At 38.1% G+C, this 94790-nt stretch carries 105 protein-coding genes, 1 rRNA gene, 2 pseudogenes and 2 other annotated features; of the genes and pseudogenes, 97 read left to right on the forward strand and 11 right to left on the reverse strand.

Annotation, left to right across the window (positions count from 1 at the left end; translation table 11 throughout):
• Positions 1–160: 160 nt before the first annotated feature.
• The 7 genes from AC1RNS_RS16850 to AC1RNS_RS16880 all read left to right on the forward strand — a co-directional run bounded on the left by AC1RNS_RS16850 (position 161) and on the right by AC1RNS_RS16880 (position 6576).
• The gene (locus AC1RNS_RS16850) at positions 161–763 is read left to right on the forward strand and encodes a class I SAM-dependent methyltransferase (protein ID WP_492994324.1); all 603 of its coding nucleotides are present in this window, start codon (positions 161–163) and stop codon (positions 761–763) included.
• Between the two features lie 452 nt (positions 764–1215).
• Positions 1216–2448, forward strand: a complete 1233-nt coding sequence (locus AC1RNS_RS16855) for an ABC transporter substrate-binding protein (RefSeq protein ID WP_492994325.1) — start codon at positions 1216–1218, stop codon at positions 2446–2448.
• 200 nt (positions 2449–2648) lie between these two features.
• Positions 2649–3524, forward strand: a complete 876-nt coding sequence (locus AC1RNS_RS16860) for a branched-chain amino acid ABC transporter permease (RefSeq protein ID WP_427548592.1) — start codon at positions 2649–2651, stop codon at positions 3522–3524.
• A 12-nt stretch (positions 3525–3536) separates the two neighbouring features.
• Complete coding sequence (locus tag AC1RNS_RS16865; RefSeq protein ID WP_427548590.1) at positions 3537–4472, forward strand: branched-chain amino acid ABC transporter permease; 936 nt, start codon at positions 3537–3539, stop codon at positions 4470–4472.
• Positions 4472–5251, forward strand: a complete 780-nt coding sequence (locus AC1RNS_RS16870; protein ID WP_492994328.1) for an ABC transporter ATP-binding protein — start codon at positions 4472–4474, stop codon at positions 5249–5251. The genes AC1RNS_RS16865 and AC1RNS_RS16870 overlap by 1 nt, the downstream gene beginning before the upstream one ends.
• Positions 5251–5958, forward strand: a complete 708-nt coding sequence (locus tag AC1RNS_RS16875) for an ABC transporter ATP-binding protein (RefSeq protein ID WP_283870102.1) — start codon at positions 5251–5253, stop codon at positions 5956–5958. The genes AC1RNS_RS16870 and AC1RNS_RS16875 overlap by 1 nt, the downstream gene beginning before the upstream one ends.
• Positions 5959–6078: 120 nt before the next feature.
• Positions 6079–6576 (forward strand): cupin domain-containing protein, encoded by a 498-nt coding sequence (locus tag AC1RNS_RS16880; protein WP_492994330.1) that lies wholly within the window; start codon positions 6079–6081, stop codon positions 6574–6576.
• Positions 6577–6617: 41 nt separating this feature from the next.
• Here the strand turns inward: AC1RNS_RS16880 and AC1RNS_RS16885 are convergent, their stop codons facing one another.
• Together AC1RNS_RS16885 and rluF are read right to left on the reverse strand one after the other, a co-directional pair.
• Complete coding sequence (locus AC1RNS_RS16885; RefSeq protein WP_492994331.1) at positions 6618–7337, reverse strand: DUF6904 family protein; 720 nt, start codon at positions 7335–7337, stop codon at positions 6618–6620.
• Between the two features lie 22 nt (positions 7338–7359).
• Entirely contained in the window at positions 7360–8061 is a 702-nt protein-coding gene (gene rluF, locus AC1RNS_RS16890; RefSeq protein ID WP_492994333.1) for a 23S rRNA pseudouridine(2604) synthase RluF, read from the reverse strand.
• 240 nt (positions 8062–8301) lie between these two features.
• Between rluF and adh the strand changes: the two genes are divergently transcribed.
• From adh to AC1RNS_RS16915, 5 genes are all read left to right on the forward strand, one after another.
• Positions 8302–9822, forward strand: a complete 1521-nt coding sequence (adh, locus tag AC1RNS_RS16895) for an aldehyde dehydrogenase (RefSeq protein WP_492994334.1) — start codon at positions 8302–8304, stop codon at positions 9820–9822.
• Positions 9823–9843: 21 nt separating this feature from the next.
• On the forward strand, positions 9844–10203 hold the full coding sequence (locus AC1RNS_RS16900) for a DUF779 domain-containing protein (protein WP_492994335.1): 360 nt from the start codon (positions 9844–9846) through the stop codon (positions 10201–10203).
• A 544-nt stretch (positions 10204–10747) separates the two neighbouring features.
• Complete coding sequence (locus AC1RNS_RS16905; RefSeq protein ID WP_492994337.1) at positions 10748–11716, forward strand: DUF4003 family protein; 969 nt, start codon at positions 10748–10750, stop codon at positions 11714–11716.
• 43 nt (positions 11717–11759) lie between these two features.
• On the forward strand, positions 11760–13187 hold the full coding sequence (locus AC1RNS_RS16910; protein WP_492994339.1) for an aldehyde dehydrogenase family protein: 1428 nt from the start codon (positions 11760–11762) through the stop codon (positions 13185–13187).
• A 67-nt stretch (positions 13188–13254) separates the two neighbouring features.
• Positions 13255–13734 carry an acyl-CoA thioesterase gene (locus tag AC1RNS_RS16915; RefSeq protein ID WP_492994340.1) on the forward strand — a complete coding sequence of 160 codons (480 nt, stop codon included), beginning with the start codon at positions 13255–13257 and terminating at the stop codon, positions 13732–13734.
• A gap of 47 nt (positions 13735–13781) precedes the next feature.
• On the opposite strand, the gene AC1RNS_RS16920 is transcribed toward AC1RNS_RS16915, so the two are convergent.
• Positions 13782–15092 (reverse strand): protoglobin domain-containing protein, encoded by a 1311-nt coding sequence (locus tag AC1RNS_RS16920; protein WP_492994341.1) that lies wholly within the window; start codon positions 15090–15092, stop codon positions 13782–13784.
• Between the two features lie 334 nt (positions 15093–15426).
• Between AC1RNS_RS16920 and AC1RNS_RS16925 the strand changes: the two genes are divergently transcribed.
• Entirely contained in the window at positions 15427–15636 is a 210-nt protein-coding gene (locus AC1RNS_RS16925) for a hypothetical protein (RefSeq protein WP_492994343.1), read from the forward strand.
• A 50-nt stretch (positions 15637–15686) separates the two neighbouring features.
• Here the strand turns inward: AC1RNS_RS16925 and corA are convergent, their stop codons facing one another.
• Both corA and AC1RNS_RS16935 read right to left on the reverse strand, forming a co-directional pair.
• Positions 15687–16646 carry a magnesium/cobalt transporter CorA gene (corA, locus tag AC1RNS_RS16930; RefSeq protein ID WP_492994344.1) on the reverse strand — a complete coding sequence of 320 codons (960 nt, stop codon included), beginning with the start codon at positions 16644–16646 and terminating at the stop codon, positions 15687–15689.
• Positions 16647–16717: 71 nt separating this feature from the next.
• Complete coding sequence (locus tag AC1RNS_RS16935; RefSeq protein WP_492994345.1) at positions 16718–17398, reverse strand: class I SAM-dependent methyltransferase; 681 nt, start codon at positions 17396–17398, stop codon at positions 16718–16720.
• A 128-nt stretch (positions 17399–17526) separates the two neighbouring features.
• Between AC1RNS_RS16935 and AC1RNS_RS16940 the strand changes: the two genes are divergently transcribed.
• From AC1RNS_RS16940 to ispD, 8 genes are all read left to right on the forward strand, one after another.
• Positions 17527–17832: a magnetosome magnetite crystal formation protein family gene (locus tag AC1RNS_RS16940; RefSeq protein WP_427546218.1), complete on the forward strand. Its 306-nt coding sequence runs from the start codon at positions 17527–17529 to the stop codon at positions 17830–17832.
• Positions 17833–18093: 261 nt separating this feature from the next.
• On the forward strand, positions 18094–18564 hold the full coding sequence (locus tag AC1RNS_RS16945; protein WP_283870093.1) for a CtsR family transcriptional regulator: 471 nt from the start codon (positions 18094–18096) through the stop codon (positions 18562–18564).
• Positions 18565–18577: 13 nt separating this feature from the next.
• A complete protein-coding gene (locus AC1RNS_RS16950; protein ID WP_492994347.1) occupies positions 18578–19126 on the forward strand; it encodes a UvrB/UvrC motif-containing protein in 549 nt (182 codons plus the stop codon).
• The gene (gene mcsB / locus AC1RNS_RS16955; RefSeq protein WP_492994349.1) at positions 19123–20232 is read left to right on the forward strand and encodes a protein-arginine kinase McsB; all 1110 of its coding nucleotides are present in this window, start codon (positions 19123–19125) and stop codon (positions 20230–20232) included. The genes AC1RNS_RS16950 and mcsB overlap by 4 nt, the downstream gene beginning before the upstream one ends.
• Positions 20222–22663 carry an ATP-dependent Clp protease ATP-binding subunit gene (locus AC1RNS_RS16960; RefSeq protein ID WP_492994350.1) on the forward strand — a complete coding sequence of 814 codons (2442 nt, stop codon included), beginning with the start codon at positions 20222–20224 and terminating at the stop codon, positions 22661–22663. Before mcsB ends, AC1RNS_RS16960 begins: the two co-directional genes overlap by 11 nt.
• Before the next feature lie 111 nt (positions 22664–22774).
• Positions 22775–24151, forward strand: coding sequence for a DNA repair protein RadA (gene radA / locus AC1RNS_RS16965; RefSeq protein ID WP_492994351.1), 1377 nt, complete (start codon positions 22775–22777; stop codon positions 24149–24151).
• Between the two features lie 309 nt (positions 24152–24460).
• Positions 24461–25546 carry a PIN/TRAM domain-containing protein gene (locus AC1RNS_RS16970; RefSeq protein WP_492994353.1) on the forward strand — a complete coding sequence of 362 codons (1086 nt, stop codon included), beginning with the start codon at positions 24461–24463 and terminating at the stop codon, positions 25544–25546.
• 11 nt (positions 25547–25557) lie between these two features.
• The gene (gene ispD / locus AC1RNS_RS16975; RefSeq protein ID WP_492994354.1) at positions 25558–26253 is read left to right on the forward strand and encodes a 2-C-methyl-D-erythritol 4-phosphate cytidylyltransferase; all 696 of its coding nucleotides are present in this window, start codon (positions 25558–25560) and stop codon (positions 26251–26253) included.
• A gap of 532 nt (positions 26254–26785) precedes the next feature.
• Here ispD and AC1RNS_RS16980 read toward each other — a convergent pair.
• On the reverse strand, positions 26786–28435 hold the full coding sequence (locus tag AC1RNS_RS16980; protein ID WP_492994355.1) for an SWIM zinc finger family protein: 1650 nt from the start codon (positions 28433–28435) through the stop codon (positions 26786–26788).
• A gap of 529 nt (positions 28436–28964) precedes the next feature.
• On the opposite strand from AC1RNS_RS16980, the gene epsC (AC1RNS_RS16985) reads away from it, so the two are divergent.
• The 64 genes and pseudogenes from epsC (AC1RNS_RS16985) to rpsI all read left to right on the forward strand — a co-directional run bounded on the left by epsC (AC1RNS_RS16985) (position 28965) and on the right by rpsI (position 78730).
• The gene (gene epsC / locus AC1RNS_RS16985) at positions 28965–29906 is read left to right on the forward strand and encodes a serine O-acetyltransferase EpsC (RefSeq protein ID WP_492994357.1); all 942 of its coding nucleotides are present in this window, start codon (positions 28965–28967) and stop codon (positions 29904–29906) included.
• A 141-nt stretch (positions 29907–30047) separates the two neighbouring features.
• Positions 30048–30524, forward strand: coding sequence for a 2-C-methyl-D-erythritol 2,4-cyclodiphosphate synthase (gene ispF / locus AC1RNS_RS16990; RefSeq protein WP_286925548.1), 477 nt, complete (start codon positions 30048–30050; stop codon positions 30522–30524).
• 90 nt (positions 30525–30614) lie between these two features.
• Positions 30615–32075, forward strand: coding sequence for a glutamate--tRNA ligase (gene gltX / locus AC1RNS_RS16995; RefSeq protein WP_492994358.1), 1461 nt, complete (start codon positions 30615–30617; stop codon positions 32073–32075).
• Between the two features lie 50 nt (positions 32076–32125).
• Positions 32126–32347 (forward strand) — a binding site (T-box leader).
• Positions 32348–32591: 244 nt separating this feature from the next.
• The gene (gene epsC / locus AC1RNS_RS17000; RefSeq protein WP_492994359.1) at positions 32592–33200 is read left to right on the forward strand and encodes a serine O-acetyltransferase EpsC; all 609 of its coding nucleotides are present in this window, start codon (positions 32592–32594) and stop codon (positions 33198–33200) included.
• A gap of 38 nt (positions 33201–33238) precedes the next feature.
• Positions 33239–34639, forward strand: a complete 1401-nt coding sequence (cysS, locus tag AC1RNS_RS17005; protein ID WP_492994361.1) for a cysteine--tRNA ligase — start codon at positions 33239–33241, stop codon at positions 34637–34639.
• Positions 34640–34644: 5 nt separating this feature from the next.
• Positions 34645–35064, forward strand: a complete 420-nt coding sequence (locus tag AC1RNS_RS17010; RefSeq protein WP_492994363.1) for a Mini-ribonuclease 3 — start codon at positions 34645–34647, stop codon at positions 35062–35064.
• On the forward strand, positions 35064–35816 hold the full coding sequence (rlmB, locus tag AC1RNS_RS17015; RefSeq protein ID WP_492994365.1) for a 23S rRNA (guanosine(2251)-2'-O)-methyltransferase RlmB: 753 nt from the start codon (positions 35064–35066) through the stop codon (positions 35814–35816). The genes AC1RNS_RS17010 and rlmB overlap by 1 nt, the downstream gene beginning before the upstream one ends.
• 2 nt (positions 35817–35818) lie before the next feature.
• Positions 35819–36331, forward strand: a complete 513-nt coding sequence (locus AC1RNS_RS17020) for an NYN domain-containing protein (RefSeq protein WP_492994367.1) — start codon at positions 35819–35821, stop codon at positions 36329–36331.
• Between the two features lie 68 nt (positions 36332–36399).
• Positions 36400–37047, forward strand: a complete 648-nt coding sequence (sigH, locus tag AC1RNS_RS17025; RefSeq protein ID WP_492994369.1) for an RNA polymerase sporulation sigma factor SigH — start codon at positions 36400–36402, stop codon at positions 37045–37047.
• A gap of 76 nt (positions 37048–37123) precedes the next feature.
• Positions 37124–37270 (forward strand): 50S ribosomal protein L33, encoded by a 147-nt coding sequence (rpmG, locus tag AC1RNS_RS17030; protein ID WP_075807303.1) that lies wholly within the window; start codon positions 37124–37126, stop codon positions 37268–37270.
• A gap of 48 nt (positions 37271–37318) precedes the next feature.
• Positions 37319–37504, forward strand: a complete 186-nt coding sequence (gene secE, locus AC1RNS_RS17035; protein ID WP_323654736.1) for a preprotein translocase subunit SecE — start codon at positions 37319–37321, stop codon at positions 37502–37504.
• A 312-nt stretch (positions 37505–37816) separates the two neighbouring features.
• Positions 37817–38350 (forward strand): transcription termination/antitermination protein NusG, encoded by a 534-nt coding sequence (gene nusG / locus AC1RNS_RS17040; protein ID WP_283870079.1) that lies wholly within the window; start codon positions 37817–37819, stop codon positions 38348–38350.
• A 228-nt stretch (positions 38351–38578) separates the two neighbouring features.
• Positions 38579–39004: a 50S ribosomal protein L11 gene (rplK, locus tag AC1RNS_RS17045; protein WP_004233593.1), complete on the forward strand. Its 426-nt coding sequence runs from the start codon at positions 38579–38581 to the stop codon at positions 39002–39004.
• Between the two features lie 116 nt (positions 39005–39120).
• Complete coding sequence (gene rplA, locus AC1RNS_RS17050) at positions 39121–39819, forward strand: 50S ribosomal protein L1 (RefSeq protein WP_492994373.1); 699 nt, start codon at positions 39121–39123, stop codon at positions 39817–39819.
• 66 nt (positions 39820–39885) lie between these two features.
• Positions 39886–40032, forward strand: a sequence feature (ribosomal protein L10 leader region).
• 32 nt (positions 40033–40064) lie between these two features.
• Positions 40065–40565 carry a 50S ribosomal protein L10 gene (gene rplJ / locus AC1RNS_RS17055; RefSeq protein WP_492994375.1) on the forward strand — a complete coding sequence of 167 codons (501 nt, stop codon included), beginning with the start codon at positions 40065–40067 and terminating at the stop codon, positions 40563–40565.
• Between the two features lie 72 nt (positions 40566–40637).
• Positions 40638–41000, forward strand: a complete 363-nt coding sequence (gene rplL / locus AC1RNS_RS17060) for a 50S ribosomal protein L7/L12 (RefSeq protein WP_427546261.1) — start codon at positions 40638–40640, stop codon at positions 40998–41000.
• Between the two features lie 76 nt (positions 41001–41076).
• Positions 41077–41679 (forward strand): class I SAM-dependent methyltransferase, encoded by a 603-nt coding sequence (locus AC1RNS_RS17065; protein ID WP_492994377.1) that lies wholly within the window; start codon positions 41077–41079, stop codon positions 41677–41679.
• Between the two features lie 242 nt (positions 41680–41921).
• Positions 41922–45497, forward strand: a complete 3576-nt coding sequence (rpoB, locus tag AC1RNS_RS17070; protein WP_492994379.1) for a DNA-directed RNA polymerase subunit beta — start codon at positions 41922–41924, stop codon at positions 45495–45497.
• A 165-nt stretch (positions 45498–45662) separates the two neighbouring features.
• Positions 45663–49349: a DNA-directed RNA polymerase subunit beta' gene (rpoC, locus tag AC1RNS_RS17075; RefSeq protein ID WP_492994381.1), complete on the forward strand. Its 3687-nt coding sequence runs from the start codon at positions 45663–45665 to the stop codon at positions 49347–49349.
• 138 nt (positions 49350–49487) lie between these two features.
• On the forward strand, positions 49488–49736 hold the full coding sequence (locus AC1RNS_RS17080; RefSeq protein WP_427546269.1) for a ribosomal L7Ae/L30e/S12e/Gadd45 family protein: 249 nt from the start codon (positions 49488–49490) through the stop codon (positions 49734–49736).
• 98 nt (positions 49737–49834) lie between these two features.
• Entirely contained in the window at positions 49835–50254 is a 420-nt protein-coding gene (gene rpsL, locus AC1RNS_RS17085; RefSeq protein ID WP_010860613.1) for a 30S ribosomal protein S12, read from the forward strand.
• Between the two features lie 151 nt (positions 50255–50405).
• Complete coding sequence (gene rpsG, locus AC1RNS_RS17090; RefSeq protein ID WP_010860612.1) at positions 50406–50876, forward strand: 30S ribosomal protein S7; 471 nt, start codon at positions 50406–50408, stop codon at positions 50874–50876.
• Between the two features lie 80 nt (positions 50877–50956).
• Positions 50957–53035 carry an elongation factor G gene (gene fusA, locus AC1RNS_RS17095; protein WP_427546271.1) on the forward strand — a complete coding sequence of 693 codons (2079 nt, stop codon included), beginning with the start codon at positions 50957–50959 and terminating at the stop codon, positions 53033–53035.
• A gap of 136 nt (positions 53036–53171) precedes the next feature.
• Positions 53172–54359, forward strand: coding sequence for an elongation factor Tu (tuf, locus tag AC1RNS_RS17100; RefSeq protein ID WP_492994383.1), 1188 nt, complete (start codon positions 53172–53174; stop codon positions 54357–54359).
• Positions 54360–54604: 245 nt separating this feature from the next.
• The gene (locus AC1RNS_RS17105; protein ID WP_492994384.1) at positions 54605–55294 is read left to right on the forward strand and encodes a response regulator; all 690 of its coding nucleotides are present in this window, start codon (positions 54605–54607) and stop codon (positions 55292–55294) included.
• A 5-nt stretch (positions 55295–55299) separates the two neighbouring features.
• A complete protein-coding gene (locus AC1RNS_RS17110) occupies positions 55300–56316 on the forward strand; it encodes a sensor histidine kinase (protein WP_492994386.1) in 1017 nt (338 codons plus the stop codon).
• A gap of 96 nt (positions 56317–56412) precedes the next feature.
• Positions 56413–57174: an ABC transporter ATP-binding protein gene (locus AC1RNS_RS17115; protein WP_492994388.1), complete on the forward strand. Its 762-nt coding sequence runs from the start codon at positions 56413–56415 to the stop codon at positions 57172–57174.
• Positions 57164–59143 carry an FtsX-like permease family protein gene (locus AC1RNS_RS17120; protein WP_492994389.1) on the forward strand — a complete coding sequence of 660 codons (1980 nt, stop codon included), beginning with the start codon at positions 57164–57166 and terminating at the stop codon, positions 59141–59143. The genes AC1RNS_RS17115 and AC1RNS_RS17120 overlap by 11 nt, the downstream gene beginning before the upstream one ends.
• A gap of 503 nt (positions 59144–59646) precedes the next feature.
• Positions 59647–59955: a 30S ribosomal protein S10 gene (gene rpsJ, locus AC1RNS_RS17125; RefSeq protein ID WP_004233624.1), complete on the forward strand. Its 309-nt coding sequence runs from the start codon at positions 59647–59649 to the stop codon at positions 59953–59955.
• 43 nt (positions 59956–59998) lie between these two features.
• A complete protein-coding gene (gene rplC / locus AC1RNS_RS17130) occupies positions 59999–60628 on the forward strand; it encodes a 50S ribosomal protein L3 (RefSeq protein ID WP_492994392.1) in 630 nt (209 codons plus the stop codon).
• A gap of 26 nt (positions 60629–60654) precedes the next feature.
• On the forward strand, positions 60655–61278 hold the full coding sequence (rplD, locus tag AC1RNS_RS17135; RefSeq protein ID WP_004233626.1) for a 50S ribosomal protein L4: 624 nt from the start codon (positions 60655–60657) through the stop codon (positions 61276–61278).
• On the forward strand, positions 61278–61562 hold the full coding sequence (gene rplW, locus AC1RNS_RS17140; RefSeq protein ID WP_004233628.1) for a 50S ribosomal protein L23: 285 nt from the start codon (positions 61278–61280) through the stop codon (positions 61560–61562). The genes rplD and rplW overlap by 1 nt, the downstream gene beginning before the upstream one ends.
• Positions 61563–61610: 48 nt before the next feature.
• Complete coding sequence (gene rplB / locus AC1RNS_RS17145) at positions 61611–62441, forward strand: 50S ribosomal protein L2 (RefSeq protein ID WP_054771424.1); 831 nt, start codon at positions 61611–61613, stop codon at positions 62439–62441.
• 60 nt (positions 62442–62501) lie between these two features.
• Positions 62502–62780, forward strand: a complete 279-nt coding sequence (rpsS, locus tag AC1RNS_RS17150) for a 30S ribosomal protein S19 (protein WP_036151954.1) — start codon at positions 62502–62504, stop codon at positions 62778–62780.
• A gap of 22 nt (positions 62781–62802) precedes the next feature.
• A complete protein-coding gene (gene rplV, locus AC1RNS_RS17155; RefSeq protein ID WP_004233639.1) occupies positions 62803–63147 on the forward strand; it encodes a 50S ribosomal protein L22 in 345 nt (114 codons plus the stop codon).
• Between the two features lie 3 nt (positions 63148–63150).
• A complete protein-coding gene (gene rpsC, locus AC1RNS_RS17160; protein ID WP_010860600.1) occupies positions 63151–63804 on the forward strand; it encodes a 30S ribosomal protein S3 in 654 nt (217 codons plus the stop codon).
• Position 63805: 1 nt separating this feature from the next.
• Positions 63806–64240: a 50S ribosomal protein L16 gene (gene rplP, locus AC1RNS_RS17165; RefSeq protein WP_012296060.1), complete on the forward strand. Its 435-nt coding sequence runs from the start codon at positions 63806–63808 to the stop codon at positions 64238–64240.
• Positions 64230–64430: a 50S ribosomal protein L29 gene (rpmC, locus tag AC1RNS_RS17170; RefSeq protein ID WP_004233646.1), complete on the forward strand. Its 201-nt coding sequence runs from the start codon at positions 64230–64232 to the stop codon at positions 64428–64430. The genes rplP and rpmC overlap by 11 nt, the downstream gene beginning before the upstream one ends.
• A gap of 18 nt (positions 64431–64448) precedes the next feature.
• Positions 64449–64712, forward strand: a complete 264-nt coding sequence (gene rpsQ / locus AC1RNS_RS17175; RefSeq protein ID WP_004233648.1) for a 30S ribosomal protein S17 — start codon at positions 64449–64451, stop codon at positions 64710–64712.
• Between the two features lie 43 nt (positions 64713–64755).
• Positions 64756–65124, forward strand: a complete 369-nt coding sequence (gene rplN / locus AC1RNS_RS17180) for a 50S ribosomal protein L14 (RefSeq protein ID WP_004233650.1) — start codon at positions 64756–64758, stop codon at positions 65122–65124.
• Positions 65125–65159: 35 nt separating this feature from the next.
• On the forward strand, positions 65160–65468 hold the full coding sequence (gene rplX, locus AC1RNS_RS17185; protein ID WP_053482809.1) for a 50S ribosomal protein L24: 309 nt from the start codon (positions 65160–65162) through the stop codon (positions 65466–65468).
• 28 nt (positions 65469–65496) lie between these two features.
• A complete protein-coding gene (gene rplE, locus AC1RNS_RS17190; protein ID WP_427549193.1) occupies positions 65497–66036 on the forward strand; it encodes a 50S ribosomal protein L5 in 540 nt (179 codons plus the stop codon).
• A gap of 21 nt (positions 66037–66057) precedes the next feature.
• Positions 66058–66243 (forward strand): type Z 30S ribosomal protein S14, encoded by a 186-nt coding sequence (locus AC1RNS_RS17195; protein WP_004233656.1) that lies wholly within the window; start codon positions 66058–66060, stop codon positions 66241–66243.
• A gap of 29 nt (positions 66244–66272) precedes the next feature.
• On the forward strand, positions 66273–66671 hold the full coding sequence (rpsH, locus tag AC1RNS_RS17200; protein ID WP_008181717.1) for a 30S ribosomal protein S8: 399 nt from the start codon (positions 66273–66275) through the stop codon (positions 66669–66671).
• Between the two features lie 30 nt (positions 66672–66701).
• On the forward strand, positions 66702–67241 hold the full coding sequence (gene rplF / locus AC1RNS_RS17205) for a 50S ribosomal protein L6 (RefSeq protein WP_492994397.1): 540 nt from the start codon (positions 66702–66704) through the stop codon (positions 67239–67241).
• A gap of 32 nt (positions 67242–67273) precedes the next feature.
• Positions 67274–67633 (forward strand): 50S ribosomal protein L18, encoded by a 360-nt coding sequence (gene rplR, locus AC1RNS_RS17210; RefSeq protein WP_132362699.1) that lies wholly within the window; start codon positions 67274–67276, stop codon positions 67631–67633.
• Between the two features lie 21 nt (positions 67634–67654).
• A complete protein-coding gene (gene rpsE, locus AC1RNS_RS17215; protein WP_427549199.1) occupies positions 67655–68158 on the forward strand; it encodes a 30S ribosomal protein S5 in 504 nt (167 codons plus the stop codon).
• Between the two features lie 13 nt (positions 68159–68171).
• The gene (gene rpmD / locus AC1RNS_RS17220) at positions 68172–68354 is read left to right on the forward strand and encodes a 50S ribosomal protein L30 (protein ID WP_054771429.1); all 183 of its coding nucleotides are present in this window, start codon (positions 68172–68174) and stop codon (positions 68352–68354) included.
• A gap of 34 nt (positions 68355–68388) precedes the next feature.
• Complete coding sequence (gene rplO, locus AC1RNS_RS17225) at positions 68389–68829, forward strand: 50S ribosomal protein L15 (protein WP_249075423.1); 441 nt, start codon at positions 68389–68391, stop codon at positions 68827–68829.
• Positions 68829–70124, forward strand: coding sequence for a preprotein translocase subunit SecY (gene secY / locus AC1RNS_RS17230; protein WP_492994400.1), 1296 nt, complete (start codon positions 68829–68831; stop codon positions 70122–70124). Before rplO ends, secY begins: the two co-directional genes overlap by 1 nt.
• A gap of 70 nt (positions 70125–70194) precedes the next feature.
• Entirely contained in the window at positions 70195–70848 is a 654-nt protein-coding gene (locus AC1RNS_RS17235) for an adenylate kinase (protein WP_492994402.1), read from the forward strand.
• A gap of 258 nt (positions 70849–71106) precedes the next feature.
• Positions 71107–71175 (forward strand): annotated as a pseudogene (locus tag AC1RNS_RS17240) (hypothetical protein); the annotation flags it as partial.
• Positions 71176–71261: 86 nt separating this feature from the next.
• A complete protein-coding gene (gene infA, locus AC1RNS_RS17245; protein WP_004233690.1) occupies positions 71262–71480 on the forward strand; it encodes a translation initiation factor IF-1 in 219 nt (72 codons plus the stop codon).
• Positions 71481–71517: 37 nt separating this feature from the next.
• A complete protein-coding gene (gene rpmJ / locus AC1RNS_RS17250) occupies positions 71518–71631 on the forward strand; it encodes a 50S ribosomal protein L36 (protein WP_000868344.1) in 114 nt (37 codons plus the stop codon).
• 24 nt (positions 71632–71655) lie between these two features.
• The gene (gene rpsM, locus AC1RNS_RS17255; RefSeq protein ID WP_004233729.1) at positions 71656–72021 is read left to right on the forward strand and encodes a 30S ribosomal protein S13; all 366 of its coding nucleotides are present in this window, start codon (positions 71656–71658) and stop codon (positions 72019–72021) included.
• A 25-nt stretch (positions 72022–72046) separates the two neighbouring features.
• Entirely contained in the window at positions 72047–72436 is a 390-nt protein-coding gene (rpsK, locus tag AC1RNS_RS17260; protein ID WP_004233731.1) for a 30S ribosomal protein S11, read from the forward strand.
• A gap of 139 nt (positions 72437–72575) precedes the next feature.
• Positions 72576–73520, forward strand: a complete 945-nt coding sequence (locus AC1RNS_RS17265) for a DNA-directed RNA polymerase subunit alpha (RefSeq protein ID WP_004233733.1) — start codon at positions 72576–72578, stop codon at positions 73518–73520.
• Positions 73521–73577: 57 nt separating this feature from the next.
• Positions 73578–73958: a 50S ribosomal protein L17 gene (gene rplQ, locus AC1RNS_RS17270; protein ID WP_012296051.1), complete on the forward strand. Its 381-nt coding sequence runs from the start codon at positions 73578–73580 to the stop codon at positions 73956–73958.
• A 496-nt stretch (positions 73959–74454) separates the two neighbouring features.
• Positions 74455–75300, forward strand: coding sequence for an energy-coupling factor ABC transporter ATP-binding protein (locus AC1RNS_RS17275; RefSeq protein WP_492994421.1), 846 nt, complete (start codon positions 74455–74457; stop codon positions 75298–75300).
• The gene (locus tag AC1RNS_RS17280; RefSeq protein WP_492994422.1) at positions 75276–76148 is read left to right on the forward strand and encodes an energy-coupling factor ABC transporter ATP-binding protein; all 873 of its coding nucleotides are present in this window, start codon (positions 75276–75278) and stop codon (positions 76146–76148) included. Before AC1RNS_RS17275 ends, AC1RNS_RS17280 begins: the two co-directional genes overlap by 25 nt.
• Positions 76145–76942: an energy-coupling factor transporter transmembrane component T family protein gene (locus AC1RNS_RS17285; protein ID WP_492994424.1), complete on the forward strand. Its 798-nt coding sequence runs from the start codon at positions 76145–76147 to the stop codon at positions 76940–76942. The genes AC1RNS_RS17280 and AC1RNS_RS17285 overlap by 4 nt, the downstream gene beginning before the upstream one ends.
• A gap of 13 nt (positions 76943–76955) precedes the next feature.
• A complete protein-coding gene (gene truA / locus AC1RNS_RS17290) occupies positions 76956–77696 on the forward strand; it encodes a tRNA pseudouridine(38-40) synthase TruA (RefSeq protein ID WP_492994426.1) in 741 nt (246 codons plus the stop codon).
• A 178-nt stretch (positions 77697–77874) separates the two neighbouring features.
• On the forward strand, positions 77875–78312 hold the full coding sequence (gene rplM / locus AC1RNS_RS17295; protein ID WP_370043864.1) for a 50S ribosomal protein L13: 438 nt from the start codon (positions 77875–77877) through the stop codon (positions 78310–78312).
• 25 nt (positions 78313–78337) lie between these two features.
• Positions 78338–78730, forward strand: coding sequence for a 30S ribosomal protein S9 (gene rpsI, locus AC1RNS_RS17300; RefSeq protein WP_004233744.1), 393 nt, complete (start codon positions 78338–78340; stop codon positions 78728–78730).
• A gap of 100 nt (positions 78731–78830) precedes the next feature.
• Here the strand turns inward: rpsI and AC1RNS_RS17305 are convergent, their stop codons facing one another.
• The gene (locus tag AC1RNS_RS17305; RefSeq protein ID WP_492994429.1) at positions 78831–79160 is read right to left on the reverse strand and encodes a tyrosine-type recombinase/integrase; all 330 of its coding nucleotides are present in this window, start codon (positions 79158–79160) and stop codon (positions 78831–78833) included.
• 843 nt (positions 79161–80003) lie between these two features.
• On the opposite strand from AC1RNS_RS17305, the gene AC1RNS_RS17310 reads away from it, so the two are divergent.
• The 4 genes from AC1RNS_RS17310 to AC1RNS_RS17325 are packed head-to-tail and all read left to right on the forward strand — an operon-like array spanning position 80004 to position 83534.
• Positions 80004–83060 carry an ATP-binding protein gene (locus tag AC1RNS_RS17310; protein WP_492994430.1) on the forward strand — a complete coding sequence of 1019 codons (3057 nt, stop codon included), beginning with the start codon at positions 80004–80006 and terminating at the stop codon, positions 83058–83060.
• Positions 83060–83206, forward strand: a complete 147-nt coding sequence (locus AC1RNS_RS17315; protein WP_492994432.1) for a hypothetical protein — start codon at positions 83060–83062, stop codon at positions 83204–83206. Before AC1RNS_RS17310 ends, AC1RNS_RS17315 begins: the two co-directional genes overlap by 1 nt.
• Before the next feature lie 17 nt (positions 83207–83223).
• Positions 83224–83406, forward strand: coding sequence for a hypothetical protein (locus AC1RNS_RS17320; protein ID WP_492994433.1), 183 nt, complete (start codon positions 83224–83226; stop codon positions 83404–83406).
• A 26-nt stretch (positions 83407–83432) separates the two neighbouring features.
• Complete coding sequence (locus AC1RNS_RS17325; protein WP_492994448.1) at positions 83433–83534, forward strand: deaminase domain-containing protein; 102 nt, start codon at positions 83433–83435, stop codon at positions 83532–83534.
• A 452-nt stretch (positions 83535–83986) separates the two neighbouring features.
• Here AC1RNS_RS17325 and AC1RNS_RS17330 read toward each other — a convergent pair whose 3' ends face one another.
• Positions 83987–84985, reverse strand: a complete 999-nt coding sequence (locus AC1RNS_RS17330) for an anti sigma factor C-terminal domain-containing protein (protein WP_492994434.1) — start codon at positions 84983–84985, stop codon at positions 83987–83989.
• The gene (locus AC1RNS_RS17335; RefSeq protein WP_492994435.1) at positions 84985–85473 is read right to left on the reverse strand and encodes an RNA polymerase sigma factor; all 489 of its coding nucleotides are present in this window, start codon (positions 85471–85473) and stop codon (positions 84985–84987) included. The genes AC1RNS_RS17330 and AC1RNS_RS17335 overlap by 1 nt, the downstream gene beginning before the upstream one ends.
• Positions 85474–85857: 384 nt before the next feature.
• On the opposite strand from AC1RNS_RS17335, the gene AC1RNS_RS17340 reads away from it, so the two are divergent.
• The 6 genes and pseudogenes from AC1RNS_RS17340 to AC1RNS_RS17365 all read left to right on the forward strand — a co-directional run bounded on the left by AC1RNS_RS17340 (position 85858) and on the right by AC1RNS_RS17365 (position 91850).
• The gene (locus AC1RNS_RS17340) at positions 85858–86355 is read left to right on the forward strand and encodes a sigma-70 family RNA polymerase sigma factor (protein ID WP_492994437.1); all 498 of its coding nucleotides are present in this window, start codon (positions 85858–85860) and stop codon (positions 86353–86355) included.
• Positions 86345–87397 (forward strand): hypothetical protein, encoded by a 1053-nt coding sequence (locus AC1RNS_RS17345; RefSeq protein WP_492994439.1) that lies wholly within the window; start codon positions 86345–86347, stop codon positions 87395–87397. The genes AC1RNS_RS17340 and AC1RNS_RS17345 overlap by 11 nt, the downstream gene beginning before the upstream one ends.
• Before the next feature lie 306 nt (positions 87398–87703).
• The gene (locus tag AC1RNS_RS17350; RefSeq protein ID WP_492994450.1) at positions 87704–88612 is read left to right on the forward strand and encodes a DUF4822 domain-containing protein; all 909 of its coding nucleotides are present in this window, start codon (positions 87704–87706) and stop codon (positions 88610–88612) included.
• A gap of 389 nt (positions 88613–89001) precedes the next feature.
• Positions 89002–89826: pseudogene (locus AC1RNS_RS17355) on the forward strand (DUF4822 domain-containing protein); the annotation flags it as partial.
• Between the two features lie 182 nt (positions 89827–90008).
• Positions 90009–90722, forward strand: coding sequence for an N-acetylmuramoyl-L-alanine amidase (locus AC1RNS_RS17360; RefSeq protein ID WP_492994440.1), 714 nt, complete (start codon positions 90009–90011; stop codon positions 90720–90722).
• 72 nt (positions 90723–90794) lie between these two features.
• On the forward strand, positions 90795–91850 hold the full coding sequence (locus AC1RNS_RS17365) for a P-loop NTPase (RefSeq protein WP_492994442.1): 1056 nt from the start codon (positions 90795–90797) through the stop codon (positions 91848–91850).
• 55 nt (positions 91851–91905) lie between these two features.
• Here the strand turns inward: AC1RNS_RS17365 and gerD are convergent, their stop codons facing one another.
• Positions 91906–92511 (reverse strand): spore germination lipoprotein GerD, encoded by a 606-nt coding sequence (gene gerD, locus AC1RNS_RS17370; RefSeq protein ID WP_492994443.1) that lies wholly within the window; start codon positions 92509–92511, stop codon positions 91906–91908.
• 152 nt (positions 92512–92663) lie between these two features.
• On the opposite strand from gerD, the gene AC1RNS_RS17375 reads away from it, so the two are divergent.
• Positions 92664–93344 carry a KinB-signaling pathway activation protein gene (locus tag AC1RNS_RS17375; protein WP_492994445.1) on the forward strand — a complete coding sequence of 227 codons (681 nt, stop codon included), beginning with the start codon at positions 92664–92666 and terminating at the stop codon, positions 93342–93344.
• Between the two features lie 171 nt (positions 93345–93515).
• Here AC1RNS_RS17375 and AC1RNS_RS17380 read toward each other — a convergent pair whose 3' ends face one another.
• Entirely contained in the window at positions 93516–94175 is a 660-nt protein-coding gene (locus AC1RNS_RS17380; RefSeq protein ID WP_492994446.1) for a hypothetical protein, read from the reverse strand.
• A 266-nt stretch (positions 94176–94441) separates the two neighbouring features.
• Here AC1RNS_RS17380 and AC1RNS_RS17385 point away from each other — a divergent pair.
• A 16S ribosomal RNA gene (locus AC1RNS_RS17385) occupies positions 94442–94790 on the forward strand; the annotation flags it as partial.

Here is a 94790-nt window from a genome sequence, read left to right on the forward strand (position 1 = left end):
TGGAACGGAAATCACCTTCATTTGACTTAGTAGTATTCACAAAGATTCCCTTGACCATTTAGTTTTTCAACACTATGTAACCATATCCAAAACTTTTGGGTATGGTTTTGCTTTTTATCATGCTAAAATTAAGCATTCTTTTTTTGAGGAGTCAACTAGTATGAATGAACATCAATATGATAAGTATTTGCATATTAATACAGTTGGTGAACAGTATGGTTTTCCTAAACTTGCGCATTATCACCGCTACGAGCCAACGCCATATACAGGCTTAGAACAATTGTTTTCAGCCTATAAAATGCCTGATAATACAGTGTTTATTGATATGGGATGTGGGAAAGGAAGAGTTCCTATTTATGTGCATCATAAATTTCACATCCAGACAATTGGAATAGAAATGGATGCAGGCTTTTATGCAGAAGCTGAGAGTAATAAAAGGAGCTATCTTCAAAAAAATAATGCGCCAATACCCATCTCCTTTATTCATGCGATAGCGGAAGAATATATGGTTCAACCATGCGACACAGTTTTCTTTTTTTTCAATCCATTCTCTATTCATATTTTCCGTACAGTCATTCATAATATTTGGAAGTCTTATGAGCAACATATGCGTGAAATTCATATTATTCTTTACTACCCACCATATGATTATTTACAGTTTTTACTCCATGGAACACCATTTGAATTAATCCATGAGATTCATTTAGAAAATGAAAAAAATATAAACGAGCGCCTCTGTGTGTTTGCGTTAAAAAAAGCTTAGAGCACCTACTCTAAGTTTTTTTATGCTCATGCAAATCCCACCCTTTATTTTCCCGGAAATAAATATATGGTCCCTCAAAATGATAATTTAGAAGCAAGTGTTTCCAAATAAAAATGTAATTAAAGACTGGCTCTATTGAACTAAATCAGTCAATTTTCGAAAAACGGACTTCAAATAAGAGATATTTTTATAAAAAACAATTGAAAATAATAGGTTTATACAAATGTAGACTGAGAATTGATAGATTATTCTTAAATAACTAATTATACTGAAAAATCACTCTAGACTAAATATAAAGAATGTTTTACAATGTAAAAGGCTTAAATGAATAATATTTAATTCAGTTTTAGATAGTTATAAATAATTATTTTTGCTATTGAGGAATTGCATTTAATTGTTTATAATTATCAGAAATATCTAATATTTGAGAAATTTTCAGGGGGAATATAATTATGAAAGAGAACAAAAAGCTTAAAAAGTTCGGTTCACTTTTAGTTGCTTCTTCATTACTTGCTGGTGTACTTGCTGGTTGTGGTGCTGGAGATAGTTCAAGTTCAGGAGGAAGCTCATCATCAGGTGGTTCATCAGGCGGTGGTTCATCTGACGGCGAGACAATCAAAATCGGTGCAAACCTAGAGCTTTCAGGTAACGTAGCTTCTTATGGATCTTCGATTGGATTAGGCGCAGAGCTTGCTGTGAAAGAGATTAATGACAAAGGCGGTATCGATGGTAAAAAAATTGAGCTGATTAAAGTAGATAACAAATCAGAAAACTCAGAGGCAACTGCAGCAGCCATTAAACTAATAACACAGGATAAAGTAGTAGCGATGCTAGCTCCTGCAACTTCTGGTAATACAGTTGCAACAGTGCAAATTGCCAACGACAAGAAAGTTCCAATTGTTACCGGTTCTGGGACAGCCCCAAATATTACAGTAAATGAAGATGGCAGCGTTAACGAATATGCATTCCGTACTTGCTTTATTGATCCATTCCAAGGGATTGTAGCTGCAAACTTTGCCTCTAATGAATTACAAGCGAAAAATGTAGCTATTTTTGCTGACAATGCATCTGATTATGCTAAAGGTCTAGCAAAATCATTTAAAGAAACAATTACTAAAAATGGTGGTAAAGTCGTAAAAGAAGAAGCATATGTAGCTAAAGACGCTGATTTCCGTACACAGTTAACGAATATTAAAGGAGCGAACCCTGACTTCATCTTTATCCCTGGATACTATGAAGAGGTTGGTTTAATTGTTAAACAAGCGCGTGAAATGGGTATTGATGTTCCATTGATGGGCGCTGATGGCTGGGATTCACCAACATTAGTAGAGCTAGCTGGTAAGAAAGCGCTTAATAACACGTATATTACAAACCACTACTCTGCAGAAGACCCAGATCAAAAAATTCAAGACTTCGTAAAAGCATTTAAAGCTGCGAACAAGGATAAAGCACCTGATGCATTCAATGCACTTGGCTATGACTCAATCTATTATATTGCAGATGCTATTGAGCGTGCAGGCTCTACAGATGGGGAAGCAATTAAAAAAGCATTAGCAAAAACAGAAGATCTTTCTTTAGTAACAGGTACTTTCTCAGTTGACGAACAACATAACCCAATTAAAACAGCAACAGTTCTTGAATTCCAAGACGGTAAACAAGTGTTCAACTCTAAAGTTAATCCTTAATGTTTGTAGGGGGGAGGCGGGTAAACACGCCTTCCTTTTTTATGTGTAGTAGATAGCTAGAGTTTGTGAAAAACATAGATTCTAGCAAAAGGAATTGGAAAAATTTTTGATGAGGGACACAATTTATTCTGCATTCAATAATACCATGTAGAGTACGTCCCGTTTTTGCATTTTTCAAAAAGTAAAAGGAGTGAACGCTCATGGAATGGATACAGCAGCTTGTGAATGGTATTTCACTAGGTAGTATCTACGCATTAATAGCGTTAGGGTATACGATGGTATACGGGATTATTAAGCTAATTAACTTTGCCCACGGCGATGTTTTCATGATTGGGGCATTTATTGGCTTTTACGCAATTGCTAAATGGGAGCTTGGCTTTTTCCCAGCACTATTATTGGCAATGGCAATCTGTGCAATATTTGGTGTTCTCATTGAACGCATTGCGTATAAGCGTTTACGAAATGCTACACGAATTGCTGCATTAATTACTGCAATTGGTGTTTCACTATTAATCGAATATACGACGATTTTCTTCAGGGGTGCGCAACCAGCAGCCTATCCTGATGTCATTAAAAATAAATCATTTGATATTTTCGGCGTTCAAATCAGCAGTACATCCATTTTAATTTTATCTGTCGCAGTTGTATTGATGTTTCTTTTACAATTCATCGTGCATAAAACAAAAATCGGAAAGGCGATGCGTGCCGTTTCTCATGATGCTGATGCAGCGCGTTTAATGGGAATTAACGTTGATAATACCATTTCAGCAACATTTGCTATTGGTTCAGCATTAGCAGGAGCTGCTGGCGTTATCTTTGGTGTGTATTATACGAAAATCGATCCTTTGATGGGGGTTATTCCTGGAGTTAAGGCATTCATCGCAGCTGTTCTTGGTGGTATAGGAATTATTCCTGGAGCTATGGTTGGCGGCATGCTATTAGGTGTAGTGGAGTCATTAGTGAGTGCGCTCGGCTTCTCGTTATGGCGTGATGCGGCAGCATTCGTTATTTTAATTTTAATTTTAATCTTCAGACCATCGGGTATCTTTGGTAAAAACGCCCGTGAGAAAGTGTAGGTGAGCGGTATTATGAAAAAGTCTAAAGTTTTCTGGGGCTATGCCGTATTAGCGCTAGTCATCTATGCAGTTGTACAAATTCTTATTACCTCAGGTGTACTTGATATTTACTATCAAAATATGCTGATAACAATGTGTATTAACATTATGCTTGCGGTCAGCTTGCATATTGTTATTGGAATTACGGGTCAATTTTCAATCGGACATGCTGGGTTCTTAGCAGTAGGTGCATATATCTCTGCTATTATTACAACAAAGCTTATGCTACCGTTCCCATTAGCAATCTTCTTAGGAGCACTGGCTGCAGCAGTGGCAGGATTAATTGTAGGTATTCCAACATTACGATTAAAGGGTGACTATTTAGCAATTGCTACACTTGGCTTTGCAGAAATTATTCGTATTATTTTCTTAAATACGGATTATGTAGGCGGGGCAGCTGGGATGCAGGTTAAATATTTATCCAATTGGACATATGCATTCGTAGGTGTTTTTCTAACAATTCTAGTAATCTCAAATTTTACGAATTCTCGTCACGGACGCGCATGTATCTCTATTCGTGAGGATGAAATTGCGGCAGATGCGATGGGTATTAATACTACTTATTATAAAGTAGTAGCCTTCGCTATTGGTTCTTTCTTCGCCGGACTTGCAGGGGCTATATTTGCACATAATTTTTATATTATTCAGCCAACAACTTTCGGTTTCTTAAAATCATTTGATATTTTAATCTATGTTGTACTTGGCGGATTAGGAAGTCTTTCGGGCTCTGTTATTGCTGCGATCTTCCTAACTATGATTTCTGCGTACCTCGCAAACTTCCCAGAGACACGTATGATTATTTACAGCTTAGTATTAATTGTTGTTATGCTGTACCGTCCAACTGGTTTGATGGGAACAAAGGAAATTACGGATCTATTTAAGTTTGGTAAAAAAGGAGGTACAAAATAATGACTGGAAACCTTCTTATCAATGTTGAAAATATGGGCATTCAATTCGGTGGTTTAAAGGCTGTACAGGGCGTTAATATGTACCTAAATCAGGGAGAATTAGTTGGTCTTATAGGACCAAATGGTGCTGGGAAAACGACGAGCTTTAATATGCTGACAGGTGTTTATACTCCAACTGAGGGTACCATTACATTTGATGGTATAAAGCTAAATGGGCTTGCCCCATATCAAGTCACACAAAAGGGCATTAGCCGTACATTCCAAAATATCCGTTTATTTAAAGAATTGTCTGTTCTAGATAATGTAAAAGTAGCGAATCATTCGCTTGCTAAGCATACAATGTGGTCCTCCATTTTTCGCTTGCCGAATCACTTTAAAGGTGAGGCAGAAATGGAGCTTCAATCCATTGAGTTCTTAAAAATCTTTGGACTAGACATTTATAAAGATGAGCTGTCCAAAAACTTGCCATACGGAATGCAGCGTCGATTAGAAATTGCTCGTGCCCTTGCAGCAAAGCCTAAGCTGTTATTACTAGATGAGCCAGCAGCAGGGATGAACCCACAGGAAACACATGATTTAATGGAGTTAATAGCATTTATTCGAAAAGAATTCGGCTTAACCATTCTTCTTATAGAGCATGATATGAGCTTAGTTATGGGTATTTGCGAACGTATCTATGTACTGGATCATGGTCAACTAATCGCTGATGGGACACCAGAAGAAATACGCAACAATCCGAAGGTAATCGAAGCTTACCTTGGTGAGGAGGTTATCAGCTAATGCTAAAAGTACAAAATATAGATGTATTTTACGGAAATATACAAGCATTAAAGGGCCTCTCTTTAGAAGTAAACGAGGGTGAGATTGTCACATTAATCGGTGCGAACGGTGCAGGTAAAAGTACATTATTAAAAACATTGTCTGGCTTGCTAAAACCTAAGGGAGGCATTATTGAATATGAGGGCTTCTCTATCGCAGGAAAGGCAGCTCAGTCTATTGTGAAATCTGGTATTTCGCATGTTCCCGAGGGACGTCGTGTCTTTGCTAATATGTCAGTAGAAGAAAACTTGGAGCTTGGAGCTTATCTTCGTAATGATAAGGCAGGGATAAAAAAAGATATGGATCATGTCTTTGAGCTATTCCCACGTTTACTAGAGCGTCGTAAACAACAATCAGGGACATTATCTGGCGGTGAGCAACAAATGCTTGCAATGGGGCGTGCATTAATGGCTAAACCCAAGCTGTTATTAATGGATGAGCCTTCAATGGGGCTTGCGCCGCTCATGGTAAAAAATATTTTCAATATTATTGAGCAGGTCAATAAAGAGGGTACTACGGTATTGCTTGTTGAGCAAAATGCCAATATGGCACTGTCAGTAGCTAATCGTGCATACGTATTGGAAACAGGGCGTATTGTTCTTTCTGGTACAGCAAAAGAGCTACAAGAAAGTGAACAAGTAAAGGCAGCATATTTAGGCGGCTTATAAGAGGAAGAAGGCATCTCCATGTAGAGGTGCCTTTTTGCGTGTGGAAAATCAAAGAAGCGACGGATAGCAGTAGCATTCTTCCTTTATAATTTGGTAAGGTGAAATTAAAGGAGTGAGGTTATGAAGTATTCAGCGCAATATTTTATAGAAAAATTAAATTTGGCGGAGCACCCTGAGGGAGGATATTATAGATCTTCGTTTCGAGCTTCAGAGGATATAGCGGTTAGAGAAGTAGAACGACCAATTTATACTAGTATTTATTTCTTACTACGTTCGCAGGATATCTCGCATTTGCATCGTTTGAAATCAGATGAGCTTTGGTATTATCATGCAGGAAGTCCTCTGACAGTACATATGATTTTTCCAGATGGTACATATGAGGCACACAAATTAGGCTTAAATGTTGAAGAAGGGGAAGTACCGCAAGTAGTTGTGCCGAAAAATACTATTTTTGGCTCATCTGTAGAGGAAGCAGATACATTTAGTTTAGTTGGCTGTATGGTGGCACCAGGCTTTGATTTTGAGGACTTTGAATTATTTACACAAGATGAGCTTTTAGCTGATTATCCTCAGCATGAGGGTGTTATTCGAAAAATGGCTTATCAATCGATTCGATAAAAAGTAGCCGTCTCAGTTAATCGTGAGACGGCACATACTGTTTACCACAAAATTTTTTCAGGGTAATTGGTCATTATTTCAATATCATGCAATGCTTTTTTTGTAGAAATAGCAGCTTCCATTAATTGAGATTTAAGTGACATATATTCCTCATCCTCTAACATAATGCGCAGAGCAAATGCTGCTAGATGTGCTTTTCGTTCCTCCCAGCTTAATTGAATATACTCTAGATTCAGTACATCAATATACTGTGTAGCATAGCGAAAAGTTAAGGGGTTTTTTGTATGCAACATTCTTAAAAATACTAAGTATTCTTCCTCATTGAGTTCTTGTTCAAGACAATCTGCAACCGCTGCTTGGAACTTCCGTATAGCAGCAACATTAATATTCCAATCAGAAGAATCGATTAACTCTTTGTGCAGTTGAATGAAGTCGTTTAATGCAATGGCCATAAAAATAAGCTCAGGCCAAAGTACCTCCGTTGAGAAATAGGCGTTTTTATTTGGGAAAATTAATTCATGCTGTGTCAGTACACTTTTATTAAGTCCATTACTGACAAATTCCAGTTGACGCTCTCCCTTAGTAGTTTGTCGTAAATTGTAGCAAACATTCAAGATGCGAAGACGTGAACCTTGATAATCATAATATTTGTTTTCATCCCCTGTTATTTTGTGAATAGCATTTATAAGCTCATCTAAATCCCAAAAGTCACCGCTAATACGTGCTCCTGTTAACAATTCAGTACTCTGTATTGAAAGCATAATTCTCTCCCCTTACAATGCTTTATTTAGGTGTGTATTGAAGTAGTTTGAATAGTTCTGCTCTTTCCTTGTCCGTTAAATCGCGCCATTGTCCAACCTTTAAATGACCAAGTTTGATATTCATGATACGAATTCGCTGTAGACGCTTAACCGAATAACCGAGAGCTGAACACATACGGCGTATTTGACGATTTAGACCCTGTTCTAAAATTATTTTAAAGACTTTATCTGATATTTTTTCAACATGGCATGGCAAGGTTGTGGTATCCAAAATATCTACACCAGTCCCCATTTTCTTGATAAATGACTCCGTAATTGGTTGATCAACTTGCACAATATACTCTTTTTCATGATGGTTTTCTGCGCGGAGAATTTTGTTTACTATATCTCCGTCATTTGTTAATAATAACAGTCCCTCTGATTCCTTATCCAGACGTCCGATATGGAAAATTCGTAGAGGGTGATTGATAAAATCAACGACATTCCCATTTATATGACGTTCAGTTGTACTAGTGATACCAACCGGTTTGTTTAAGGCAATATATACAAGCTGTTCTTCCTTTTTTACCTCTTTTCCATCAACACAAACAACATCCCCAGCTTTGACTTTACTGCCTACAGTAGCGAGCTCTCCATTAATGGTTACTTTACCTTCTTCAATCCATTTATCCGCACCACGGCGAGAGACGATGCCAGTTTCACTTAAATATTTATTAATACGCATATTGTTCTCCTATACATTTATATAATTTAAGTATACATTATCGTTGGTGACACCGTGAATGCTAGAAGCTTTTCTAGTAAAAATAAATTACTCGTAAAATTTTTAAAAAAGTTGAAATTATTTTTCGTTTCTGACAATATATTGAGTAAGAGGGTTTCTATGAAAATATTGTTATTACGATATATAATAATAGTTTTTGTAGATATTTTCTCATTATTTTGTGTAAAGGGGAGAAGTAAAATGGTTTATGCATTTCCAAACACTGAAGGATCGGTAGTTCAATTCAAAGAGAAATATGATAATTATATTGGTGGAGAATGGACACCCCCTGTGAAAGGTCAATACTTTGATAATATCACTCCAGTTACTGGACAAGTTTTTACACAAGCAGCACGTTCCACAGCTGAGGACATTGAACTTGCACTTGATGCAGCACATGCAGCAAAAGATACGTGGGGTAAAACATCCGCAACAGAGCGTGCAAACATTTTACTTAAAATTGCGGACCGTATGGAGCAAAATCTAGAAAAGCTAGCCGTTGCCGAAACATGGGATAATGGGAAAGCGGTACGTGAGACATTAAATGCAGATATCCCTCTAGCAATTGATCATTTCCGCTATTTTGCGGGTGCTTTACGTGCACAAGAAGGTGCAGTAAGCCAAATCGATAATGATACAGTTGCTTACCACTTCCATGAGCCAATTGGAGTAGTTGGTCAAATTATTCCTTGGAACTTCCCGCTATTAATGGCTGTTTGGAAGTTAGCACCTGCACTTGCAGCTGGAAACTGTGTGGTGTTAAAACCTGCTGAGCAAACACCAGTTTCGATTATGGTGCTTCTTGAATTAATAGAAGATTTATTGCCATCAGGTGTCCTTAATGTTGTGAATGGCTTTGGTCTAGAGGCAGGAAAGCCACTAGCATCTAATCCTCGCATTGGTAAAATTGCCTTTACGGGTGAAACAACAACAGGTCGCCTAATTATGCAATATGCTTCACAAAACCTTATTCCAGTTACATTAGAATTAGGCGGTAAGTCACCAAATATTTTCTTTGAGGATATTATGGATAAAGATGATGCCTTTTTAGATAAAGCAGTAGAGGGCTTTGTGCTATTCGCACTTAACCAAGGGGAAGTATGTACATGTCCTTCTCGCGCATTAATTCAAGAATCTATTTACGATAAATTTATGGAGCGTGTATTACAACGTGTAGAAGCAATTAAAGTCGGAAATCCACTTGATCCAAATACAATGATGGGTGCTCAGGCTTCAAGCGAGCAAATGGAGAAAATTCTTTCTTACTTAGATATTGGTAAGCAAGAAGGCGCTGAATGTCTAATTGGAGGGGAGAAAAACAATGTAGGTTCAGGCTTTGAAAATGGCTACTACATTAAACCAACTGTCTTCAAGGGGAATAATAAAATGCGTATTTTCCAAGAAGAAATCTTTGGTCCAGTTGTTGCTGTCACAACGTTTAAAACAAAAGAGGAAGCATTGGAAATTGCGAATGACACATTATATGGTTTAGGTGCAGGTGTATGGACACGTGATATGAATACAGCATATCGATTTGGTCGTGGTATTCAAGCAGGACGTGTTTGGACAAACTGCTACCATGCTTATCCTGCACATGCTGCATTCGGTGGCTATAAAATGTCAGGTATTGGTCGAGAAAATCATAAGATGATGTTATCTCATTACCAACAAACGAAGAACTTATTAGTTAGCTACAGTGAAAACAAACTAGGTTTCTTCTAATCCGTAGGGAGGTGCATGAGCGTGGTCGAGCGTGTTTTAGCAACAGAAGAAGCGCTGGCACTAATCGAATTATTGCAAGAAAAGCATGGGCCTGTTATATTTCATCAATCAGGTGGGTGCTGTGACGGATCTTCACCGATGTGTTACCCAAATGGTGACCTTATATTAGGTGATCAGGATATTTGCCTTGGGGAGATTGGTGGCACACCCTTTTATATGCATAAAAATCAATATGATTATTGGAAGCATACACAAATAATTTTAGATGTGGTTGATGGTCGAGGCGGTATGTTTTCATTAGAAGGTGTTGAGGGAAAGCGATTTTTAACAAGATCAAGAGCCTTTTCCACAGATGAGTTAAAGGAACTGGGATTAATTTAAATCTTTTTTGTACTAAGAATCGCTCCATGTAATGGATAAGCACATAAACGTTGAGAGACGTAAAGTCATGTGAAAACAGCGGCAAAGGTGAGGTGCCGCTGTTTTTTCTATGTTAATTTTTCTGAAAAAGTGTATGTAGGGCTATATTTCTTGGAGAGTTACGTAACAGTAAAAATTGCTGTATTCGGTCTTGTAGAGTTACTGTGAATAAAGATTTTCTACTGGTTATGTTATTCAATATAATTACCTCCATTCTTTATTCTTTATTTGTTATTTCCATTAAACCATATAAAATCGGGTAACATACATTAAATTAAGCTTACTTTTTATGTTAATTGTTACAAATCGGAGATATTTTAAGAATGTGAAAAATACGTGGAGTTTGTCGAAAGATCAGAGGATAAGCAGTACATGACCTCGTATTGACCTAGGTATTTGTGACAGCAGCTAGGGAAAACAAACTCTGTATTGGTATTGGGTCATATAGGCTGAATCCCTTCAATTGGATTTTATGTATATAATTGAAAAAAGGAGTGTGCTGAATATGGATTATGTGATGATTGAAAATCAATTTACTCAAACAGTGGAAGCAGTTTCGAAGGCTGCGGGATGGACAGTTGATCGTAAAATTATCTTAGCAATCGCTAGCAAATATGTGGCATCAGGGAAGAGCTTTGATTCCGTTAAATATAAAGAAGTGTTACAAGAAATGAAGAAGCAATCGTCATGGATGTCCCCTTTAAGAACAACGGTAGGGTATAGTATTGCTGAAAATTTGATGGAGCAAGATGATATAGAGCATGCTGTTAAAAATTTGCTAACAAACGTCACTATAATGAAGGAAGTCAAATTTAGAAGTGGTAATTATACCTTTATAGGAGCTCAGTTTTTAACTGAAGAGGAAAGTGAAAAACATGCACATGCACAGTCAGCACGAGCTTTATTTGAAGAAATTCGCAAGCATCATCGATTTTTAACGTCCTATGAGGATATCCCGTATGCTGTATTATTAAGTAGCTCAATGGATGATGTTGAAGTACGGGCAGAAACGATGAACCGTTACTATAAAGAATTACGTACGTACAATTTTAATGCTGGCAATGAACTGCAATGGTTATCACAGGTACTGACTTTCTTATCTCCTCAATACGATAATAAGCTGGTGCCAAGTGTTGTGACGATTCGCGATACATTAAAAAAACAGGATGTTAAAGTTAAAACGATGCATTACCCATTGCTTGGTTTTTTAGCCATTCTTGAGGTAAATAATGTTCACCTTCAACAAATTATAGATTTATATCATGAATTAAAGGGCATGAAGCTTTTGAAATGGCATCGTGAATTTGTATTATTTATGGCTATCCAAATTGCTATTTATGATATAGCAAAGGTGCAACAATCTTTATCCATGACGATCATGTCATCCATTGAATTATTAATTCAAGCACAACAGGCAGCAATGTTAGCAGCAGTTACTGCGGCTACTGTAGCATCTAGTTCAAGTTCTTCGTGATAAAATAAAGAAGAATATGATTTTATGGAGGTGCAATTGAAGGATGAAGGAAACAAAACTTTGGATCAATGGTCAGTGGCAGGATGCACAGAAAACATATGAGCTGAGTTCCCCATTTAGCGGTGAGGTTATTGCAAAGGTTGCTAAGGCGTCAATTGCAGATGTTGAACTGGCGATAGAAGGTGCCCAGGAAACATTTCAAACCTTTAAAAAGACAACAGCTTATGAACGAGCGGAAATATTATATAAAGTTGTCCATATCATGCGGCAGCGTAAGGAAGAATTTGCTGAAATTTTAGCTTTAGAGGCAGGAAAACCTATATCAGCAGGCTTGATGGAAATAGAACGTACAATAGCAACCTATCAATTTGCTGCAGAGGGGGCAAAGCAGGCTAAGGGCGAAACAGTCCCAATGGATGCTGCGCCTGGAGCAGGTGATCGTATTGGCTGGACAAAACGAGAACCAATCGGAGTAATATCTGCTATTACGCCATTTAATTTCCCGTTTAATTTAGTAGCACATAAACTAGGACCTGCCTTTGCAGTAGGAAATACAGTTGTATTAAAGCCAGCAACACAAACACCATTAAGTGCGATTGTAATGGCAGAGATTTTTAAAGAGGCAGGTTTACCTGATGGAGCTCTTCAAATATTGACAGGTAGCGGCGGAGAACTCAGTGATACACTCGTTACACATCCGCTTGTGAAAAAGCTGACTTTCACAGGAAGTGGTAAGGTTGGCTTGGGTATTAAAGAGAAGGTCGGTTTGCGGAAAGTAACGTTAGAGCTTGGTTCTAATGCTGCAGTTATTGTCGAGCCTTCGACACCAATTGATAAAATTATAGCCCGTTGTGTTGGAGGTGCCTTTAATTTTGCTGGACAAGTTTGCATTTCATTACAACGAATTTATGTGCATTCTTCGATCATTGATGATTTTACAAAGGCTTTTGTAGCAGAAACAGAAAAATTAGTGGTAGGGGATCCATTAGACAGAAATACCGATGTGAGTGCAATGATTCATCCAAATGAGGTGGAACGCATTCGCCAATGGATTGAGGAAGCAAAAGAACAAGGTGCGGTAGTCGCAACAGGGGGAACATTCACAGAAAGAACATTAACGCCGACTGTTATGACAAACGTTACTCCTGATATGAAAGTTGTTTGTCAGGAAACTTTCGCACCAATCGTCTCAATTGTTTCATATGAAACATTAAACGACGCTATTCGACTAGTAAATGAGTCAGAACTTGGCTTAAATGCAGGAATATACACGAATGTATTGTCAGATGCACTATATGCAGCGGATGAGTTACAGGCAGGAGCTGTTATTATTAATGATATTCCGACATTTAGAGTGGATAATATGCCTTATGGCGGCGTAAAAATGAGTGGCTATGGTCGCGAAGGGATTAAGTGGGCGATAGAAGAAATGACAGATATGAAATTTATCACGATGAAAAAATCATTCTAATTTGCATCAGCTTCTTTTCTGCGTTACGATGACGAAAGAACATTCATGAAGGGAAGTTGCAAGAATTATGACAAACAACGCTGTGCCAATGAGTCAGTCACGTACTGTTCAAACGCGTCTTGTGTTACCGCCAGATACTAATAACCACAATTCCATTTTTGGTGGAAGAGTGTTAGCTTATATTGATGAAATTGCTGCTGTTACGGCAATGAAACATGCTAAAGGGCATGTTGTGACAGCCTCTATTGATTCAGTTGATTTTTTATCAGCTGCCCATGTAGGGGATATTTTAGAAATTGAGAGTATTGTTTCATCAACAGGACGTTCTTCAATGGAGGTCTATGTTCGAGTTATTTCTAGAAACATTGAAACTGGTGAGGAAAAATTAACGACAGAATCATTTGTAACGATGGTTGCAGTAGATGATGATGGGAAGCCGAAGCCAGTTCCTTCAATCTACCCTGAGACAGATGAAGAAAAACGTCTTTTTGAAACGGGACCAGTGCGACGAGAGCATCGTAAACAAAAACGTTCATTACCACACTAAAGAAGAGGGAGATTGACAAGCTGTAGTCAATCTCCCTTTTTACGTTTTTACATATTTAATTCATTCACGACATTAATGAGGGAGTCAGATGAAGAAGAAACAAGTGTGGCACCTTGAGATAGTTCAGTAATTAAATTAGAAATGGCAGAAATATCTCTTGATGTATTGACATATTGCTGTTGAATACCAGATACAGCTTCTGCAATATCATTAAAGGATTTGGATAGGCTATTTTGTGTGTCTACACTATGTTGAATTTTTTGATCCACGTTAATAACTGAATTCGACATGGTTGTAATATTACTTTCTGTTTCTTTAATGAGATGGGAAACATTTTGTACAGCATTTTTTGTCTCTTCAGCAAGCTTCCGAACTTCCTCTGCCACAACAGCAAAGCCTTTACCATGTTCCCCAGCACGAGCTGCCTCAATAGATGCATTTAATGCTAATAAATTTGTTTGATCGGCAATACCTGTTACGAGTCCAACAATTTCTGAAATCTTTTGAGAGGAGGTGCGTAACTGATTCATTGTGACCTCAAGACCATTCACACTTTGTAAAATAACCTGTATTAAATCGTTTTGCTCCTGTAACTGCTGTTGTCCGCGTCCAGATTTTTCCTTCGTATCAGCAACGAAGCTTAAACCTTGCTTAGTAGCTACTGCAATATCATCTGTTTGAGAGGAGATTACTAATAGGGAGGCGGCTGTTTCTTCACTAATAGCGTTCAGCTCCTCAGCAGTACTTTGAATAGTTGTTACAAGTGCGTGTTTTGTTTCATCTGCTGCCGTGCGAATACGTTCTTCCTCTTTTTCGTAGGCTTCAATGACAAGCTGTTGCTCAAAGTTAATAATTTTACAGAAGGCATTGATGGCAAGAATCGCATCATGCTTAGAAATATCCAAATTGTTAGCAAAGTTTGTAAATGTTGAAGTTAAAGACTGGAATGAGGCGATATACCATTTTGATTGAAGGCCGATTCGAACGTGGGTTTCTGCTATTGCCTTTCGTTCGTCAATATATGAGTCGTCGATACGGCTTTCGAAAATATCACTAAGATGCTTATGTAAAGTAACCTTTAAACGATCAATCTGTGAAGTTCTATTAATAATATCTAATAAATCTTGGCTTAAACTAATGGCTGCATAGAATTGATTGACCATTTCAGGGATTAGATCCTTTGCTAAAGGCTGTATCTGTTTAATAATTGCTAAGTCTTCAACTGTTAAATTTAAAAGTTGTAATTGTTTTTGAAGTTTTGGATGGTTAGAGACATCTAACTGTACATTTTTTTTATAATTTTCAGGTGCTAATGTAATTGAGTAGCTAGAATCGCTCTTTTTTGTAAACCAACTCATTGTTGTTTGCTCCATTCTTTATAAATCCATTTTATGTATATAAATGTAAAGTAAACTTAAACTGTTTGCCCCTCATTGGAATTGCTTCGTTTGTAAATTTGCGAAATATATGGTATTTAATCTATTCTACTATTTTTTGTAGCATATTTGGTTAAAATTTTCGTTTATTTCTTATTATTTTTTAAGCCTTGTAAGTGACTTTTGTTTAAATGTCATGAAATAGACGATTGAAAGAACGCTAGGTAGTTTGTATTTAATATTGGAAACCTGTAAAATACGAACTGTTTAGCAGTCTATAATTGTGCGTAATAAAGAGTGAGGAGGTATTAATTAAATGGAGAAGAAACGTTTCAAATTTGTCATACCTGTGATGGTAATTGTCGCAATCGGTTCGGTTTATATGCTGCGTAACTATTATGCTGAAGTGCCAGACATAGAGCAGTTGTTAATTACAATTTGTGCATCATTAGTCTCTGGTGTACTTGCATACTTTTTATTCCCGCAGCAAGGGGAAAATAAAATTGATGATCGTGGGCCTTATTAATGTAGAACAGGCATCCTAGATAAGTTTCTAAGATGCCCGTTCAATATTCATTAAGGTTTAAATAACTTAAACCAGCCTTTCCATTTAAAGACCACTAGCATAAATACAGCAATAAGAATCATAATACCTAAGACAATAAAATAACTATATTTTCCGTGTAACTCAGGCATATTGTCAAAATTCATTCCATACACCCCTGCAATAAAGGTTAAAGGAATAAAAATAGTTGATACGATTGTTAAGGTCATCATAATACCATTCATACGACTGGAGCTCATTGCCATATAGCTATCGCGCATATCAGCTGTCAGCTCACGGTTGGATTCAACCATTTCTGTTAGTTTTAGCAAGTGATCATAAATATCTCCGAAATAAGCTCGTTCTGATTTTTTTAGTGAGAATCGGTATGAATTAAGAATACGGTATAATAGATCACGCATTGGTAAAATTGTGCGCCGTAAATCAAGCAAATCACTACGAAATTCGAATACAATTTTCATGGCATTTAGATTGCTTTGATAGTTTAATTCATCTTCTAGAGCATTCAAATGATCCTCAATTTTATAGACAAGTGGAAAGTAATTATCAACGATTTTATCAATTACCTGATATGTTAAATACACTGTACCTCTTTCCCAATTTTTCGGTTGTTTCTCAAGTAAATTTTGCACTCTATCGATTTCGGGAGCAGTATTTTTATGGAAGGTTACAATAAATTTATTTGAAATAAAAATATTAACTTCCTCTGCTGCTAATTCTTCATTCACTCTATGGATAACAAAGAAATGGAAATCATCATAAAAATCGAGCTTTGGTCGCTGTAAACGCATTAAACAGTCTTCTATAGCAAGTGGATGGAAATGGAAAAATGTATCCAATAGTAGCTCTTCTTCAGTAGTGGGGCAATCAAAATCGACCCAATACCATTCAAAATGATTGTTGTGTATATCCTCGATAGGAAAATCCTTTAAGAGTTGTTGATCTTTCGTAATTCCGATTGTGCGTATCACAGCATTCACCTCAATTCTGTTGATTATAACTTTGTAGGTATAGTTGCCCTCATAGAGTAATACATTTATTTTTAGACTCCCTTATAGCATATCCAACCACCAAATAAAGTAGTGGCAAAAAATCTGGATGGCTTTGTAAATCCTGCCTTTTGAAGAAGTGTTAAAATATCCTCTTCAGGCATAAAAGAAAGAGAGCGTATGGATTTTTCCATATCAGCTACCTCTGAGGAAGTTAGCTTTGTATGTTGCAGCCAATAGGCTCGCCATAAATCAAATTGTAGTTCAGTTTCTAAAGAGCCAGGCTGCCCATATTTTGAAACAAGAACAAATGGAGCACCAGGCTTTAAATTATTTGCTATTTCTTTTAATGTTGCAAGCTTTTCTTGATCCCCATTGATAAAATGCAGCACTAAAATACAACTAGCTGCATCAAACTCTGCGGTAGGTAACTTCGTATCCAGTATAGTTCCTTGGTATAAAGAAATTTGATTAGGTAAAGATTTTAAACGCTCCTCTGCTATATGTAGCATAGCCTCAGAGGGATCGATGCCAACAAATGACCAAGCTGGCTTATGTTCTGCAAGTTGTAAAATTTCATTGCCGCTTCCAGAGCCAACTACTAACAGTTCAGCTTTCTCAGGTAGTGTGGAATGATAAAAGGTTTGTGTTAAGCGTAGCATGGCATCGTAACTAGGTAATGTTCGACGAATACCTTTCTCGTATTCGTTTGCAAGTGTGTTATTAAATTCCATTGTGTCTCACATGCCTTTCCCAAAAAAATTTTAAAAAATACAACATACAATGAAACTATTAAGGGTATAGTTCCGTAAATAGTAGTACATAAATCAAAAGAAAATTTTAAAAAGAAGGGTTGATATAAATGGAAGCTAAATGGTCTAAGGTAATCATACACGCAAGTGCATTTTTTGCGCCATGGTTAGTACCAATTTTATTTTTCTTAATTAGTTCTGATAAGGAAGTAAAAGCTATTTCCATTCAAGCACTACTGTTTCAAATTGTAATGGGTGTTTTAATTGCAATATCTGTGGCACTAAGTTTTGTACTAGTTGGTTTACCGTTTTTAATCATTTTCGGTATTATGGTGTTTGTTGTACCGATTATTGGTATTGTAAAGGCTATATCTGATGAACCATGGCGTTACCCAATTGTTGGTCGCTGGGTATAATTTTTATCGACTTATCGACGCAAGTATATGCTGATGGCATGTGCTTGCGTTTTTTTCATCACTAAAAAGGGTACATTAGGCATATGACCGCAAGGAGATCTAGTGTGAATGGCGTATTATCAAGCATTTGAATGAAGAAATGGCTACTTTTAATTTTTCCATAGGCGAAATCATTGCAATTATTTTCAAGCGTTTTGTATAATATACTCAAAGAAAGTCAAAGATAGTCAAAGTCAGTGAAGTAAGCGAGGTGTATTCCTATTGCGTAATATATCAGACATCATAGAAGGCTACTTGAAGCAAGTACTTGAATTAGGTGGAGAAGGGCATATTGAAATTAAGCGCAGTGAAATTGCTGATAAATTTCAATGTGTGCCCTCGCAAATAAATTATGTGATCAATACTAGATTTACTGCCGAACGAGGTTATCTTGTTGAAAGCAAACGTGGTGGTGGTGGATACATACGAATTTTACGTGTCCGCGCGAATTCACAAATTGATTTGATTGACGATGTCCTTAGACAGATAGAGGGAGGGGCATCGCAAACAATGGCAGAAGATTTAGTTTATCGGCTTATTGATGAGCAGGTAATTTCAAAGCGAGAAGCGAAATTAATGTTAGCGGCTATTGATCGCTCCACTCTGGATTTGCCACTCCCATTACGGGATACCATTCGAGCAAGAATATTAAGAGCGATGCTAACAACGATCAAATATGAACAGCAAAAATAGAGAGGTGATGGAAATGATTTGCGAACATTGCAAGCAGCGTAATGCGACTGTAACTGTAACACAAGTTCAAAATGGACAAAAGGTAGAGCACCATTACTGTGACGTCTGCGCCTCGCAGTTCCATCCATTTCATGCAGAATTTAAACAAGAGCCTGTATCTATTCAACAGCTATTATCAAATTGGTTTGGCTCACCGACATGGCAACAACAAAAAGTGGATGAAAAACAACAGGCGCAGCCACAACCACAAACTTGTCCACAATGTGGATTTACGTATAAACGGTTTTTAAAAGAAGGAAAATTCGGTTGCCCTAGCTGCTATGACAGCTTTAGTGAGCACCTGCCGAAGCTCTTTAATAGAATACAGGCAGGACCTCAACATATTGGTAAGATGCCAGGCGCCCATAGTAATATTTATGTCATTAAAAAACAAATAGAAGATATTCGGAAACTTATGAAAGTAGCTGTAGATGATGAACAGTTTGAGGAGGCCGCCAAACTGCGAGATGAAGTAAAGGAACTAGAGAAACAGCTACAATTTGAAGGTGGTGATGTGACGTGATGATTGAATCGTTTCTAGAACGACCTACACCAACATGGATGAGCATGGAGGACGATTATTCAGATATAGTCATCAGTACACGTATCCGTCTTGCACGAAATTTAGATGGCTATCGTTTTCCACTATCCTTTACAGAGAATGAGGCATTGCAGGTAGAGCAGGCTGTAACACATGCTGTGCAGGATAGCACGAAACTGCAAGATCATTACTCGTATTTTGCCATCAAGGATTTAACATCCTTACAGCGTCAAATTCTTGTAGAAAAGCATTTAATAAGTCCTCAGCTTGCCAAAAAAGAGCAGGTTGGTTCCATGTTATTATCTGATGATGAATCAATTAGCATTATGGTGAATGAAGAAGACCATTTACGCATTCAATGTATGACAGCGAGTTTTCAGCTGCAAAGGGCATATGAGCAGGCCAATAAAATTGATCGAGCCCTGGAAAAAGCTTTACCTTATGCATTTCGTGATACTTTTGGATATCTAACAAGCTGCCCAACAAATATTGGTACTGGTTTACGGGCATCTGTTATGATGCACTTGCCTACCCTTACATTATCAGGTCAAATGAGTCAAATTATTAATGCCATGACAAGGTTGGGAATGACAGTAAGAGGAATATATGGGGAAGGTAGTGAAAATTTAGGTAATGTTTACCAAGTTTCAAATCAGATAACACTAGGCAAAACAGAAGAAGATATTTTGGCTGACATACAAAGCGTCGCCGAAAAAATTATTCAAAAAGAGCGACATGCAAGAGGCAGGTTAATGGAAAAAGCAGAACTTGCCCTAGAAGACCGAGTATATCGTGCATTAGGTACTTTAACACATGCTCGAATTTTAACGAGCGAAGAGGCGGCTACCTGCTTGTCCAATGTTCGTTTAGGGGTAGATTTACAGTTAATAGAGGGCATTAAGGCAACAACTCTTAACGAGTGTGTTGTTAGTATGCAACCAGGATTTTTACAACATTATGCAGGAGAGGTTTTACCACCTGCTGAGCGGGATCGCGTACGAGCGAAAATGCTTCGTGAGGCATTATTTCGTGAAAATATGAGTAAGCCTATTATAGGGAAAAAAGGAGAGGATCCATATGATGTTTAATCGTTTTACACAACGCGCACAAAAAGTATTACAGCTTGCACAGGAAGAGGCAATTCGTTGGAAACACGAATCAATAGGAACAGAGCATATTCTATTAGGGCTTATTCGTGAAGGCGGCGGTATAGCTGCGAAAGCATTAGAAGCTATTGATATTAGTCCTCAAACGATTGAAGCGGGTATTGAAGAATTAGTTGGAAAAGGAAAAGAGGACGTGGGTCCGATTGTCCACTACACTCCTAGAGCGAAAAAGGTCATAGAGCTTTCAGTTGATGAATCACGCAAACTAGGTCATTCGTATATTGGTACGGAGCACTTACTATTAGCTCTTATTCGTGAAGGCGAGGGCGTGGCTGCTCGTGTATTAAACAACGCTGGTGTCGGCTTAAATAAAGCGCGTCAGCAAGTGCTATTGCTGCTAGGGAATAATGATAATGCACAATCAGGACAACAAGCTGCACAGGCTGCCAATACACCTACATTAGATAGCCTTGCGCGTGACTTAACACAAATTGCTCGAGAGGGCTCTTTAGACCCTGTGATTGGTCGAAGCAAAGAAATTACTCGTGTTATTGAGGTCTTATCTCGCCGTACAAAAAATAACCCTGTATTAATTGGTGAGCCAGGGGTTGGTAAAACGGCTATCGCTGAAGGCCTAGCCCAGCAGATTATTAATAATGAAGTGCCAGAGATTCTTCGTGATAAACGCGTCATGACACTTGATATGGGAACAGTTGTAGCAGGTACAAAATACCGTGGTGAATTTGAAGATCGCCTGAAAAAAGTGATGGATGAAATTCGCCAAGCTGGCAATGTTATTTTATTTATCGATGAATTGCATACATTAATCGGCGCAGGTGGTGCAGAGGGGGCAATTGATGCATCAAATATTCTAAAACCTTCGCTGGCACGTGGTGAACTACAATGTATCGGTGCGACAACATTAGATGAATATCGTAAATATATTGAAAAAGATGCAGCTTTAGAGCGACGCTTCCAACCAATTCAAGTTGATGAGCCAACAGTGGAAGAGGCGATTCAAATTATTCAAGGTTTACGTGATCGCTACGAGGCACATCACCGTGTAAAAATTACTGATGAAGCGATCGAGGCAGCAGCAAAAATGGGTGACCGCTATATTTCTGATCGCTTCTTACCAGATAAAGCGATTGACTTAATCGATGAAGCAGGTTCAAAAGTACGCTTACGTTCATTTGCAGTTCCACCAAATCTAAAAGCACTTGAAGATAAACTCGAAAATGTACGCTCTGAAAAGAATGCTGCAGTCTCTGGTCAAGAGTTTGAAAAGGCAGCCTCATTAAGAGATACTGAACAAAAGCTAAAAGATGAAATTGAAACGACAAGAAAGAATTGGAAGGAAGAGCAGGGGAAATCTGAATCAAAAGTTACAGTGGATGATGTAGCAGCTGTCGTATCTATGTGGACTGGAATCCCTGTATCAAAAATTGCTTCAGAAGAATCATCTAAGCTATTACAACTCGAGGAAGAGTTACACAAACGAGTGGTAGGTCAAGGGGAGGCTGTAGAGGCGATTTCTCGTGCTATTCGCCGAGCAAGAGCAGGCTTAAAAGATCCAAAACGACCAATTGGTTCATTTATTTTCTTAGGGCCAACAGGGGTTGGTAAAACAGAGCTTGCGAGAGCACTAGCTGAAGTAATGTTTGGCGATGAAGATGCAATGATTCGCGTTGATATGTCTGAGTATATGGAGAAACATTCAACTTCTCGTTTAGTTGGTTCACCTCCAGGCTATGTAGGCTTTGAGGATGGCGGTCAGTTAACTGAAAAGGTTCGCCGTAAACCATATTCAGTTGTATTACTAGATGAGATTGAAAAAGCCCATCCAGATGTTTTCAACATTCTGCTACAAGTGCTTGAAGATGGTCGTTTAACTGATTCTAAAGGTCGTGTAGTAGACTTCCGTAACACAGTTGTTATTATGACATCAAACGTTGGGGCAGATGCTTTAAAGTACCAGAAAAACTTAGGCTTCAATGTTGGCGGCACGGAATCTAAACATAAAGACATGAAGGGAACAATGCTTGAGGAATTGAAAAAGGCATTCCGACCAGAGTTCTTAAACCGTATCGACGAGATGATTGTGTTCCACTCATTAGAAAAAGAACACTTAAAAGAAATTGTTTCTATGATGGCAAAAGCTTTAACAAAGCGTCTAAAGGAACAAGATATTTCGTTAGAGCTAACAGATGCGGCGCTTGAGAAAATTGCACAGGAGGGCTATGATCCTCAATACGGTGCCCGCCCGCTACGTCGTGCACTACAAAAACAAGTGGAAGACCGCTTATCAGAAGAATTATTGAAAGGCAATGTAGAAAAGGGCAATCAAGTGATTATTGATTATGTGAATGATGATTTTGTAGTAAAGAGAAAAGAGGGCGTTTCTGCATCATAATTAATTTCAAACGGTTACGCTTCATCTCAAAAGGACAGCAGGCTATAGTGCTAAGCTGTCCTTTTTTGTGTACAATTGATAATAAGAACAAATATTCGAGGTGAATGTGAATTGGCAAAGAAAAAAACGAAATTTGTATGCACAGGCTGCGGCTATGAATCTGCAAAATGGATGGGAAGATGTCCAGGCTGTGGGGAATGGAATAAGATGGTCGAAGAAGTAGAGGTCGTAGCGAAAGGACCTCGCGGAGCCTTCCAGCATTCTGCGACAGTTACGCAAAAAGCTCTTCCTATTATGCAGGTTGAGGCTGCAGAGGAGTCTCGAATTACAACAGAAATGGGTGAGCTTAACCGAGTGCTAGGCGGAGGAATCGTTCCAGGCTCTCTTGTGCTAATAGGAGGTGACCCTGGTATAGGGAAGTCGACGTTATTACTACAAGTGTCCGCTTTACTTTCAAATAAGGGGCATCGTGTGCTTTATATTTCTGGTGAGGAATCAATCCGTCAAACAAAGCTGCGTGCGGAGCGTTTAGGAGTAGTATCACAGGAGCTATATATCTATTCTGAAACGAATTTAGAGTTTTTAAATCAAACTATTGAGGATGTGCAACCAAAGTTTGTTATTGTCGACTCCATTCAAACAGTGTTTCATCCTGAGGTAACTAGTGCCCCTGGCAGTGTATCGCAGGTGCGTGAATGTACGGCAGAGTTGATGAGAATTGCTAAAACGAAGGGCATTGCTATATTTCTAGTTGGTCATGTAACGAAGGAGGGCCAAATCGCAGGACCACGTATTTTGGAGCATATGGTGGATACTGTGCTGTATTTTGAAGGGGAGCGCCATCATAATCACCGTATTTTGCGCAGTCAAAAGAACCGCTTTGGCTCAACAAACGAGATTGCTATATTTGAAATGCTTCAGGGGGGCTTAAAGGAAGTATTAAATCCATCTGAGCTTTTTTTACAGGAACGTTCACAGGGGGCAGCAGGGTCAACCATTGTGGCTTCTATGGAGGGTACACGGCCAATTCTTGTTGAAATTCAATCACTCGTAACACCTACAAGCTTCAACTATCCAAAGCGTATGGCAACAGGTGTTGATCAAAACCGGGTGCAGCTGTTAATGGCTGTTTTAGAAAAGAGAATGGGTCTCATGCTACAGGCACAGGATGCATATATTAAAGTTGCTGGCGGTGTAAAGCTAGATGAACCTGCCATTGATTTAGCAGTGCTGACAAGCATTGTCTCAAGCTTTAAGGATCAAGCTGTTAGAGCTACAGATTGTTTTGTTGGAGAAGTGGGATTAACGGGGGAAGTACGCCGTGTTTCTCGTATTGAACAACGTGTAATTGAGGCGGCAAAGCTAGGATTTAAGCGAGTGTTTATTCCAGCTTCAAATATTGGCGGCTGGGATTTTCCGCAAGGTATTGAGATTGTCGGGGTAGAAACAATAAAGGATGCACTGAATGCTTGCTTTAGAGAGCTATAAAGGGGACGTGCATGTTGGACAAGGTTCTGACATGCATTTTTCTCTTCAATAGTTTTTTAGATGTTTGGCGTAAAAATCGGAACTAAAAATAGTTTTAAGCGTCCTACTTAACACCCTAATATGATGTCTCTATTTACACCGTTCTAGCTGGTATTTTTGATTAAAGAAAACCCCATTATTTCCACCTTTTTTTGAAGGTGTTGTTAGCTGTTACAAAGAAAAGAAATTTAACGGGGGTTGTTAGGCTCATGAAGGATTTTCTACAGTAAACTATGTATAATTATAGCTAAGAATTGGAGGTGACAGCTTATGAAAAAATTTGTTCAAATTGCCTTTTTACTGATTGGGGGAGCATTAGGCTTTGTTTTCTTACCGCCATTATACAAATTGCTTCATTTATCTTCTAATCCTTGGCTTGATAATCCCTATGTATCAGTAGCTTTAGGTGCAATTTTATTATTTACATTATCGTTTGCCTTTTCAGATTATTTTGTGCGACTCATTGGCTGGATGGAAGAGGTGCTATTTAAGGTACCTGTTGGAGACTTATTATTTGGTACGCTTGGGCTTATAATTGGACTGATTGTTGCCTATTTCTTAGGCTTTGCCATTGAAAGTGTTCAACTGGGATTCGTTTCAGAGATTTTACCGATTATCATGTCCTTTGTACTCGGCTATTTAGGATTTCGTGTGGGCTTTAAGAAACGCGATGAATTAATCCAGCTCTTTACATTGCGTGGTAACAATACAAAGAAAAAACTAATAGAGGGTGTAGAAGCCCAAGAAGTAAAAGGGAGCTATAAGCTGCTAGATACAAGTGTTATTATTGATGGTCGTATTGCGGATATTTCTGAAACAGGTTTTATAGAAGGTATATTAGTCGTTCCTCAATTTGTGCTTACAGAGCTTCAACATATCGCAGACTCCTCTGATACTTTAAAACGTACAAGAGGTCGTCGTGGTTTAGATATTTTAAAAAAATTGCAAGATGAGCGTATGACGAAGGTGGAAATATCCGAAGAGGATTTTGAGGATGTGCAGGAAGTTGACTTAAAATTAGTGCGTCTGGCAAAGAAAATGAGCAATGATACACAAATTGTTACAAATGACTTCAATCTTAATAAAGTATGCGAGTTACACCAAGTAAGAGTCTTAAACATCAACGACTTAGCAAATGCTGTGAAGCCTGTTGTTATCCCTGGAGAGAATATGCAAGTGATGGTTATTAAGGATGGTAAAGAGCATAATCAGGGAGTGGCATATTTAGACGATGGCACAATGATTGTGGTTGAAGGTGGGCGTAGTTATATCGGACAGGCAATTACAGTTACAGTAACGAGTGTGCTGCAAACATCAGCAGGTCGTATGATATTTGCGAAGCCGAAGGACGATTAGGATGTGAGAAAATGCAATATGAAGTAGTTCTACCTGCAGCAGGAAGTGGAAAGCGCATGGGTGCAGGGCAAAATAAATTATTTCTAAAACTTTTGGAGAAGCCTATTCTGATACACACGCTAGAAGTGTTTCAGCAAGATCCATCTTGCACAGGTATTTGGCTGGCTGTAAAACCAGAAGAACGTGCGCATATTCAAAAACTGCTAGAGCAATTTGAAATTACAAAAGTGAAGGGCTTGCCTGATGGTGGTGCTGAGCGTCAACATTCGGTTCATTCGTGTATGAAAGAGATGCAACAGGTAGATATTGTGCTTGTACACGATGCAGCACGCCCTTTTATTACACATGATATTATCGCTAATCTTGTACAAAGCGCACATGAATTCGGTGCAGCTATTGCAGGGGTTCGAGCGAAGGATACGATGAAAAAAGTATCAACGAATGGCATTATTGAGGAAACGGTTGATCGCGAAAGCCTATGGATGGTGCAAACACCACAAGCATTCCGTTTTGAGTTAATTATGGAAGCGGAGGACATAGCTGAAAAAGTAGGTTTTCTCGGTACAGATGAGGCGATGTTGATGGAGCGTCTTGGACACCAAGTACACATCGTAGAAAGTAGTTATGAAAATGTAAAAATGACGACGCAAGAAGACTTAGTATTTGGTGAGGCAATCTTGCGTAAGCGTGGATCATGCAATCTTTAAGAAATATTATTTATATATTTAATATTTAACTGTAGCTTGAAATTAAAGTTTGATTAATAATTTCACAAGAACATTGACTTAATCATAAATTAAATGAATCCATTTATAAAAAAGCTCGATCAATCTGTTTACCTTTATTGAACCAAAGCCCTGTTAACCATCCATGTAGCGCAAAAACCATCGCTTCCCCATAGAAGATGGAAATGTACTCAGAACGAGTATTGAATACTATGGCTGTGAGAGGAAGATCGGTTAGTATAAATAAGGAATTAGAGAAGATTAAGTAAATAAGTCGTTTGTTTCATCAAAACAAAAAGAAATAGCCATCTTGTGCCATAGTGAGGTGGCTATTTCCAAAATTATGATGGTGGGTGTTAGTCGAATAAAGCCCCTTTTATGCTATGTTTATCCAATTATATTTAAGACGAAAAACAGGAACACCTACACAATTATGATCACTCGACAGTCCTATAAAAAAAGAAAAAGACTCTATTTAGTGGTTTACTCTTCTTTATTTGCAAGTTGTCCTTGCTCAACACTTCAACTTCCGCAATTCATCCACAAAAGCACGGCGTTTTGGATAGGTTTGTAGTAGATCTGCAATTAGTTGGGTTGCTTCGAGCACATAGCCGGCTTTACGCATGATTGTAATAGTACGGCAAACTTCTTGATAGCGTCTGCGGTCGGATGCTTGCTTTGCGCTTGAAGTAACGGTATCGATGAAAAGTGCGCAAACTTCTTCGTAATAATGCTCTCTAATATGTGGATAGTACTGTTCGATTCGCATTGGTCGTTCTTTGCAATAGTCCAGAATGTGTGCGTATTGTTTTTCCTCTACAATGAGTGTGGCATAAAAGTAGGGATTGTGCTTTTTTAATTGCTCTAGTAGTTGGTTGAATGTTTTTGACCATTGCTGTGCTGAATGGAGTTTTTTGAATTCGTCATAATATTCGTTGTCACCGCCCAACAATAACTGTAAGGCTAATTCGTGCATATCTTCTTTATTATCTAATGCTTTATGCGCTGTAAAGGCATAGCGCTTCCATTTATTCACGATTCCTGAGAAATCATGGTTGTGTTTTTGACCATCTTGAGAAAGTTGCAATACTTTTGCATAATCACCTTGCTCTATAGCAGATAAAATAACCCGTTCACGCATACCTGCATCTTCTATATTTTGCTCTAAAAACTTCTCCACATCTTCGTTGCTATATTTGGAGGATATTATTTGGAATTGCAATTCTTTTAGTTGTTTATTCATATAATTAGCACTCCAACTATCTCCTTGTGTACTAAGAGAATGTAGGAGGGCAACGTATTTCTTTTCGATCGCATCATCGTGGCATAAAGGAATGCATGATTGGAGGAAGGATATACGCCAGTCCGGCCAGCCGTCTAAATCTGTATGCATCGCTTCTTTTATAATTAATTCATACACTGTTTCATACTGCTCTGTATTCCAAACATCTCCACCCTCCCTAATGGCGTCTTCAATAAATGCTAGGCTTTCTTCTATAGAATCACCGAAATCACCATTTGAGTCGTCACTATAGTGTAAAGCATCGAATGTATGTTGGAAACAGAGTAGGCTAAGTTGAATGGCAGTGAAATATTCACCATTTTCGATGTGTTCTCCGATGTGACATTGTATCGTTTTGACTCCCCGTAATGCTTTAGACGATTGGTTCCATGGAATGAAACCGCTGCGGTGATCTTGGACGGCATTGATATGATGTACGATTAACTTTTCAGCAGCATTTAAAGCATCATCCGGTGCTGTGATGAGTATCTCCAACTCTTTTATAAAGGTAGGGTGATTTTTCCCTACTTTCATAATGATTTCTACTAATTGTTCTTTCGTTTGTGATTGCAATAATTGTTGAAGCGATGGTTTGGCTGTTGTTTGTACTGAGGTAGTGCCCTGCTGATGCTGAATTGCATATAAGGCGGCAGCGATATGTTTGCAATCATCATCATAGGGGCAATCACAATCAGCATATAAAATATCTCCTTTCTTATTCGTGCGTATATCGACAATGTATGTAGATGAGCCAGCGACTTCAGCTTGCCAATTATGTTCGTCAATTTGTACGATATCCTCTACAAGGCCGTTTGTATAATAATCGAGTCCACGTTTTAAAATGGTTTTGTTGAATTGTTTTTGGAAAGTGTTAATGTTCATGGAAACCCCCATTTTGTTATGCCTTTAGAACAAGGATATCAAAAATGATGGGCAAAGGGTATATAGTATGAAGAGTATTGGAGGATACGTGTTGATTTTTTTGCACAATAATTTTTAAACGATAAAAAGGTCATTTGCCAAAATCGATAGGGTGCTTATTTAAAAATATGTTATATCGCATTTGACAATTTGGCTAAATGCGATTCTTTTTTTGTCTCAATTATATTTTTTGGTGAAAGAAAAATGAACTCGATGAAATTTTGATGAAAAACCTTCGTTGTGTCTAAGTATACCCTTTGAAAAAGACATTTTTGTGCTCAGAATATATTACATAATATGGATCATCATCAAAAGTTAGGGATGACATTTTAATAAAATACTTGTTGATTGGAGTGGAGTCAGCGTGACTCCTTGTATACTAAGAGTTTCAAAACGATCAAGAAAGGGATTTTTACGTGTAAAATGAAATAGTGGATATATGTTTAATAAGGTAATAGAATAGATGAAAAAGATGTAAGGGGTGTTTATTGTGTCATTAAATGAATGGTTAAATCAAAAGGTTCCAGAAATTACAGGTTCATTAACTAGTATAAATAAACAGTACATCGACGTTGACAATTCAATAGGCTTTGTTGGACGAGATTGTGTTTTTAAAATAATAGATAATTTTCATGAAGTACTGTTTCCGGGCATTTATACGACAAAGCCTATTGATGAAACAAGGGTGAATGTAGTTTGCAGTAATAAGCTGCGTGAAACAGCATTAGAATTACGGGATATTATCGAAAAAGTATTGTTTTATAATATGGAGGACCGTGATCCTGCCAATTGCGAGAAGTATTGTCGTGAACAAGCAGATAAAATTGTTATGGATTTGATTAATCGGTTTCCTGCCATTCGCCAAGTTTTACAAACAGATATTCAAGCGGCATATAATGGTGACCCAGCAGCTCTTTCCACAGAAGAAATTTTGTTAAGCTATCCATCTATTGTGGCTGTTTATATTCACCGAATCGCGCATGAGCTATATGAGATGGGCGTACAAATTGTACCTCGTATTATGTCAGAATATGCGCATCGATTAACTGGTATCGATATTCATCCGGGGGCTACCATAGGGGAATCATTCTTTATTGACCACGGAACAGGTGTCGTCATAGGTGAAACTTGTACTATCGGAAAGAATGTGAAAATTTATCAAGGTGTAACATTAGGTGCATTAAGCTTCCCGTTAGATGAAAATGGTAATCCGATTAAGGGCATTAAGCGTCATCCGAATATTGCGGACAATGTTGTCATTTATGCTGGTGCTACGATTTTAGGGGGCGAGACGACGATTGGGCATGATTCCGTCTTAGGGAGCAATATTTGGCTAACACATTCTGTTCCCCCTTATTCGCGTGTTTACAATTCACAGCCATCACCGAATATTAGCAATAGTCAAATGAAAAATATAGAGTATCATATTTAAAAAACGTTGGGCAGTCTAGGGAGTATAGCTTTCTAAACTGCCTCTTACTGCTAGAGGAGGATAATTATTAAAGCGCTTTTCAAACACCCTTTGGCAAACTTTGATATGATAATGATAAATATTAATTAAAGGAAGATGAATATGTTTCGAGTTGGACAAGGATTTGACGTACACGCATTTGAAGAAGGACGTCCATTAATTATCGGAGGTATAACAATTCCTCATGAAAAAGGGTTAGTAGGCCATTCTGACGCAGATGTTTTATTACATACTGTAACAGATGCAGCATTAGGGGCTATTGGAGAAGGAGATATTGGTCGACACTTTCCAGATACAGACCCTGCATTTAAAGATGCAGATTCAGCAAAATTATTAGAGCACATCTGGAAAATTGTTGAGGATAAAGGGTATGTTCTAGGTAATGTTGATTGCACTATCATGGCGCAGCGACCTAAAATGGCACCGTATATTGAGCAAATGCAAAATCGTATTGCTGAATTGTTGAACGCAGAGCCTTCACAAGTTAATGTCAAGGCGACAACAACTGAACGATTAGGTTTTACAGGTCGTGAGGAAGGGATTGCCGCAATGGCGACAATTCTATTGATTAAGAAGTAAAAGCAGGCTATCAGCGCTTTTATTTCCTGTAGCAGAGTGGTAAAATGAACAAAGTCAATTTTTGATCGAAAATTTAGGAGGCTTTTAATTATGGCGAAAGAAGTTCGTGTTCGTTACGCGCCATCCCCTACTGGTTACTTACATATCGGTGGAGCGCGTACAGCGTTATTCAATTATTTATATGCAAAACATCATAACGGTAAATTCATCGTACGTATTGAGGATACAGATATTGAGCGTAATGTAGAGGGCGGAGAAGCATCTCAGCTAGATAACCTAAAATGGTTAGGTATTGAATACGATGAATCCATCGATATTGGTGGACCATACGCACCTTATCGTCAAATGGAGCGTCTTGATATTTATAAAGAGCATGCTGAAAAGCTTTTAGAGCAGGGCGTCGCTTATAAATGCTTCTGTTCTTCTGAAAAATTAGAAGCATCTCGTGAAGAGCAAAAGGCACGAGGAGTAGCTGCGCCAACGTATGACGGTACTTGTCGTCATTTATCAGCAGAGGAAGTTGCTGCTAAAGAGGCTGCTGGTGAAACTTATACAATACGTATGCGTGTACCTGAGAATGTAACTTATGAGTTTGAGGATTTAGTACGTGGACAAGTTACATTTGAATCAAAAGATATTGGTGACTGGGTAATTGTTAAAGCAAACGGTATTCCAACATATAACTATGCTGTAGTTCTAGATGATCACTTCATGGAAATCTCTCATGTTTTCCGTGGTGAGGAGCATTTATCTAACACACCAAAACAAATGATGATTTTTGATGCATTTGGCTGGGAGTATCCAACCTTTGGCCATATGACATTAATCATTAATGAAAATCGTAAAAAATTATCAAAACGTGATGAATCCATTATTCAATTCGTAACGCAATATAAAGATTTAGGTTACCTTCCTGAGGCAATGTTCAATTTCTTTGCATTACTTGGCTGGTCTCCAGAAGGGGAAGAAGAGATTTTCTCTAAAGAAGAATTTATTAAAATTTTTGATGAGAAACGCCTATCAAAATCACCGTCTATGTTTGATAAACAAAAACTTACATGGATGAATAACCAATACATTAAAAAATTATCTTTAGAAGAAGTGGTGGCATTATCTCTACCTCACTTACAAAAAGCGGGCTTATTAGCAGAAGAGTTGACACCAGAACAACATGCATGGGCAACAGATTTAATTGCACTGTACCATGAACAAATGAGCTTTGGTGCTGAAATAGTAGATTTATCCAGCCTATTTTTTAACGATCATATTGAATATGATGAAGAAGCAAAAGCTGTTTTAGCGGGTGAGCAAGTACCTGAGGTCATGGCAGCATTTAAGTCACAGCTTGAAGAGTTAGAAGAATTTACACCAGATGCAGTAAAAGCTGCTATTAAAGCTGTGCAAAAAGCGACAGGTCATAAGGGTAAAAATTTATTTATGCCGATCCGCGTTGTCACAACTGGAGAAACGCATGGCCCAGAGCTTCCGAATGCTATTTGTTTAATTGGTAAAGAGAAAGCAATTGACCGCGTAGAAAAATTTGCACAATAAATAGAATTTTATTGACAATTTATTAGTTCGTTGTAAAATGAATTTACATTGAGAAAGCGTTGATAAGGAGAAGTAAGTGGCGCATGCTCTAAAGAGAGGACCATCACCGGCTGAAAGTGGTCTGAGCCTAGGCAAAACTGAAATGCACCTTTGAGCATAAGGCTGAACAATAGTAGGCTTTATCGATTCGTTCCCGTTACAGAACGTCCAGAGTGGAGGGCTATGCCTTCAATCAGAGTGGAACCGCGCAATTTAAATTTAGCGTCTCTGTCATTCCTTTTGGGAATGATGGGGACGTTTTTTGTTTATCTTTATTCAGCAAATGTTTTTTGTATCGAAAGCATAGCGGCAGCTACAATTACGCTAGGGCTTAATTGATATAAAATGCGTTTGTTCTTCTAGTTAACTCTGTAGAGCAATCAACATCAGCACAGTATTTCAAAGTCCAAGGATGCAATTGATTATGTGAAAATTTCAAAGGATCAAGGCAAATTAAAAAGAAAAGGGGGGGTTTTTGTGTTTAAAAGAATGAAGGAAGATGTAGAAACCATTTTTGAAAATGATCCAGCTGCGCGCAGTATGTTTGAAGTTGTGCTAACATATTCGGGGCTGCACGCTACTTGGGCGCATCGAGTTGCTCACTGGTTCTTTAAAAAGCGTTTTTATTTTATAGCCCGTACAATTTCACAAATTAGTCGCTTCTTCACTGGAATTGAAATTCATCCTGGGGCGAAGATTGGTCGACGTTTCTTCATAGATCATGGGATGGGCGTTGTGATTGGTGAAACATGTGAAATTGGCGATAATGTAACTTTATATCAAGGTGTGACTTTAGGCGGTACAGGTAAAGAAAAAGGAAAACGTCATCCGACATTAGAGGATAATGTACTTGTGGCAACAGGCGCAAAAGTATTAGGCTCGATTACAATTGGTGAAAATAGTAAAATTGGCGCAGGCTCAGTTGTTTTAAAAGAAGTGCCACCAAATGTTACAGTTGTCGGTATACCTGGTAAAATAGTAATTAAGGATGGAATTCGTCTAGAGAAAAAACTTGACCATCAAAATATACCTGATCTAGTAGAAGAACGTTGTCAAGTTTTCGAGAAGCAGATTGCTACCTTGTAACAAGAGATCGAACGCTTACAAAAGGAGAGAGAAACACGATGAGTATACAAATCTTTAACTCATTAACACGACAAAAAGAACCTTTCGTACCGCTAGAAGAAGGCAAAGTGAAAATGTACGTTTGTGGTCCCACGGTTTATAACTATATTCATATTGGGAATTCACGACCTGTAATTGTCTATGATACCGTACGCCGATATTTTCAGTACAAAGGGTATGCTGTGAAGTTTGTATCAAATTTCACAGATGTAGATGACAAAATTATAAAGGCTGCTAACGAGCTGGGTGAAGAAGTTCATGAATTAACAGAGCGCTTTATTAACGCATATTTTGAAGATGTTATAGCTTTAGGCTGTAAAAAAGCTGACGTGCATCCACGTGTTACAGACCATATGGATGATATCATTGAATTCATTCAAGTGTTAATGGATAAGGGTTATGCTTATGAGTCTGCTGGTGATGTGTACTATCGAACGCGTAAATTTAATGGGTACGGTAAATTGTCCCATCAATCAGTTGATGATTTAAAAATCGGTGCTCGTATTGAAGCTGGTGAGAAGAAAGACGATGCATTAGATTTTGCTTTATGGAAAGCTGTTAAACCAGGTGAAATTTACTGGGAGAGTCCATGGGGAAAAGGTCGTCCTGGCTGGCATATAGAGTGCTCTGTAATGGCTAGAGAGCATCTGGGAGATACAATTGATATTCATGCTGGTGGTCAAGATTTAACATTCCCGCATCACGAAAATGAAATTGCTCAATCTGAAGCTCATAATGATAAGACATTTGCGCGTTATTGGATGCACAATGGGTATATTAATATTGACAATGAAAAGATGTCCAAATCTCTAGGGAATTTTATACTTGTCAATGATATCCGCAAACAAATTAACCCACAAATTTTAAGATTCTTTATGCTTTCTGTGCACTATCGTCACCCGATCAACTTTTCAAAAGATTTAGTGGATGCTGCTGCAACTGGATTAGAACGAATCCTAACTGCTTACAACAATATCAAGCATCGATTAACAGCTACTGCTAGCTTAGGTGATCATTCAGAACAATGGCTTGAAAAAATTGAGGAACAAAAAGCTCATTTTGAAGAAGCAATGAATGATGATTTTAATACAGCCAATGGTATTTCTGTATTGTTCGAATTAGCTCGTATTGCTAATATTTATTTAAATGAAACAAACACTAATGAAAAAGTATTATCGCATTTTATGGAAACTTTTGAGGCGCTAGGTGACGTCTTAGGTATTGAGTTTGCTAAAGAAGAAGAGCTGTTAGATGAAGAAATTGAAGCACTTTTACAAGAGCGTGTAGAGGCACGTAAAAACCGTGATTTTGCCCGTTCAGATGAAATTCGTGACCATTTGCAAGCGCAAGGTATCATTTTAGAAGATACGCGACAAGGAACTAGATGGAAACGAGGGTAAGTAACTTGGATAAACTCCGTAACGAAGATGTTAAACAATTGAATGCGCTAGCGTTAGCCTATATGGGAGATGCTGTTTTAGAACAAAAGGTTCGTGAGCATTTACTACGCGCTGGCCGTGTCAAACCAAACACGCTTCATAGAGAAGCGACACATTATGTGTCAGCAAAAGCGCAATCTATGATTGTTCATCGGATGATAGAGGAAAGCTTTTTAACAGAGGAGGAATTGGCTGTGTTCCGTCGTGGACGCAATGCCAAATCCGGCTCTGTGCCAAAAAATACAGATGTTCAAACATATCGTAATAGCTCAGGTTTTGAGGCTGTGCTTGGAAGTTTGTATTTGTTAAATGAACTAGAACGCGTTTATGAAATCATTGCATACGCTATTCAAATAATCGAGGAATCGAAAGGAGTGTCGAAATAATGGTAGAGCAAAATGGTGAAATAATTGCCGGTAAAAACCCAGTGTTAGAAGCACTTCGTTCAGGCCGTGATATGAATAAAGTATGGATTGCAGAAGGTGTGAAAAAATCAGGTGTAAATGAATTACTTGATTTAGCGCGAGAACGTGGTGTCATTGTTCAATTTGTCCCGAAAAAAAAGGTCGATCAATTATCAGATGCTAATCACCAAGGAATTGTTGCCTCCGTTGCAGCATATAAATATGCAGAGCTAGAGGATCTATTTGCTGCAGCAGTAAAAAAACAGGAGGATCCATTTTTTTTAATATTAGATGAGCTGGAGGACCCCCATAATCTAGGTTCTATTATGCGAACTGCGGATGCGATAGGAGCACATGGGATTATCATACCAAAGCGTCGTTCAGTAAGCTTAACGGCAGTGGTGGCAAAGGCTTCGACAGGAGCTATTGAGCATGTACCTGTAGTACGTGTGAATAACCTTGCTCAGACAGTCGATGAACTTAAAGAACGAGGTGTATGGATAGCTGGTACAGATGCAAAGGGTTCTGCAGACTATCGAAAAATGGATGCTACATTACCGCTTGCTATTATTATTGGTAGTGAAGGCAAAGGAATGGGTCGCCTGCTAAAAGAGAAATGTGACTTTTTGTACCATCTACCAATGGTTGGGCATGTCACATCACTAAATGCATCAGTAGCTGCTGCACTCTTAATGTACGAAGTGTATCGTAAACGTCAAGAAGCGATTGAGTAGGCATGAAAAACATTTTGCTTGTTGACGGCTATAATATGATTGGGGCTTGGAAGGAGCTGCGGCCATTACGTGATGCGAATTTTGCAGATGCGCGTAGAAGATTGAGTGAGTTGATGGCCGAGTATAAGGCAGCAATGGGATGGCGTGTCATTATTGTTTTTGACGCACATCTTGTACCAGGTGTGGAGCAATCTTATATAGAAAATGATGTGGAAGTCATTTATACACGGAAAAACGAAACAGCAGATGAGCGTATTGAAAAAATGACACATGAACTAAAAGCTAGAAATGTTCAAATTTATGTAGCAACTTCTGATATGGCGGAGCAAAGCGTTATTTTTGGTAATGGTGCTTTACGAAAGTCCGCAAGAGAGCTCGAGATTGATATGGGCATAATTCAACAAAAAATTTCACATGATGTGAAGCGGAAACAAGATAGCAAGCCACCTTCTCGTATAGAGTTAAAGCCAGATGTGGCATTAGCCTTTGAAAAATGGCGACGTGGCTTGAAATGATTGATTGACGCATATTTTCCAATTCCGTTATACTGTTCCTAATTATCTGTTGTGGCTGAGGTGATACCATGTTTAAAAATAGCATTGTACAAGTGACACAAGATTTTGAACGATTCAATGATGAAGAACTTATTGAAATGGTGCATCAAGGTAATACAGATGCGTTAGATTATTTAATTACGAAATACCGTTTATTAGTAAGAGCGAAGGCAAGATCCTATTTTTTAATTGGAGCTGATAAGGAAGACATTGTGCAAGAAGGTATGATTGGCTTGTATAAAGCGATACGAGATTTTAAAGGAGATAAGCTGGCTTCTTTTAGAGCATTTGCTGAGCTGTGTATTACAAGGCAGATTATTACAGCTATTAAAACTGCAACTAGACAAAAGCATATTCCGCTTAATTCTTATGTGTCCTTGGACAAGCCAATTTTTGATGAAGAATCAGATCGTACGTTAATGGATGTGTTAACAGGCGCTATTATGGATGATCCAGAAGAATTGATGATTCATAGAGAAGAGTTTGGCTATTTAGAAGAAAAGATGAGTGAGATTTTAAGTGAATTAGAATTACAAGTACTAGCCTTATACTTAGATGGGCAATCTTATCATGAGATTTCTGCTAAATTAAATCGCCATGTAAAGTCCATTGATAATGCATTGCAAAGAGTAAAGCGTAAATTAGAGAAGCATTTAGTCCTTGAGGAAATGTCCTAACGATTGCATACCTTTATTGACATTGACAATTTTAGGTGTTAGTCTTTAAAAGACAAAGTGCCGAAAAGGTGATTATATGGCAAAAAAAGTCGTGTTAAATTGTGAAAAATGCGGGTCGAGAAATTACACGTTTCCAGCTAAAGAAGGCTCAACCGTACGCCTTGAATTAAAAAAATTTTGCTCGCATTGCAATGAACATACAGTGCATAAACAAACGCTATAAAATAATTTGTAAATAGACAGATATGATTGATTCGGAGGTTAGGCTAGAATGGGCAAGATTAAAGACTTCTTCAGCAATGTAATGTCGGAAATGCGCAAAACAAGCTGGCCAAAAAGTAAAGAACTGACGAAATATACAGTCGTTGTAATTTCAACTGTTGTAATTATGGCTTTATTTTTTGTGTTAGTAGACTTAGGTATTTCATCATTATTCCGCTGGTACTTAGATTTATAATTTAGTAAATAGCATGTTAATACTTCTGAAATAGCCCGTCCAATGCAATAACGGGTTTTTTCGTTTGTTTTATGAAGAAAACAACAGTAAAATATTCTCATTATGATTAAGTAGGCTACGAGTGAGAGTATGAGCGTAGCCATAGATGACTATGCTATTTTCGGTATATATCATCAGGCTTTCGCTAGCTATTAGCGAAAGCTATGTTTTTCTAATGAGTAGTTTGTGAAAAGAGTGATGGGTGCTTAGCATTTTGCGATTCATTTTCACTTTTATTTGTAAGGGAGGGACGGACGAGAAGTCCTAGTAGTTATGGAGAAAAATTGGTATGTTGTTCATACGTATTCAGGGTATGAAAATCGTGTAAAAGCAAACCTAGAAAAACGTGTTGAAACAATGGGGATGCAAGATAAGATTTTCCGTGTAATCGTGCCTGAACATGAGGAAACAGAAATGAAGGATGGAAAAAAACGTACAATGATGCGCAAAGTTTTCCCTGGGTATGTATTAGTAGAACTAATCATGACGGATGACTCTTGGTATGTTGTGCGTAATACACCAGGTGTAACGGGCTTTATCGGTTCGTCAGGTGGTGGTGCAAAACCAACACCTTTATTACCAGAAGAAGCGGATCGTCTACTGCAACAAATGGGTATGTCTGACAAAGTTGTAGAAGTGGATATTTCTGTGGGAGAGGCTGTTGAAGTATTAGAAGGACCTTTTGCACACTTCCAAGGACGTGTTGAAGAAATTGACACTGAAAAAGGAAAAGTGAAAGTGTCTGTTGATATGTTTGGTCGCGAAACAATTATGGAACTAAATTTTGAACAAATACAAAAAATCTAATGTAAGTAACAGCATTGTAAAATACTTAGATGTATGTTTCGCAGATTTTGTAAATTACTACTTGCTTAAAAAAATTAAAAGTGGTATTATTTCATAGGTCAGACTGTCATACTTTGGTTTGACGTCTGCAATGATAATTTTAATGTTATCGGCACTTAGCTGACAGACAGATATTGAGTGGGAGGGGCAACCCAATTACCACATCACGGACTTAAGGAGGTGTGTCTCGTGGCTAAAAAAGTTATTAAAGTTGTAAAACTTCAAATCCCTGCTGGTAAAGCAAATCCAGCTCCGCCGGTTGGTCCTGCATTAGGTCAAGCAGGTGTGAATATCATGGGATTCTGTAAAGAATTCAATGCACGTACGGCTGATCAAGCTGGTCTTATTATTCCAGTTGAAATTTCAGTATTCGAAGACCGTTCTTTCACTTTCATTACAAAAACTCCACCTGCAGCAGTTCTACTTAAAGTAGCAGCTGGTATCCAATCTGGATCTGGTGAACCAAACCGTAAAAAAGTGGCAACGGTTAAACGTGATAAAGTTCGCGAAATCGCTGAAACTAAAATGCCAGACCTTAACGCTGCTTCAGTAGAAGCTGCTATGTTAATGGTTGAAGGTACTGCACGAAGCATGGGAATTGTTATCGAAGACTAATCCCTGTTACTTGATGTTTTGTTTTTTGGAAGGTTGCGAAGTTTCTTTGTGAACGCGCAACCTTTATTCGTGGGAGGTAAAATCCGCTACAACCACAATCAAGGAGGAATTATATAATGGCTAAAAAAGGTAAAAAACTGCAAGATGCAGCAAAATTAATCGATCGTAACACACTTTACAGCGCACAAGAGGCAATTGAACTTGCTCAAAAAACTAGCACAGTAAACTTCGACGCTACTGTAGAAGTTGCTTTTCGTCTAGGTATTGATACTCGTAAAAACGACCAACAAATCCGTGGTGCTGTAGTACTACCAAACGGTACTGGTAAAACTCAACGTGTATTAGTATTCGCTAAAGGTGAAAAACTTAAAGAAGCTGAAGCAGCTGGTGCTGATTATGTAGGCGATGCAGAGTACATCCAAAAGATCCAACAAGGTTGGTTTGATTTCGATGTAATCGTAGCAACACCTGACATGATGGGTGAAGTTGGTAAACTTGGACGCGTTTTAGGACCTAAAGGCTTAATGCCAAACCCTAAAACTGGTACAGTTACTTTCGATGTAACAAAAGCAATCGAGGAAATTAAAGCTGGTAAAGTAGAATACCGTGCTGATAAAGCTGGTATCATCCACGCTCCAATTGGTAAAGTTTCTTTTGCAGCAGAAAAATTAGTAGAAAACTTCGTAACTGTATTTGATGTAGTACAAAAAGCAAAGCCTGCTGCAGCTAAAGGTACTTACATGAAATCTGTAAACGTTACAACTACAATGGGTCCAGCTGTTAAAATCGATGCTTCTAATGTAGTAGTGAAATAATTAATTTAACTTTTTATATAAATATATTGACAGTGACCTTGTATCTATGATATGATGTTTGCTGTTGTGAATCATCCATTTGTACCGTAGACAGTAGGAGTGACTTGTCACTTAATGTTCCTACCGAGGACATCGGAATTCGGATTCTTATTTAAAGATGATGACTTTCAGCCTCTGTGTCTATTTTGACCCAGAGGCTTTTCTTTTGTCGGTATAAATGACCCATTCTTATAGGAGGTGTCATAATGAGCAAAGCAATCGAAAACAAACAAGTACAAGTTCAAGAGATTACTGAAAAATTCCAAAACGCTGCTTCTGTAGTGGTTGTGGATTACCGTGGTCTTAATGTTACACAAGTGACAGAGCTTCGTAAACAACTTCGTGAAGCTGGCGTTGAGTTCAAAGTATACAAAAATACATTAACTCGTCGTGCTACTGAAGCTGCTGGTCTTGAAGGAATCAACGACGTATTAGTTGGTCCTAACGCAATTGCGTTCTCAAACGAAGATGTAATAGCTCCTGCTAAAATCATCAACGAGTTCGCAAAGAAAAATGACGCTTTAGAAATTAAAGCAGGTATTATTGAAGGTACTGTTTCTTCAGTTGAAGATGTTAAAGCACTTGCAGAACTTCCGTCACGCGAAGGTCTTCTTTCAATGCTTTTATCTGTACTTCAAGCTCCAGTGCGTAACTTCGCACTTGCAACAAAAGCTGTTGCAGAACAAAAAGAAGAGCAAGGTGCATAATTTCATACGCATCATAACTTCTGCGGCTTAACCCGCGAAAACAAATATTATCCAATTTAGGAGGAAATTATAATGAATAAAGAGCAAATCTTAGAAGCTATCAAAGCTATGACAGTTCTTGAATTAAACGATTTAGTAAAAGCTATCGAAGAAGAATTCGGTGTAACAGCTGCAGCTCCTGTAGCAGTAGTTGCTGGTGGTGCTGCTGGCGCTGCTGAAGAAAAAACAGAATTTGATGTAGTATTAGCATCTGCTGGTGCAGAAAAAATCAAAGTAATCAAAGTGGTTCGTGAAATCACTGGATTAGGTCTTAAAGAAGCTAAAGAAGTAGTTGATAACGCTCCTAAAGCTCTTAAAGAAGGCATCTCTAAAAATGAAGCTGATGAAATCAAAGCTAAACTTGAAGAAGTTGGCGCTTCTGTAGAAGTTAAGTAATCTCGCGTTACTTTTTAACAAAAGGAAAGCTCGTCATTTTGGCGAGCTTTTTTCTTCATTCTGAGGAGGCGTGAAAATGGCAGATCACTATTATACAAATAAGCCTCAAGCTGAAAGTAAACCTTGCCACTGGACATTCAAATTATTGGGACATTCGTTTTCCTTTGAGACGGATGCAGGTGTTTTTAGTAAAAGCGAAGTAGATTTTGGATCCCGTGTGTTAATAGATGCTTTTCAAATGCCTGATATTGATGGTGCAATTTTTGATGTGGGGTGTGGGTATGGACCAATCGGTTTATCGATTGCCAAAGCAAATCCAGATCGTACTGTTTTTATGATGGATATAAACGAGCGTGCAGTTGCACTCTCGCAAAAAAATGCGCAAGTAAACGGTGTTCAAAATGTACGAATATTTGTGAGTGACGGACTATCGATGGTTGACAAGGATGTAAAAGCCGCAGCTATTTTAACCAATCCTCCAATTCGCGCAGGGAAAGAAACAATTTTCCGTTTTTACGATGGAGCTTACGATAAGTTAGTGTCATCTGGTGAGCTGTGGGTAGTAATTCAGAAAAAACAAGGTGCGCCATCAACGGTAAGTTACTTAGAAGAAAAATTTTCTGAAGTCGATGTTGTGGAGAAGAAAAAAGGGTATTGGATAGTATGTGCAAAAAAATAAATGAAATATGTATAAAATATTGACTTGACAAATTGGCTATGATAATATGATACAATGCAAAAATATTATTTTGAGGTCGTGTGCCCTTTTTGTATATGATTGTTTTAATATGGGTATACTTGCCAAGAAAAGTTTAGTTAACCGAAAATGAGATCTTTTTGAAGACTCGTTTTCTTTTTGTCTTTCGAAATCATACACTATTTGTATGATTTTGCAAAGACCTAATATCGCTTTATTGAGGGGTGAATGAGTTGACAGGTCAACTAGTTCAGTATGGACAACACCGCCAGCGTAGAAGCTTTGCGCGTATTAAAGAGGTGCTTGAGCTTCCAAATCTGATTGAGATTCAAACGGCGTCTTACGAGTGGTTCCTTGAAGAAGGTTTACGTGAAATGTTCCGTGACATTTCGCCGATCGAGGACTTTACAGGCAATCTTTCATTAGAATTCATTGATTATTCTTTAGGAGATCCTAAGTATGATGTCGATGAGTGTAAAGAGCGAGATGTTACTTACGCGGCTCCATTACGTGTGAAAGTACGTCTTTACAACAAAGAAACAGACGAAGTGAAAGAACAAGATGTATTCATGGGCGATTTCCCATTAATGACTGAAACAGGTACGTTCATTATCAATGGTGCTGAACGTGTAATCGTTTCACAATTAGTTCGTTCACCGAGTGTGTATTTCCATGATAAAACTGATAAAAACGGTAAAAAAGGTTTTGGAGCTACAGTTATTCCAAACCGCGGTGCGTGGTTAGAATATGAAACTGATGCAAAGGATGTAGTGTATGTACGTATAGATCGTACTCGTAAGCTACCAGTAACAGTGTTACTTCGTGCATTAGGGTTTGGTTCAGACCAAGAAATTATCGATATTATTGGTGATAACGAGTATTTACGTAATACGTTAGAAAAGGATAACTCTGAAAGTACAGAAAAAGCACTTTTAGAAATCTATGAACGTTTACGTCCAGGTGAGCCACCAACAGTTGAAAGTGCAAAGAGCTTATTATTCTCTCGCTTCTTTGATGCAAAACGCTATGATTTAGCGAATGTTGGTCGCTATAAAATGAATAAAAAGCTTCATATTAAAAATCGTTTATTTAACCAAACGATTGCTGAAACGCTTGTAGACCCAGAAACAGGCGAAATTTTAGTAGAGAAGGGTACAGTTCTTGATCGTCGTACGTTAGATAAAATCTTACCTTTCCTTGAGGATTCATCTAAAGGTATTGGTTACCGTGCTTTATCACAAGTTGGTGGAGTGCTTGAAGATGATGTAACAATCCAATCTATTAAAATTTATGCACCAAAAGATGAAGCACAAAAAGAAATCAATATTATTGGTAATGCGTATATTGATGAGGAAGTGAAAAATATCACGCCTGCTGATGTATTAGCTTCTGTAAGTTACTTCTTTAACTTACTGTACCATGTAGGGGCTACAGATGATATTGACCACTTAGGCAATCGTCGTCTGCGCTCTGTTGGGGAGTTATTACAAAATCAATTCCGAATCGGTTTATCTCGTATGGAGCGTGTTGTACGAGAGCGTATGTCCATTAACGATACAGCTGCTATTGTACCACAGCAATTAATTAATATTCGTCCAGTAATTGCGTCAATTAAAGAGTTCTTTGGTAGCTCTCAATTATCACAGTTCATGGACCAAACAAACCCATTGGCAGAGTTAACACATAAACGCCGTCTTTCAGCATTAGGGCCAGGTGGTTTAACACGTGAGCGCGCAGGTTTCGAAGTGCGTGACGTTCACTACTCTCACTATGGTCGTATGTGTCCAATTGAAACGCCAGAGGGTCCGAACATTGGTTTAATTAACTCATTATCTTCATTTGCCAAAGTTAATAAATTTGGATTCATTGAAACACCTTATCGTCGTATTGACCACGAAACAGGTAAAGTAACGGATCAAATTGACTACTTAACAGCCGACGAAGAAGATAACTACTATGTAGCACAAGCGAATTCACCTTTAAATCCTGATGGTACATTTGCGAATGATGAAGTAGTAGGTCGTTTCCGTGGAGATAATACAGTATTCAATAAAACGCAAATGGACTACATGGACGTTTCACCAAAACAAGTAGTTTCGGCTGCGACTGCATGTATCCCGTTCTTAGAAAACGATGACTCTAACCGTGCACTTATGGGTGCCAACATGCAACGTCAAGCGGTTCCTCTTCTTAACCCAGAAGCGCCATTCGTTGGTACTGGTATGGAACATGTTGATGCGCGTGATTCAGGTGCAGCTGTTGTAGCGAAATATGACGGTATCGTTGAGCATGTCGAAGCTCGCTCTATCCATGTTCGCCGAATTGAAGTCGTTGAAGGTAAAGAGGTTAAAGGCGATTTAACAAAATATAAATTACAAAAATTCATTCGTTCAAACCAAGGTACTTCATACAACCAACGTCCACTTGTTAAAGTTGGCGAACGTGTGAAGCCTCGTGACATTTTAGCGGATGGTCCTTCTATGGAAAAAGGTGAACTTGCTCTTGGTCGTAACGTACTTGTTGCGTTCATGACATGGAATGGCTTTAACTATGAGGATGCTGTTATCATGAGCGAACGCCTTGTAAAAGACGATGTTTATACATCTGTTCATATTGAAGAATATGAATCAGAGTCTCGTGATACAAAATTAGGACCTGAAGAAATCACACGTGATATTCCAAACGTTGGGGAAGATGCACTTCGTAATTTAGACGAACGTGGAATCATCCGCATTGGTGCTGAGGTACGTGACGGTGATATTCTTGTAGGTAAAGTAACGCCTAAAGGGGTTACAGAATTAACAGCAGAAGAACGCTTATTACATGCGATCTTCGGTGAAAAAGCGCGTGAAGTTCGTGATACTTCATTACGTGTACCACATGGTGCAGGCGGTATTATTCTTGACGTGAAGGTATTTAATCGTGAAGATGGCGATGAATTACCACCAGGTGTTAACCAATTAGTTCGTGCTTATATTGTTCAAAAACGTAAAATACGTGTTGGGGATAAAATGGCCGGACGTCACGGTAACAAAGGGGTTATCTCTCGTATCTTACCAGAAGAAGATATGCCATTCATGCCAGACGGAACGCCTGTCGATATTATGTTAAATCCACTTGGTGTACCATCTCGTATGAATATCGGACAAGTTTTAGAACTACACTTAGGTATGGCTTCTCGTTACCTAGGCGTTCATATGGCAACACCAGTATTCGATGGTGCCAACGAGGAAGATGTTTGGGAAACGATGGAAGAAGCTGGTATGAACCGTGATGGTAAAACAATCTTGTATGATGGACGTTCAGGTGAACCGTTTGACAACCGTGTATCAGTAGGTATCATGTATATGATTAAACTTGCTCACATGGTTGATGATAAACTTCACGCACGTTCAACAGGCCCTTATTCACTTGTTACACAACAACCGCTTGGTGGTAAAGCACAGTTCGGTGGACAACGCTTTGGTGAGATGGAGGTATGGGCACTTGAAGCATACGGTGCTGCTTACACACTTCAAGAAATCTTAACAGTTAAATCCGATGATGTTGTTGGTCGTGTGAAAACATACGAAGCAATCGTTAAGGGTGAAAGTGTACCAGAGCCAGGCGTTCCTGAATCATTCAAAGTATTGATTAAAGAACTTCAATCTCTAGGTATGGATGTAAAAATGTTAACAATCAATGACGAAGAAGTAGAGCTTCGTGATTTAGACGAAGAAGAAGATCTTCAGCCAGCTGATGCTCTTAACATTGCACCAAATGTAGAAAAAGAAGAAGAGCCAGTAGAGTCATTTGAATAATTAATTTCAAATCAGTCGGGCAGGATTTAATGCCCTGTCCGACTTTTTCTTTTTTAATGAATAACTATTTTAATCTTTTGTCAAAGAAGTACATTTTTTGCAAACGATTGTCGAGCTGCGTAAAAGAGTCTTTATAAAGACCTATACTAGAGGGAGGTAGGCTCCTTGATAGACGTTAATGAATTTGAATATATGAAAATTGGTTTAGCTTCTCCTGACAAGATTCGCTCTTGGTCATACGGTGAAGTAAAAAAACCAGAAACAATTAACTATCGTACATTAAAACCAGAAAAAGATGGTTTATTCTGTGAGCGTATTTTCGGCCCAACAAAGGACTGGGAATGTCATTGTGGTAAGTACAAACGTGTACGCTATAAAGGCGTAGTTTGTGATCGTTGTGGTGTTGAGGTAACACGTGCTAAAGTACGTCGTGAACGTATGGGTCACATCGAATTAGCAGCACCAGTTTCTCATATCTGGTACTTCAAAGGTATTCCTAGCCGTATGGGTCTTATTTTAGATATGTCCCCACGTGCATTAGAAGAGGTAATTTACTTTGCATCGTATGTTGTTATTGAGCCAGGTGCAACAAACTTAGAAAGCAAACAACTACTTTCTGAAAAAGAGTATCGTGCATATCGTGAAAAATTCGGTAACACATTCGAAGCATCTATGGGTGCAGAAGCAATTAAGAAATTATTAGGTAAAATTGATCTTGAAGATGAAACTCAATCTTTAAAAGAAGAGCTGAAGTCTGCACAAGGTCAACGTCGTACGCGTGCCATTAAACGTCTAGAAGTTGTTGAATCTTTCCGTAACTCAGGTAACTCACCTGAATGGATGATTTTAGATGTACTACCTGTTATTCCACCAGAGCTTCGTCCAATGGTGCAATTAGATGGTGGTCGTTTTGCTACTTCTGATTTAAACGATTTATATCGTCGTGTAATCAACCGTAACAACCGTTTAAAACGTTTACTAGACCTTGGTGCTCCAAGCATTATCGTTCAAAATGAAAAACGTATGTTACAAGAAGCTGTTGATGCATTGATTGATAACGGTCGTCGTGGTCGTCCTGTAACAGGTCCAGGTAATCGTCCGCTAAAATCACTTTCACATATGCTGAAAGGTAAACAAGGTCGTTTCCGTCAAAACTTACTAGGTAAACGTGTTGACTACTCTGGTCGTTCCGTTATTGTAGTAGGTCCAAACTTAAAAATGTACCAATGTGGTCTACCAAAAGAAATGGCTATTGAGTTATTCAAGCCATTTGTTATGAAAGAATTAGTTGAACGTGGTCTTGCTCATAATATTAAATCTGCTAAACGTAAAATCGAACGTTTAAACAACGACGTATGGGACGTTTTAGAAGATGTAATTCGTGAGCATCCAGTGTTACTGAATCGTGCACCTACACTTCACCGTCTTGGTATTCAAGCGTTCGAACCAACATTAGTTGAAGGTCGTGCTATTCGTCTTCATCCATTGGTATGTACAGCTTACAACGCTGACTTCGATGGTGACCAAATGGCGGTTCACGTACCATTATCAGCTGAAGCACAAGCAGAAGCTCGTCTATTAATGCTTGCTGCACAAAATATCCTTAACCCGAAAGACGGTAAACCAGTTGTAACACCTTCTCAAGATATGGTATTAGGAAACTATTACTTAACACTTGAGCGTGAAGGTGCTCAAGGGGAAGGCTCTGTTTTCTATGGTCCAAACGAAGTGTTAATTGCATATGATACAGGTCATGTTCACTTGCATACTCGTATTGCCATTAAAGCAAGCTCGTTAAGCAACCCAAGATTTACAGAAGAACAAAATAATAAATTCTTATTAACAACTGTTGGGAAAGTAATCTTTAACGAAATCTTGCCTAAATCATTCCCGTATATTAATGAGCCAACTGACTTCAACTTAGAGCAAGAAACACCAGACAAATTCTTTGTTAACTTAACAATTGACGAAGAAACGTTAAAAGAGCTTGAGGCTGATGCGACTTATAATGCACTTGATGAAAAGGGCAAAGTTAATGCACAACGTACAGCTGTACTACGCAAATACTTTGCATCAGTACCAGTTGTGAACCCGTTCCGTAAAAAATTCTTAGGAAATATCATTGCCGAAGTATTTAAACGTTTCCATATTACAGAAACATCTAAAATGCTTGACCGCATGAAAAATCTAGGATTCAAATATTCAACACGCGCTGGTATTACAGTTGGTGTTTCTGACATTGTTGTATTACCAGATAAAGGCGATATTTTAGCAATAGCACAAGACAAAGTAGATAAAGTGCAAGCACAATTCCGTCGTGGTTTTATCACAGAGGAAGAACGTTATGACCGTGTTATCTCTAGTTGGAGTGCTGCGAAAGATGAAATCCAATCAAAACTAATGAAATCACTTGAGAAAACAAACCCAATCTTCATGATGTCTGATTCAGGTGCCCGTGGTAATGCCTCTAACTTTACACAATTAGCAGGTATGCGTGGTCTGATGGCCAATCCGGCTGGTCGTATCATTGAACTTCCAATCAAATCTTCATTCCGTGAAGGTTTAACGGTATTGGAATACTTCATCTCTACACATGGTGCCCGTAAAGGTCTTGCCGATACAGCCCTAAAAACTGCCGATTCAGGTTACTTAACTCGTCGTCTAGTAGACGTAGCACAGGATGTTATCGTTCGTGAAGATGATTGTGGAACTGACCGCGGTTTAACAATCGGTGCGTTAATGGAAGGTACAGAGTTAATTGAAGCGTTAGACGAACGTATTGTTGGTCGTCATACGAAGAAAACAATCTATCATCCAGAAACAGGCGAAGTGATTTTAGCAAAAGACGGATTAATCGATCAAGATATCGCTCGTATTATTACTGAGTTAGGTATTGAAGAAGTAACAATTCGTTCTGCATTTACATGTAATACAAAACATGGCGTATGTAAAAAATGTTACGGCATGAACTTAGCAACAGGTGAAGAGGTAGAAGTTGGAGAAGCAGTTGGTATCATTGCGGCTCAATCAATCGGTGAACCAGGTACACAGTTAACAATGCGTACATTCCATACAGGTGGGGTTGCCGGGGATGATATTACACAAGGTCTTCCGCGTATCCAAGAGATCTTTGAAGCACGTAATCCTAAAGGTCAATCAGTTATTTCTGATATCGCGGGTACTGTTTCAGACATCACTGAAATCCGTGAAGGTCTAAAAGAAATTACAATTGAAGGTGATGTAGAAACACGTAAATACCCAGCACCTTACAATGCGCGTCTGAAAGTACAAGAAGGCGACTTTGTAGAACGTGGTCAGGTATTGACAGAAGGTTCTATCGATCCAAAACAATTACTAAAAGTTAAAGACGTTTCAACAGTTCAAGAGTATCTGTTAAAAGAAGTACAAAAAGTATACCGTATGCAAGGGGTAGAAATTGGAGATAAACATATCGAAGTAATGGTACGTCAAATGCTTCGTAAAGTGCGTGTAATTGAAGCTGGTGATACAGAATTATTACCTGGTTCATTACTAGATATCCACCAATTCTCAGAGGCAAATGCAGATGCTGTTATAAACGGCAAAAACCCTGCAACTTGCCGTCCTGTAATTCTTGGTATTACAAAAGCTTCACTTGAAACAGAATCGTTCTTATCTGCCGCATCATTCCAAGAAACAACTCGTGTCTTAACAGATGCTGCAATTAAAGGTAAACGTGACGAACTTCTAGGATTAAAAGAGAACGTAATTATCGGTAAACTTGTTCCTGCAGGTACTGGTATGCAACGTTACCGTCAAATCCGCATTGAAAAAGATGAGCTTGATTTAGAAGAAACCATTTCTGCTGAATAACTATTAAAATGAGCTCCGAAGAGATGGTAAAAACCCATCTCTTCGGACTTTTTAAAGATATTAGTTGACAGTGGTAATTGGTAATGATAATATATTGAAGGTTGATAGTTAACTGTCTGTACTTCGGAGGATATGCAAATGTCTTATGATAAAGTAAGGGCTAGTAAAACAATCATAGGTACAAAGCAAGCAGTAAAAGCAATGCGCGATGGTTCAGTGAAAGAACTTTTTGTGGCACTTGATGCAGACAATTGGGTAACCGATTTGGCCATTACTTTCGCGAGAGAAATCGGTGTGCCAGTTATTCTTGTTGAGTCCAAAAAGGAACTGGGCAAGGCCTGTGGAATCCACGTTGGAGCAGCGGTTGTTGCTATTGCTGTAGAGTAGTTTTTGTGTATAAAACACAAAGACTTTGTTTTTACCCAAAAAATGAACCACCTGGATGTGTGGTATTAACAAGGAATAAATGAAGGGAGGAAATACCGATGCCTACAATTAACCAATTAGTACGTAAGCCTCGTCAATCTAAAATCACGAAATCAAAATCACCAGCGTTAAACAAAGGATATAACTCATTTAAAAAATCTTTAACTGATGTTAAGTCTCCACAAAAACGCGGTGTTTGTACTCGTGTTGGTACAATGACACCTCGTAAACCAAACTCAGCGTTACGTAAATACGCTCGTGTACGTTTAACTAACCAAATTGAGGTTACAGCTTATATCCCAGGTGAAGGCCACAACTTACAAGAGCACAGTGTTGTTCTTATCCGTGGCGGACGCGTAAAAGACTTAGCGGGTGTTCGTTACCATATCGTACGTGGAGCTCTTGATACAGCTGGTGTAAACGGTCGTTTACAATCACGTTCTAAATACGGAACAAAACGCCCTAAAGAGAAAAAATAATTTAACGTTTAATCACGTTATTTAATAATGAGCCTCATAACTAGTTGTCATAAATATCAAATCTTGCTAGCAGCTTTGATATTTGATCGACAAATACGACAAGGCCAATTTTATAAAATAAATCGATAACTATTCGAAAGGAGGAAAACACATGCCTCGTAAAGGTCCTGTTTCCAAACGTGACGTGTTACCAGATCCAATTTATAGTTCAAAACTAGTAACTCGTTTAATCAATAAAATGATGGTTGATGGTAAAAGAGGTACTTCTCAAAAGATTTTATACGGTGCGTTCGAGATTGTTAAAGAACGTTCTGGTGAAAATCCAATTGAAGTATTCGAAGCTGCTCTAAATAACGTAATGCCAGTTCTTGAAGTACGCGCTCGCCGTGTTGGTGGTTCTAACTACCAAGTACCGGTTGAAGTACGTCCAGAACGTCGTACAACTTTAGGTCTTCGTTACCTAGTTAACTATTCTCGTCTTCGTGGTGAAAAAACTATGGAAGAGCGTTTAGCTAACGAAATCCTAGATGCTTCAAACAACACTGGTGCATCAGTTAAGAAACGTGAAGATATGCACAAAATGGCAGAAGCGAACAAAGCATTCGCTCACTACCGTTGGTAATTTAACCTATGTGTTAGCTAATTGGCTAACACAAGGTCCTTTATACAATCTTTACCCCAATATGGAAGGAGAAATTTCCTATGAAACGCGAATTCTCACTTGAGAATACTCGTAATATTGGGATCATGGCTCACATTGATGCTGGTAAAACAACAACAACTGAGCGTATCCTTTATTACACTGGTAAGATTCACAAAATCGGTGAAACACATGAAGGCGCTTCTCAAATGGACTGGATGGAGCAAGAGCAAGAACGTGGTATTACAATCACTTCTGCTGCAACAACAGCACAATGGGCAGGTCACCGTGTAAACATCATCGATACTCCTGGACACGTAGACTTCACTGTAGAAGTAGAACGTTCATTACGCGTACTTGACGGTGCTGTAACAGTACTTGATGCTCAATCAGGTGTTGAGCCTCAAACTGAAACTGTATGGCGTCAAGCTACAACATACGGTGTTCCACGTATTGTATTCATTAACAAAATGGATAAAACAGGAGCAGATTTCTTATACTCTGTAGGAACTCTACATGAGCGATTACAAGCAAACGCTCACCCTGTCCAATTACCTATCGGAGCTGAAGATCAGTTCTCTGCTATCATTGACTTAGTTGAAATGAAAGCTACTTTCTACGGTGATGAAAAGGGTACAGCAGTAACTGAAGGAGAAATTCCTGCAGAATACCGTGAACAAGCTGAAGAATACCGTGAAAAATTAATCGACGCCGTTGCAAGTGTTGATGAAGAAATCATGGAAAAATATTTAGAAGGTGAAGAAATTACTGTTGCTGAGCTAAAAGCGGCTATCCGTCGTGCTACAATCGCAGTAGAATTCTACCCAGTAATCTGTGGTACAGCATTCAAACACAAAGGCGTACGTCCAATGTTAAATGCAGTTATCGATTACTTACCATCTCCAGTTGATGTACCAGCAATCAAAGGTACTACAGTTGATGGTGACGAAGAGTTAGAACGTAAATCTTCTGATGAAGAGCCATTCTCAGCTCTTGCATTCAAAGTTATGACTGACCCATTTGTAGGTAAATTAACATTCTTCCGTGTGTACTCTGGAACATTAGATTCGGGTTCATACGTACAAAACTCTTCTAAAGGTAAACGTGAACGTGTTGGTCGTATCCTACAAATGCACGCTAACTCTCGTGAAGAGATTTCTAAAGTTTTCGCTGGGGACATTGCTGCAGCAGTAGGACTTAAAGATACTACTACTGGTGATACTCTATGTGACGAGAAAAACCTAGTTATTCTTGAATCAATGGAATTCCCTGAGCCAGTAATTTCTCTTTCTGTAGAACCAAAATCAAAAGCTGACCAAGATAAAATGGGTCAAGCTTTAGCTAAACTTCAAGAAGAGGATCCAACTTTCCGTGCTCACACTGACACAGAAACTGGACAAACGATCATCTCAGGTATGGGTGAGCTTCACCTTGATATCTTAGTTGACCGTATGCGCCGTGAATTTAAAGTAGAAGCTAACGTAGGTGCTCCAATGGTATCTTACCGTGAAACATTCCGTGGCTCTGCAAAAGTTCAAGGTAAATTCACTCGCCAATCTGGTGGTCGTGGACAATATGGAGACGTAACGATTGAGTTCTCTCCAAATGAAGAAGGTAAAGGTTTTGAATTCGAAAACGCTATCGTTGGTGGTGTAGTACCTCGTGAATACATTCCTGCAGTAGAAGCTGGTCTTCGTGATTCTCTTGACCGCGGTGTAGTTGCTGGATACCCACTAATCGACATTAAGGCTAAATTAGTATTCGGTTCTTACCATGACGTTGACTCGAATGAGATGGCGTTTAAAATTGCTGCATCTATGGCACTTAAAGAAGCTGCGAAACAATGTGACGCTGTTATCTTAGAACCAATGATGAAAGTTGAAGTTGTAATTCCAGAAGAATATCTTGGTGATATCATGGGTAACATTACTTCTCGTCGCGGACGCGTTGAGGGGATGGATGCTCGCGGTAACTCACAAGTTGTTCGTGCAATGGTTCCTTTAGCGGAAATGTTTGGTTATGCAACGACTCTTCGTTCTGCAACGCAAGGTCGTGGTGTATTCTCAATGACATTTGACCATTATGAAGAAGTACCAAAATCAATCGCTGCTGAAATCATCAAAAAAAATAAAGGTGAATAATTGAATTTTCATCTTGCATAAAGTATAACTAATTTGTAAGCTATGATTGCAGGATAGGGGATGGGCCCGTTCTCTATCAGCATTCATTCTATAAATTCCAAAAATAAAACATATAATTTTGAGGAGGCAATCTCTAATGGCTAAAGAAAAATTTGACCGTTCAAAAACGCATGCTAACATTGGTACAATCGGACACGTTGACCATGGTAAAACTACTTTAACTGCTGCAATCGCTACAGTTCTTTCTAAAAAAATGGGTGGTACAGCTAAATCTTACGCTGACATCGATAACGCACCAGAAGAAAAAGAACGTGGTATCACAATCAATACTTCTCACGTAGAATACGAAACAGAATCTCGTCACTATGCACACGTTGACTGCCCAGGACACGCTGACTATGTTAAAAACATGATCACTGGTGCTGCACAAATGGATGGTGGTATCTTAGTAGTATCTGCTGCTGATGGTCCAATGCCACAAACTCGTGAACACATCCTTTTATCTCGTCAAGTTGGTGTTCCATACTTAGTAGTATTCATGAATAAATGTGATATGGTTGATGACGAAGAATTATTAGAATTAGTAGAAATGGAAATCCGTGACCTACTATCTGAATATGACTTCCCAGGCGATGATATCCCTGTAATTAAAGGTTCTGCTCTTAAAGCTCTTGAAGGCGAAGCAGAATGGGAAGAAAAAATCGTTGAATTAATGGACGCTGTAGATTCTTATATCCCAACTCCAGAACGTCAAACTGACAAACCATTCATGATGCCAGTAGAGGATGTATTCTCTATCACTGGTCGTGGTACAGTAGCAACTGGCCGTGTTGAACGTGGTCAAGTTAAAGTCGGCGATGTAGTTGAAATCGTTGGTATTACTGAAGAAGCAAAATCTACAACTGTAACTGGTGTAGAAATGTTCCGTAAATTATTAGACTACGCTGAAGCTGGTGACAACATCGGTGCTTTACTTCGTGGTGTAGCTCGTGAAGAAATCCAACGTGGTCAAGTATTAGCTAAACCAGGCTCAATCACTCCACACACTAACTTCAAAGCTGAAGTTTATGTTTTATCAAAAGAAGAGGGTGGCCGTCATACTCCATTCTTCTCTAACTACCGTCCTCAGTTCTACTTCCGTACAACTGACGTAACAGGTATCTGTAACTTACCAGAAGGCGTTGAAATGGTAATGCCTGGTGATAACATTGAAATGACAGTAGAACTTATTGCTCCAATCGCTCTTGAAGAAGGTACTAAATTCTCTATCCGTGAGGGTGGCCGTACTGTAGGCGCTGGTGTAGTAGCTACTATCCAAAAATAATTTTAGCTTAAGTTAATTTTTCTAAACCAATCTGTAGGGACGCTTACAGATTGGTTTTTTATGTTAAAATTAATATAGCTAACAAATAAACAATTTACATTTAAATTAAATTGTTTTATGTTCATTTAGTGTGTGGTTAATAACAGACTGCATTATGATAACTTATTTAAGTTAAATTAACTGATATTTTCGGGCTTGCAACGTTAAAAGCAAGATATCCTACTTTTTAAAAGGAGTGCTTTAATATGGAGTTGAAGATATTATTGATAGAGGATGATCCATCAATTTTTGAAATGATTCAGACAAGATTTATGCAGTGGTCTTTACAAGTGGTTGGACCTAAAAATTTTCAAAAGGTGATGGATGATTTTATTGAGGAAAAGCCACATCTAGTCATAATTGATATTCAATTACCAGCCTATGATGGTTTTCATTGGTGTCGTGAAATTCGTCATATTTCTAAGGTGCCAATCCTCTTTCTATCATCACGAGACCATCCGATGGATATGGTCATGTCAATGCAAATGGGTGCGGATGATTTTGTGCAAAAACCTTTCCACATGGAAGTGTTACTAGCTAAGGTTCAGGCTATTTTACGTCGTACGTATGATTATATAGAGGAATCTTTGGATGTTACACGCTTCAATGGTGCGGTAATTGACTATGCTAGAAGTGAGATTATGTATAATGGAAACCTTGCTTCTTTAACCAAAAACGAACTCTTTATTTTACGCATTTTAGTCGAAAAGACGAATCAAATTGTTTCTAGAGATGATTTGATGAGAAAGTTATGGGACGATGAGCGCTTTGTTAATGATAATACTTTGTCTGTGAATGTTAATCGTTTACGTACTAAGCTTGAGGATATAGGTTTACAGGATGTTATTTTAACCAAAAAAGGACTTGGTTATATTGCTGTCATACAAGGGACGTGATGAAGATGCCATTATTATTTATAAGAGAACGCTTAGCATGGATAAGCTACTTTCTATTTATGATTGTTGTTCTCAACATTTTATTTTCATTAGATGTTGGTCTAGTAGGGGTATCTATTTGGTATGTAAATGTGATTTTACTCGTTAGTTTTATAATATTTCTTTTTTGGAGATATGTAGTGGAGGTAAAACAGCTTAATGATTTCCTGGGAAATGTAGATAGCCAACTCGATGATGCACATAGCAGAAGCTTGGCACTTTCGCCATTTCAAGCGGCTTACTTCACGAAAATAGAAGATGTTTTTTATGATAAAAATACTGAGCTAAATCAAGCAAAAGTTCAATTACAAGAGTATTCTGATGAGCTCCTCGCATGGGTTCATGAAGTAAAAGCCCCATTAACAACTATTAATCTAATGCTGGATCATATAGAAGATTTGTCATTACGTCGTAAATTAGAGGCAGAGTGGCTTAGGTTGCATTTATTGGTTGATCAGCAGCTACACCAAACACGATTAGCCTCCATTGAAAAAGATAATTATATGTTGAAAATGGAACTGCGAGCCGCTGTCTATAACGAAATAAAAGCTATGCAGCCATGGTGTATTGAAAAGGGTATCGGTTTTGATGTTGAAGAGCTAACTGAAACGGTGATGACAGATGGTAAATGGCTAGCCTTTATCGTTCGACAGATTTTATCTAATGCGATTAAATATAGCCCTGCAAACTCAGAGATATTTATATTTACAGAAGTAGACCCGAATGGAGCAACACTATTACATATTAAAGATAATGGTATTGGTATTCGTAAGGAGGATTTACCTCGAATTTTTCAGAAATCATATACAGGGACAGCTGGAAGGGAATCAAGTCAATCAACAGGGATGGGTTTATACCTAGCACATAATGTCGCACAGAAGATTGGCATTCGTATTACGGTTCAATCCAGTATAGGGGAAGGCTCCATATTTACCTTGCGTTTTCCATTACAAAATGAATATGTCAAACTAACAGGTAGATGACGAAATTGTCACCTACCTTTTTATATTGTCATGTAAAACGCACGAATAAGCGAAGATGACAGGGTACACTTGTACTATAGAAAGGGGCGTTTATAAGTGGCAGTTTTAATTGGTCGAAAAGTAAAGAAGGTCTATGGTAAAAAATCAACAGCTCAAGAAGTTTTAAAGGGTATAGATTTAGAGGTAAATCAAGGAGAATTTGTTGGAATTATGGGTTCATCGGGTTCTGGAAAAACAACATTATTAAACGTTCTGTGCTCTATAGATTTTGCAACAGAAGGTGTTATTGAAATAAATGGTCAAAACTTACGAGGAATGAAGGAAAAAGCTCTAGCTAATTTCCGTCGTGAACAATTGGGTTTTATATTCCAAGATTATAATTTATTGGATACTTTAACGGTAAAAGAAAATATACTATTACCGTTGGCTATTGGTAAGCTACCAAAGGCTGTTGCAGACAGTCGTGTAAAGGAGCTTACACATTTGTTAGGGATTGCTGAGATTCTAAATAAATATCCAAATGAAATATCAGGTGGGCAAAAGCAACGTACATCGGCAGCTCGTGCGCTAATTACAAATCCATCGCTAGTATTTGCAGACGAGCCTACCGGTGCACTTGACTCCAAATCAGCAACAGCACTTTTAAAAAATCTACAAAGTATTAATGAGGCAAAGAAGGCTACTATTATGATGGTTACGCATGATGCAGTGGCAGCAAGCTTTTGCACGCGTGTTTTGTTCTTAAAGGACGGGCTTATTTATAGTGAGTTGTATAAGGGTGAGAAAACAAGGCAGGCGTTTTTCCAGGAAATCATGCATACGCAAAGTGTGCTAGGTGGTGATGGTTATGAGTCTTAGTAAACTTGTATTACGTAGCATGAAGAAAAATATGAAGCACTATTATTTATATTTCTTTGCCCTTATTTTTAGTGTGACTTTATATTTTTCCTTTGTGACTTTGCAAAACAATGCTGATGTACTAGAAACTGTAAATAAGAGTGGTACAGCAACAGCGGGTTTTGAAGCAGCAACATATATATTGTATTTTATAGTGTTATTTTTCGTACTGTATGCAAATCATCTATTTATGAAGCGTCGTAGTAAAGAGATTGGCTTGTATCAACTAATCGGTATGACAAAGGGCTTGATTGTACGTTTATTAGCAATCGAAAGTATTCTATTATTTGTTGGTGCAGTGGTTTTAGGTATGCTTGCAGGATTCTTTAGTTCTCGATTATTTGCCATGATATTATTACGAGTTCTAGAAGAAGAGGCGCTTGTCACGATGAAATTTAGCATCGAGGCATTACAGAAATCTATTATTGTCTTCGCTATACTCTTAGTAATTGTGCTTGTTCAGATGGCTTGGATGATTCACCGTGTGTCATTGTTATCTTTATTCAGCGCTGCTAAACAAGCAGATGAGCGTGTAAAACGCTTTAGCCCATTACAAATGGCGATAGGTTTTATAGGGCTTGTATTGATTGTTTATGGCTATTATGCATCAACAAAACTCTTCGATATTGAATCGGCCGGTAACTTATTTGTTAATATGATGATTATTTTAGCTACTACTATAGGCGGGACATTCTTAGTATTCCGTTACTCTGTAGCGTTTATAATGAATTTTATCCGTTTAAAGAAAAATGGACATTTAACTGTTCATGATGTATTAGCATTAACACCCATTATGCATCGTATGAAAAGTAACGCAAAATCTTTAACATTGATTACTGTTTTAACGGGTTTTTCTCTTGGAATCACAACACTTTCATATATAGGGTATTATTCATCAGAGTCGTCAGCATTTAGCCGAGTACCTGGAGATTATATCTTACTTGAGGACAATGGACAGGAATTTTTGAAAGAACTTGAGGAAAGCAATATTTCTTATGACAAAGTAGATTACCGTTTGCAGGCGGTAACAGCTTCTATAGCACAATTAATGTCTAAAGATCAGAAGGACAGCCCATTTTATACGATGAAAGGAACAATTTATACTATCCCGCTAAGTGATTATCAGCAAAGTGTCCCTGAGGCAAAATTATCTGGTAATAGTGTAATATTAACAAACTATGGCGGTTACATGGCAGAGATGTTCCCATTAGAAAAGGATCGTGAGGTTGTAGTATCGGCTGGTAAACATGAGGAGACATTTCATGTTATTGATGTTCAAGATAAAAGTATCATAAGTGGCATTGTAACAGCTGGCGGCGGGGGACCCATTTTTGTCGTTACAGATGAAATGTTTAAAAAGCTAGCCGCACAATCAGAGCCTTTTCCTTGGCATAAACAAGCTACAATTAATTTGAAATCAAAAGAAGATATAGCAACAGCAGAGAAATTATATATTCAAACAGGTGCAGGGGTTATTTCAGTGTTGGATAGTAAAGGTAAATCAAATCAGTATATACAACTATCTTTTGAAAGCGAACGCAAGGAGAATATTGAAGACTTAGGGCTAACTATCTTTACGACTGCGTTTTTAGGATTAGCATTTTTAATGACTACAGGCAGCATTTTATACTTTAAGCAAATGTCTGAGGCAGAAGAAGAGCGTGGATCTTACACAATATTAAGAAAGATAGGCTTTGCTGAAAGAGATATTATGAAAGGAATTTATATGAAACAGGCCTTTAATTTTGGTGTTCCATTAACCATTGGGCTACTTCATAGTTATTTTGCTGTAAAATCAGGATGGTTTTTATTTGGTTCAGAGTTAACAGCACCGTTATGGATTGCTATGAGCTGCTATATAGCTTTATATGCTATCTTTGCAATCCTCTCTGTCGGCTATTATAAGAAAGTTATACGCGAATCGCTATAACATATAAATAGGATGAAACTCAAAAACAGTATGGTTTTTTAAACATCATACTGTTTTTTTATTTGCAGTGAAAAATGAGATAGGAATATTCAAGATTTTTAAGATAGCAATTAATATCACACTCATTCTACTGGCTTTGAGCTTGATGCTATTTGGCTTGTAATGACTATATTATAATAGTACCTTTTTTAAATAAGTTAATTGAAATATTCGAAAATGTTAAGATTACAATCTTATGTGTTGCAATAATCCTAGAAATTCTTTATACTAGTAAACGGCTTAAATAAGCGAAGAAATAGTAGTAGTAAGAATATCAGCAACATTTAAAAGAATTTAGCGAAAAGACTTGCTTATTCTTTTTTTATTGTATATAATGTTGAATGTTGGTCTTTGACTGCGATGAAACGAGAGGTTGCCGACACACCCGGCCGCTTTGCCATGGCGGTGTGTAGGAGAATTTTCGTGGAGAATGTCTAGAAAATAGGCGAGAAGGAGGGAAAATAATGGCAAAACAAAAGATTCGTATTCGTTTAAAAGCGTATGATCACCGTATTTTAGATCAATCTGCTGAGAAAATTGTGGAAACTGCAAAACGTTCAGGTGCAAGTGTATCAGGTCCGATTCCACTTCCAACTGAGAAGTCTGTGTACACAATTCTTCGTGCTGTTCACAAGTATAAAGACTCTCGTGAACAATTCGAAATGCGTACGCATAAACGTCTGATCGATATCGTTAACCCAACACCACAAACTGTTGACGCGTTAATGAAACTTGATTTACCATCTGGCGTTGATATCGAAATCAAACTTTAATGGTAAAAATATAACTTTTCAAAACTTACAGGAGGTGTGACAAATGGCTAAAGGAATCTTAGGTAGAAAAATTGGTATGACACAAGTTTTCGCTGAAAACGGCGATTTAATCCCGGTAACAGTTATCGAAGCTACTCCAAACGTAGTTCTTCAAAAGAAGACTGTTGAAACAGATGGCTACGAAGCAATTCAAGTTGGTTTCGAAGACAAGCGCATTAAGCTTTCTAACAAACCAGAACAGGGTCACGTAGCAAAAGCGAACACTGCTCCTAAGCGCTTCATTCGTGAGTTCCGCAACGTGAACGTGGAAGAATACGAAGTTGGTCAAGAAGTCAAAGTAGAAATTTTCGCAGAAGGCGATGTAATTGATGTAACAGGAATTACTAAAGGTAAAGGTTTCCAAGGTGTTATCAAACGCCACGGTCAATCTCGTGGTCCTATGGCCCACGGTTCTCGTTACCACCGTCGTCCTGGTTCAATGGGTCCAGTTGCTCCGAACCGCGTATTCAAACAAAAGAAATTACCTGGTCAAATGGGTGGCACTGTAGTTACAATCCAAAACTTAGAAATCGTGAAAGTTGATGCGGAACGTAACTTACTACTTGTTAAAGGTAATGTTCCTGGTTCTAAAAAAGCTCTAGTTACAGTAAAAACTGCAATTAAAGCTAAGTAATCACTTAAGGAAAGGAGGAAACAGGAATGACAAAAGTATCTGTACTTAGTCAAACAGGTGCTTCAGTTGGTGAAATCGAATTAAACGATGCGATTTTCGGAATCGAGCCAAATGAAGCAGTATTATTCGACGCAGTAGTAGCTCAACGTGCTTCTCTTCGTCAAGGTAATCACAAGGTGAAAAACCGTTCTGAAGTTGCTGGTGGTGGTCGTAAACCATGGCGTCAAAAAGGAACTGGTCGTGCTCGTCAAGGTTCTATCCGTTCTCCACAATGGCGCGGCGGTGGTATCGTATTCGGTCCAACTCCACGTAGCTATTCTTATAAATTACCTAAAAAAGTTCGTCGTTTAGCTCTTAAATCTGCTTTATCAGCTAAAGTTGTAGAACAAAACTTCTTAGTTCTTGATGCTCTTACACTAGCAGCACCAAAAACAAAAGAATTCACAAAAATTCTTAAAGATCTTTCTTTAGAGAAAAAATCTTTATTCGTAACTGCTGACCTAGATGAAAACGTAGCATTATCTGCTCGTAACATCCCAGGTGTAACAGTTTTAACTGCAAATGGAATCAACGTTCTGGATCTATTAGGTCATGATAAAGTTGTATTCACTAAATCTGCAGTAGAAAAAGTTGAGGAGGTGCTTGGATAATGGAAGCACGTGATATTTTAAAACGTCCGGTCATTACTGAGCGTTCTTCAGAACTTATGGCAGAGAAAAAGTATACTTTCGAAGTAGACACTCGCGCAAACAAAACTCAAGTAAAAGACGCTGTAGAAGAAATCTTTGGTGTGAAAGTTGAGAAAGTAAACGTTCTTAACTACAAAGGTAAATTCAAACGCGTTGGCCGTTATGGTGGTTACACAAACAAACGTCGTAAAGCGATCGTTAAATTAACTGCTGATAGCAAAGAAATCGAATTATTCGAAATGTAATCCTTAATGGATTTATGATTTGAACACTCAAGAAGGAGGGAAAACACAATGGCGATTAAAAAGTATAAACCTACCTCTAATGGTCGTCGTAACATGACGTCATTAGACTTTGCGGAAATCACAACTAACAAGCCTGAGAAATCATTGCTTGAACCAACTAAACGCAAAGCTGGTCGTAACAACCAAGGTAAAATCACTGTTCGTCATCATGGTGGTGGTCATAAGAAGCAATACCGTGTTATCGATTTCAAACGTGTTAAAGATGGCATTCCGGCAAAAGTTGCTACTATTGAATATGATCCAAACCGTTCTGCGAATATCGCATTAATCAACTACGCTGATGGAGCAAAAGCTTACATCTTAGCACCAAAAGGTCTAGAGGTTGGTCAAACAATCGTGTCTGGTCCTGATGCTGATATTAAAGTAGGTAATGCATTACCATTAGCAAACATTCCAATGGGTACTACTATCCATAACATCGAATTAAAACCTGGTAAAGGTGGACAATTAGTACGTTCTGCTGGTACTTCTGCGCAAGTACTTGGTCGTGAAGATAAATACGTAATCGTTCGTCTACAATCTGGTGAGGTACGTTTAGTGTTAGCTACTTGCCGCGCTACAATCGGTCAAGTTGGTAACGAACAACATGAACTTGTACACATCGGTAAAGCAGGTCGTAGCCGTTGGTTAGGTAAACGCCCAGAAGTTCGTGGTTCTGTAATGAACCCTAACGATCACCCACACGGTGGTGGTGAAGGACGTTCTCCAATCGGACGTAAATCACCAATGACTCCTTGGGGTAAACCAGCGCTTGGTTACAAAACTCGCAAGAAGAAAAACAAATCGGATAAATTTATTATCCGTGGTCGTAAAAAATAAAGTGGTTAAACTACGGTTCTATGTGAGAGCCGTGGTGGAATCACGGAGGGAGGTTCCTACATGGGTCGCAGCTTGAAAAAAGGACCTTTTGTCGATGACCACTTAATGAAAAAAGTGGAGGCGCAAGAGGCTTCTGAGAAAAAACAAGTTATCAAAACTTGGTCACGCCGTTCTACAATCTTCCCGAACTTCATCGGTTTAACGATTGCTGTTTATGATGGACGTAAACACGTTCCAGTATACGTAACAGAAGATATGGTTGGCCACAAACTTGGTGAGTTCGCACCGACACGTGCTTATAAAGGTCACGGTGCAGACGACAAGAAAACAAGACGCTAATTTTGAGAGGAGGTAAATCCTAATGACACAAGCTAAAGCTATCGCTCGTACAGTTCGCATTGCTCCTCGTAAAGTACGTCTAGTTGTAGACTTAATTCGAGGCAAGCAAGTTGGTGAAGCAGTTGCAATTTTACGTCATACTCCAAAAGCGGCGTCTCCAGTCGTTGAAAAAGTATTAAAATCTGCAGTTGCTAACGCTGAGCACAACTATGATCTTGACATCAACTCTTTAGTAGTATCTGAAGTTTTCGTTGATGAAGGTCCAACATTAAAACGTTTCCGTCCACGTGCACAAGGACGTGCAAGCGCAATTAACAAACGCACAAGCCACATTACTCTAGTGGTATCTGAGAAGAAGGAGGGTTAATCCGTGGGTCAAAAAGTACATCCAATAGGACTGCGCGTTGGTATTATTCGTGACTGGGAGTCAAAATGGTACGCTGAAAAAGACTATGCAACTCTACTTCACGAAGACATCAAAGTGCGTAAATATATTGAAACGGCTCTAAAAGACGCTTCTGTTTCTAAAGTAGAAATCGAACGTGCTGCAAACCGTGTAAACATTACAATTCACACTGCGAAACCAGGTATGGTAATCGGTAAAGGTGGTACTGAAGTTGAAAATCTTCGTAAATACCTTGGCGATTTAACTGGTAAACGTGTACACATTAACATTATCGAAATCAAACGTGCTGATCTTGATGCTCGCTTAGTAGCTGAAAACATCGCTCGTCAATTAGAAAACCGTGTATCATTCCGTCGTGCGCAAAAGCAAGCGATCCAACGCACAATCCGCGCTGGTGCAAAAGGAATTAAAACACAAGTATCTGGTCGTTTAGGTGGCGCTGATATCGCGCGTGCTGAACACTATAGTGAAGGAACTGTTCCGCTTCATACTCTACGTGCTGACATTGATTATGCACACGCAGAAGCTGACACTACTTACGGTAAATTAGGCGTTAAAGTATGGATCTACCGTGGTGAAGTTCTTCCTACGAAGAAATCTGTGGAAGGAGGCAAATAATATGTTATTGCCTAAACGCGTAAAATACCGTCGTGAACACCGCGGAAACATGCGTGGCGAAGCGAAAGGCGGTAAAGAAGTATCTTTTGGCGAATGGGGCTTACAAGCTCAAACAGCTAGCTGGATTACTAACCGTCAAATCGAATCTGCTCGTATCGCGATGACTCGTTACATGAAACGTGGCGGTAAAGTTTGGATTAAAATCTTCCCACATAAACCTTACACTAAAAAACCTCTAGAAGTCCGCATGGGTTCTGGTAAAGGTTCTCCTGAAGGTTGGGTAGCAGTAGTAAAACCAGGAAAAATAATGTTCGAAATTGCTGGTGTATCCGAAGAGGTCGCACGTGAAGCACTTCGTTTAGCATCACATAAGCTTCCTGTTAAATGTAAAATCGTAAAACGTCAAGAAACTGGTGGTGAATCTAATGAAAGCTAATGAAATCCGTGACCTTGCCACTTCTGAAATTGAATTAAAAGTGAAATCACTGAAAGAAGAGCTTTTCAACCTTCGCTTCCAATTGGCGACTGGTCAATTAGAAAACACAGCTCGTATTCGTGAAGTGCGTAAAGCAATCGCGCGTATGAAAACTGTTATTCGTGAAAGAGAAATCAGTGCAAATAACTGATAAAGGAGGTTTTCAAGTATGACTGAGCGTAATCAACGCAAAGTTTACACGGGCCGCGTCGTTTCAGATAAAATGGACAAAACTGTTACTGTTTTAGTTGAAACTTACAAAAAGCACAAGCTTTATGGTAAACGTGTAAAATACTCTAAAAAGTTTAAAGCTCATGATGAGTTAAACACAGCGAAAATCGGTGATATCGTACGTATCATGGAAACTCGCCCGCTATCAGCTACTAAACGTTTCCGTCTAGTTGAAGTTGTAGAAAAAGCGGTTATTATTTAATAACTATTTCGGAACAACCAATTTCCGAAGGGAGGTAACCTAAGTGATCCAACAAGAAAGTCGTATGAAAGTTGCTGACAACTCAGGTGCACGTGAAGTTCTTACAATTAAAGTGCTTGGTGGCTCTGGCCGTAAAACTGCTAACATCGGAGATATCGTTGTTTGTACAGTTAAGAAAGCAACACCAGGTGGCGTTGTCAAGAAGGGTGACGTTGTTAAGGCTGTTATCGTTCGTACTAAATCAGGCGTACGTCGTAAAGATGGTACGTACATCAAATTTGATGAAAATGCTTGTGTAATTATTCGTGATGATAAATCACCACGCGGAACTCGTATTTTCGGACCTGTTGCACGTGAATTACGTGACAGCAACTTCATGAAAATCGTTTCTCTAGCTCCAGAAGTTCTTTAATTTCATGATAGTGCCAATCAAGGAGGTGCGACAGCATGCATGTAAAAAAAGGTGACAAGGTTAAGGTTATCACTGGTAAGGATAAAGGCAAAGAAGGCGTAATTCTTGCTGCTTACCCTAAACAAGATCGCGTTCTTGTTGAAGGTGTGAACATCGTGAAAAAACACGTAAAACCTAACCAATTGAATCCACAAGGTGGAATTGTAAGCCAAGAAGCTGCAATTCACGTTTCGAACGTAATGCTAATCGATCCTAAATCTGGCGAGCCGACTCGTGTAGGTTATAAAATCGAAAACGGTAAAAAAGTTCGTGTTGCAAAAAAATCAGGTGCAGTAATCGACTAATTAGTATAAATAGAAGGGAGGTACACACATGAGCCGCCTAAAAGAAAAATATTTAAGTGAAGTTTCACCTGCTCTTATGAGCAAGTTTGGATATAAATCAGTTATGCAACTGCCAAAGGTTGAGAAAATCGTTATCAACATGGGTGTTGGTGATGCAGTTCAAAACTCAAAAGCATTAGATGCAGCTGTAGAAGAATTAACAATCATCACTGGTCAAAAACCAGTAGTAACGAAAGCGAAAAAATCGATCGCAGGCTTCCGTCTACGTGAAGGTATGCCTATCGGTGCTAAAGTTACATTACGCGGTGAGCGTATGTATGAATTCTTGGACAAATTAATTTCAATCTCACTACCTCGTGTACGTGACTTCCGTGGTGTTTCTAAAAAAGCATTCGATGGTCGCGGTAACTACACTCTAGGTGTTAAAGAGCAATTAATTTTCCCAGAAATCGATTACGATAAAGTTTCAAAAGTACGCGGTATGGACATCGTGATCGTAACGACAGCGAATTCTGATGAAGAAGCTCGCGAGTTATTGACACAATTCGGTATGCCGTTCCAAAAGTAATCAAACAAGGAGGGCGAAAACGTGGCTAAAAAATCTATGATCGTTAAACAACAACGTAAGCAAAAGTTTAAAGTACAAGAATATACACGTTGTGAACGCTGTGGTCGTCCACACTCTGTATATCGTAAATTCAAACTTTGCCGTATTTGTTTCCGAGAACTTGCATATAAGGGACAAATTCCTGGCGTGAAAAAAGCCAGCTGGTAATCCCCTAATTTGGGAAGGAGGTAAATGTAATGACAATGACTGATCCGATTGCAGATATGCTTACTCGCATTCGTAATGCGAACATGGTTCGTCACGAGAAGTTAGAAGTACCAGCTTCCAACGTGAAAAAAGAAATCGCTGAAATTTTAAAGCGCGAAGGTTTCGTACGTGACGTAGAATACGTAGAAGACAACAAGCAAGGTATTATCCGTATCTTCTTAAAATACGGTAAAGATAACGAGCGCGTTATCACTGGCTTAAAACGTATTTCTAAACCTGGTCTACGAGTATATGCTAAAACAAATGAAGTACCTAAAGTATTGAACGGACTTGGTATCGCTTTAGTGTCAACTTCACAAGGTTTATTAACAGATAAAGAAGCTCGCGCTAAACAAGTTGGCGGCGAAGTTCTAGCATACGTTTGGTAATTAGCAATAAATGAATGGAGGTGCAACTAAATGTCTCGTGTAGGTAAAAAAATTATCGAGGTACCAGCTAACGTAACTGTTACTGTTGGAGCTGACAACAATGTTACTGTTAAAGGTCCTAAAGGCGAACTTGTTCGTTCTTTCCACCAAGATATGAAAATTGAGCAAGAAGGTAACGTAATCACAGTATCTCGCCCTTCTGAATCAAAAGAACACCGCACAAACCACGGTACTACTCGTGCGCTTCTAGCGAACATGGTTACTGGTGTTTCTGCTGGTTTCGAAAAATCTTTAGAGCTTATCGGTGTTGGTTACCGTGCGCAATTACAAGGTAAAAAACTTGTTCTTAACGTAGGTTACTCACACCCAGTTGAGTTCACACCTGAAGATGGTTTAGAAATTGAAGTTCCTTCTAACACAAAAATCATCATTAAAGGTATTAGCAAAGAACGCGTTGGTGCTCTTGCATCTAACATCCGTGACGTGCGTCCACCAGAGCCTTACAAAGGTAAAGGTATCCGCTATGAAGGCGAATATGTTCGTCGTAAAGAAGGTAAAACAGGTAAATAATGCTGCCTAAGCATTAGAAAGGAGTGACCCTTGTGATTACGAAACAAGATAAAAATCAGGTTCGTAAAAAACGTCATGCACGTGTACGTTCTAAAATTTCGGGTACAGCTGAGCGTCCACGCTTAAACGTATTCCGTTCTAACAAGAACATCTACGCGCAACTTATCGATGACGTAGCAGGCGTAACAATTGTTAGCGCATCTTCTCAAGAAAATGGTTTTGAAGGTGCTGGTAGCAATGTTGATGCGGCAACTAAAGTCGGTGAAACAATCGCAAAACGCGCTACGGAAAAAAATATTACTGCTGTAGTATTTGACCGTGGTGGTTACTTATATCATGGACGCGTTAAAGCTTTAGCTGAAGCTGCACGTGAGAACGGTTTAGAATTTTAATAAGAAGGAGGGACACATTTCATGAGTCGTATTGACGCAAACAAACTTGGAGAACTTGAAGAACGCGTAGTTACTATTAACCGTGTTGCTAAAGTTGTTAAAGGTGGACGTCGCTTCCGCTTCACAGCATTAGTTGTAGTTGGCGATAGAAACGGTCATGTTGGTTTCGGTACTGGTAAAGCACAAGAGGTGCCAGATGCTATCCGCAAAGCTGTTGAAGATGCGAAGAAAAACTTAATCGAAGTGCCACGCGTAGGTGGAACAACTCCACACTTAGTGCAAGGTCGCTTTGGTGCAGGAGAAATCCTAATTAAACCTGCTGCTCCTGGTACAGGAGTTATCGCTGGTGGCCCAGTACGTGCTGTACTTGAGCTTGCTGGTATTACTGATATTCTTTCAAAATCACTTGGATCTAACACACCAATTAACATGGTACGTGCAACTGTTCAAGGTTTAGCTGAATTAAAACGCGTAGAGGACGTAGCTAAATTACGTGGTAAATCAGTGGAAGAAATATTAGGATAAGGGGGGAAAGATAATGGCTAACAAATTAGAAATCACCCTTACAAAATCTGTGATTGGTACTAAACCAGCGCAACGTAAGACAATCGAAGCTCTAGGTTTACGTAAATTACATCAAACTGTTGAGAAGGCTGATAATGCAGCAACTCGCGGTATGTTAGATAAAGTAGCTCACTTAGTTACTGTTAAAGAAATCTAATTTCCAATTATTGAACAAGGAGGTGCCACCCACTATGAAACTGCATGAGTTAAAACCAGCAGAAGGTTCTCGTAAGCAACGCAACCGCGTTGGTCGTGGTATCGGTTCTGGTAACGGTAAAACAGCAGGTAAAGGTCATAAAGGTCAAAACGCTCGTTCTGGTGGCGGTGTACGCCCAGGCTTCGAGGGCGGTCAGAACCCATTATTCCGTCGTTTACCAAAACGTGGCTTTACGAACATCAACCGTAAAGAATACGCTATCGTTAACCTTGACACTTTAAACCGTTTCGAAGACGGTGCAGAGGTAACTGCTGCATTATTACTTGAAACTGGTCTTGTGAGCAATGAAAAAGCTGGTATTAAAGTTCTTGGCAACGGAACTCTAAACAAAAAGCTTACTGTAAAAGCTCATAAATTCTCAGCTTCAGCGAAAGAAGCAATCGAGAATGCCGGCGGAACTACTGAGGTGATTTAATGTTTCAGACAATCTCTAACTTTATGCGTGTTCGAGATATACGAAATAAAATCATTTTCACTCTTTTAATGTTAATTGTTTTCCGTATTGGTACATTCGTACCAGTGCCGAACGTTGACGCTAATGTATTACAGGCAACTGATGAGTTTAACCTCGTTGGTTTCCTCAATACTTTTGGCGGTGGTGCTCTAAAGAACTTCTCTATCTTTGCGATGGGGATTATGCCTTACATCACTGCTTCAATCATTGTTCAGTTATTGCAAATGGACGTAGTACCGAAATTTGCTGAATGGGCAAAGCAAGGTGAAGTCGGAAGACGTAAACTTGCTCAATTTACTCGTTATTTTACAATCATTCTTGCTTTTATTCAGTCATTCGCGATGTCATTTGGTTTTAATAAAATGTATGGCGGGTCATTGATTAAGGAAGAAGGAATTTTAACATATGTTACAATTTCTATTGTATTAACAGCGGGTACAGCATTCCTTGTATGGCTTGCTGAACAAATTACTGCGCATGGCGTTGGTAATGGTATTTCTATTGTAATTTTCGCAGGTATCGTTGCGGCATTACCTACAGGTATCAACCAAATCTATGCACAGCAAATCGAGGGTGCTGGTGATAAGCTATTTATCAACCTAATTATCCTTGGCTTACTTATTTTAATTTTGCTTGCAGTTGTAGTTGGAGTTATCTACGTACAACAAGCATTACGTAAAATTCCAATTCAATATGCAAAACGAGTTACTGGACGTAACCAACAAACTGGTGGTCAACAAACGCATTTACCGTTAAAAGTAAATGCTGCAGGGGTTATTCCTGTAATCTTTGCATCTGCGTTTCTGATGACACCTCGTACGTTAGTTCCGTTCTTCGGTGAAAATGGTGTGACAACATTCATTGAAAACACGTTCAATTATGAAAAACCTGTTGGAATGATTGTTTATATTGCATTAATCATCGCATTCACATATTTCTATGCATTCGTACAAGTGAATCCAGAAAATGTGGCAGATAACTTGAAAAAGCAGGGTGCTTACATTCCAGGTATTCGTCCTGGAGAAAGTACGCAAACGTATTTAACAAGCGTGTTATATCGTCTGACATTTGTCGGCGCGATTTTCTTAACTGTTCTTTCTGTAATGCCGATTTTATTCATAAACTTTATGAATCTACCTGCCTCTGTGCAGATCGGTGGTACAAGTATTATTATCGTAGTCGGCGTAGCGCTCGAAACGATGAAACAGCTAGAGTCTCAACTTGTTAAACGTCACTACAAAGGCTTTATGAAATAATGTTGGTTTTTGGGGAACGTTCCATCGTTTCCTGAAATCAGCAAACCTTTTGTGGGAGGAATATTTCCTTATGAATATCGTTTTAATGGGTCTGCCAGGTGCTGGTAAAGGTACACAGGCAGATAAGATTGTTGAGAAGTACACGGTTCCTCATATTTCTACAGGCGATATGTTCCGTGCAGCTATTAAAGACGGCACAGAATTAGGCTTACAGGCTAAATCGTTTATGGATCAAGGAGCTTTAGTTCCAGATGAAGTAACGATTGGTATTGTTCGTGAGCGACTTGCTAAGCCTGATTGTGAAAAGGGCTTCTTATTAGATGGGTTCCCTCGTACTGTTCCACAAGCTGAAGCTTTAGATAGTATCCTTGCTGATCTAGGCAAAGCAATTGAACATACGCTTAACATTCAAGTTGATAGAGATGAGTTAATCGCTCGTCTATCAGGTCGTCGTATTTGTAAAACTTGTGGCACGTCCTATCATTTAATTTTCAATCCTCCAGCTGAGGAAGGAAAATGTGATAAGGATGGTGGCGAGCTTTATACACGTGCGGATGATAATCCTGAAACGGTTGCAAACCGTCTGGATGTAAATATGAAACAAGCACAGCCTTTACTTGATTTCTATGAAGCAAAAGGTGTGTTAACAAATATAGATGGACAGCAAGATATTAACAAAGTGTTTGCTGATCTTGATGCTCTATTACAGGGCAGCCGCAGCTGATACCCGGCTCCGGGCGCAGAGTACTGCTTCCGCGGGAGGCATGCGGAAGCAACAACGAAACATAATTTTTTGAGAGTTGCAAAAGCATATTGTGCCCGGTATATATTTCTTTTAAAAAGTGCAACATTATTTTTAAAGGAGTATAATGGGTTTCGTGGAAGCATCTGTGTAACGGGTATGAATATCTCATCCAAGACATTCCGGTATTCGTGTAAACATGGGAGATTCAGTGCCCTTTGCTGGTCCTGTAGATTCCGTGGATTGTGTGAAGCGAAACCAGACGAGCGTCTTTCAAACATCTCTCATACAATCCAAACATATGTTGAAACGAGGTTGCTTCTATAGTTGCAGCAGATATCCGTTTGATGTAACGATGAGAACTTTAATTTGCATATAGAGAGGAGACAGAGTAGATGGCGAAAGATGATGTAATTGAAGTCGAAGGAACAGTTGTTGAGACTTTGCCAAACGCGATGTTTAAGGTAGAATTAGAAAATGGACATGTGATTCTAGCACACGTATCTGGTAAGATTCGTATGCACTTTATCCGCATTCTACCTGGAGATAAGGTTACTATCGAGTTATCTCCTTATGATTTAACTCGCGGTCGTATCACATACCGTTTTAAATAATCTTTTGCGCTCCGGACTACTAAGGAGGTTAGGTTAGATGAAAGTGAGACCATCTGTGAAACCGATCTGCGAAAAATGTAAAGTAATTCGCCGACGCGGTAAAGTAATGGTAATCTGTGAAAATCCTAAACACAAACAAAAACAAGGATAATTCTGAAGGAGGTGCACAACGTACATGGCACGTATTGCTGGTGTTGACATTCCTCGCGACAAACGCGTGGTAATTTCATTAACGTACATTTTCGGTATTGGTAAAACTACAGCTCAGAAAGTATTAGCTGACGCAGGTATTTCAGAAGATACACGCGTACGCGACTTAACTGAAGATGAGTTAAACAAAATCCGTGAACAATTAGATTCATACAAACTTGAAGGTGACTTACGTCGCGAAACTTCATTAAATATTAAACGTCTGATGGAAATCGGTTCATTCCGTGGTATCCGTCACCGTCGTGGTTTACCTGTTCGTGGTCAAAATACGAAGAACAATGCGCGTACGCGTAAAGGTCCTCGTAAAACAGTTGCGAACAAGAAAAAATAATTGGTAAAGGAGGTTCCTTCTTAACATGGCTCGTAAACAACAAACTCGTAAACGTCGTGTGAAAAAGAATATCGAATCTGGTATTGCACACATTCGTTCTACATTTAACAATACAATTGTAACGATTACAGATATGCAAGGTAACGCTGTATCTTGGTCAAGTGCTGGTGCTCTTGGTTTCCGTGGTTCACGTAAATCTACACCATTCGCTGCTCAAATGGCTGCAGAGACTGCTGCTAAAACATCCCTTGAACATGGTCTGAAAACGTTGGAAGTAACTGTTAAAGGTCCTGGTGCAGGTCGTGAAGCTGCAATCCGTGCACTTCAAGCTGCTGGGTTAGAAGTAACTGCTATTAAAGACGTTACTCCAGTTCCTCACAATGGTTGCCGTCCGCCAAAACGTCGTCGCGTGTAATGGGTGCGTCTCATATTGTATGAGAACATCATTTTTTGTACAGACTGTCTTGTGCAGATAATAAACGATACGTCATTGACGATCGAATCTATGATGGAAAGAACCTATACATTCGATGTTTTGAAGGAGGGTAAATGAAATGATCGAAATTGAAAAACCAAAGATTGAAACGGTGGAGATCAGCGAAGATTCCAAATATGGAAAGTTTGTTGTAGAACCGCTTGAACGCGGATATGGAAACACTTTGGGTAATTCTTTACGTCGTATCCTTCTGTCTTCATTACCAGGAGCTGCTGTCACTTCAATTCAAATTGACGGTGTTCTTCACGAATTCTCAACTGTAGAAGGCGTGGTAGAGGATGTAGCTTCAATTATTTTGAACGTGAAAAAACTTGCTCTTAAAATCTACTCTGACGAAGAAAAAGTTATTGAGATTGATGTAAAAGGCGATGGTACAGTTACGGCTGCTGACATTACACATGACAGTGACGTAGAAATTTTAAACCCAGATCTATATATTGCAACAATCGCTAAAAACGGTCATTTACGTATGCGTATGTATGCACAACGCGGCCGTGGTTACACTCCTGCTGATCAAAACAAACGTGAGGATCTTCCTATCGGCGTGATCCCGATCGACTCTATTTACACTCCAGTATCACGCGTCAATTTCCAAGTGGAAAATACTCGTGTAGGTCAGTCTTCTGACTACGATAAACTTTCTCTTGATGTGTGGACAGATGGAAGCATCGGTCCGAAAGAGGCGATTTCGCTCGGAGCAAAAATTTTAACCGAGCATCTTAACATCTTCGTTGGCATGACTGATGAGGCACAAACTGCTGAAATCATGGTCGAAAAAGAAGAGGATCAAAAAGAAAAAGTTTTAGAGATGACTATCGAAGAACTTGATCTTTCTGTTCGTTCTTATAACTGCTTGAAACGAGCTGGTATTAACACAGTACTAGAGCTTGCGAACAAGTCAGAAGACGATATGATGAAAGTTCGTAACCTTGGACGTAAGTCACTAGAAGAAGTAAAAGCGAAGTTAGAAGAGCTTGGTTTAGGATTACGCAAAGAAGACTAAGCGATTTAAACAAAACTTACAAGATCAGATATTTTTTTATAAGGGAGGGAAACATCCATGGGTTACAGAAAACTTGGTCGTACAAGTTCTCAACGTAAAGCGATGTTACGTGACTTAGCTACTGATTTAATCATCAACGAGCGTATCGAAACTACTGAGGCTCGCGCTAAAGAAGTACGTAAAGCTGTTGAAAAAATGATTACTTTAGGTAAACGCGGAGATTTACACGCACGCCGTCAAGCTGCTGCATTCATCCGTCGTGAACTAGTAACAACTACTGATGCAGAAGGTAACGAAACAACTTCATTTGCACTTCAAAAGTTATTTGATGATGTTGCACCACGTTATGCAGAACGTCAAGGTGGTTACACTCGTATTCTTAAAGTAGGTCCTCGTCGTGGTGACGGTGCACCTGTTGTTGTGATTGAATTAGTTTAATCATAAGAGAAAACTTGTGGTGAAGAGGGTGGAATCACCACCCTCTTTCTTTATAAATGATTTATACGACAAATAATTAAGCTGAGCGTTATGATGAGCGGGCACTGTTGTGTGGCGTCTCGTTTAGCTCTCCGCACCTCATTCGTGGAAACAAGGATTTGAGCTCCCATGTTTCTTGTAAATGTAACGACTAGCGCATTTCTATTGAATGAGGTGCGCGCTTTTTTATTATGTAAGGTAGCGCCAAATTGTGGTGCTTTTTTTAATATATGGGTTTAAAAATTATTATTTCATATTAAAGCCTCTTAAAAGATAGGATGTTTTGCTCAATAGCGTAAAAGAGTTGGATAGGAATTACTGAGTTATTTCTTTAAATAACTTGGTCAAAGTATTTTTATCACTTTTCTTTTATCGACATAATGATTGTAGTAGAATTCATACATAAAACAGTGTAAGTTAGTTAGTAGAGCTGAGCATGCAGAGAGGAGTTCTAGAAATGCCTGAAATTTTATCATTAAATAATGTGACATTTTCATATACACCCGAAGATAATGAAAGCCGTAATGCTGTGGAGAATGTAAGCTTTGCAGTGCAGGAGGGCGAATGGATTGCTATCGTGGGTCATAACGGTTCTGGTAAATCTACGATTGCAAAGCTAATGAATGGATTGTTATATCCACAACGGGGCGATGTACGTATATTACGCGAAGTATTAACAGAAGAGAATCTTTGGGCGAGCCGTTCGCAGATGGGGATGGTTTTTCAAAATCCAGATAATCAATTCGTTGGTGCGACTGTGCAGGATGATGTAGCCTTTGCCCTTGAAAATAACGGTGTTCCATTTGAAGAAATGGTGAAACGTGTTCATGCAGCATTAGATCAAGTAAAAATGAGTCATTTTTTAGATCATGAACCTCATCACTTATCAGGTGGACAAAAGCAGCGCGTTGCCATCGCAGGTGCACTTGCGTTAAAGCCCAAGCTTCTAATCCTTGATGAAGCTACGTCTATGTTAGATCCACAGGGACGCGGCGAAGTATTACAAACAGTTCAAACTTTACGTGCTGAAACAGGGCTAACGGTGTTATCCATTACACATGATTTAGAAGAGGCGATGCTTGCGGATCGTATCCTTTTCATGAATGATGGTAAAAAATTTGCTGAGGGTACACCTGTTGAAATATTTGCACTTGGGGACAAGCTAGTTGAGCTAGGACTTGACTTACCATTTGCCATGAAGCTATCAAAGTTATTGCAAAAGGAAGGTGTTCCATTAATGGGACAACATATGACAGAAGAAGAGTTGGTGAATGATTTATGGACATCAAACTTCAACAAGTAAGCTATGCCTATGCACAAGGTACACCTTTTGAAAAACGGGCATTATTCGATGTAGATTTTGAAATCCCGTCACATACGTATCAAGCGATTATTGGGCATACAGGCTCCGGTAAATCAACCATTCTTCAGCATTTTAACGCACTTCTAAAACCTACTTCTGGTGAAGTACATATAGGAGACCGTATTGTTGTAGCTGGTAAAAAGGCGAAGGATTTAAAGGCTGTTCGCCAAAAAGTTGGTATTGTGTTTCAATTTCCAGAGCATCAGCTGTTTGAAGAAACTGTGCTAAAGGATATTATGTTTGGTCCTATGAATTTCGGTGTCTCGGAGCAAGAGGCAGAAGCTCGTGCAAAGGAACTAGTAGGCTTAGTAGGTCTACCAGAGAATGTACATGAAAAATCACCTTTTGATTTATCAGGTGGACAGATGCGACGAGTGGCAATTGCAGGTGTATTAGCCATGGAGCCAGAAGTGATTGTTTTAGATGAACCAACAGCTGGGCTTGATCCTCGTGGTCAAAAAGAAATTATGGATATGTTTTATAGGCTTCATCAGGAACGAGGGCTTACAACAATTCTAGTTACGCATAGTATGGAGGACGCAGCTCGTTATGCAGATAATATTGTTATTATGCACGAAGGAAAAAACATATTGAGTGGTACACCGCAAGAAATTTTTAAAGATGTAGAGACATTAAAGAATTTCCGCTTAGAGCCTCCTCGTATTGTACGCTTTCAACAAAAAATCGAGCAAATGATGAAAAAGCCTTTCCAAAAAGTATGTTTAACGGAAGAAGAGCTCGCTACTGAAGTTGCTCGAATGCTACGAGAGGAGCGTGCAGAATCATGATGGAGAAAATGATATTTGGACGCTTCCTACCAGGAAATTCTCCCGTTCATAAGCTTGATCCGCGTTCAAAGCTAATATTTGTCTTTGCGTTCATTATAATCGTATTTTTAGCAAACAATACGGCGACATATGCTATGCTTCTAGCCTTTACCTTACTCATTGTATTTGTATCGCGTATACGTCTGTATTTTTTAATCAACGGTTTAAAGCCAGTACTCTTTTTAATGGCCTTTACCTTCCTACTTCATATTTTTATGACAAGAGAAGGAGCTCTGGTATTTGATTGGAAGTTTATTGAAATCTACGAAGAGGGAATAAGACAAGGGATTTTTATTTCGGTCCGTTTTCTAGTATTGGTCTTTATGACATCTATTTTAACACTTACCACGTCACCAATTTCAATTACAGATGGCATTGAAGTACTGCTAAATCCATTAAAAGCATTAAAAGTGCCTGTACATGAGTTAGCCTTGATGATGTCTATTTCATTGCGCTTCATTCCTACGTTAATGGATGAGACAGATAAAATTATGAAGGCTCAAATGGCACGTGGCTCAGATTTATCCTCAGGACCGATATCGGATCGTATTAAAGCTGTTGTCCCATTGCTAGTACCTCTCTTTGTTAGTGCCTTTAAACGGGCAGAAGATTTAGCAACAGCTATGGAAGTAAGAGGCTACCGTGGAGGAGAGGGACGCACTAGATATCGTAAGCTAAAGTGGGATATGGGTGACACATTTGCACTGGTGTTATTAGTAGCAATAGCTGTATTGCTATTCTTCTATAGAAGTTAAAGGAGTTAGCTATATGCGACGATTAAAATTAATTATTAGCTATGATGGAACACACTTTTCTGGCTATCAAGTACAGCCTGGAGAGAGGACAGTTCAGGCTGAGCTTGAGCGTGTTCTTGCCATTATGCATAAAGGAGAAAAGATAAAGGTTACAGCAAGTGGCCGTACAGATGCGAGAGTCCATTCAACCGGACAGACATTGCATTTTGATACACCACTCGCCATTCCAGCTGACAAGTATAGTAAGGCTTTGAATGTGCAGCTCCCTAGAGATATTCGCGTATTGTCAGTAGAGGAAGTGGCACATGACTTTCATGCACGATACAGTGTGACTGGGAAGCGTTATCGCTATATTTGGTCTTGTGAGCCTGTCCAAAGCCCATTCCGTAGACATTACACGGTTGAGACAAATGGTGTCAAACCCAATGTGGATGCAATGCAGGAGGCAGCGAAGGCTATAATTGGTACACATGACTTTTCATGCTTTTGTGCAGCGAATACAAGTGTGAAGGATAAAGTACGCACAATAACGTCACTGCAATTTGAATGGCATGGGGAAGAGCTTCATATGGTGATTGAAGGTACTGGCTTCTTATATAATATGGTTCGTATTATAGCAGGTACACTTTGGGAGGTTGGGGTAGGTCGACGTGCTATAGACAATGTAGCACTTGTAATCGCCTCAGAAGATCGTGATAAAGCGGGAAAAACCGCACCGCCACAAGGGTTATACTTAGAAAAAGTGTTCTATTAGTCATGTCTTATAATTCTGAACAACTTCACCAGGTGTTTAATGAAATTGCTTGACTTTAAAAGTCATTCATTATATGATAACAGATGGTATTTTCATTACCACCACAAATAAGCCCCGAAACTTATAGTGTAGTTTAATGAAAAATAACGGTAATCGAATCGATTAGGAGGATATATACATGCGTACAACATTCATGGCTAAAGGTCACGAAGTAGACCGTAAATGGTTAGTAGTTGATGCAGAAGGCCAAACTCTTGGACGTTTAGCTTCTGAAGTAGCTGCAATCTTACGTGGTAAACATAAACCAACATTCACACCAAACGTTGACACAGGTGATCACGTAATCATCATCAATGCTGATAAAATCCATTTAACTGGTAACAAATTAGAGGGTAAACTTTACCGTCACCACACTCAATTTGCAGGTGGTTTAAAAACTCGTACTGCTGGTGAAATGCTAGACAAGTACCCAACTAGAATGATCGAATTAGCAGTTAAAGGTATGCTTCCTAAAAACTCTTTAGGTCGCAAAATGTTTGGTAAACTAAATGTTTACACAGGAACAGAGCATCCACATGCTGCACAAAAACCAGAAGCATACGAGCTTCGCGGATAATATAAATTAAGAGGAGGATATTACTTTGGCACAAGTTCAATACATCGGCACTGGTCGCCGTAAAAGCTCTGTAGCTCGCGTACGTTTAGTACCAGGTACAGGTAAAATTGTTATCAACAAACGTGAAATCGAAGAATACGTACCATTCGCTGCACTACGTGAAGTAATTAAACAACCATTAGTAGCTACTGAAACTACAGGAAGCTATGATATCCACGTAAACGTTAACGGTGGTGGATACACTGGTCAAGCTGGTGCTGTTCGTCACGGTATCGCTCGTGCTCTACTTCAAGTAGACCCAGATTTCCGTGCTGCATTAAAATCTGCTGGATTACTTACTCGTGATTCACGCATGAAAGAACGTAAAAAACCAGGTCTACGCGGCGCTCGTCGTGCACCTCAGTTCTCAAAACGTTAATATCGTTGTTATATCAACGTTTTCAAGCTCTTCTCAGGTTTACCTGAGAGGAGCTTTTTTACGTTGATAACAAAAATAATACCCCGTTAATACCCCTTGATTAAAAATCAATGTAATTTTGAAACTGATCCGCTAGTTTTTCACGTGCTGTTTGTGTAACATATGTGTAAATATCCATCGTAGTTTTAATATCACTATGACCAAGCCTTGCCTGTACATCTTTTAAACTTGCTCTCGTTTCAAACAATAATGAGGCATGTGTATGTCTAAAATCATGTACCTTAATACGATGTAGATTAGGGTGACGCCCATAAAAAGCTACAAGTTTATCATTAGGCGTTGACTCTCGCATATATGTCATTTCATACTTCTGTTGATGAAAACGGGTAAAAACAGGCTGTAGCTCTTCTATAGCAATTTTAAAACCCATCTCTTCATAAAGCTCCTGTTGCTTAGCTTTCCATTGAAGAATCTCACCACTACTTTGTAGATACACTTGAGAAGCTTATGAGACACTTACGAGGATCGCTTAATGTTTAATCTATCCCAAATATCATTTCAATCAATCAAGTAGCTTAATCGCCCTGCTAAGTGCTTCAAATAAATTTTTGTTTTAAAAGAAAAAGGCTGTAGGTAAACTCAGATTTTGACTTTGTCTACAGTCTAAAAATTTATTCAAATTAAATTTTTCCCAAGATAGCTTTCTAAACCATACTTATTTTTTCTTACTCTTCTTTTTTACTTTTCGCTTCGATTTTTTGAAATAGAAAAGTAACCAATGTAAGAGCAATATAAAGTATAACGAAATTTAGAAGTCCACTAATTTCGATTTTATTCGCTATATATACGTATAACCCTACTACAATTAAACGGTGTTACAAGGCCAAGCTTCCCAGATGTGAAAGCAACGCACTGGGCATTTAAAGAGATTGAAGAAGCAGCGAAAAATCATTCGTAATATATAAATGAAGACAGTGCAGAGCAGTTATCTAAATAAACAACAAGTAGGCTACGGATTTCCTTAGCCTGCTTGGATATTTAAAAAGAGTGAAGTGATAATAATAACTTAAAATTAGTGATAGTAATTCATACTAGACGATGCATTTACAATATGGTTTGTTCAGAATTTGTTTAACAGACCTATGATAGGATGCGTAAGGGGACCGATAATAGAAATACAGGTGAAAAGTCATATTGGCATAATGGATTTAATTCTAACAAACTGATAGTTTGATGTTATACATAATTGTGTTCAAGTAGGGGAGGCGTGATAGTGAAAAAAAATATTAGCATTACTGTGACCATTATCATGCTATTTATTATCGTATTTTTTGTTGGCAATGGAGATTATTTTGTTAGTAGTAGTCAGCGGATTGCGCAGAATGGGATAGTTACGATTGAAGAAAAAGAACTACAAGAAAATACTATTTTAAAATTAGATGGAGAATGGTCGTTCTATCCAAATATCTTAATATCGTCAAGTGATTCATTTGACGCGTACGAGAGCGAGAAAATACCAATTGAGGTGCCAGCTACTTGGAATAGTTTTGTAGAACCAAATGAGGAAGGACTTACTGTAGGAACATATCATGTTAAGATAAATGTACCAATTGAAGGGGAATATGGATTATACATTCGTTCAATTCGCCAATCTAACCGTGTTTTCATAAATGGAGAAGATGTAGGTAGTATGGGGAATCCGAGTGAAACCTTAAAGGACTTTAAGTTCGAAAATGATGATAAATATACGGTGTTTGCAAAAAGTGAGAATCAAATGCTTGATATTGTAATTCATGTCGGAAATTATAATTATCCAAAAGCTGGTATTACTTTTCCTATTGAGTTGGGAACAAAGGAAGCTATTCAAAGAGATTTTAGCATGAAAATTTTAGCAGAATCGTTTGTATGTATTGGTTATATTGTATTCGGTGCGATTTATATTATATCGTATAGTCAAAATCGGAAGCGTAAAGAAGAATTGTTTTTGGGGTTATTCACTATATTATTCGGACTGTACATGTCGTTTACTAATGAAAAAATATTTTTCCTTATTTTTACACATTTAACTATAAACGAACAAATACGTTTACAATTAGGTATTTTACCACTTGTTGATGTTTGTTTAGCATTTTTTCTCTATTATTTGTATCCGGAGTTTATGAGGAAAAAAGCGATTTATATTATTAGTATTTTGTTAGGTTTACTTTTTTTTATCTATGGGATTTACAACCCGATTACAAAAAATAGTATGATTATACCAATAGAAAATCTAGTTCTTTCACAAATAATCTTTGCAGTAATTTTTATTCCAGTTGGGCTTTATAATGTGTTTGTGCTATTACGTGTGCTTATGAAAGGTGTAGAAGGTTCACGTTATATTCTAATTCTTTTAGTATCTCTTACTTGTTATACTTTTTTGATGGTAATGTATTACATTTTTGATATACCTATAGTTTATAGTGAACAATTATTGTTTATTTTTACACTATATAGTTTTGCATCTCTGCTTAGCTTCCGAGCAAATACATCTTTTAAGGAAGTTCAAGAGTTATCGGAAGAGCTATTGATGCATAATCAAATGAAGGATGAGTTTTTATTGAAAACGTCTCATGAATTACGTACGCCTTTAAATGGTATTTTAAATATATCCAAATCATTAATGGAAGGTGTACAAGGACCTTTAAAGCGTGAGCAACAAGAAAATGTCATTTTAATACATAATGTCGCGCAACGTTTAGGTTATTTAGTAGAGGATTTATTGATTTCTTCGAATCATATGACCGGAGAAGTTCGTGTTATCCCTCGTGTTGTTCCGATAAGCGTAATTGATGAAGTAATTGAGGAAATTCGTAGTTTAATGTCGAGTGATACATCCATAAGATTAATGAGTGCAGTAGATTCTAATTTACCCCATATGTATACAGATGAATTACGATTGAAACAAGTGCTTTATAATTTACTTTATAATGCTCTGCAACATACAAAACATGGACAAATTACAGTCTTAGCTAGTGTACGTAATGATTATATGGAAATACAAGTAAGCGATACTGGAATTGGTATACCATCACAAGACTTAGATCGAATTTTTAATTCCTTTTATCAAGTAAAGAAAGGTAAAAAAAGTGGGGGACTTGGGTTAGGATTAAGTATCTCAAAAAATATAGTAGAACAGTTAGATGGGGAAATTCATGTAACAAGTACATTAGGTGTTGGAACAATTTTTACTTTTACGGTGCCACTTGCCACACTCGAAAAACTAGATATTGAAACACAACAACAGATGGGCAATCGAGCAGATAATACTATACTACAGCTAGATTTACCATTATTGCATAAAGGTAATGACAAAACCATACTCATTGTTGATGATGATCATGTGAATATAAAAGTACTAGTGGACGCATTAATTCAAAAAGGCTATACCGTTATTGGGGTAGATAACGGGTTTGATGCGATGGATTATATAAAGAAACATAAAGTAGATTGCATGTTAGTCGACTTAATGATGAATGGTATGTCAGGCTATGAATTATGCAAACAAGTACGAAAGCAATATGATATGTTGGAATTGCCGATTATTGTTTTAACAGCAATTATGCAGCATTCAGATTTAGTGTTATCTTTACAAGTTGGGGCAAATGATTATCTGCAAAAACCGATTGCGATGGATGAATTACTAGTGCGTATTCAATCATTACTAGCAGTTCGACAATCTTCCATTGATGCGATTGAGGATGAAATGAATTATTTATATGCGCAAGTAACTCCTCATTTTGTCTACAATACACTTAATACTATTATCGGCTTAAGCTATACAGATATAGAAAATACACGAGAGGCGTTATACAGTTTAGCAACCTATTTCCGTGCCAAGCTGAATGCCCATTATCGTAACAGCATGGTTTCAATAGAAGATGAAATAGACCTTGTAAAAGCATATCTCTATATTGAAAAGATGCGCTTTGGTGATCGTCTTACAGTTGCGTATGATATTGATGAGTCCATTCAATCTTTGATTCCAGCATTATCAATTCAGCCTATAGTTGAAAATGCAGTTTTTCACGGAATTTCGAAGAAAAAAGAAGGTGGTACTATTGAGGTGAGTGTGCAACGAGAAGGACAATTTATACGTATTAAAATTTATGATAATGGGGTCGGTATCTCAGAAGAAAAGTTGCAACGATTAGTAAATGAAGAAAACTCACGTATTGGATTTACGAATCCGTTGAAAAAATTTAGGCTTATTAGAAATGCCAGTTTTCGTATATATAGTGAAGAAGGTAAAGGAACTACTGTTATTATTCTATTACCAGAAGGTGATGCATAGTGAATATAGTCATAATTGATGATGAAAAAATGGCAATAGATGTGTTAAGAATTATGCTAGAAAAGCTTATACAATTTACGATTTGCATTAAAGGTACATATACAAATGTAAGGGATGCATTTGCTTTTTTGAAAAAGAACGAGTAGATGTCGTTTTTTTAGATATGGAGATGATTGACGTTCATAAGTTGCAAGTTGCCAAAAAGTTACTAGTTAAATATCCAAGTATGCAAATTATTTTTGTGACAGCCCATGCGAAGTTTGCTGTAGATGCTTTTGACATAGAAGCAACAGATTATTTATTAAAGCCAGTTCGAGAATATTTGAAGAACTTGCTAAGAAGTTAGGGAATGACTGGAATGCCAGAGGTGTAATTAAGATTTTTACTGAAAGAAATCCTTGTAGAAGTTGTTCAGGGGTAATGGACAAATTCCAAGATAGATATCCTAATTTTATTAATCAGTCACCAAAATAATTAACTAGGTGCTCATTGCTTATTTGATTTGTAGATAATTGGTTCAGATTGATGTGATAAATTATTAATGTTCTCTTAAGTAAAAAATACCAGGAGCTCATAAATGTGTGAGTACCTGGTATTTTTTATTTCTTTAGTTTTTATTCTGTATTATGTAGAAATCAGAAAAAAACCACCAGAAAAAGGTGGTCAAAGTGCTTTAAGATAATATGGAGTTCTTTCTATAATATACATGCAGTATACAAAAAGGTTGTTAAAGCCTTATTTAGGGTCTTTCTTAATTCTCAAAACGTTAATTTTACGTTTTTATCAAGCCCTGCAACTTTTGTGGTTGTGGGGTTTTTTGTATTTGTCAAAAGTAGCGTACATAAGGCTCTGTAGTGCAGTTGATAGCTATATATTTAAAAAACGCAAAAACTAGGCACTCTGTTACAAATGCCTTGCTTCATATTCTAGTTATATCTATCGGAAACTATACCTAGGGACGAAGCTTTAATAAACGGTAGCTCCTGCAATTGTCGTAGATTTTTTGCTGTTCCTGTTACGACCGCGCCATTAATAACAATATCCTCGACAACAAGCTCGCCATCCTTACCAGCAATTGTTTCATTTAACCGCTTAAACTCTCCCTGCCAACGAGATTTTATAGGTACACCTGCCTGAATGGAACTAATAAACTGCTGTGCAGGCTTTACTTTGGCCTCCCCATCCGACTCTAACAAGGAGAATCCGTAAACGGTATTTGCACTACGAACTAACGGTGACCCTGTGACTTGCTCTTTATCTACATATTCACGCATGTGCAGTTCTGCATCTTCTGTGACATCGTTAACCCAAAGCCAGGCTGCTGTTAGTTCCTGTGGTATTAAATTTAATGCTTTATCCACACTATAGCCTTTATCAAATGAAAGTGCCATTTCAACAAGCTTTTCACCTGGTATGTCCTGTAAGTATGTCAAATCATCATTGACATTTTCATACTGGACCTGTGGATAGAAAAAGGTCATCATTCGCTGTCCAAGCTCATTGTAATGCGTATAGTGAATGTTCTCCTGCGTGAACGCTCCACCAAAATGCATCGTTGAAGTTCTTCCTTGTCGACCTAGTCTTTCACTACGGAATAGTCCGTAACCGTAGCCGCCTTCACCAGTAAAGACAAGCTTGCCCTCAATCCATTTATACTTTTTATAATAATTTTCTCCACCTAAAATGCCTGGATATGTTTCGATGATTCCGATAAACTCATTGGGTCCAGATATTTGACTAAAATGCATAAATGATTCCTCAATAGGAAAAGCAAGTCTTGGTGTAATAACATGGTTTGCAACAGCCCCCCCAATAACTAGCGTTAATATAACCGCTACTGAAATGAAAATCATTCTCCAAGTGCTGTGGCGCTTTGCTTTGCCAATGGATTTTTCCATCCTTTCGACATTGAATAATTCCTCCATTATGCTTCCTCCCATTTTTTACGCAATGCTTTTCTTGCTCGCTGTAAATATGTACTAACATGATTTTCTGAGTGATCAATAATTGACGCGATCTCTTTGTACGACAAATCCATAAAATATTTCATGATGAGCAGCTGTTGAAATTGCTGCGGTAATTGTAGTAATGCAAGTCGTAATTGCTCATTTTGCTCTCTTGAAATAAGCTGCTCCTCGATATTTACCGAGGCTTGAAGTTGTTGTATATCCTCATCAGTTAAATAGGATTGTATTTTTTTCTTATTGTATATTGTGTAGTAGCGATTCAATGCTACTTTGAAAAGCCATGCCCTTAATTTATTTGCCTCGATTTGTGACAGGCATCCGATCGTTTTGATGATTGCCTCCTGAACAATATCCTCAGCATCTTCCTTAGCAACGCCAATTTTTATTAAATATTTGAAAACGATTTTCGCCTCTTGCAGCAAATATCGTTCCCATTGTCGTTTCATCCATTCACCTACTTCCAGATTCGTATTTGTGTCCCTTGTAAAGCATGTAATTGGCCAGTAACTTATACATATAACAATTGAAATCCGAAAAAGTATACACTTTTTGAAAAATTAGGATGGTGCTTTACAGTTAACCTATATTTTATTAGAAGTAACATCGGGACTTAATGCGAGAGCTTGAGAGCAATAGGGGAACTCATTAGCTACTTGTGATTGTGGAGTAAACTGTAGTGGTCAGTAGTATTACATTTTTACAGCATCTCATATAGAGCTCTTTAGAAATAATAAAATAGTCAATTTGATAGCATGTAATCACATTACCATAGTAAAAAATTTTGAATCACATAATGCATGAGGCTCGTTTATATAGGTGAAGGGGTGATAGTGCTGGATTTGCGACAGATAGTAGATGATTATAGTGAACATTTATTACGTATAGCTTATTACTATACAAAAAATTTACATGCTGCAGAAGATATTGTTCAAGATGTTTTTATCAAGTTTTCGCAGAGCAATTATAAAGAAAATGGTCAATTACGTTCCTATCTAACAAAAATGACCATAAACCACAGTAAAGATTATTTAAAAAGCTGGTCGTATCGAAAGATTCAACTCCAAGAACAATTTCCCTTACTTGCTTTTTTACAAAAAGATAGTCTGGTACAAAAGGAATTGCAAACAACAATTGGAGAAGTCGTTCTATCTTTACCCATTAAATACAGAGAAGTGATTATTCTTTATTATTACGAGGAATTACATACAGCGGATATCGCCTCACTATTACAACAGCCTGAAAGTACAATCCGCACAAGATTACGAAGAGCCCGTGAAAAACTTCGACCTGTATTATCTGGGGAATGGGAGGATTTATATGAAGAGTGAAATCAAAAAGAGTTTGCTTGAAGCAACACCTGATTTACAAGAAAGCAAATCTCGCGTAAGGAAAGCTGTGCTACAATTACCAAAAAAACAGCACTCTCGAAAACCTCGGCTTGTTTCTGGGTGCTTAATCTTACTATTAATTATTTTAATATTCGTTGAGCGACAAAGTGATGAATATGTACAAGGCTACTCAGAAATTACGCTTAATATGTATGGATTAGATGATGCTGACCATTCTGAACGTTATCGTAACGATTTACTGCTTTTAAAATATGGGAAACGTAAAGGTGTAAAGCTAAGAAAACAAGACGTGAAAAAACTGGTTGCATCCTATGAGGCTGAATTACCGAGTTCTTTTGATAAAATCCTACAAAGAAAGGGTATTACAAAAGAGGCCTACAAAGAACAATATCTAACATTGATTGCACAGGTTCAACTTGTACGTGAGGCGTTACTACCTCACTATAAACAAATGTATCCACAATTTCATCAGGAAGTTCATGAGCAATTACTCCTTCTTGATGCAGTTGAAGAAGAGCATATGGAAGATATAAATTTGGGAGCTATGGTCGATATTCATGCCATTGTCTTATATGAAGGAAAAAATGCACGAATCCTTGCATTAATGGATAAAAAAAGGTTGTTAGAAGAACAACTTATTATTATGCCGATACGTGATGAATTAACATTAAAAACAGGTGACGAAGTGTTACTCGAAAACAGCTACATGCCAGGCTTTGTAACAAAAACAGGATTTAAGTATTTTGCAGTAAGCCAAAATATTACAGAAATAACAACAAATAAATCTACAACAATACCAGCCATACAGAAGAAATTGAGCACTTTATTTGAACAAATGACTTGGCAAGATATTTCACAGACAAAAGAACCCGACATACAATTAATCACAATGAACGGAAACTATTCTGTCTGGTATGGTAACGATATTGTCATTGGTTCTGGTGATAAAGGTTTTATCATTAGCAAAGAACAGGTGCAGGAATGGGGAGACGAATTAATTCGAAAATTGCAATATAAATAACATATAAAGGCCATCTATTTTGACAGATTTTTATTCAAAATAGATGGCCATTTTAAATTAAAGGTAATGAGTAGTATTTATTAAAATTATTTTCGGATAAATTTATATTTTTTTAAGAAATTATTTAGAGGGAGTTTAACATTCAATATTAATATTAGTGTCAATGGGACATCAAGCCTCACTAAAAGGGTTTGGGGTAGCTGATTAATAATAAAAAAATGGAGGTAAATAGATATGAAAAAGCTATTAATAGTATCCGTTGCAGCAACGGCACTCCTTGCTGCTTGTCAGGATAAAGAGCCTGTAATGAAAAATGATGCAGAAAGTGCAGAAGTAAAAACAGAAAGTGCCGCAGCAGATAATAAAGCACAGGAGCAAGCAGTAGACCAGTTAACAAAAGGACAAGAAATGGCTAACATTCTTAGTAGTACAAACTGGCAAGGGACAAAGGTATACGATAAAGATAATAATGACTTAACAGCTGAGAATGCGAATTATATTGGTCTTGCTAAATATGATGTTGAAACAGGCCACTATGAATTCTTTGATGCGACTACTGGAGAAAGCCGTGATGATAAAGGAACATTCTTTATTACTAATGATGGGCAAAGCAGGGTTTTAATTTCTGAATCCAAAAATTATCAAGCCGTTGTGGAAATAACAGAGCTAAACGACAATATCTTTACTTATAAAAGAATGGGTAAAGATAAGGAAGGCAATGATGTAGAAGTTTTTGTTGAGCATGTTCCTTATAATGAAAAGGATCTTGCTTTCACGGATGCTGATAAAAATTTAGATGTTACTACAGGTGATATTGTAAAAGACGTGGATGGAGATAAGATCTTAGCAGAGACATTATGGCATGGGACTGTAGTGTTAGATGAAGCTGGTAATGATGTAACTGAGTTTAATACGAACTTCATTAGTATCGCAAAATATGATGCAGATATAAATAAATATGAATTCTTTAATCCAGAAACAGGTGAAAGCCGAGGAGACTATGGTTACTTTGATGTTATTCATGGTAATAAAATTAGAGCCCATGTTTCAATTGGAGACAACAAATATGGTGTAGCACTTGAAATCACAGAGCTTAACGATCAGAAGTTTACGTATAAAAGAATGGGTAAAGATAAAGATGGAAATGAAGTAACTGTATTTGTTGAACATGAACCTTATGAAGGTGAATATAATCCTGAATTCACACTCAAATAAATTTTCTATTTTCTTCTTGGTATAAAACAGACGTAGTCCTTTACTTGCTAATGCTGTTTTTGGGCAGAAGAAATTAAATTATTATCTTGTTTAGTGTGTGTAAACCTCGTCAGCTTAGTGGCGAGGTTTTTAATATATCCAAACATAATAATTAAGGGCTGAGTAAAATGTGTATTTTACGTGGAAATAGCTGATACTGCTTTTAAGCTGTTATTTCTTAGGGGACTTTGAAGTAACTGAATCTATAAAATGGAGGTCAATGTATGAAAAAGCTTTTAATAATATCTCTTGCAACAATGGCATTACTTGCCGCATGTCAGAGTAAACAAGATGTAAAAAAGAAAGAGGAAGTAAAAACTGAGCAATCTGCAGATCAAAGGCCAGTCGAAATGACGAAAGGCCAAGCGAATGCCAATATTCTTAGTAGCACAAACTGGCAGGGTACAAAAGTGTACGATAAGAATAAGAAAGATTTAACCGCAGAAAATTCTAATTTTATTGGCCTAGCAAAGTACGATGCTGATTCAGCGCGTTACGAATTTTTTGATCCACAAACAGGAAAAAGTCGCGATGATAAGGGTATTTTCTTTATCACGAATGATGGAAAACAAAGAATATTGATTTCTGAATCGAAAAATTATCAAGCTATCGTGGAAATTACGGAGCTAACTCAAAATTTATTTACGTATAAAAGAATGGGGAAAGATGCAAATGGTAACGATGTAGAGATATTTGTTGAGCATGTTCCTTATAAAGATAAAAAACTTACATTTACTGATCCAGATAAAACTTTGGAAACTTCTACAGGCACTATTGTTCAAGATGTTGATGGTGATAAAATTTTAACAGATACACTATGGCAGGGAACAGTTGTATTAGATACAGAAGGAAATGATGTAACACAATATAATTCAAATTTTATTAGTATAGCTAAATATGATGCTGATACGAATAAATATGAATTTTTCAACCCTGAAACAGGTGAAAGTCGCGGTGACTATGGTTTCTTTAATGTTCTCCATGGAAATAAGCTAAGAGCACATGTTTCAATAGGCGATAATAAATATGGGGCTGTTCTTGAAATTACTGAACTTAATAACAAGAAATTTACTTATTTAAGAACTGGTAAAGATAAAGATGGAAAGGATATCACAGTATTTGTAGAACATGAACCTTATACAGGTAAGTTTAAACCTGAATTTACACAAAAATAGATATAATTCTTAATTAACGGCATTAGTTCTCAAATTGTAATGGACTAATGCCATTTTATTGTTACTTGAAAAATATCTATTACAAATCAAATCTCCATTTTAATACTGAGTGTTTTTTTCACTTTCTGGCATAGTTCTCTCACTAACATCGTACACTAAATGTAAAAGGGTGGTGGATATGGGTGAAGCGCTGGCTTGCACTAGGAGTAATTATGCTAATGAGTATAGTGGTTGTGGCATATGAAACGAATGCTTCAGACCGTAACTTCTTCTTACCAGACCCACTTGGTGGTCAAAAGATTGTCATTGATGCGGGGCATGGGGGTCAGGATGGAGGAGCTTCAAAGGGTGAAGTGATTGAAAAGGATATTACACTTGCAATTGCTCAGTATGTTGAGAAAGAGCTAAAGAAAAAAGGCGCAACGGTTGTAATGACGCGAACACAGGATGGAGATGTTATCGAGGAGCATGCGCCGTCAGAAAAGTTTGGTACAATGCGTGAACGAAAGAAACAGGATATCTTTTTAAGAAAAGATATTGTTGAAAAAGAAAAACCAGATATTTTTATTACAATTCATGCAAATGCTATCCCAGAGACAAAATGGCGTGGAGCACAGGTGTTTTATCATAAAGAAGGACATGCTGAAAGTGAATTATTAGCAAAGAGCATTCAGGAATCTATTCGTACTAATTTAAAAAACACGGACCGAGAAGCACTGTCTATCAAGCAAATATATTTATTGAAAAAAGTTGAAGTACCTGCTGCACTTGTAGAAACAGGATTTATCAGCAATGATGAGGAACGTGCACTTTTAACGGATAAAAAATATCAAGAAAAAATGGGAGATGCCATTGTTGAAGGTATAGAAGCCTATTTATTAGCTAAAATTGAATAGAGCAACATCTACAACGAAAATCAAATCATTATGATATACTAACATTGAGATAATATAAGGGGAGTGTTCGTCGTGATTACTGAACAACAAGTACGAGAAATACTAGGACAACTACAAGATCCATTTTTACATAAATCACTTGCAGAAACAGATGGAATTACAAACGTATCAATAAAAGAAGAAAAAAATCATGTCAGTGTAAAAATTGCGATTGCTAAAACAAATACACCTGAACAATTACAATTACAGATGAAAATTGTTGAAATTTTAAAAGAAGCGGGTGCAAATACGGTAGGCATTCGCTTTGAGGAGCTATCGGCAGAGAAATTACAAGGCTTCCGTGGAACAGCTACTGAATCTGAGGCTCAGGATATTTTATCTCCTCTTAGCACAGTACAAGTTATTTCCATTGCGTCAGGTAAAGGTGGGGTAGGGAAATCTACAGTTTCCGTTAATCTCGCTGTGGCATTAGCACGTCTTGGAAAAAAGGTAGGGTTAATTGATGCCGATATTTACGGATTTAGTGTGCCGGATATGATGGGTGTTGCTGATATGCCAAAAGTGGTAGATAATCGAATTTTCCCAGTTGATCGCTTCGGGGTAAAAGTGATTTCAATGGGCTTCTTTGTTGAAAACAATGCACCAATTGTATGGCGTGGACCAATGTTAGGGAAAGTGTTAGATCAGTTCTTCCGTGATGTAGAATGGGGCGAATTAGACTATCTACTACTTGATTTACCACCAGGTACTGGGGACGTAGCTCTAGATATTCATCAAATGTTGCCTTCATCAAAAGAAATTGTTGTTACAACACCACATCCTACAGCAGCATTCGTTGCGGCTCGTGCAGGTGCAATGGCTCTACAAACAGAACATGAAATATTAGGTGTTATTGAAAATATGGCATGGTACGAGTCAAAATCAGGTGATCGTGAATTTGTATTTGGTCAAGGCGGTGGACCGAAGTTAGCTGAAGAACTGCGTACAGAATTACTAGGACAAATCCCTCTGGGCCAACCAGACTGGTCAGAAGAAGATTTTGCACCTTCTGTTTATGCTGAAAAACATCCAACAGGACAAATTTATTTAGATATCGCGACGAAAATGATCAATAAATTAAATAAATAATCAAAAACGGATTTCCTGAATTAATGAGGAAATCCGTTTTTTAAAAATAAAAGAATTACTGGGTATTATTTTGTTCCTTGTCAGTGCCGTCACCGCCACCTGCTTTTTTCTCATCTTTTCCAGAAACTGCTGTTGCTTCACCGCCACTTTTTTTAATAAGCTCCTGCCATTTTGTTTGCATAAGTGGACTTTCAATCGTTTCTTTTACGACTTCCTCCATTTGCTTTCTCATGTTGGAAGACTTTAGAATCGTTTCTAACTGCTTTTGCATATCAGGCTGTCCAAAGAATGCCTCCATATCCTTTTGGAAAGTGGGATCCTTGATTAATTCCTTCATAATATCCTGTTGCTGCTTTTGCATACTTTTAGCGACAGTTTCTTTAAACTTTGGATCCTCGAATGTTTTCTTCCAAAAATCTTCTGCTTCCTTAGAAAGTAAGGTTTCCTCGGTAGCCTTCTTCACTTCTTCATGCTCCAAAATCAATAATTCGCGAAAGCTGGGCTCCTCTAAAAGCTGTCGTAAAGCCTTTTTACCGTCCTCAGTTTGTAAAGAGTCAATCATAATTTTTTTAATTTCATCATAGGACATGGTAGAGGTTTTATCTTGTGAACAGGCAGAAAGAAAAAGCATTAGAATTAGTAATAAGGTAAATTTTCGCATCGATCATCAGTCCTTTCTATAGATAGACTCTTTCAATTATTGTTCACATTTACGATGACTTTATGTATTGGTTAGGATGAGAAATAGCTTTTTTAACAATGCATTGTTAAAATAAATACAGATATATTGTAGAAATTGGGGGACTTTTAGTTGTGACGATACGAAATTGGGCAAAGTTTTTCTTTTTTGCAATGCTCGTTGGAGGCGCTGTCAACGGAATTTGTAGCTTGTTTATTAGGTGGGATTTCTTCCAACCATACATAACAAATGGTCATTGGGGAGAATTTTTAGCAGGGCTTTTATGGATGGTCTTTTTAGGATTTACGATGAGTGTTATTGCACAAGCAGGATTCTTTGCTTATTTAACCCTTCATCAAGTAGGGGTTAACATTTTCAGAACACTGACGCTGTGGAATTGGGTTCAGTTATTATTAATTGCTATTACTATTTTTGACGTTATATTCTTCCGCTTTGTCCCAGGCATTAAAGAAGGCCAAAGTTGGATATTTTATTTAGGATTATTAATTGTTTTAATTTTTGGAGCAGTTGCAACAGCCGTTCAAAAAGTAAAAATGACGGGGAAAAAGCACGTTTTAATTTCCGCATTATTCTTTATGATTGTCATTACAACGCTGGAATGGACGATTGCTTTAATGGGGCGTGATGAAAATATTAACGAATATGTCGCATTGTTACTATTTCCTTTACTTGCTGTAAATGCCTATCAATTATTAGTATTACCCAAATATAATGCAAAATCCGATGAAGATCGTCAAAAGTTAGAAGCACGCCGTAAAGCACGTAGAGAACAAGCTAAAAATGCAAACGCATAATAAAGATGCCTCCGATAATTCTGAGGGCACTGAAAAAGTCGATTTGCCACAAAAATTGTGATGCAAATCGACTTTTTTAAGTTTTCAAATCCAACAAAAGACAAAATTCTAATATAAAAAAGTGAATTTTTTTAGTTTTTCAGTGCCCTCAATAATTCTGGAGGCATTTTTTTATGGTGATTTTTTAGTTTGAACTTTATATCCAAATATATTTTCTTCGATGGACATAAATTTATTTTGTTGTAGCAAAGTATTTATATCTTTGAATGTAATTGGATTGTTTTGATGTAAGATGACGAAAATAAAATCGCCTTTTTGTATTTTAGGTGTTTTCTCGCCCTTCCAAATTAAAGAGGGAGAAAGTATGTTTATTTGCTGTTGAAATAAGTTCTTTTGTAAATCCTGAGAATATTGGTGATTGCGAGTGGCAAACCAAAGTGGTGTTTCTTTTAAATACTTTTCGTAAATAGCGATATCTTTTTGTATGGTTGTCATATTTATAGGTTCATCTGTAGAATCCTCTGGTCCTAATAATCCCGTAGGCAGTTTCCGCTTTTGAATGATTTTTAAATGTTCCGGTGATCGTTTAATCCAAGCAGGATCTAGCAATAAGAGTGGATAAGGTTCTTTCACAGTGTTAAGCCAGTCCATTAGTGCTTCATCAGAGAAAGAAATTTCGACAACAAGGGATGTACCGTAATGTCCTTTTGTTACAATTGCTGGAGCATCAGCGATATTAAATACAGAAATCATAGTTGAGTTTATTGGCTTTATAAAAACAAATAGTATTACGATGAAAAGCAATGAAATCAACGTTTTACGAACCATCATAACAACCTCGTTTCTAAAATATTAAAGAGAAAAATAAACTTCTTAAAAAAACTTATGATTTAGTGTTGACTTTCATGAATAATCGATGTTATTATGTATAAGTCGCCAAGAGATGACGCGACAAATTAAAAAATGAACCTTGAAAACTGAACAAGCAAAACGTAATCAATAAAGTTTTTAGTAGCTAACTTATGCTAGTGAACGAGATAAAAATTTTGGACATCAAAATTGATGCCAGCAAAACAATTTGAGCTAATCAAATTTCTTTTATGGAGAGTTTGATCCTGGCTCAGGACGAACGCTGGCGGCGTGCCTAATACATGCAAGTCGAGCGAACAGAGAAGGAGCTTGCTCCTTTGACGTTAGCGGCGGACGGGTGAGTAACACGTGGGCAACCTACCCTATAGTTTGGGATAACTCCGGGAAACCGGGGCTAATACCGAATAATTTATTTCATCTCATGGTGAAATACTGAAAGACGGTTTCGGCTGTCGCTATAGGATGGGCCCGCGGCGCATTAGCTAGTTGGTGAGGTAACGGCTCACCAAGGCGACGATGCGTAGCCGACCTGAGAGGGTGATCGGCCACACTGGGACTGAGACACGGCCCAGACTC

The sequence above is a fragment of the Lysinibacillus sp. GW821-FHT14F06 genome (assembly GCF_058803665.1).

Excerpts from the sequence above, each read along its gene's own strand:
- AC1RNS_RS16850 (WP_492994324.1), top strand. The coding sequence starts at position 161 with ATGAATGAACATCAATATGATAAGTATTTGCATATTAATACAGTTGGT.
- AC1RNS_RS16855 (WP_492994325.1), top strand. The coding sequence starts at position 1,216 with ATGAAAGAGAACAAAAAGCTTAAAAAGTTCGGTTCACTTTTAGTTGCT.
- AC1RNS_RS16860 (WP_427548592.1), top strand. The coding sequence starts at position 2,649 with ATGGAATGGATACAGCAGCTTGTGAATGGTATTTCACTAGGTAGTATC.
- AC1RNS_RS16865 (WP_427548590.1), top strand. The coding sequence starts at position 3,537 with ATGAAAAAGTCTAAAGTTTTCTGGGGCTATGCCGTATTAGCGCTAGTC.
- AC1RNS_RS16870 (WP_492994328.1), top strand. The coding sequence starts at position 4,472 with ATGACTGGAAACCTTCTTATCAATGTTGAAAATATGGGCATTCAATTC.
- AC1RNS_RS16875 (WP_283870102.1), top strand. The coding sequence starts at position 5,251 with ATGCTAAAAGTACAAAATATAGATGTATTTTACGGAAATATACAAGCA.
- AC1RNS_RS16880 (WP_492994330.1), top strand. The coding sequence starts at position 6,079 with ATGAAGTATTCAGCGCAATATTTTATAGAAAAATTAAATTTGGCGGAG.
- AC1RNS_RS16885 (WP_492994331.1), bottom strand. The coding sequence starts at position 7,337 with ATGCTTTCAATACAGAGTACTGAATTGTTAACAGGAGCACGTATTAGC.
- rluF (WP_492994333.1), bottom strand. The coding sequence starts at position 8,061 with ATGCGTATTAATAAATATTTAAGTGAAACTGGCATCGTCTCTCGCCGT.
- adh (WP_492994334.1), top strand. The coding sequence starts at position 8,302 with ATGGTTTATGCATTTCCAAACACTGAAGGATCGGTAGTTCAATTCAAA.
- AC1RNS_RS16905 (WP_492994337.1), top strand. The coding sequence starts at position 10,748 with ATGGATTATGTGATGATTGAAAATCAATTTACTCAAACAGTGGAAGCA.
- AC1RNS_RS16910 (WP_492994339.1), top strand. The coding sequence starts at position 11,760 with ATGAAGGAAACAAAACTTTGGATCAATGGTCAGTGGCAGGATGCACAG.
- AC1RNS_RS16915 (WP_492994340.1), top strand. The coding sequence starts at position 13,255 with ATGACAAACAACGCTGTGCCAATGAGTCAGTCACGTACTGTTCAAACG.
- AC1RNS_RS16920 (WP_492994341.1), bottom strand. The coding sequence starts at position 15,092 with ATGAGTTGGTTTACAAAAAAGAGCGATTCTAGCTACTCAATTACATTA.
- AC1RNS_RS16925 (WP_492994343.1), top strand. The coding sequence starts at position 15,427 with ATGGAGAAGAAACGTTTCAAATTTGTCATACCTGTGATGGTAATTGTC.
- AC1RNS_RS16935 (WP_492994345.1), bottom strand. The coding sequence starts at position 17,398 with ATGGAATTTAATAACACACTTGCAAACGAATACGAGAAAGGTATTCGT.
- AC1RNS_RS16940 (WP_427546218.1), top strand. The coding sequence starts at position 17,527 with ATGGAAGCTAAATGGTCTAAGGTAATCATACACGCAAGTGCATTTTTT.
- AC1RNS_RS16950 (WP_492994347.1), top strand. The coding sequence starts at position 18,578 with ATGATTTGCGAACATTGCAAGCAGCGTAATGCGACTGTAACTGTAACA.
- AC1RNS_RS16960 (WP_492994350.1), top strand. The coding sequence starts at position 20,222 with ATGATGTTTAATCGTTTTACACAACGCGCACAAAAAGTATTACAGCTT.
- AC1RNS_RS16970 (WP_492994353.1), top strand. The coding sequence starts at position 24,461 with ATGAAAAAATTTGTTCAAATTGCCTTTTTACTGATTGGGGGAGCATTA.
- ispD (WP_492994354.1), top strand. The coding sequence starts at position 25,558 with ATGCAATATGAAGTAGTTCTACCTGCAGCAGGAAGTGGAAAGCGCATG.
- AC1RNS_RS16980 (WP_492994355.1), bottom strand. The coding sequence starts at position 28,435 with ATGAACATTAACACTTTCCAAAAACAATTCAACAAAACCATTTTAAAA.
- ispF (WP_286925548.1), top strand. The coding sequence starts at position 30,048 with ATGTTTCGAGTTGGACAAGGATTTGACGTACACGCATTTGAAGAAGGA.
- gltX (WP_492994358.1), top strand. The coding sequence starts at position 30,615 with ATGGCGAAAGAAGTTCGTGTTCGTTACGCGCCATCCCCTACTGGTTAC.
- cysS (WP_492994361.1), top strand. The coding sequence starts at position 33,239 with ATGAGTATACAAATCTTTAACTCATTAACACGACAAAAAGAACCTTTC.
- rlmB (WP_492994365.1), top strand. The coding sequence starts at position 35,064 with ATGGTAGAGCAAAATGGTGAAATAATTGCCGGTAAAAACCCAGTGTTA.
- AC1RNS_RS17020 (WP_492994367.1), top strand. The coding sequence starts at position 35,819 with ATGAAAAACATTTTGCTTGTTGACGGCTATAATATGATTGGGGCTTGG.
- sigH (WP_492994369.1), top strand. The coding sequence starts at position 36,400 with ATGTTTAAAAATAGCATTGTACAAGTGACACAAGATTTTGAACGATTC.
- rpmG (WP_075807303.1), top strand. The coding sequence starts at position 37,124 with ATGGCAAAAAAAGTCGTGTTAAATTGTGAAAAATGCGGGTCGAGAAAT.
- secE (WP_323654736.1), top strand. The coding sequence starts at position 37,319 with ATGGGCAAGATTAAAGACTTCTTCAGCAATGTAATGTCGGAAATGCGC.
- nusG (WP_283870079.1), top strand. The coding sequence starts at position 37,817 with ATGGAGAAAAATTGGTATGTTGTTCATACGTATTCAGGGTATGAAAAT.
- rplA (WP_492994373.1), top strand. The coding sequence starts at position 39,121 with ATGGCTAAAAAAGGTAAAAAACTGCAAGATGCAGCAAAATTAATCGAT.
- rplJ (WP_492994375.1), top strand. The coding sequence starts at position 40,065 with ATGAGCAAAGCAATCGAAAACAAACAAGTACAAGTTCAAGAGATTACT.
- rplL (WP_427546261.1), top strand. The coding sequence starts at position 40,638 with ATGAATAAAGAGCAAATCTTAGAAGCTATCAAAGCTATGACAGTTCTT.
- AC1RNS_RS17065 (WP_492994377.1), top strand. The coding sequence starts at position 41,077 with ATGGCAGATCACTATTATACAAATAAGCCTCAAGCTGAAAGTAAACCT.
- AC1RNS_RS17080 (WP_427546269.1), top strand. The coding sequence starts at position 49,488 with ATGTCTTATGATAAAGTAAGGGCTAGTAAAACAATCATAGGTACAAAG.
- rpsL (WP_010860613.1), top strand. The coding sequence starts at position 49,835 with ATGCCTACAATTAACCAATTAGTACGTAAGCCTCGTCAATCTAAAATC.
- rpsG (WP_010860612.1), top strand. The coding sequence starts at position 50,406 with ATGCCTCGTAAAGGTCCTGTTTCCAAACGTGACGTGTTACCAGATCCA.
- fusA (WP_427546271.1), top strand. The coding sequence starts at position 50,957 with ATGAAACGCGAATTCTCACTTGAGAATACTCGTAATATTGGGATCATG.
- tuf (WP_492994383.1), top strand. The coding sequence starts at position 53,172 with ATGGCTAAAGAAAAATTTGACCGTTCAAAAACGCATGCTAACATTGGT.
- AC1RNS_RS17105 (WP_492994384.1), top strand. The coding sequence starts at position 54,605 with ATGGAGTTGAAGATATTATTGATAGAGGATGATCCATCAATTTTTGAA.
- AC1RNS_RS17110 (WP_492994386.1), top strand. The coding sequence starts at position 55,300 with ATGCCATTATTATTTATAAGAGAACGCTTAGCATGGATAAGCTACTTT.
- AC1RNS_RS17120 (WP_492994389.1), top strand. The coding sequence starts at position 57,164 with ATGAGTCTTAGTAAACTTGTATTACGTAGCATGAAGAAAAATATGAAG.
- rpsJ (WP_004233624.1), top strand. The coding sequence starts at position 59,647 with ATGGCAAAACAAAAGATTCGTATTCGTTTAAAAGCGTATGATCACCGT.
- rplC (WP_492994392.1), top strand. The coding sequence starts at position 59,999 with ATGGCTAAAGGAATCTTAGGTAGAAAAATTGGTATGACACAAGTTTTC.
- rplD (WP_004233626.1), top strand. The coding sequence starts at position 60,655 with ATGACAAAAGTATCTGTACTTAGTCAAACAGGTGCTTCAGTTGGTGAA.
- rplW (WP_004233628.1), top strand. The coding sequence starts at position 61,278 with ATGGAAGCACGTGATATTTTAAAACGTCCGGTCATTACTGAGCGTTCT.
- rplB (WP_054771424.1), top strand. The coding sequence starts at position 61,611 with ATGGCGATTAAAAAGTATAAACCTACCTCTAATGGTCGTCGTAACATG.
- rpsS (WP_036151954.1), top strand. The coding sequence starts at position 62,502 with ATGGGTCGCAGCTTGAAAAAAGGACCTTTTGTCGATGACCACTTAATG.
- rplV (WP_004233639.1), top strand. The coding sequence starts at position 62,803 with ATGACACAAGCTAAAGCTATCGCTCGTACAGTTCGCATTGCTCCTCGT.
- rplP (WP_012296060.1), top strand. The coding sequence starts at position 63,806 with ATGTTATTGCCTAAACGCGTAAAATACCGTCGTGAACACCGCGGAAAC.
- rpmC (WP_004233646.1), top strand. The coding sequence starts at position 64,230 with ATGAAAGCTAATGAAATCCGTGACCTTGCCACTTCTGAAATTGAATTA.
- rpsQ (WP_004233648.1), top strand. The coding sequence starts at position 64,449 with ATGACTGAGCGTAATCAACGCAAAGTTTACACGGGCCGCGTCGTTTCA.
- rplX (WP_053482809.1), top strand. The coding sequence starts at position 65,160 with ATGCATGTAAAAAAAGGTGACAAGGTTAAGGTTATCACTGGTAAGGAT.
- rplE (WP_427549193.1), top strand. The coding sequence starts at position 65,497 with ATGAGCCGCCTAAAAGAAAAATATTTAAGTGAAGTTTCACCTGCTCTT.
- rpsH (WP_008181717.1), top strand. The coding sequence starts at position 66,273 with ATGACAATGACTGATCCGATTGCAGATATGCTTACTCGCATTCGTAAT.
- rplF (WP_492994397.1), top strand. The coding sequence starts at position 66,702 with ATGTCTCGTGTAGGTAAAAAAATTATCGAGGTACCAGCTAACGTAACT.
- rpsE (WP_427549199.1), top strand. The coding sequence starts at position 67,655 with ATGAGTCGTATTGACGCAAACAAACTTGGAGAACTTGAAGAACGCGTA.
- rpmD (WP_054771429.1), top strand. The coding sequence starts at position 68,172 with ATGGCTAACAAATTAGAAATCACCCTTACAAAATCTGTGATTGGTACT.
- rplO (WP_249075423.1), top strand. The coding sequence starts at position 68,389 with ATGAAACTGCATGAGTTAAAACCAGCAGAAGGTTCTCGTAAGCAACGC.
- secY (WP_492994400.1), top strand. The coding sequence starts at position 68,829 with ATGTTTCAGACAATCTCTAACTTTATGCGTGTTCGAGATATACGAAAT.
- AC1RNS_RS17235 (WP_492994402.1), top strand. The coding sequence starts at position 70,195 with ATGAATATCGTTTTAATGGGTCTGCCAGGTGCTGGTAAAGGTACACAG.
- infA (WP_004233690.1), top strand. The coding sequence starts at position 71,262 with ATGGCGAAAGATGATGTAATTGAAGTCGAAGGAACAGTTGTTGAGACT.
- rpmJ (WP_000868344.1), top strand. The coding sequence starts at position 71,518 with ATGAAAGTGAGACCATCTGTGAAACCGATCTGCGAAAAATGTAAAGTA.
- rpsM (WP_004233729.1), top strand. The coding sequence starts at position 71,656 with ATGGCACGTATTGCTGGTGTTGACATTCCTCGCGACAAACGCGTGGTA.
- rpsK (WP_004233731.1), top strand. The coding sequence starts at position 72,047 with ATGGCTCGTAAACAACAAACTCGTAAACGTCGTGTGAAAAAGAATATC.
- AC1RNS_RS17265 (WP_004233733.1), top strand. The coding sequence starts at position 72,576 with ATGATCGAAATTGAAAAACCAAAGATTGAAACGGTGGAGATCAGCGAA.
- rplQ (WP_012296051.1), top strand. The coding sequence starts at position 73,578 with ATGGGTTACAGAAAACTTGGTCGTACAAGTTCTCAACGTAAAGCGATG.
- AC1RNS_RS17275 (WP_492994421.1), top strand. The coding sequence starts at position 74,455 with ATGCCTGAAATTTTATCATTAAATAATGTGACATTTTCATATACACCC.
- AC1RNS_RS17280 (WP_492994422.1), top strand. The coding sequence starts at position 75,276 with ATGGACATCAAACTTCAACAAGTAAGCTATGCCTATGCACAAGGTACA.
- AC1RNS_RS17285 (WP_492994424.1), top strand. The coding sequence starts at position 76,145 with ATGATGGAGAAAATGATATTTGGACGCTTCCTACCAGGAAATTCTCCC.
- truA (WP_492994426.1), top strand. The coding sequence starts at position 76,956 with ATGCGACGATTAAAATTAATTATTAGCTATGATGGAACACACTTTTCT.
- rplM (WP_370043864.1), top strand. The coding sequence starts at position 77,875 with ATGCGTACAACATTCATGGCTAAAGGTCACGAAGTAGACCGTAAATGG.
- AC1RNS_RS17305 (WP_492994429.1), bottom strand. The coding sequence starts at position 79,160 with ATGGGTTTTAAAATTGCTATAGAAGAGCTACAGCCTGTTTTTACCCGT.
- AC1RNS_RS17320 (WP_492994433.1), top strand. The coding sequence starts at position 83,224 with ATGGAGATGATTGACGTTCATAAGTTGCAAGTTGCCAAAAAGTTACTA.
- AC1RNS_RS17330 (WP_492994434.1), bottom strand. The coding sequence starts at position 84,985 with ATGGAGGAATTATTCAATGTCGAAAGGATGGAAAAATCCATTGGCAAA.
- AC1RNS_RS17335 (WP_492994435.1), bottom strand. The coding sequence starts at position 85,473 with ATGAAACGACAATGGGAACGATATTTGCTGCAAGAGGCGAAAATCGTT.
- AC1RNS_RS17345 (WP_492994439.1), top strand. The coding sequence starts at position 86,345 with ATGAAGAGTGAAATCAAAAAGAGTTTGCTTGAAGCAACACCTGATTTA.
- AC1RNS_RS17350 (WP_492994450.1), top strand. The coding sequence starts at position 87,704 with ATGAAAAATGATGCAGAAAGTGCAGAAGTAAAAACAGAAAGTGCCGCA.
- gerD (WP_492994443.1), bottom strand. The coding sequence starts at position 92,511 with ATGCGAAAATTTACCTTATTACTAATTCTAATGCTTTTTCTTTCTGCC.
- AC1RNS_RS17380 (WP_492994446.1), bottom strand. The coding sequence starts at position 94,175 with ATGATGGTTCGTAAAACGTTGATTTCATTGCTTTTCATCGTAATACTA.